Raw genomic sequence first — 115,343 nt, 5'->3', positions numbered from 1 at the left:
TTAACAAAATGGTGTAAGGTTCTTCACTCCGTAAAGGAGTTTTTTTTTGCCTTGTTTCATAATAAGCCTTGTTTATACGAGGAGTAATAACTTTCCACTTCTCAACTTTTACTTTTAAGCAAAAACCCAATGGGTAAGAATGTGCATATTTTTCCTGACCAGGGACATACTGAACTCATACAAAGCTGCAAGATTCCAAAAAACAAACTTTCTTATCCAGGAAGTTGTTTTTTGCACATCATCGCTGTATGGGAGGGAACGCCGTGTCACGAAACAAAGTGGAGATTTGCGGTGTAGACACATCAAAACTGCCCGTATTAAAGAACAAGGAAATGAGAAAATTGTTCGCAGAAATGCAAAGTGGAGATGAAAATGCAAGAGAAACCCTTGTAAATGGAAATTTGCGGTTAGTGTTAAGTGTTATTCAACGGTTTAATAACCGGGGAGAGTATGTGGATGATTTGTTCCAAGTTGGATGTATCGGTTTAATGAAGTCCATTGATAACTTTGACCTGGGTCAGAATGTTAAATTTTCGACATATGCTGTGCCAATGATTATTGGTGAGATCAGAAGATACTTACGAGACAACAATCCGATAAGGGTGTCTCGCTCACTGAGGGATATTGCCTATAAGGCACTGCAGGTAAAAGATCAGCTTATGGCTGATAAAACGAGGGAAAGAGAACCAACCGTACAGGAAATATCCAAGGTGCTTGACGTTCCTAAAGAAGAAGTTGTTTTTGCATTAGATGCAATCCAGGACCCGGTATCTTTGTTTGAACCGATATACAATGACGGCGGGGATCCCATTTATGTCATGGACCAAATTAGTGACGACAAAGAAAAAGACAGTCAATGGCTGGAGCATCTTGCGTTGAAAGAGGCAATGATTAAGCTGAACGAAAGAGAGAAAATGATCTTGAACATGCGTTTTTTTGAAGGGAAAACACAAATGGAAGTAGCAGATGAGATTGGGATTTCCCAGGCTCAAGTTTCTCGGCTTGAAAAAGCAGCCATTCAACAAATGAATAAACACTCTAAAAGCTAAAGCAGCCAAAGTGGCTGCTTTTTTTATGCACTTCTCCGTTTAACGCATGGTGTTCTATCTTCGTACATACATTTGTATAAGTCAGTAATGAGAAAAAATATGTGAAGTCAGATCTCGAAACAATGACTGCTTTACATCATATTCTGATGGTGGAAGTGACAACACCCGAAAGAAGAGAGGATAAAGTTTATGATGAGAATATCTGATTTACAGGCGAAAGACATAGTGAACATGCATACAGGAAAGCGTCTGGGAAATGTTGGCGATATAGATATTAACATTGAGACTGGTCAGGTTGAAGCAATCATCGTTGGTGGGTCAGCAAAAATGATGGGTTTTTTTAACAAAGAAGATGACTATATCATCCCGTGGCCTAATATTGTTAAAATTGGATCCGATGTCATACTGGTCAATCTTTATGATCAGGAAGGATAAAGGGCATTCCTCCTTTTTCCTTCTTTTTCTTCCTTCTCTATGGGACAAGTGCAAAATGTGTTACAATAAAGCGAATCACTATGTCCAATTCTTAGCAAAAAGGATGATAGTCAAATGAAGCATGAACCGTTTCAACGCATGACTTCTCAAATACTCACAATAGAACCGTGGAAAGAAAAGTTCACTCATATAGAGGCTGGATTTACCTCCAGAGCAGGAGGATCAGGATCCGGGCCGTACAATAGTCTTAATTTAGCTCTTCACGTAGGAGAAGATCCAGAAAAGGTAGCTGCCAATCGTAAGATCATTGGGGATAGGACGGGTTTTCCTGTAAGCAGCTGGGTTGCATCTAACCAGGTCCATGGAAGTGATATTAAGAAAGTCAGCCATAAGGATGCAGGGAAAGGATCTGTATCTCTTGAAGATTCGGCAGGGGATGTTGACGGGTTATATACAACGGAGCAGAATCTCTTTTTAGTAAGCTTTTATGCTGATTGTGTACCTTTATACTTTACGGCTCCAAAGCAGGGAGTCGTCGGTTTGGCTCATGCAGGCTGGCGCGGCACAGCCGCTAACATCGCTACAGAAATGGTTACTCTATGGAGCAAAGAAGAACAAGTAAAGGCAGAGGATATTTATGTGGCGATCGGACCTTCTATTGGTCCCAGAGCTTATGAGGTTGATGACCATGTGGTCAATGAATTGAAGAAAGTGCTTTCTCCAGATAGACAATCCGGCTGGCAGGAAACAACACAGGGCAAGTATCAGCTGGATTTAAAAGAAGTTAATAAACAGCTCCTCCTGGAAGCAGGAGTAGATGAGGACCATATAGTCATCTCAAACTACTGTACATACGAGGAGGACACACTATTTTTTTCCCATCGAAGGGACCAGGGAACCACTGGCAGAATGATGAGCTTTATTGTAAAAACACAGTAATTTGAAAATTTCATATTGAAAGAAAGGAGCAGAGGCACTTGGATATTAAACAAAATTTAACACACATTGAATCAGAAATTAAACTTGCCTGCCAGCGTGGAAGCCGCAGCGAGGACGACATAGCTATTATCGCAGTCACAAAATACGTCAGTGTTGAGACCGCCTCTAAAGCTCTGGAAGCTGGAATCAGACATATCGGTGAAAATAGGGCAGAGGAGGGAACCGCCAAAATAGAAAAGCTGGACAAGCCTGCTACCTGGCACTTTATTGGTTCTCTTCAATCCAAAAAAGTAAAGCATATGATTGACAAGTTTGACTACATCCATTCACTAGACAGAATATCACTCGCCAAAGAAATTCAAAAACGCATGCCTGAAGGCAGGAAAATGAAGTGCTTTGTCCAGGTTAATGTTTCAGGAGAAGAATCAAAATCAGGGCTTTCTCCAGAGGATACTTTGTCGTTTATAAAGTCTTTAGAAGAATTTCCGGCCATTGAAGTGGTTGGACTAATGACGATGGCCCCGTATACAGAAAACCCAGAAGAGACACGTCCGGTATTTAGAAATCTTAGATTGTTAAGAGATTCAATTAAGGATTTAAATCTGAGTCACGCACCCTGCCTGCATTTATCGATGGGAATGTCTAATGATTATGTCATTGCGGTTGAAGAAGGAGCCACGTTTGTTCGCATTGGAAGCAGTCTCGTAGGAAAAGAATGAAGATTTAGGTGAAGGAGTGGAAAGCTCATGGGGTTCAAATCTAAATTTAAACGTTTTTTTGAATTGGATGATGAGGTAGTCGAAGAAGAAATAGAACATTTTCCAGAGCAAGAAAACGAATTTACAGCTGCAAAGAAAAAGGGAAATACCCAAAATGTAGTCAGTCTTCAAAGCATTCAGCAGTCGTCAAAAATGATATTAGTAGAGCCCCGGGCTTATGAAGAGGCTCAAGAGGTGGCAGATCATTTAAAAAGCAGGAAGGCTGTAATTATTAATTTGCAGTTAATCTCACAGGATCAGGCAAAAAGGATTGTCGATTTTTTAAGCGGTACCGTGTATGCTATAGGAGGGGATATTCAGAAGGTGGGGCAGAATATTTTCCTATGTACTCCTGATAACGTGGATGTTTCAGGTGCAATATCAGAATTGATGTATGAAAAATACAATAAGTAAGACAAGTAAGAGGTTGGGGTGATGAGAAAGATATGCAGACAATAGGTACGCTGCTTCTTGTAGGAATGCAGATATATTCATTTATGGTAATCATCTATATTTTTATGTCCTGGTTTCCAAACGCTCGAGAGTCGTCATTTGGCCAGACTATAGGATCTTTAGTAGAGCCTTATTTAGAACCTTTCCGAAAGATAATCCCTCCGCTGGGTATGATAGATATTTCTCCAATTGTGGCCCTTGTTGCTCTTCACTTTGCTCGCTTTGGAGTACAGGCTCTCTTCTTTTAAGGAGGTTCTTTATGGTACTATACGAACATTTTCGAAAAGAAGAGCGGCCTTTTGTGGAACAGGCCAGTGAATGGAAAGAACAAGTGGGAACGCGTTATGAATCGAAGCTGACTGATTTTTTAGATCCAAGAGAACAGGATATTTTGAGATCTATAATTGGCAATGATGAAGTAGTCAAACTTGAATTTTTCGGGGGGCCTCAAGGTTCTGAAAGGAAAAGAGCCTTGCTGTTTCCCTTTTATGAAGCCCCGGAACAGGATCAATTTCACATTAGAATTTATGAGCTGGATTATCCTGTTAAATTTGTTTCTGTCGGTCATAGAGATGTTCTGGGTTCCTTGCTGGGCCTGGGGGTAAAGCGGGAAAAATTTGGGGACATCATATTACAGGCACAAAGAATTCAGATAGCAGTTGCAGAAGAAATTGCTTCTTTTGTAGAAATGAATTTTACAAAAGTTGCATCTGCATCCATTCAACTCCACTCTGTTTCGTTAGAAGATGCAATTCCTGTCAGAGAGGAATGGGAAGAAGTGTCCACTACTGTCTCTTCTTTGCGTCTTGATGTCCTTTTAGCGGAAATGTACCGCTTATCTCGAAGTAAAGTCGTACCCTACATTGATGGAAAAAGAGTCAAGGTCAACTGGAGAATTGCAGATCAGCCCTCGTTTCTAGTAAATGAAGGAGATTATCTATCAGTAAGAGGACTTGGCCGCAGGAAACTGCTTACAGTGGAAGGAAAGTCAAAAAAAGATAAATGGCGCGTTAGCTATGGGAAAAAACAGGATCCTTCATAGAAAAGAAGGGTTTTTACATGTAATTGTCGAAAAAAGTAACATCAGTTAATCAATTAAGTCACGGAGGTGCTTCTTTTGCCGTTAACTCCCTTAGATATTCACAATAAAGAGTTTACAAGAGGTTTTCGCGGATATGATGAAGACGAGGTAAATGAATTTCTGGATCAAGTTATTAAAGATTATGAAACTGTTATTCGTGAGAAAAATGAACTGTTTGAAAAGGTGGATGAACTAGAAGGACGACTTGAACATTTTTCTAACATTGAAGAAACGTTAAATAAATCCATTCTTGTAGCACAGGAATCAGCTGAAGAAGTACGTAGAAATTCTAAAAAAGAAGCTCAGCTGATTGTGAAAGAAGCGGAGAAAAATGCAGACCGAATTATTAATGATGCTCTCTCCAAATCAAGAAAGATTTCATTGGAAATTGAAGAACTGAAAAAGCAGGCATCAGTGTACCGCATGAGATTCAAGATGCTTATTGAAGCCCAGCTTGAAATGTTACATAATGACGATTGGGATGAATTAGCGAGATCAATGGAAGAAGAGCTTGAGTCTTCTTCTCCGGGGGAAGAGTAAAGAATACCCCACTTGACTTCTCGATTATGATTGTTCTATAATTTGACAAAACCATGAGAATGATAAATGAATATCCCTCTATCATGCTTACGTTCTGTAAAGCAGACACTAAGTATCATAGCAGGTAACAAGACGTTGAAAGGGACGTGCCGTGCTGTCTTCCTTCGATAGCGAGCTGGGGATGGTGGAAGCCTGGTGACAGGAACAGCTGCGGACATCACCCTGGAGTTCTGGTGCCGAAACATTGGTTAGGTTCCAGCGGTGAAAGCCGATATTACAATGAAGTGACTGCATAAAGCAGGTCATTAGGGTGGTACCGCGAGACCTTCTCGTCCCTATACCCGGGACGAAGGAGGTCTTTTTTTTATGGATAAAAGATCACTCAACTATAATTATTGTTAGTACACCTTTCACAAAGAATTTGTTTCCAGGATATTTGCTTTCATCTCTTAATGATCGCTTGTTTATTTTAAATGAGGAGGAAAAAAGTAATGAGTTATAAAGATACATTACGAATGCCGAAAACTGAATTTCCGATGAAAGGAAACCTTCCAAATCGGGAACCAGAACGACAATTAAAATGGGAAGAGCAGAATATATACGAAAAAGTGCAGGAACGCACGAAAGGCCGTCCCCTTTTTGTTCTGCATGATGGCCCGCCGTATGCCAATGGTGACATTCATATGGGCCATGCATTAAATAAGGTACTAAAGGACATTATTGTCCGCTATAAGTCTGTAAGCGGGTTTCATGCACCGTATGTACCTGGCTGGGATACTCACGGACTTCCTATTGAAACAGCGTTAACGAAAAACAAAAAGGTCAACCGAAAAAAAATGTCTGTCGCTGAATTTCGCAAAGCTTGCGCTGACTATGCGATGGAACAGATCGACCGTCAACGGGAACAATTTAAGCGGCTTGGAGTAAGAGGAGACTGGGAAAATCCTTATGTTACTCTCACAAAGGAATATGAAGCCCAGCAAATCAAAGTATTTGGTGATATGGCCAAAAAAGGGTACATTTACAAGGGGAAAAAACCAGTCTACTGGTCGCCTTCCTCTGAGTCTGCACTGGCAGAAGCGGAGATTGAATACCATGATAAACGTTCACCGTCCATTTATGTGTCCTTTGCAGTAACAGATGGAAAAGGAGTCCTTGAAGGTGATGAAAAGTTCGTTATTTGGACCACTACCCCTTGGACCATTCCTGCGAATCTAGCCATTACAGTTCATCCTGAACTTGAATACAGTGTTGTCAAAGTAGGAGAAGAAAAATATGTCGTAGCTTCCGGGCTTCTAGAGACAATCGAGAAAGAAATTGGCTGGGAAGATACTGAAGTGATAAAGACAGTCCAAGGAAGAGAATTGGAACATGTGATGACAACACACCCTATTTACGGCAGAAATTCACTTGTAATCCTTGGAGAACATGTAACTCTTGATGCTGGAACAGGATGCGTCCACACTGCCCCTGGTCACGGGGAAGATGACTACATTGTAGGTCAGCAATATGGGCTGGAGACTCTTTGTCCTGTGGATGATAAAGGGGTTTTCACTGAGGAAGCTCCCGGGTTTGAAGGGCTCTTTTATGATGAAGCGAACAAACCGATTACCCAAAAGCTTGAAGAACTTGGGGCTTTATTAAAGCTGACCTTTATCACTCACTCATATCCACATGACTGGCGCACAAAGAAACCTGTTATTTTCAGAGCCACTGCCCAATGGTTCGCCTCCATTAAAGATTTCCGAGAAGACTTGATTTCGGCAGTGAAAAAGGTGAAATGGGTTCCGGAATGGGGAGAAACAAGGCTTCATAATATGGTCAGGGATCGGGGAGACTGGTGTATTTCCCGCCAGAGAGCGTGGGGAGTTCCAATTCCAATATTTTATGAGGAAAATGGAGAAGAAATTGTAACTGATGAGACAATCAATCATGTATCCCAGCTTTTCCGGGAACATGGCTCTAACATTTGGTTTGAGTGGGAAACAAAAGATCTTCTGCCAGAAGGTTTCACTTCTTCTAAAAGTCCAAATGGAAACTTTACTCGTGAGATGGATATTATGGACGTTTGGTTTGACAGTGGCTCATCCCACCAGGCTGTTTTAGTGGAAAACGAAGAACTTCAGCGTCCGGCAGATCTTTATTTAGAGGGTTCTGACCAATATAGAGGATGGTTTAACTCCTCCTTGTCCACAAGTGTGGCAGTGTCTGGAGAAGCGCCTTATAAAGGTGTTCTCAGCCACGGATTTGCATTGGATGGGGACGGTAAAAAAATGAGTAAGTCACTCGGTAACGTTGTGATTCCTAACAAAGTAATGAACCAGCTTGGAGCAGATATTCTTCGTCTGTGGGTAGCTTCAGTAGATTATCAGGCAGATGTTCGTATATCAGATAAGATTTTAAAGCAGGTTGCTGAAACCTATCGTAAAATCCGCAATACATTCCGATTTTTGCTTGGAAACCTTCACGATTTTGATCCAGCGAAAGATCGGGTTTCATATGAGAAGCTTCCTGAAATGGACCGCTATATTCTGGTAAAATTAAACGATCTTATCGGCCAGGTGAAAAAAGGGTATGAGGAGTACCAGTTTTCTACGGTATACCATGCCCTGCATAACTTCTGCACCATTGATTTAAGCTCCTTTTACATGGATATTGCAAAAGATACGTTATATATTGAAGCAGAAGATGCTTTATCCAGAAGAGCGATTCAGACGGTAATGTATGATGTGCTCGTGAGTCTTGTAAAACTCTCTTCTCCAATCCTCTCTCATACAGCAGATGAAGTATGGGAGTTCATTCCAGGGGTTGAAGAGGAAAGTGTCCAGCTTACTGATCTTCCAGACGCAGAGGTCTTACCTGAAAGTGATCAGCTAAAGGAAAAATGGGGCACAATCATGAGCATCCGCGATCAAGTGTTAAAGGCTCTTGAAAATGCCAGAAACCAAAAAGTAATCGGAAAGTCTTTAACTGCTTCCATTTCTCTTTATCCTACTGAAGACGCGAAAACGGTGCTTGAAGGTGCTGGGGAACTGACTCGTTTGTTTATCGTTTCAGAAGCTGTCATTGACGGAACGAAAGATGAAGCACCAGAGGATTCAGAAATTCATGAGCATTTGGCAATCGCAGTCCGACCAGCTGACGGAGAGACTTGTGAGCGCTGCTGGACTGTTACTAAAACGGTAGGTGCTCAAGAAAAATATCCTGAGCTCTGTGATTCCTGCGCTACGATTGTTAAAGAAAATTATGCAGAAGATGAATAACCCATGATAGGCATCAAAGGATAACTTGCCTTCGTTTTACCTGCCAGTGAAAGCCCCTGTTTCTCATGAGAACAGGGGCTTTTCATATATATTTAAATAAAGGAATTGAAAATAGTGAGGAGGGAGGGAAAAATTACGCTGTGTAAATTACGGTGTTCAGCTTACCTTAAAAAAGAGAGCGAAGAGAAAGGTGAAGCAAATGAACACTGATTGGTATTCTCTGATGCTTGAAGCAAGAAGAAAGGAACTGGAACGGCAGGGGGCTGGTGAAGGAATCGGAACAGTCAGCGGGAAAGAGGAAGCCAAAATTAGCACAATGAGGGAATTTGAAAAGCATAAAGCATCCCTTTTACAGGTAGGGCGCCAGCAAGAATGGGAAAAAGTTACAAGTATAATCGAAAAGCTAACCCAGCTACAATAAAAATCTAAAACAGACTTTTCCGTACAAGTTTTCATTCTTTTCTCGTACAAGAGCAAAATAAAATAAGGTTACATTTACCGTTTCATTTCTTTTATGCTAAAATGCTTAAAGTAGGCTGTTTTGAGCATGTGCCACAAGGTCGGGAATTGCCTCGGCCTTTCCCATACATACATAGACTGGGAAATGAGGAGAAGCAGACAATGATACTCTTTTATTATGTCCTGGCGCTGGTAATTATCGGCCTTGACCAATGGACAAAGTACTTAGTGGACGTACATATGGAAATAGGGGAAAGCATTCCGTTAATTGAAGGGTTAGCATATTTAACTTCCCACCGTAATCAAGGAGCTGCTTTTGGTATACTTCAAGGGCAAATGTGGTTATTCTTTATTATAACCGTCGGAGTGGTCATTGCTATCTTTTATTACATGCAAAAGTATGGTAAAGAAAGCATATGGATCGGCCTTCCACTAGGTTTAGTGCTAGGCGGTGCGATCGGGAATTTCATCGATCGTCTCTTCAGAGGAGAAGTTATTGATTTCATGGATGTTTATATCTTTGCTTATAACTTCCCGATTTTTAATGTAGCGGATTCGGCTCTCGTCGTAGGTGTAATCGCTTTGATTATCAAAATGATGGCAGATGAACGAAAAGAGAAAAAGGAGCAAGCATAAATGATGGAAGAAACAAAATGGGTGATTTCTGAAGAACACAATAAGGAGCGATTAGATAAGACAATTGTTAAGCTGCACGGAGAATGGTCACGTACGATCATCCAGGAGTGGGCAAAAGAAGGGCGTATTGAAGTAAATGGCAAGGCGGCTAAAAGTAACTATAAAGTACAGTCAGGTGATGAAGTCGTCGTGTATCCTAAGGAACCAGAAGAAATAGATATTGTTCCAGAAAACATACCTCTTGGTATCCTTTATGAAGATGATGATGTGATTGTTGTCAATAAGCCTCGGGGGATGGTTGTCCACCCGGCACCTGGGCATCCCGGGGGAACGCTTGTGAACGCGTTAATGTACCACTGTAAAGATCTGTCAGGCATTAATGGTGAAATCAGGCCGGGTATTGTCCACCGCATCGATAAGGACACATCGGGAGTGCTTGTGGCCGCAAAAAACGACAAAGCCCATGAACACCTTAGCCGTCAACTGAAAGATAAAAAAACAGAAAGAATTTACAAAACAATTGTTCATGGCAATATTCCTCATGAGCATGGAACGGTTGACGCCCCTATTGGAAGGGATCCAATGGACAGGCAGAAAATGACGGTCACTGATATAAATGCAAAGGATGCAGTGACTCACTTTAACGTAATAGAACGTTTTGGGAACTATACGTTTCTTGAATGCAGGCTCGAAACAGGACGGACACACCAGATTAGAGTTCATTTGCAATACATTGGGCATGCTGTTGCAGGGGACCCTAAGTATGGGCATCGTAATACGCTGCCCATAAGCGGTCAGGCTCTACATGCAGCCCGCCTTGGCTTTGTACATCCCTCAAAAGAGGAATACATGGAGTGGGAAGCTCCTATGCCTGAAGATATGGAGGGCCTACTGGACGATCTGAGAAAAAAATCTTGACTTTCTTGTATACTTTTGTCATACTAACGAAAGAATCAAATACGAACCACCTTTAATTACAGTCCTGTGAGGCTGAGAAGGAAATGGTGCATGTATTCCCTGCCAGTAATGACCAGGGGGAACGTCCCGGAACTACCAGGGATTAATGCGATGTTATTAACCATCCTCTCGTCCAATCGGACGGGAGGATTTTTTAATGGCCATTCCTTGCAGAAACTAGACAGTGGGAGGCAAATCAATGGTTAAAGATGAAACAGTTTTATTAGATGAGCAGGCGATACGACGAGCGCTTACCCGTATCTCACATGAAATTATTGAAAGAAACAAAGGAATCGATGACTGCGTACTCGTAGGAATCAAAACAAGAGGGATTTATATTGCTGATCGATTAGCCGAAAGTATCGAACGAATCGAGGGAACAAAAATTCCAGTAGGGGAAATAGATATTACCATGTATAGGGATGATCTTTCTCTAAAGAACACTTCTGAGGAACCTGAATTAAAGGGGACCGATATTCCTTATGACATTAATGACAAAAAAGTCATTCTAGTTGACGATGTGTTATATACAGGACGAACGGTAAGAGCTGCCATGGATGCCACAATGGATCAGGGCAGGCCAGCCCAGATTCAGCTTGCAGTACTTGTGGACAGAGGTCACCGGGAATTGCCGATCCGCCCTGATTATATCGGGAAAAATATTCCTACCTCCAAAGCGGAAGTCATCACTGCTAAGATGAAAGAAACCGACCAGATAGACCAAGTAAGTATTACAAGTCATGAAAGATAAATAAAGAACCTCTTTTAATGCAGTCCAGAGAGTCTGAAAAGAGGCATGATGCAGCCATCCCTGTTATGGTGATGGCCCCCTGTGCCCTCTTTGCTCTCTGCAAAGAGTTTTTTTATGGAAACAGTTCTCCAGAATATCTAAACGTCCAAAATACCATCGTATAAGAAAGAGATCAAATCAGGAGTGGAGGAGACTTACATGGGAAACAAAAGAGAGATAGGCATCAGAGAAATCCCAAAATGGAATTACTGGATTATTTTAAGCATGCAGCACTTATTTGCAATGTTCGGAGCCACCATACTCGTACCGATATTAACAGGTCTTAGTCCGGCCGTCGCATTAGTATCCAGCGGTCTGGGGACCCTTGCTTATCTTGTTGTCACGAAAGGTCAGGTACCTGCTTACCTGGGATCTTCCTTTGCCTTTATCATGCCGATCATTTCAGCGATGGCTATCGGAGGGCCGGAAGGTGTGATGATTGGAACGTTTATGGCAGGTATTGTTTACGGACTGACTGCCCTCTTAATCAAAGCGACTGGTGTCAACTGGCTCATCAAACTTCTTCCGCCGATTGTGGTGGGGCCCGTTATTATGGTCATAGGGCTTGGGCTTGCAGGCACGGCGATTGAAATGGCGATGAACTATGACAGTGAGGCTGGACAGTTTGTAGAACCAATGACTCACTTCAGTGTAGCTCTCATAACCCTCGCCATAACGATCGTAGCTGCAGTTTTCTTTAAAGGATTTTTTAACCTGATCCCAATTTTGTTCGGTATTGTCGGCGGGTATGTGGTAGGAGTATTTATGGGGCTGGTTAACTTTACACCAGTTTTGGAAGCACCGTGGATCAGAACTCCCGATTTTGTTGTACCCTTTGTCACCTTTACACCAGACTGGTCCTGGACGATTATCTTCCTTATGGTTCCGATTGCCCTTGTAACCCTTTCTGAGCACATAGGAGACCAAATGGTTCTGAGCAAAGTGGTTTCAAAGAACCTGGTGAAAAAGCCCGGCCTTCACCGCTCTATTATGGGAGATGGAGTTGCAACGTTGATTGCTTCCTTTGTTGGGGGGCCTCCTAATACGACGTACGGAGAGAACATCGGAGTTCTCGCGATCACTCGAGTGTTCAGCGTTTTTGTGGTCGGTGGGGCAGCAGTATTTGCACTGATCTTCGGCTTTATAGGAAAAATTGAAGCGCTGATTGCAAGCATCCCGACAGCAGTAATGGGAGGAATTTCAATCCTGTTGTTTGGGATCATCGCTTCCTCAGGACTTAGAATGCTGATTGATAACCAGATTGATTTTGGAATCAAAAGAAACTTAATTATTTCTTCTGTGATCCTGGTTATCGGTATCGGAGGCGCCTTTATACAGGTTTCCGATGATGTGCAGATCGCCGGAATGGCTCTGGCTACAATAATCGGCATCTTGTTGAACTTGATTCTTCCAGGAAAAGAACATGGTCTAGGAAATAACTCAATGTTTGCCTCCCTGGATGAAAAACTAAAAGATGATGACAATGCTGCTTAACATCCTTTAATCGAGTACAGAGAGACTCATAAGGGTGAAACAGGCACCAGGAACGAGACCGTGTTTGCCCACGGTCTGCCTGGATAAAGTTATGCGAGGCAAGCTGCCTCTCTTCTTTCGCCTGCTTCTATTCACCCTGAAGATGACTTCTTCAGGGTTTTTTTATAGAAAAAAAGCGAGTTCAAAAATAAGGAGGAATGAAAGATGATGCTTGAAACTGAATTGCAAAAAGAGATGGGGAAAGTAACAGAACCTGCCACGGAAAATATTTTGACAATGACAGACCTCCCGTTAGAGACAATCGATAAAATTCTTACAAACGCTCAAGAGTTTGCACATACTCCTTATTGGTTCGAGAAAAAAAATGTTTTCGCCGCTAATCTATTCTTTGAACCAAGCACAAGAACAAAATTAAGCTTTGAAGCAGCTGAGAAAAAACTGGGTCTGGAAGTATTAAATTTTGAAGCAGATACATCCAGTGTAAAAAAAGGCGAGACTCTTTATGACACGGTTAAAACCATTGAAAGTCTTGGAGCAGATGTAGTAGTGATTCGACATGAGACCGATCGTTACTTTGATGAGCTGGCCGGCAAAATTAATATTCCAATCATTAACGGAGGAGACGGCTGCGGTCACCATCCTACCCAATCTTTGCTAGATCTGCTTACGATTAAGCAAGAGTTTCAGAGTTTTATAAATTTAAACATAGTAGTTGCTGGCGATGTACGTCACAGTCGTGTGGCCCGTTCGAACATAGAAGCCCTGGAAAGACTGGGAGCCAACGTTTTTGTCAGCGGTCCGGAAGAGTGGATGGAAGGTGAGCTCCGCAGGAGATATATCCCAATGGATGAAGCGGCAGAAATGGCTGATGTAATGATGATGCTGAGAATCCAGCATGAAAGGCACGCGGTCCAAATGGTAGCAGGGGTGGAGGAGTTTCATCAGAAATATGGCCTGACTGTTAAAAGAGAGAGGTTGATGAAACCAGGCAGCATAATCATGCACCCTGCGCCGGTCAACAGAAATGTAGAGATAGCAGACGAATTGGTAGAATGCAAGAGGTCACGCATATTTAAACAGATGAAAAATGGAGTAGCCGTACGAATGGCTGTACTTGATCATGTACTTCAATTAACCAAAGGGGGATACAAAAAATGAGTATCGTAATTAAAAATGTGAAATTCACAGGGGAAGATGGAAACCTAAAACAAGGGGATATAAAAGTAACAGAAGGTAAAATTGCAGAGATCGGCTCTGTCTCTCCGGGTGCTGAAAAAGTGATTGAAGGGAACGGAAGGCTCCTTACTCCTGGCCTGGTCGATGTTCATGTGCATTTGAGAGAGCCTGGTGGAGAACACAAAGAAACCATTGAAACAGGAACGAAAGCAGCTGCGCGCGGCGGGTTTACGACGATCTGCCCAATGCCAAATACAAGGCCGGTACCTGATTCAGAAGGTAACCTTCAGCTGATTCAAGACAAAATTAAAGAAAAGGCTCTCGTAAAGGTACTCCCTTATGCGTCTATTACTACCAGACAGTTGGGAAAAGAACTAGTTGATTTTGCCAGGCTTAAAGAAATGGGTGCTTTTGCTTTTACGGACGATGGAGTCGGTATACAGGATGCTTCTATGATGCTTGCCGCCATGAAAGCTGCAGCAAGGGCAGATGTGGCCATTGTTGCCCACTGTGAAGAAAACACATTGATTAATAAGGGATCAGTACACGAGGGGACGTTTTCAGAGAAGCACGGATTAAATGGAATTCCGTCAGTATGTGAATCGGTACATATTGCCCGGGATGTTCTGCTCGCGGAAGCAGCTGGCGCTCATTATCATGTATGTCATGTGAGTACTAAGGAATCTGTACGTGTCATTCGAGACGCCAAACGCGCGGGAATTCACGTGACAGCAGAAGTAAGCCCTCATCACCTGTTATTATGCGATGAAGATATCCCTGGCCTTGACCCTAATTTTAAAATGAATCCTCCACTTAGAGCAAAAGAAGATAGAGACGCTCTCCTGGAAGGACTTCAGGACGGTACAATAGACTTTATCGCAACAGATCACGCTCCCCACGCAGAAGAGGAAAAAGAGGCGGGAATTGAGAAAGCACCGTTTGGAATTGTAGGTCTAGAAACAGCTTTTCCTCTGCTTTACACCCACCTTGTGAAAGAAGGCCATCTTTCATTAGCCGACCTGGTCGCCTCTTTAACAAAGAATCCGGCTGAAGTATTTGGCCTTCCGCAAGGGACGCTTCAAATCGGGGCAGCAGCAGACCTTACATTAATAGACCTTGAAAAAGAAGAAAAGATAGATGTCTCAGTATTTGAATCCAAAGGAAAGAATACACCATTTGAACAATGGGTGTGCCAAGGATGGCCTGTTTTAACCATGGTGGACGGTGTAGTCGTGTATGAGAAAGAGGAGGTTTTCCAATGAAAAGACAATTGATATTAGAAGACGGCGAAGTTTTTATCGGAAAAGGATTTGGCAGTGAAAAAGAAATGACAGGGGAAGTGGTGTTTAACACTGGAATGACGGGATACCAGGAGATTCTTTCAGACCCCTCTTACTGTCAGCAGCTTGTCGTCCTTACGTATCCTTTAATTGGAAACTACGGCATTAACCGGGATGATTTTGAATCGATTGCTCCGTCAGTAGGAGCCCTTATTGTTAAAGAAGCTTCCTCTTTTCCAAATAACTGGAGAAATGAAAAATCGATCGATCAAATGTTAAAGGAAAAAGAAATTCCTGGGCTCGAAGGCATTGATACGAGAAAACTGACACGTTTAATTAGAGAGCATGGGACATTAAGAGGAAGAATTTGCTCCATGGATGCTGATGTAACCCAGGTAGCGGAGGAATTAAGAAATACAGCTTTAGTGAAAAACCAGGTTCAGCAAGTATCCACTAAAGATCCTTATCACGCACCCGGGTTCGGCCACCGTGTCGTATTGATTGATTTTGGTGCAAAGCACGGAATTGTAAGAAATCTTATCCAAAGGCGCTGCGATGTATTTGTAGTTCCCTATAACACCCCTGTTGAAGAAATTATGCAGCTTCAACCCGATGGCATTATGCTTAGCAACGGTCCTGGGGATCCAGAAGATGTAAAGGAAGGCGTTGAAACCATTCAAGGTCTTCTTGGAAAAGTACCGATCTTTGGAATTTGCCTTGGTCATCAGCTTCTATGTCTGGCTGCTGGGGCAACGTCTTCAAAAATGAAATTTGGCCACCGCGGCTCTAACCATCCAGTGAAGGAAATCGAAACAGGCAAAGTAGACATTACTTCCCAGAATCATGGCTATACGGTTGACCGTGAGTCATTGAAGGAAACGGATCTTGTGCTCACTCACGTTAATGTAAATGATGGTTCAGTAGAAGGAGTCTCTCACTCCAAATATCCGGCTTTCAGCGTCCAGTATCACCCGGAAGCTTGTCCAGGGCCAGCAGATGCCAATCATTTATTTGACCGGTTTGTGACCTTAATAGAAGAGAGTAAAAACGAAAGCGTAAAAACTGTCAACGCTTAAAGCTGCTTAGTTTTCATTATTGGATAAGAGAAGGGGAGAGACAACATGGGAAAACGTGAGGATATTAAAAAAATATTAGTGATTGGTTCAGGACCTATTGTGATTGGCCAGGCGGCTGAATTTGATTATGCTGGCACGCAGGCATGCCAGGCATTAAAAGAAGAAGGGTATGAAGTTATTTTAATTAACTCCAATCCAGCCACAATAATGACTGACTCCAACATGGCAGATAAGGTGTACATTGAACCCATTACCTTTGAATTTGTGAGTCGTATTATTCGTCAGGAGCGACCGGACGGACTGCTGCCTACATTAGGGGGGCAGACTGGACTGAATATGGCGATGGAACTATATGATAATGGCATCCTCGAAGAATACAATGTGACCCTCCTGGGAACCGAACTTGAGTCCATTCGACGAGCCGAAGACAGAGATGCTTTCCGTTCTTTAATGAATGAACTTAATGAACCGGTGCCTGAAAGCGAAATTGTCCACACGCTTGAAGAAGCGTATCAATTTGTTGAAAAAATAGGATACCCCATCATTGTACGTCCAGCCTATACTCTAGGAGGGACAGGCGGCGGACTTGTCTATAATGAAGACGATTTGAAAGAAATTGTCGCCTCTGGATTAAAGTACAGCCCGGTAACCCAATGTCTTCTAGAGAAAAGCATAGCAGGCTATAAAGAGATTGAGTATGAAGTAATGAGAGACAGCAATGATCAAGCTATCGTAGTCTGTAACATGGAAAACATTGATCCTGTAGGGATTCATACGGGAGACTCCATTGTAGTGGCACCAAGTCAGACGCTTGCTGACAGAGAATATCATATGCTGAGAAATTCTTCCTTAAAAATTATTAGAGCACTGGAAATTGAGGGGGGCTGTAACGTTCAGATGGCCCTTGATCCCTACAGCTATGATTACTATATTATCGAAGTAAACCCGCGGGTTAGCCGATCGTCGGCACTTGCTTCCAAAGCTACTGGATATCCTATCGCGAAAATCGCAGCGAAAATAGCTGTCGGCTATACATTGGATGAAATTATTAACCCTATCACCCAGACTACTTATGCAAGCTTTGAACCAGCTCTTGATTATGTAGTCACAAAGATTCCGCGCTGGCCTTTTGATAAGTTTGATTCAGCAAAACGGACACTTGGCACTCAGATGAAGGCGACAGGTGAAATCATGGCTATTGGAAGAAACTTTGAAGAATCCCTTCTCAAAGGAATCCGCTCTCTGGAAACAAATGTATACCATCTGAAGCTGGAAAAAACAAAAGATGTGTCTGATGACGAATTAACGAAAAAGCTTGCAAAAGCAGATGACGAAAGACTGTTTTACATTGGGGAAGCATTTCGCAGAGGATGGACGAGAGATCAGATTCATGATATTACAGCTATTGATCTCTTCTTCCTGTATAAAATGGAAGGCTTAGTATCCTATGAAGAAAAAGTGAAAGCACATCCTTTTGACAAAGAGCTTTTGCAGGAAGTAAAAGAATACGGCTTTGCTGATGTAATGATTTCAGAATTATGGAATTGCACAGAGAGAGAAATTAGCGATTTCCGTAAAAAGCACGGAATCATCCCCGTCTATAAAATGGTCGATACATGTGCAGCTGAATTCGCTTCGGCTACTCCATACTATTACGGCACGTATGAAGAGGAAAATGAAGCAGAGAACACTGACAAGCCATCTATTCTTGTACTGGGCTCCGGGCCGATTAGAATAGGACAGGGAATTGAATTTGATTATGCGACTGTTCACACGGTATGGGCAATCAAAGAAGCGGGCTATGAAGCTATCATTATTAACAACAACCCTGAAACAGTTTCCACAGACTTCAGCACATCCGACAAACTCTACTTCGAACCATTAACTGTAGAAGATGTCATGCATGTCATTGACCAAGAGAAGCCGGAAGGTGTAGTTGTACAGTTTGGCGGCCAGACAGCAATTAATCTGGCGGAAGACCTGGCTGCTCATGGAGTAAACATTCTTGGCACTAGCCTTGAAGATATGGATCGTGCAGAAAACCGTGACAAATTTGAACAAACGTTAAACCAGTTAAATATTCCACAGCCTCTAGGGAAAACAGCTACTTCCGTAGACGAGGCTGTAAAGATTGCGACTTCTATCGGGTATCCTGTGCTTGTGCGTCCTTCCTACGTACTAGGCGGACGTGCGATGGAAATCGTAGATAATGAGACCGAACTTCTCCGGTACATGGAACAAGCAGCGAAAGTAAATCCAAAGCACCCTGTATTGGTGGATCGGTACTTGATCGGAAAAGAGATTGAAGTTGACGCGATTTCAGATGGAAACACGGTATTTGTTCCCGGGATTATGGAACACATTGAACGGGCAGGAGTGCATTCAGGAGACTCTATCGCCGTGTATCCTCCGCAGACGCTGTCTGACCAAGTAAAACAAAAAGTAATAGATAGGACCATTGCCCTTGGAAGAGGACTTAACATTGTCGGCCTTCTTAACATTCAGTTTGTCCTTCATGATAATGAGGTTTATGTTCTTGAAGTGAATCCAAGATCAAGCCGTACGGTTCCATTTTTAAGCAAAATCACTGGTGTGCCTATGGCTAAGCTTGCCACCCGCGCCATCCTTGGAGAGTCACTCGCTGACCTTGGCTACAAAACGGGCTATCATCCTGAAAAAGAGGAAGTGTCTGTGAAGGTTCCTGTATTTTCCTTTGCAAAGCTCCGCCGGGTCGATATTACACTTGGGCCGGAAATGAAATCAACCGGAGAAGTAATGGGAAGAGACTATACGTTGGAAAAAGCACTCTATAAAGGGTTAATTGCTTCTGGAATGAAAATTCCTCAGCATGGCTCAGTGTTGTTTACGATTGCTGACAAAAACAAAGAAGAAGCCATGGCACTTGTCCGTCGCTTTCACCGGATTGGCTATAATATTATGGCAACGGAAGGCACGGCTAAGCTGATTCGGGATGAACAAATACCTGTCACAGTAGTTAATAAAATTGGTGATGCGAAGCCGAATCTTTTAGATGTGATTCGCGAAGGAGAAGCTCAATTTGTCATCAATACATTGACCAAAGGAAAGCAGCCAGTAAGAGACGGGTTCCGTATTCGCAGGGAGTCCGTGGAAAACGGTGTCGTTTGCTTAACTTCCATGGATACTGCGGCCGCCCTGCTTGGAGTACTTGAGATGATCACGTTTGCATCTGAACCGATGCCTGCAATGGCTGAAGAGAAGACTGCTGTAAAAGAAGAGGTGCAGATATGAAAAAAGAATGGTTGACGGTGATAGAATGCACGCCTCTTGCCAAAGGAATTTATAAAATGGTTCTTCAAGGCACGATGACAGAGGAAATGGAAAGCCCGGGTCAGTTTGTTCACATAAAGACCAGCGCAGGGACTGACCCCCTGCTTCGCCGTCCGATCAGCATTTGTGATATTGACCATACAAACAATTGCTTTACCATTCTTTTTAGAGCAGAAGGCAAAGGGACAACAGAGCTGGCAGCCAAGAAGAAAGGGGAACAAGTTGATGTACTTGGTCCCCTTGGCAACGGCTTTCCTATTGAGGAAGCAGAAGCTGGAGAATCTGTTGTTTTAGTAGGAGGCGGAATAGGTGTCCCTCCTCTTTACTACCTGGGAAAAAAGTTAAAAGAAAAAGGGCTTCATATCACTTCTGTGCTTGGGTTTCAAGATAAAGAGACAGTTTTTTATGAAGAGGAATTCAAGGAAATTGGAGACGTAGTAGTTGCTACGGCTGATGGCAGTTATGGGATTTCCGGTTTTGTGACTGATGCCATTCAAGAAGCAGGCCTTTCCTTTGACTGGTTGTACAGCTGTGGACCTACCCCTATGCTTAAAGCGTTAGAAGCTTCTTATCCAGAAGCCAGGGGATATGTATCACTTGAAGAAAGAATGGGCTGCGGAATTGGTGCATGCTTTGCCTGTGTCTGTCATTTACAGGACGATCCTGAAGGAACTTCTTACAAGAAAATTTGCAGCGATGGACCAGTATTTCCGCTAAGAAAGGTGGTACTTTCATGAACTTATCCGTAAACCTTCCGGGGCTGCCTATGAAAAACCCTGTGATGCCTGCTTCTGGCTGTTTTGGATTTGGAAAAGAATTTGCTAAATTTTACGATTTAAGTCAATTAGGAGCCATAGCCATTAAAGCAACAACCGTAGAAGCAAGATTCGGGAATCCAACCCCTCGTGTTGCTGAAACGACAGCTGGTATGCTAAATGCGATTGGACTGCAGAATCCAGGACTCGATAAGGTAAAGGAAGAAGAGCTTCCATGGCTTGAGCAATTTGATGTCCCTATTTTGGCAAATGTAGCTGGTTCCACAATGGAAGATTATGAAACGGCAGCCAAAGAGCTTTCGGCTTCTACGAATGTTGGTGCATTGGAGCTGAATGTTTCCTGCCCTAATGTAAAAGTAGGGGGAATTGCTTTTGGCACGGATCCAGAGCTTGCAGCAGAGTTAACTGCACGTGTGAAAAAAGCAGCGACAGTACCCGTTTATGTAAAGCTTTCTCCAAACGTCGCTGATATTACAGCAATCGCTAAAGCTGTAGAAAAAGCAGGGGCCGACGGCTTAACAATGATTAACACCCTTTTAGGAATGAGAATTGACCTGAAAACAAAAAAGCCGATACTTGCTAATACAATGGGTGGATTGTCAGGGCCTGCAGTAAAGCCTGTAGCAATCCGAATGGTGTATCAAGTCCGGCAGGTGACGGATCTTCCTATCATTGGGATGGGCGGCATTCAATCAGCAGAAGACGTGATTGAATTTCTTATCGCAGGAGCGGATGCCGTAGCTGTCGGCACGGCTAACTTTACCGATCCATTTGTATGCCCGACCATTATCGAAGAACTGCCTCGAAAGCTCGAAGAGTACGGGATTCATTCGTTAGCTGAACTGCAAAGAAGGGCGGTGGCCCGGTAATGGATCACCCCTTGATTATTGCACTAGACTTTCCGGAAAAAGAAAAAGCATTGAAATTTTTATCTCTCTTTAGCAATGAATCCTTGTATGTAAAGGTTGGGATGGAGCTTTTCTACAGTGAAGGACCTCATTTTGTGGAAGAAATCAAAAGCAGGGGACACGGAGTATTTCTTGATTTAAAACTTCATGATATCCCGAATACTGTTAAATCAGCAATGGAGAGGCTTGCCCGATTAAATGTTGACATAGTCAATGTCCATGCAGCCGGTGGAAAACAGATGATGGAAGCAGCAATAGAGGGGCTTGATAAGGGGACGATTTCAGGGAATAAGCGTCCCGCATGTATCGCAGTTACTCAGCTGACAAGTACCACAGAAAAGATGCTCACAGATGACCTCTTAATCAGTGAACCCATGGAAGCTGTAGTTTCTCATTATGCGAGAAATACTAAGGCTTCAGGGTTGGATGGTGTTGTGTGCTCTGCCCTAGAAGTTCCGGTTATATCTAGAGAATGCGGCGGGGATTTTTTGAAAGTCACGCCAGGTATTCGGATGGATTCAGAGGATAAAGGAGATCAGCACCGTGTCGCCACTCCTGAAAGAGCACGAGAGCTTGGAAGCACAGCAATCGTGGTAGGGCGAAGCATCACACAAGCACAAGATCCGTTGGCAGCATACTACGATATGAACAAATTATGGAGGGGTCAAATATGAAAAGAGAGATAGCTCAGTCTTTATTAACCATCGATGCGGTCAGCCTGCAGCCTAATGAACCATTTACATGGTCTTCGGGTATCAAGTCACCGATTTATTGTGACAACCGCCTTACCCTTTCGTTTCCGGAAGTTCGAAAACAGGTGGCTGATGGATTGACCCAGCTTGTAAAAGACCATTACCCGGAAGCAGAAGTGATTGCTGGCACAGCTACTGCCGGGATTCCCCATGCCGCTCTGGTCGCTGAAAGAATGGGTCTTCCTATGATATATGTGAGAGGGAAATCAAAATCCCACGGAAAAGGAAACCAAATTGAAGGTGTAGTAAAAAAAGGACAGAAAGCAGTTATTATTGAGGATCTTATTTCTACCGGCGGCAGCATGATCCAGGTTGCAGAAGCACTCCGAGAAGACGGGGTGGAAGTAACAGGGGCAGCAGCCATATTTACATATGAGCTTGAAAAGGGCTTCAGGCAGCTCCAAGAAGCTGACCTGCCTTTTGTCACGCTCACTGATTATGATACGTTAATTGAAATAGCCGCTGAACAAGAGTTAATTAAGCCGGAAGATAGAAGTAAGCTTCGTATTTGGAAAAAAGATCCTGCTGATACTTCCTGGATGCATTCCTGAAAAGAAGAACGAGTCCGCACATGCTTTTCTACAATACAAACTATCAAGGACGGCCAATGAGCCGTCTTTTTTTAAGCTCTATAATGTGCGAGTGTTTGAACCTTTTCTGTCAGCAGGTCATCCAGCAGGTTTGCTATTGTGAGAGGGACAGTCTGGCAGCAATGTACGTATGAGGAAAAAAGCCAACAGCGAAGGCACAGTAATTAGCTTTTTAACCAGGGTAATGAATAAAAAATATAAGCTTTATCCTGTGGTATGGATATGCTATACTCAAAACAAAAAATGGGAGATGACTAGGGTTGCGTAAAATGACCGGTGAGGAGTTTAATGAACGAGTTACTTTCTTTGATCACATGGCACAGACCGAATGGCTTGGTTCCATCCATCAGCAGCTAAAAGATATAGCAGGATCATGGCAAGGTAAAAATGTTTTGGATGTAGGATGCGGAACAGGCCGTTTATTGCTAAAGGGAAAAAATGAAGCAAATAAATTATCAGGCATTGATCTTTCTGTAGGCATGATTAAATTTGCTCGTTCGTTGTTTGAAACTTCTACCGGGAAAGCTGACTCTCAATTCCTAGTAGGGGACGCATACCATTTGCCCTTCCCGGAACGTTCGTTTGATTACAGCTTTGCGACGTTAGTTATCTTTTTACTGCCGGAACCAGAAACAGCGTTAAAGGAATTAAAAAGAGTAACCTTACCTGAAGGAGCCACTGTTATGTTAAACCCAGGCCCGGATATGAATGAGGAAAAGGCACGTGCCTACGCTGAAAAACATGGGATGGAAGGTTTTGAAAAAGAATCCTTGTTAACTTGGGCTAACGTGAGTACAAGGCGCCATCGTTGGCAAGAAGAAGATTTTTCTGAGATTCTTTCCTCAATAGGTGCGCGTCATACCCAGCATACTCCTGTGTTAGATGGGCTTGGTTTGATCACTAGAGTGGAATGGAAAGCATAACGGGATATAGACACAGGAGCCTTCTTATAAGACCCAGATACTGAGAGAAAAAGAGCCAGGATAGGAGATCCTGGCTCTTTTTCATGCGAAGTTTCTGCCTACGCATCATCGGCTGCTTTTCTGGACAGCCAGTTGAATGCAAGAAGCCACTTAATGCTTCATCAGTATGGCTTCTACGAGACATTGACGGCAAAAGCTAAATTATTTTCCTGAAGCTTATAGGACAGGGCCATCGGCAAAACGACTTGATTCATGTTGTCATCTTTTAAAATAAGGAAACCTCGGATTCTGTTAGGTTGTGGTGATTTAACTTTATCAGAAGGTATCCTTTTGTGTACCTATTCGTTGATGGTCCGAAAATCACGAGACGCCTGCGGGAAAAGCAAGAGCTGAAGATCCGCCGGGGAGGTTTCACCCGGCTAGCTGAAGCCTTGCCCGCTGCATAGAAGACACCGTAAAGCGAATGAAATGAAGCTGAACGGATGTCGCACTTGTGCCTTTAGGTGCAAGCGAGTGTATTTTTGAACAAGCAACTAGTAGAATACTGCAGACAAGAAAAGACTCTCACCGAAGGTGAGGGCCTTTCTTATTAGCTGGGTTTTGTCCCGTTCTCCTCTAAACATTTGCTCATAAGAAGTTGTCTTTATTAATCACACAAGGTCTTGCCTTTTATTTTGTTGAAGAGAGTGAATTAAATCTTCATCCGGCGTGACAAAAATGGTCGTCTGCTCATCATAGATAACGTACCCAGGCTTTGCGCCATTTGGCTTTTTTACATGCTTGATCAAGGTATAGTCTACTGGAACAGAGCTTGAATCCTTTGCTTTTGAAAAGTAAGCGGCGATGTTTGCTGCTTCTTTTAATGTTTCCTCACCAAAGTCTGTACTTCGAATCACTACATGTGACCCGGGGATATCCTTAGTATGGAGCCATGTTTCCCGCTGTTGCGCCAGTTTATTAGTAAGGTACTCATTTTGTTTATTATTTTTTCCTACAAGAATGGGGATGCCTTCACTTGACCGAAAAGAGGCCAATTCAGGTTTTTGGTTTTTCTTTTTCTTATTTTTCTTCGATTTTTTTCTTTTTACATAGCCTTCCTCTTCTAACTCTTCTCTTATTTCTTCTACATCTTTTGGCGCAGCAGACTGGAGCTGCTGAATCAGCTGCTCGAGGTAGTTCATTTCTTCTGTTGCTTTGGTAATTTGTTCTTTAACAATTTCGACTGAATTTTTGGCTTTATTGTATTTTCGGAAATAAATTTGTGCATTTTCCGATGGTGACTTCTCAGGCTGAAGGGGAATCGTAATGGTTCCTCCGTTTTCGTCATAGTAATCAAGAACTTCTATTTCTTTTTCTCCGCCTTTTAGCAGATGGAGGTTTGCTGTAAGCAGTTCCCCGAACTTTTGATAACGTTGTGCTTTTTCTGCATCTGTCAGTGTTTTTTCCAGCTTTTTGATTTTTTTCTTATTTTTTTGCCATTCGTTGCGGAGAAAACGGTCCAGGTCATGAGCCTGTTGTTTTACTCTGTCTCTTTCAGCTTTGCCAAAATAAAATCTATCCAGCATTTCACTAACATTTGTGAAGGTTATTTTTTTCCCTTTTACTCCGGTCAGTTCAATAACGGAAAAATATTCCTTTTTATCTGTAAACGTAATTTCGGGTTTATAAAGATGGTTTTTCACCTCGGTCATTAGATCGGTAAAAACCCCAGCAATCTTTCTGTAATTTCCTATTCCCGCCCGATAGGTTATTTCTTTTGAGACCTGAGGAGAAAGGCCGCTGAACTGCTGTACGAGTTGCTGATCAACTTTTCCCTGGTTAAAGTCTAATTTCGTGAGAACTTCCTCTTCATTTACCGAAAGAGGCGATATTTTATCCTGTGCTGGGGGTTCTATATATTCTCTTCCCGGTAAAATCGTACGGTAGCTGTTTACTGATGGAGGGAGATGTTTCATGCTGTCGAGAATCATATTTGTTTTTTCGTCTAAGAGCATGACATTACTATGTCTTCCCATGATTTCAATAACGAGCTTTTTGATTGAAGTATCGCCAAGCTCATCCTTGCTTTCTATTGTAATAATGACGACCCGTTCCATTCCTTTTTGCTCAATTGCCTGGATAAAGCCGCCTTCTATATGCTTGCGCAGAAGCATACAAAACATCGGCGGCTCAGTAGGGTTTTCATATTTTTCTTTTGTTATATGCATTCTTGCAAAACTGGGGTTTGCAGAGAGTAATAACTGGTGATTTTTCCGGTTTGCTCTGACTGTTACGATAAGATCTGTTTGGTAAGGCTGGTGAACCTTTGCAATTCTGCCTGTCACCAGCTCTTTTGCTAGCTCATTTGTTATTGCTCGTGTCATAAGGCCATCGAACGACATTGCTTATCACCCTTTCATTTCACAAACAGTATAGCATGTTTTGTGGCTTGTCTGAATAAGATGTGACGATAAGTCCTAGTGGGGTAAGGGGTGGAAAAATGAAATGGTATAAACTTAGTCCTTCAGAAGTGGAAAAAGGATTGTCCACCTCTATACATGGGGGACTTGGGGACAAGGAAGTAAAGAAGAGACTTGAAAAAGTCGGATATAACAAGCTTTCAGATAAGAAAAAGCGGCCTTGGTGGATCTTATTTATTCAGCAGTTCAAGGACTTTATGGTTCTCGTATTGTTAGCTGCTACCATTATTTCCGGGCTCCTTGGTGAATTTGTTGACGCTATTACTATCATGATCATAGTCATGATTAATGGCGTCCTGGGCTTTATTCAAGAAATAAAAGCAGAGAAGTCATTGGATGCTTTAAAAGACCTGGCAGCCCCGCAAATGACAGTAAAAAGGAATGGTGAGTGGAAATCAATTCCTTCGGTACAAGCTGTCCCCGGTGATATTGTCAAAATCCAAAGCGGGGACCGGATTAGTGCAGATATCAGATTAATTGAAGCAAATGGACTTTATATTGAAGAGTCAGCCTTAACAGGGGAATCAGTACCTTCTGAAAAACAAGCCGATATGTTAAAAGGGGAAGACATCGAGCTTGCCGATCAATCCAACATGGCTTTCACTGGAACAATGGTCACACGTGGAAGCGGCATAGGGGTCATTATCTCCACCGGCATGAAAACCGAAATGGGGAAAATCGCACATTTGCTCCAGGAAACGATCACTCTTGCTACCCCTCTTCAAAGGAAACTAGAGCAATTAGGAAAAGTATTAATTGCTGCGGCTCTTTTGCTTACAGCTCTTGTAGTGATTCTAGGTGTGATGCAGGGACAGCCTCCTTATATTATGTTTTTGTCAGGTGTCTCGCTTGCTGTAGCCGCGATACCAGAGGGGCTGCCAGCAATTGTGACAGTCGTTCTTGCCCTTGGTGTTCAAAGAATGATCAAGCGAAAGGCGATCGTAAGAAAGCTCCCGGCGGTAGAGACTCTAGGCTGTGCTTCTGTCATTTGTTCAGATAAGACAGGTACACTGACACAAAATCAAATGACAGTTACTGCGTTATGGAGCTGGGGAAATCACTGGAGTGTCCAGGAGAACGGGATTTATAAACAGAACCAAAAGGTAAAGGTCTCACAGTCTCTTCCTCTTACAAAGATTTTAAGTTATGGAGTGCTTTGTAACCATGCGGAAATTGAAATAAAAGGAGGACGACAAGGGAACAAGCAGAAAATAACCGGGGACCCTACGGAAGCTGCCATGGTAAAGGCTGCCATACAAGGGGATATCCATCCGGCAAATGTCCGGGAACATTTTAAAATCTTAAAAGAGTTTCCTTTTGATTCAGAGAGAAAGAGAATGTCAGTCATCGTGGAAAGCAAGGAAGGAAGAAAGCTTCTAGTAACAAAAGGAGCACCGGATGTGCTTTTAGATAGAGCAAACAGCTGCGAATATAACGGGAAAGTAGAGGCGCTCACTTCCTTTAGGAAGCAGGAGATTGAAAAAGCGCTGGGAGCTATGGCAAATTCAGCGCTCAGGACCATAGCCATAGGATATAAAGAACTAAAAGGGCCAGTCCTTCCTCATGATGGCGAGGAGGCTGAAAAGAATTTAGTTCTGGTAGGCATCCAAGGAATGATTGACCCTCCACGCCCTGAAGCAAAGAAAGCGATAGAAGAATGCCGGGAGGCAGGCATTAAAACCATTATGATTACTGGAGATCATGCCGCAACAGCAACAGCTATCGCTAAAGACCTCCGCCTGCTGCCAAGTCACGGAAAAGTAATGGAAGGAAAAACTCTCTCCAAAATGGATGACGGACAGCTTGAAAAAGAGGTAAACCGGGTGTACGTATACGCCAGGGTAACACCTGAGCATAAACTGAGAATTGTTAAGGCTTTGCAAAATCAAGGGCATATCGTGGCAATGACAGGTGACGGGGTAAATGATGCTCCTGCTTTGAAGGCATCTGATATAGGTGTGGCTATGGGGAAGACAGGCACTGATGTAGCGAAAGAAGCCTCTTCCCTGATATTAGCTGATGATAACTTTGCCACCATTAAAGCAGCGATAAAAGAAGGGCGAAATATCTACGATAACATCAGAAAGTTTATCCGTTACATGCTTGCCTCTAACGTAGGGGAAATCTTAGTTATGCTTTTTGCGATGATGATTGGTCTTCCTCTTCCTCTTGTAGCCATTCAGATTCTCTGGATAAATTTGGTCACAGATGGGCTTCCTGCCATGGCTCTCGGCCTTGATAAAGCAGAAGGTGATGTGATGAAGCGCAGCCCAAGGCATCCTGGAGAAGGTATATTTGCCAGAGGACTGGGCTGGAAGATTATCAGCAGAGGAATATTGATTGGGCTTGTGACGCTGGCCGCTTTTATGACAAGCCTGCATTTCGCTCCTGATGACCTGACAAAAGCGCAGACTATCGCATTTGCCACGTTAGTGATGGCCCAGCTGATCCATGTGTTTGACTGTCGGAGCGAACATTCTGTGTTTCATCGCAATCCTTTTGAAAATGTGTACCTTGTTTTCGCGGTTCTTTCATCTATCATTCTTATGGCTGTTGTCATTTACGCCCCTGTTCTTCAGCCGGTCTTCCATACAACGGGCCTGAACCTAAGAGAGTGGGCATTGGTGTTAGGGCTTGCTGCTATTCCAACTGTGGCTTTAGCGGGAAACCATGTCTTCCAGAGAAGTCACGCAAGAAGAAGCAATCGGAAAAAATAACGAGTAACCTGTCAGTTTCTTAACTGATGGGTTACTTTATTCAATTTTTCACCTCTTTATAGCCGTTCTTTCTTTTCTTCTCCTCCCATGTAATGTTAGAATTAATTAGAAAAGTAGAGCGGGTGTGATGACATTGGTAATGAGTATGACTGGGTTTGGTCGCTTTGCTGTAAACCTGGACCGCGGGAAAGTTCAAGTAGAAATGAAGTCTGTTAACCATAGGTATAATGAAGTCAGTGTACGTCTTCCAAAGAATTTCTCGTATATGGAAGAGCGCATTCATAAAATTGTCAAACGCTTTGTTCAGCGCGGGAAAGTTGATGTGTTTGTATCAGTGGATGGGCAAGGTGCACTGGTACGCCAGGTGAAAGTAGACTGGGAACTGCTGCAGGGATTTATGAAAAGTGCCGAAGATATGAAAAAACAAACATGGTTTAAGGATACTTCTTTGTCCCTTGAGTCCTTTCTTCTGCATCCGGATATTACGACGGTGGAGGAGGAAGGAGATATTCCAGAGGAATGGGAGGGGGCACTTGTACAATGTGTCGAGGAAAGTGCAGCTATGTTATATAGAATGAGACAAACTGAAGGCGCTGCCCTTGAAAAGGATATAAATAAAAGAATTCATTCCATTTCAAAGATGACGGATATCATTCAAGAAAGAACAGGCCAGGTGGTTGAAAATTACCGTGAAAAGCTGATAAAGCGAATGAAGGACTTCCTTGGGGAAGACTATCAGCTTGAAGAAGGCAGGATTTTGACTGAAGTGGCTCTGTTTGCAGATAAAGCCAATATAGATGAAGAAATTACCCGTTTGACCTCCCACGTTAAACAGTTTCTTAGCATAATAGAGGAAAAAGGTTCCATAGGCAGAAAACTTGATTTTCTTGTTCAGGAGATGAACCGGGAAATCAACACGATAGGATCAAAAGGGAATGACATCGAAATCAGCCGTCAGGTAGTCAATATGAAAAGTGAGCTGGAGAAGGTAAAAGAGCAAGTGCAGAATATTGAGTAGCCAGCGAACGAATTTTCGTATATATTAGTACATAAGCGGTAAAAATAGAGAGTATTCGAGACTCTCAGCACAAAAAGCGGGGGATAATGATGAATATCAAACTAATAAATATCGGCTTTGGAAATATTGTTTCCGCAAACAGGATTATATCTATTGTAAGTCCGGAGTCTGCGCCGATCAAGCGTATTATCCAGGAAGCAAGAGACCGCAATATGTTAATAGATGCTACATACGGGCGGAGAACTCGTGCTGTTATTATTGCGGACAGCGATCACGTCATTTTGTCTGCTGTACAGCCGGAAACAGTCGCTCAACGGTTAAATACGAAAGACGACATAGATGAATAAGTGAAATTTCTTTGAAAGGCGTTGTATGTTTTATGAAAAAAGAGAAAGGCTTATTGGTTGTTCTTTCCGGCCCGGCTGGTGTAGGGAAAGGAACAGTTTGCGGAGCTCTTCGAACAAAGGATACAGACATCTCTTACTCTGTTTCAGCCACTACCCGCGCACCGCGGACAGGAGAAGTGGATGGTGTGAATTACTTCTTTAAGAAAAAAGAAGAGTTTGAGGAAATGATCGAAAAAGACGAGTTCCTGGAATGGGCAAAATATGTGGATAATTATTACGGCACACCACTGGAAAATGTTAAGAAAACACTGAACGAGGGCCAGGACATTATCCTTGAAATCGAGGTTCAAGGAGCCAGAAAAGTGAAGGAACGCTACCCTGAAGGGGTTTTTATTTTCCTTATGCCTCCAAGCCTTGCTGAATTAAGAAAACGCATTGAAGGACGGGGAACAGAGAACGCAGAGCTCATTAACAAAAGAATGACTGTTGCTAGAGAAGAATTGGATATGATGAAAAACTATGACTATGTTGTGGAAAATGATGAAGTCGAAAAAGCAGTTGAACGTATCCAGGCTATTGTGACAGCTGAGCATTGTAAACAAGAACGTTTGATTGAAAAATATAAACAACTTGTGGAGGTTGAATAGCTTTATGTTGTATCCTTCGATAGATTCCTTGTTAAAGCAAATTGATTCTAAGTATACGCTTGTAACATTATCAGCCAGAAGGGCAAGAGATTTGCTTGAAATGGACGAAATGACCCCGTTAGTAGAAGATTATGAATCTTCAAAATACGTGGGTATTGCTTTGGAAGAAATTAAGCATGGAGAACTTGGCTTAAAAAAAGAATGATTAAAACTTAGACTAATAACAACCTATCCACTCATAGGTTGTTATTTTTTTCAGCCAGGAAGTATACGAGAAAAGAGGAGGAGCCCATGATCAAAGGAAAGAATATAGTTTTGGCTGTGACAGGGGGAGTCGCAGCTTTTAAAGCGGCAGCGCTTGCCAGCAAGCTGTCTCAGGCTGGTGCAGACGTACGAGTAATGATGACAGAAGGGGCAAAGGAATTTATTAAGCCTCTTACATTTCAAGCCTTAACGCGTCATAGAGTCTATGATGATACCTTTGCGGAGGAAGAACCGGAAAAAGTAGCCCATATAGATATAGCAGACTGGGCGGATATTTTTCTGATTGCTCCGGCGACTGCTAATGTGATCGGCAAGATTGCAAATGGCATTGCCGATGACATGGTTACCACCTCAGCGCTTGCGACGAAAGCGAAAGTGTTTATTGCTCCGGCAATGAACGTTAATATGTACGAGCATTCTGCAGTCCAGCGAAACATGGAAAGGCTGCACAATGATGGATATACTTTTATCGAGCCAGGCGAAGGATATTTGGCGTGCGGATGGATTGGCAAAGGAAGAATGGCTGAGCCGGAGGGGATCGTCTCTTTCCTGGAGGAGTCTGGTTCTCAAAAGGGGAATGAAAAAATCCTTCAGGGAAAACATGTGTTAATTACAGCGGGGCCCACTCATGAATCCATTGACCCCGTCAGAGTGTTTACAAACCACTCCACTGGAAAAATGGGATATGCCCTCGCAGAGGAAGCAGTGGAAATGGGGGCTGAGGTTACACTTATTTCCGGTCCGGTTCAATTGAAAACTCCCCGGGGAGCGTCACGAATTGATGTCACTACCGCTGAAGAGATGTATGATGCAGTGATGGAACACTTTGACAAGGCTGATGTAGTTGTGAAAACTGCAGCCGTGGCTGACTACACCCCGGTAGAAACGTCTAACCAAAAGGTTAAAAAGCAGCCAGGTAATTTAGTAATTGAAATGAAAAGAACCAAGGATATATTGGCGGAGCTTGGAAAACAAAAGACAAATCAGTTTTTAGTAGGTTTTGCAGCGGAATCAGAGCATGTCGAGGATTATGGAAGAATGAAGCTGGAAAATAAAAACCTTGATATGGTTGTCGCTAATAATATTACTTCGGACAATGCTGGCTTTGGACATGATACAAATATCGTTTCTCTTATCAGTAAGCATGAGGACCAAATAAAAAGGCTGCCACTTCTTTCAAAACGAGAAGTAGCCTCGGAAATCCTTCAGACAGCTGTGCGGTTCATGGGAGGGGGAAGGCAGTGATGTTTGCTCAAATTGTGGTTGATGTACCAGCCGGCCAAACAGACAGACTGTTTGACTACAAAGTGCCTGAGAGTCTCCAAGGTGCTGTGTCCCCGGGTATGAGAGTTGTGGTTCCTTTTGGTCCACGAAAACTTCAAGGGTTTATTATTCGATTAACAGAGAACACAACTGTCAAAAGAGTAAGAAACATTGATGAACTGCTTGATGTCACTCCTGTTTTGACTCCAGAATTACTGGAGCTTGGATCATGGCTTTCCGAGGAGACGATCTGCTACCAGATCACAGCCTATCAGTCGATGATTCCGGCAGCAATGAGGGCAAAAGCGAAAAAAGTCCTGTATCTTCAAGAAGATATTGTACACTTCCCTGTTTTCATTCAAACTCTTTTTGGCAAACGAAGTTCAATTGAATGGAACAAAGTTCCTATGGATAAAGACCTTCTTTCCCTAATTAGAAAGGAAGTCCGGGATGGGAGGATACTTCTTGAATATGAAGTGAAAGATCAAGCAAGGAAGCAGTCTTATAAAACGATTCAAGTAACTCCCGAAAAAAGCCGTGAAGAGCTTGAGGACATGGCGGGGAATCGCGCAAAAAAACAACTGGAAGCCCTCCGCTGGCTTTTAGAACATTATCCTGAAACCCCTGTCCCTCTCAAACAAGTGGAAACTGAAGGAGGATTTACACGTGCTGTCCTGCAAGCTCTTGTTGAAAAGGGGTGTGTTGTGGAAAAAACGATTGAACAATACAGAGACCCTTTTAAAGATAAAGAGTTTCAAAAAACCGTTCCTTTATCCTTAACGAATGACCAGGCTGAAGTTTTGCATCCTGTCAGAGAGGCAGTGGGGACGAAAACTCATGAAACATTTCTTCTTCGCGGGGTGACAGGCAGCGGAAAAACAGAAGTGTACCTCCAGGCAATTCAAAAAGTTATCGAAGAGGGGAAAGAAGCGATTGTCCTCGTGCCCGAAATTTCTCTTACCCCCCAAATGGTTAATCGCTTTAAAAGTCGATTTGGCAGCCAGGTAGCCGTCCTTCATAGCGCGTTATCCATAGGGGAAAAATATGATGAGTGGAGAAAAATTCAACGCAAGGAAGTAAAAGTGGCAGTAGGGGCACGTTCAGCTGTATTTGCCCCTTTTGAGAAGCTGGGGTTAATCATAATAGATGAAGAGCATGAAGGAAGCTATAAGCAGGAAGATCATCCCCGCTATCACGCAAAAGATGTGGCGATTTGGAGAGGGAGATACCACAAGTGTCCCGTTTTGCTAGGAAGTGCTACGCCCTCGTTAGAATCTTTTGCCAGGGCTCAAAAAGGGGTCTATCGTCTTCTTGAGTTAAATAATAGAGTAAATAATTTTCCAATGCCTGAAGTAGAATTGGTCGATATGCGGGAAGAACTAAAGAACGGAAACCGCTCTGTCTTTTCTAACATTCTGCTGGAAAAGTTAGAGGATCGTTTGCAAAAAGGAGAACAAGTCGTCCTTTTTTTAAACCGAAGAGGGTATTCGACCTTTGTAATGTGCAGAAGCTGCGGATTTGTTACAGAATGTCCTCACTGTGAAATATCCCTTACATATCATCATGTAAATAAGCAGCTGAAATGTCATTACTGCGGTCATGAAGAGTCTATGGTTAATAAGTGTCCTTCCTGTGACAGCGAGCATATACGCTTTTTTGGAACAGGCACGCAAAAGGTGGAGGAAGAATTGACCCGCTTGCTGCCAACCGCCAGAGTGATCCGCATGGACGTGGATACAACCTCGAAAAAAGGCGCCCATGAAAAGCTGCTCACCAAGTTTGGCAGCGGGCAGGCGGATATTCTTCTTGGCACGCAAATGATCGCAAAAGGACTGGACTTCCCTAATATCACTCTCGCAGGTGTACTGGCAGCTGATACACTCCTAAACCTGCCTGATTTCCGTGCGCCAGAACGGACGTTTCAGCTTTTAACACAAGTAAGCGGTAGAGCAGGCAGAGATAAATTAAAGGGTGAAGTGGTCATCCAGACATATAATCCCGAACATTACAGCATTGTTCATGCCAAGAAACATGATTTCCTTTCTTTTAGCCGGCAGGAAATGACGCAGAGGAAAGTGGGAGGGTATCCTCCGTATTTCTTTTTAGCTCTTATAACTGTGTCCCACGAAGATTTATCCCAGGTCATCACCACTTCAGAAAAAATAGCCTCCCATTTAAGGGAACGGTTGTCGATCCAGACAAAAGTACTCGGCCCGACTGTCTCACCCATTGCACGCCTGAAAGATAGATATCGTTACCAATGCATGATAAAATATAGAAATGAGCCAGAACTAACCAAAACATTAAGAGAAATAGCTGATCATTTTCAAAGTGAAATGGCCAAAGATAAGCTGTTTATTTCAATAGATATGAACCCGCATATGTTTATGTAGCCAGGGTAAAGGGATACCCCTTCGCCAGCGTGTACACCTTTGAAGAAGCAGCAAGGACATGGGGGCAATCCTATTTTCGTTAAACCATCAATCGCCTGCAGAGACTTGGCTTTTAGCCAAGTTTTCTCATGTAATTACACGACTAGTTTCAGGAGGAAAGACAAACAATGAAAATTTTGTTCATGGGCACACCGGACTTCTCCGTTCCTGTTCTGCAGAGAATTCTGCAGGAAGGCCACGAAGTTGTCGGTGTAGTGACTCAGCCAGACAGACCGAAAGGGAGAAAAAAAACGCTCACACCTCCCCCTGTAAAAGTAGAAGCAGAAAAACACGATCTCCCTGTTTTTCAGCCAGAGAAAATAAGGGAAAAAGACCAGCTTTCGCCGATCCTGGAAACAAACCCAGAGATCGTGGTAACTGCTGCCTACGGACAGCTCCTTCCTAATGAGCTCCTGGATGCTCCTTCGTATGGATGCATTAATGTACATGCTTCACTATTGCCAAAATACCGGGGGGGAGCCCCGATTCATCAAGCCATTATAGATGGGGAAAAAGAATCAGGCATTTCCATTATGTATATGGTTGAAAAGCTAGACGCCGGAGACGTCCTATCTCAGGTACGGGTGCCCATAGACGAGAAAGACACGGTAGGCACTCTCCATGATAAGCTTAGTGAAGCTGGAGCTGACCTGTTGTCTGACACGTTAATAAAAATTAAAGAGGGCACAATACAGGCTGTACCTCAAAATGAAAACGAAGTGACCTTTGCTTCGAATATACAGCGTGGGCAGGAACTCCTGGATTGGAACAAAACGGGAGAGGAGCTTTACAATCAAATTAGAGGGATGAACCCTTGGCCGGTTGCTTATACGGTTTATAATGAGAAACCAGTTAAAATATGGTGGGCTGAAAAGACAGCTTCTCCAAAAAAGGGAAAACCTGGAGAAGTATTATCAATAGAAGAGAATGGAATCATAGTAGGTACAGGGGATGACACAGCGATAAAGATTAAAGAGCTGCAGCCATCCGGTAAAAAAAGGTTAAAGGCTTCCGATTATTTGCGTGGAGCCGGTGCCGCTTTAAAAGAAGGAGATCGATTCGGAGATGACCAAGGCTGACAAAAACGTAAGAGAGGTAGCTCTTGATCTGCTGATGCGTATTGAAAAAGAAGGGGCGTATAGTAATCTTGCCTTAAACCAAGCATTAAAAGAGAAAAGTGTTCCGGGAAAAGACACTGCTTTGTTAACTGAATTAGTATATGGAACGTTAAAACGCAGAGCAACTCTTGATTTTTATTTATCTCCTTTCATAAAAAAAGGAACCAATTCACTTGATCTATGGGTGCTGAGTCTTTTAAGGCTGTCTCTATACCAAATGGTTTATCTAGAAAGAATCCCCGAGAGAGCTATCATTCATGAAGCAGTAAATATAGCAAAAAAAAGAGGACACAGGGGAATTGCCGGAATGGTAAACGGTGTGCTTCGCAGCATTCAGCGAAAAGGACTGCCAGACCCTTCCTCCATCGATAACCCAAGGGAAAGAATAAGTATAGAAACAAGCCATCCTGAATGGCTGTTATCCTTGTGGGAGAAGGCCTACGGCAGAGAAGAAGCTGAGGCCATGGCAAGAAAGAATCTTGAGCCTGCCCCAGTGACTGTCCGGGTAAATGTGCTTAAAACGAACAAAATGGAGCTCATGAAAAGGCTTGAGGAAGAAGGGTGCCAGGTCCGAGAGGGAAGATTATCAGAAGATGCGGTTGAAATTATTTCGGGGAAGGTAATGATGACAGAGACTTTTCAGGAGGGCTGGTGCACTATACAGGATGAAAGCTCCATGCTGGTCGCTAGAGCGCTAGCTCCAGAAAAAGGAATGAAAGTCCTGGACGCATGTGCCGCTCCCGGGGGAAAGACAACCCATGCAGCAGAAAGAATGGGGGACAGCGGCAGCATTACGGCTCTGGATCTTCATGAGAAAAAAATAAACTTAATCAATCAGCAGGTACAAAGACTTGGAATTACTTCTGTCCAAAGTGAAGCGCTGGATGCCAGAAAGTTAACTGAAAAGTTTCCTGAGGACAGTTTTGACAGAGTTCTTGTTGATGCTCCTTGCAGCGGCCTGGGAGTGATTCGAAGAAAGCCTGAGCTAAAATGGGAGAAATCCCCTGAAGATATTCAGCGTCTACCGGAGGTTCAAAAAGCGATTCTTCAAGAGGCTGGGAAAGTACTCAAGCCGGGAGGACGTCTGGTATACAGCACCTGTACTGTAGAAGCAAATGAAAACGAACAGGTGATAAAAGAGTTTTTGGAAGCCAATCCGGCTTTTAAGTTTGATGAAACGCTAATTGAGCGTCTCCCAGAACGTATGAAAAACAACCCGGCAGCAGGCGGAGGACAGATTACAATACTGCCTCACCACTACGGGACCGATGGGTTTTATATATGCAGTCTTACGAAAAAGGATGAAGAAAGGAAGTGAAAGAGTGGAACAATTAAAAAAAGAGGTCGGAGTGGAAACAAAAACGAAACCTTCGATCTTCTCTATGGAGTTTCATCAATTGCAGGCATGGCTGAAGGAAGAGGGGGAGCCTGCTTTCCGGGCAACGCAGATCTTTGAATGGCTGTATCAAAAAAGAGTTACCTCTTTTTCTGAAATGACAAACCTCTCCAAAGGAATACGAGAAAAGCTGGAAAATGCTTTTTCCTTAACAACGCTTAAAGAAATAATGAAACAGGAATCTTCTGACGGAACGGTTAAGCTTCTCTTTGAACTTCATGACGGTTATTCTATCGAAACAGTGGTCATGAGGCATGAATATGGAAACAGTGTCTGTGTGACGACACAGGTCGGGTGCCGGTTAGGGTGTACCTTCTGTGCCTCCACCCTTGGAGGGCTTAAGCGCAACCTGGAAGCTGGAGAGATTGTTGCTCAAGTTCTTGATGCTCAAAGAGCAATGGATGAAAAAGGGGAGAGGGTAAGTTCAGTTGTTGTTATGGGTATTGGTGAACCATTTGATAACTACAAAGAACTAATCTCTTTCTTGAAGACAATTAACCATGATAAAGGACTGAATATCGGAGCTCGCCATATTACCGTTTCTACAAGCGGAATGGTACCTCGAATCTATGATTTTGCAGACGAGCAAATGCAAATTAATTTTGCTATTTCTCTTCATGCTCCAAACACCGAAATCAGAAGCCGTTTAATGCCGATAAACCGGGCTTGGCCTTTAGAAAAGCTGATGGAATCGATTCAATATTACATTAAAAAGACAAACCGCCGCGTTACATTTGAATATGGGTTGTTTGGCGGCGTAAACGATCAAGTGGAACATGCGGAAGAGTTAGCGGAGTTAATAAAAGATGTAAAGTGCCATGTCAATTTAATTCCGGTCAATTATGTTCCTGAGAGGGACTATGTAAGAACCAGCCGGGAGGACATCTTTGCTTTTGAGAAGACCCTCAAAGAAAGAGGAGTAAACGTTACAATAAGAAGAGAACAAGGGCATGATATTGATGCAGCTTGTGGTCAGCTTCGAGCAAAGGAGCGGGAGAAGGAAACGAGGTGAGGAGAAATGGACTGGTTGTTTAAAACTGACGTAGGACGAGTCCGCGACCATAACGAAGACAGCGGGGGAGTATATGTAAACAGTCATGCTGATTCTGTGCTGGGAGTGGTTGCAGATGGAATGGGCGGCCATAAATCAGGGGACGTGGCAAGTGCCATTGCTTGTAAGGTACTCGAAGACGAGTGGCTTGCAGCCTCCTCTTCCTTTACAGAAAGTGAGGCTGTTACCTGGCTGAGCAGTACCATAACCCGAGTTAATGAAGAAATATTTAAGAAATCAAAAGAGGATATGAGCTGTTACGGCATGGGAACTACTGTGGTGGCGGCTATATGTACAGAGGAATATGTCGCTGTAGGCCACGTGGGAGACAGCCGTGCCTATTTAATAACAGATGATTCCATCCATTTGAAGACAGATGATCATTCTCTTGTTAACGAGTTGGTAAAAAACGGCCAGATTAGTGAGGAAGAGGCAGAGAATCACCCGAGAAAAAATGTATTGCTCCGCGCTTTAGGTACAGAAGCAGGGATTACCGTGGAGGTCTCTTCTTTTTCATGGAGACAGGGAGAATTGGTCTTCCTGTGCTCTGACGGCTTAAGTAACAAAGTGTCTGACGCCGATTTGCTGCGCATGATGACCAAAGAAGGGTCTCTTTCTGATAAAGGAGAGAGACTTGTACATATGGCAAATGAGCGCGGCGGAGAGGACAACATTACGATTGCAGCCATTACTCATCCTTCCTCTCCAAGGGGGAGCTGAGCATGGCCGGGTTAATTGGGAAAAGAATAAGCGAACGCTATCAAATTCATGCCCTTATTGGCGGCGGCGGCATGGCTCATGTCTACAAAGCAACGGACATGATTCTTGAGCGGGAAGTAGCAGTTAAAGTACTTCAGCCTCAATTTGTAAATGATGAGGAGTTCATCCGGCGCTTTCACCGTGAGGCACAGGCAGCTACGAGTCTTTTTCATCCGAATATTGTGGATATATACGATGTAGGCGAAGAAGAAGACTTATATTATATTGTGATGGAGTATATAGACGGCTCCACACTCAAAGAATATATCCAGCAGCAAGGCCCCTTGCCTGTAAACAAAGTGATTAATATTATGTCGTCTGTGTTATCAGCTATAGTACATGCCCATGCCAATCAGATTATCCACCGTGACATAAAGCCACACAACATACTTATTGATAAACATGGAGAGGCAAAAGTAACTGACTTTGGCATTGCGCGGGCTGCTTCGGCAGCAACCATCACACATACAAATTCTGTCTTAGGCTCTGTTCACTATTTGTCTCCTGAACAAGCAAGAGGAGGAACAGTGACAGCCAAGTCTGACATATATTCGCTGGGGATCGTTCTGTTTGAGATGGTTACAGGAGAGGTTCCTTTTAATGGTGAATCAGCTGTTTCCATTGCCATTAAACAGCTGCAGGAGCCGCTGCCATTTGCAAAAGAACTGCGGCCCGACCTGCCCCAGAGTATTGAAAATGTGATCATTCAGGCAACTTTGAAGGATCCCTTTCATCGTTATGGGTCAGTCCAGGATATGAACGAAGATCTTTCAACGGCCCTGTGGCCTGAGCGCCAAAGTGAATCCCGTTATATACCTCCTTCTGACGATGAAGAAGCAACAAAGGCAGTGCCGGTGATAAAAGATACAGCTGAAAATATGGGAGAAACAAAAGTAGCAGGGGCAGAAAAAGGTCCTGCCCCTTCCGCTGCAGCGTCCAGCCCTCCACCTGCAGCACCTAAAGGGAAGAAGAAGAAAAAATGGGTGCTTCCCATTGTTTTATTTTTTGTCATCCTTGCCGGTTCTTTTGCGACTGCGTTCACCGTGATCCCCGGCTGGCTTATGGTCCAGGATGTCGATGTCCCAAATCTTGAGGGGCTTACTCTGGAAGAAGCAGAAGAAGAACTGGAGGAAGCAGGGCTTACTGGAAATGTGGAGAGAGTGTATGATGAAGAGGTGGAAGAAGGTTTTGTCATTAGACAGCGGCCTCAGGCAGGATCTACCGTGAAGGTGGAAAGCCAGATAAATGTTTTTGTCAGTCAAGGAAGAGAAATGATTGAGATGCCTGATGTTACAGGTCTTGATCGTGAGGAAGCCGAAACTCTTCTCGAAGATTTTGAAAGTGTGGAATTTTCTTCTGTGGAAACAACAGATACCCCGCTTAACGTTATTGTAGAACAGGACCCTGTTGCAGGAGAGGAATTAATAGCCGATGAAACAAATGTTCAACTTACCTACAGTGTGCCGGCTGAAGTTTCCATTCCTAACCTAAGAGGGGAAACAATGGAGACAATCAACAATTATTTAGAGTCAGAAGGACTTGCTGGCCGTTTCGAAGAGGAGCATTCTGACTTATATGACGAGGGGCGTGTGATTGACCATAATCCAGGTCCATATGAAAGAATACAAGTCGGTGATGAAATCCTTTTTATTATGTCTCTTGGGCCTGAAGAAGAACAAGAAGAAGCAATTGATGAAGACGAACAGGAAGAATCACGCGAAGAAGAGACAGTGAACGAAGAAGACGCAGAAGATAGTGAGGAAAATGAGGCAACCGAAGAAGTAGAAGCAGTGATCCCTATTGAAATGTCAGAGGAAGAGATGGAAGAAGGGTTGACCTTTGACGTAAGGCTTACGTATGAAGATGCCACCACAAGTGAGCCCGCTGTCTTTGTTGAAGAAACAATTTCAGAAAGCAGAACCTACCAACTACCTTTAATAGTTACTCCTGAAGAAGAGGGAAGCTATACATTATATATAGACGATGAAGAAATTCAATCAAACTCATTTACTTATGGTGATTAATAAAGGAGGAGTTATGGCGGAAGGCAGGATTATAAAAGCGCTCAGCGGGTTTTATTATGTGAGCGGTCCGGAAGGTACAGTCCAATGTAAAGGCCGCGGGGTCTTTAGAAATAGAAAAATAAAGCCCCTTGTAGGAGACCAGGTTGTCTACAAAGCCGATAACGACAAAGAGGGAACGGTTACCGAGGTTAAGAAGAGGAAAAATGAATTAATCAGGCCTCCTATAGCAAATGTAGATCAGGCACTTTTGGTTTTTTCAGCGGTTGAGCCTGCTTTTTCCCCTCTGCTGCTCGACAGGTTTTTAGTGCATGTGGAAGAAAGTGATATTGATCCTTTAATCGTTGTGACCAAAGAAGATTTGGCCAGTGAGGAAGTGATGAAAGAGGTTGCCCGTTATAAAGCAATTTATCAAAAACTTGGCTATCCCTTTTACGTTGTTTCCAATATGTCAAACAAGGGTCTAGAGGAAGCGGCTTTGCATTTCAAAGATAGAATCACTGTGATAGCAGGCCAATCGGGGGTAGGTAAATCCTCCTTCCTTAATGCATTGGTCCCAGAGCTTAACCTTGAAACAGGAGCCATTTCCACCCATCTAGGGAGGGGTAAGCATACAACCCGCCATGTGGAATTGATCTCCCTTTATGAGGGGCTGGTCGCAGATACACCTGGCTTTAGCTCCCTCGATTTTCAGGAAATGGATGAAAGCGAGCTGAGCCTTTATTTTCCCGAAATGAGAGAACGCCTTCCAGATTGTAAATTCCGTGGCTGTACTCATCGCAAGGAACCTGGCTGTGCCGTAAAAGAAGCATTGGAACAAGGGGAAATCAGTGAATCAAGATATAATCATTACTTGCAGTTTTATCAAGAATTAAGCGAACAACAACGGAGGTACTAATCAATGACGAAAATTTCTCCATCCATTTTATCAGCAGATTTTGCATCTTTAAAAGAAGACATAATTGAGGTGGATAAAGGGGGGGCAGACTACATTCATATTGATGTAATGGATGGTCATTTTGTTCCAAACATTACGATAGGTCCAATGATTGTGGAAGCTGTCCGCCCGCACACTGATCTTCCTTTAGACGTCCATCTTATGATTGCCGACCCTGATAAATATGTAGATGACTTTGTAAAAGCAGGAGCAGATATTTTATCTGTCCATGCGGAAGCGTGCACTCACCTTCACAGAACCATTCATGCGATAAAAGAAAAAGGAGTGAAGGCAGGAGTCGTACTGAACCCTGCCACACCAGTAGAAGTCATTAAACATGTGATTGAGGACGTAGATCTCGTTCTCTTAATGACAGTGAACCCAGGGTTTGGAGGCCAGTCTTTTATTCACAGTGTCCTCCCGAAAATCAGAGAGGTTAGAAAAATGACAGAGCAGGTGGATCGTTCTGTTGAGATTGAAGTAGACGGTGGAGTAAATAAAGAGACTGCCAGGCTTTGCCGAGAAGCAGGAGCGAACGTATTAGTAGCCGGTTCTGCTATTTATAAAGAGGAAGATCGTAAAGCTGCCATCACAGCTATTCGAGGATAGAGACAAAGAAAAGAAGCAGCAAAGTTATGAAAGAGGGTGTATCAAGAGCGAGACTTTTGGTACACCCTCTTATTATTTGTCTCCTTAAAATCACTTCAATAAAGAGTTGAGTTCACGGTATTCTTTGCAAATCGAAAGCTTTCGCTTCCTGTAAAAGGCTTATCCTTTGCAAGGGAAATAGGGTTTAAAAAGTATTGGGGTCAAGGGTTTGAAGAGCTTATGCCTTCTCGTCTGTCGGAAAAAAAGATGTACTTTTTCAAGGGGGCTGAATATACATATAAAAGAATCTCTCTTGAGGACTTATTCTCATCTTTATGATGACGGCCATTCAGGTTCAGAGGAGGAGTGACTAATAATGAAGTTTTACACAATTAAATTGCCAAAGTTTTTGGGCGGAGTAGTGAAGGCCGTACTCAATTCATTAAAAAAGGGGTAAAGGAGTAAGAGAGAAAAGAAGCATTCACTCTTTTAAATCCATGTAAAAAAGCACCTGCGAAAATGAGGTGCTTTTTTACATGAGAGCAGAACGCTCTCCTTCATTCATGTTTCATCCATTGCGTTTATCCTGTAAACGAGAAAGCTTGCAATACAAGCTTGTTTTCATTAAACGCGAGTTACTTTGCCGGATTTCAAAGCGCGAGCAGAAACGTAAACACGCTTAGGTTTACCATCAACCAAAATGCGTACTTTTTGAACGTTAGCTCCCCAACGACGCTTTGTGGCATTGTTTGCATGAGAACGGTTGTGACCAGATTTTGGTCCCTTGCCCGTCACGTAGCATTTACGAGCCATGACGTGCACCTCCTTGTACTTACCACTGTCTAACAATCATACTTGATTATCTTAGCACATGGATGACTTCTATGCAATAAGGAAGATTTCTTTTTTCAAGGAAATATACTTGACAGCCATTTATTTGGAAAACCCCTTGGCAGCAGGAATTTTCTTTTAAAAAATGGTGGAGTATAGTAAAATAGCCGTAGCTGAAAAACTGAGACTGCTTTAGGAGGATGGATATGACTATTGAAATGAATTCACAGCTAGGTTCTATAGACGTTTCCAAAGAGGTAGTGGCAACAATTGCAGGAGGTGCTGCTATTGATTGTTACGGTATCGTTGGTATGGCATCTCAAAAACAGTTAAAAGATGGGTTCTCAGACCTCATCAAGAAGGAGAATTTCTCCCGTGGGGTAGTGATTCGAGAGGATGAAGAGGATATCCATATAGACATGTATATTATTGTCAGCTATGGAACGAAAATTTCTGAGGTAGCCTATAATGTACAAACTAAAGTGAAGTACCAGCTTGAACAAATGCTTGGATTAACTGTTGACTCTGTAAATGTTTACGTTCAAGGAGTCCGGGTAACTAATCCCTAGCAGGAGAACGTAAGGAGGAACTGTTGTGACAGCAAGATCAATAGACGGAAAGAAGCTTGGAGAGATGTTTATCCACGGTGCTTCTTTATTAGGACAAAACGTTAAAGAAGTTGACGCACTTAACGTTTTTCCTGTTCCAGATGGAGACACTGGCACTAATATGAACTTAACGATTACTTCCGGCGTAAAGGAGGTAAAGCAGTCTCCCGGGGAAGCCGCCAGCGAAGTTGCAAAGGCATTTTCCAAAGGCTTGTTAATGGGAGCAAGAGGAAACTCCGGGGTGATACTATCCCAGCTTTTCCGTGGCTTTGCTAAAGGTTTGGAGGGCCAGCAGGAAGTAGATGGCCCTGTGCTGGCAAAGGCGTTTGAAACCGGTGTTGAAACAGCATATAAAGCTGTGATGAAGCCTGTAGAAGGAACTATTCTTACTGTGGCAAAAGATGCAGCAAGATCCGCAAAGAAATCTGCAAAGAAAAAACAATCTGTCCATGATGTGCTTGAAGATGTGATTAAGGAAGCCAATGCTTCTTTACAGCGTACCCCTGAACTTCTTCCTGTGTTAAAGGAAGTAGGAGTGGTTGATTCAGGTGGACAGGGATTAGTCTATATTTATGAAGGAATGCTCGCCAATTTGGAAGGAAAATCAGTTCCAGCGGAAAGAGTGAACCAACCTGCTATGGACGAGCTTGTTAAAGTCGAACATCATCAGAGTGCTCAATCTCATATGAACACGGAAGATATTGAGTTTGGGTATTGTACAGAAGTCATGGTGAGATTTGAAGAAGAGAAATTAGAGCAGCATCCGTTTGATGAGACAGCTTTCAGGGAAGAGTTAAGCCGTCATGGTGATTCTCTGCTTGTAGTAAGCGACGAGGATTTAGTAAAAGTACATATTCATGCAGAACACCCTGGAGAAGTGCTTTCTTTAGCTCAGCAGCATGGTTCATTGGTAAACATTAAGATTGAAAACATGAGAGAGCAGCATACAACCCTTCTTCATGAACATGAAGAAGCTCACTCTTCTATGGAAGAAGGAAAGAAAGCGGACCCGTCTCAAGAGACAGAAACTGCGGAATATGGGATTGTCACGGTTTCAATGGGCGAAGGTATTGCAAACCTTTTCAAAGGATTGGGAGCTGATGTCGTGATCCCTGGAGGGCAGACGATGAATCCCAGTACAGAAGATATCGTAAAAGCCATTGAGCAAACAAATGCTGAAAACATTTTCGTCCTTCCCAATAACGGAAATATTGTCATGGCTGCAGAGCAGGCTGCTGAAGTCAGCGAAAAAAATGTAATTTGTATACCGACCAAATCAGTACCTCAGGGATTAAGTTCCTTGTTTGTATTTAACAGCGAGCTTTCACCGGAAGAAAATAAGGAAGCAATGACAGAGGCGCTTGGTGAAGTGACTACTGGACAGGTTACGTATGCAGTGAGGGACACGACAATTGATGGGAAAGAAATCAGCGAAGGAGATTTTATGGGGATCGCTGAAAAGAAAATCGTCTCATCTGGCTCTTCTCTTGCAGAGGTAACAAAGTCTTTATTAAAGGAAATTATTGATGAGGACGCAGAGATTGTGACATTGATTCAAGGTGAAGGTGCCGATGAGGAAATAACAGTACAACTCACGACGTTCATCGAAGCAAATTATGATGAAGTGGAAGTAGAAGTCCATAATGGGGAGCAGCCGCTTTATTCTTATATCATTGCAGTAGAATAAGCCCCATCAAAACAGGTACAGAAAGGGGTCCTTTATGTCACAAATACAAATTGTAACCGATAGTACTGCAGACATACCCGAGCACATGACGAAAGAGCTTGGTATTACCGTGATTCCATTAAAGGTTACGTTTGACCAGAAAGAAACCTATCGTGACGGAGAAAATTTATCTCCTGAACAGTTTTATGAGAAGCTGCCGCAGTATGAATCTGTGCCCACAACTTCTCAGCCGACACCTTATGAGTTTGAAACCGTTTTTGAACGTCTGAGAGAAAGAAATGGAGAGGAGACAAAGGTCTTTTCTATTCACCTTTCTTCCCAGATGAGCGGGACTTATCAGGCTGCGACCATTGCAGCAGGTGAAGTTGCCGAAAAGATAGAAGTGGAAGTAGTAGATTCGAAAAAAGCTTCTTATTCCCTCGGGATCATTGTAGTCATGCTGGCTCAGTATGCAAAGGAAGGCCACAGTTTCGAGGAGTGTAAAAAGAAGCTGGGGGAGCTTCTTGAAGATACGAACGTTTATTTCATGGTGGATACTCTTCAATATCTTCAAAAAAACGGCCGTATTGGAAAAGCTTCTGCCTTAATCGGCTCATTGCTTAAAATGAAGCCGATCTTAAGTGTGAATGAAGAAGGACAAGTATACCCCTATGATAAAGCCAGAGGAAAAAAGAAAGCTGTAGCGAAGATCCTTTCAGCCATAGAAGAAGGGTATAAGAATACCCCTGTCCATATCGGAATCTCTCATGCGGTAGCTGAAGATACAGCAAAAGAAATTGCTGTGCAAATTCAGGAAAAATTCGACGTGAAAAGTGAAGTCATTACAAAAATTGGAGCCGTCATTGGTTCTCACGTCGGTCCGGGCACTGTATCTATAGCTGTAACAAAGGCTGAATAATATGCATATTCCTACCTGAATTTCAGGTAGGAATATTTTTTATCCCGCTCAGATCAGAAGGAAGAACGACGGGTGTAATGGAAATAGTAAATTGCTAAATGCAGGGAAAAGAAAAGGGGGGCATACAGTGAAGTATAGAAGCGTCTTTGATATTATTGGACCTGTAATGATTGGTCCATCGAGTTCTCACACAGCTGGAGCTGCAAGAATTGGCAGAATGGCTAGAACCCTGTTTGGCAGCACGCCTGAACAAGCAGATATATTTTTTTATGGATCGTTTGCCAGGACCTATAAAGGCCACGGCACGGATGTAGCTGTCGTGGGCGGCGTGCTTGACTTTGATACCTTTGATGAAAGGCTTCCCCAATCATTGACTCTAGCAAAAGAGCAAGGAGTTACTGTTCGTTTTTCTGTGGAAGAAACCATCACAGATCACCCCAATACTGTAAGAATTCGTTTAGCAGCGAAGGAAAAAGAAATTGAACTCGTGGGCATTTCCATAGGAGGCGGCAAAGTGGAAATTACCGAATTAAATGGCTTTGAGCTTCGCCTTTCTGGTACACAGCCAGCCATTCTTGTCATTCATAAGGACCATTTTGGTGTGATTGCAAACGTATCGGAAAAGCTGGCAAAAGAAAAGATTAATATTGGGCATATGGAAGTCTCCCGTAAAGAAAAAGGCGAACAAGCACTTATGGTGCTGGAGGTAGATCAGGATATTACACCGTCTTTACTAAGAAAAATAGAAAAGATTACGTATGTCACACAAGTATCCAAAATTCATGACTAAAAGGGGTGAGAGGATGTTTAGAAATGCAGCTGAGCTTGTCGAAGCAGCAGAATCAAAAAAAATACCAATATCACAAGTGATGCTTGAACAAGAGTGTGAGATTAAAAAAGTGACCAAGGAGCAAGTTTTTAAAGACATGGAAAGAAACGTAGAGGTTATGGAAAAGGCTGTCGAGCGGGGAATTAATGAGTCTGTTACCTCTGTATCTGGTTTGACCGGTGGAGATGCGGTTAAACTTCAGTCCTATATGGCTGATCATGAGACACTCTCAGGCCCCCTTTTACTTGATGCTGTAAGTAAAGCGATGGCAACAAATGAAGTGAACGCCGCAATGGGAACCATTTGTGCAACACCGACAGCAGGTTCGGCTGGAGTGGTTCCAGGGACAATGTTTGCTCTTAGCGGGAAATATAATGCTTCAAAAGAGGATAAAGTGAGATTTTTGTTAACGGCAGGCGCTTTTGGAATGGTTGTAGCAAATAATGCTTCCATATCAGGAGCTGAAGGAGGGTGTCAGGCTGAGGTAGGATCGGCTGCAGGCATGGCAGCGGCCGCAGCCGTAGAGCTTGCCGGGGGTTCTCCCTCCCAATGTGCAGAAGCGATGGCGATGACGTTAAAAAATTTATTAGGTCTGGTATGTGATCCGGTCGCTGGTCTTGTAGAGGTTCCTTGTGTAAAAAGAAATGCTGCGGGGACAGCAGTTGCATTAATGGCTGCCGATATGGCTCTAGCGGGAATAGAGAGCCGTATTCCTTGCGATGAAGTGATTGAGGCAATGTATAAAATCGGCCAGGTCATGCCGTCAGCACTTCGTGAAACTGCACAGGGTGGACTGGCGGCAACACCGACAGGGCGAGAGTGGGAAACAAAAATATTCGGCATCGCCCTTGATAAGAAATGACCGGCTTACCAAGTCTTCCCGTTTCTAAGGTGAAAGGAATCGGAGAAGAAAAAGAAAAAGAATTAAATGCTCTGCACATTCACTCTGTGAACGATCTTTTGGAATATTACCCCTATCGATATGAAGATTATGAAGTAAAAGATGTCACAGAGCTTGAGCATGATGAAAGAGGCACGATTCAAGGAGTAGTGCAAAGCGAACCTTCTGTTCAGTATTTTGGGAGGAAAAAGTCCAGGGTTTCCGTGAGGGTGCTGACCAATGGTGTGTTAGTGAAAGCGGTTTTTTTCAATCGTCCTTTTGTGAAACAGCAAATAAAAAACGGAGATGAGCTCACGATCACAGGAAAGATTGACAAAAACCGCCTGCAAATGACCGTGCAGGACTATAAAAAGGGTTCTAAGGAATCTGAAGCATCCCTTGAGCCTGTATATTCTGTTGGAGGAAAAGTTACAGTGAAGCAGCTTCGGGGATTTATTCGAACAGCCTATCGCCAGTTTGGAGATATGATCGAAGATAATCTGCCTCCGTTATTTCTTGATCGCTATAAGCTGCCGTCCAAAAAAAATACACTTTTTCATATTCACCATCCTAAAGACAGAGAAGCGTTAAAGCATGCAAGAAGAAGAATTATATATGAAGAATTTCTCCTCTTTCAATTGAAAATGCAAATGTTCAAGAGAATACAGCGAATGGCCCGGGAAGGGATTGTCCATACCTTTGAACAAAAGGAAGTAGACGAGTTTATTAATAAGCTTCCCTTTCCATTAACAGGCGCTCAAAACCGAGTGACAGCAGAGATACTTGAGGATCTCCAATCACCGTATTCAATGAATCGCCTTCTACAAGGGGACGTGGGGTCAGGGAAAACGGTGGTGGCTGCTATAGCCATGTTTACCGCCTTTTTGTCTGGTTACCAGTCTGCCTTAATGGTTCCGACTGAAATATTGGCCGAACAGCATTATCGCTCCTTACAGGAGCTGTTGGAGCCTGCTGGGCTGTCTATAGCACTTTTAACAGGATCAACAAAAACCAAAGCAAGAAGAGAAATCAATGAGGCTTTAAAAAGCAAGGAAATCCAAATCGTAATAGGAACTCATGCCTTAATACAAGAAGGTGTTGAATTTAGCAGTCTGGGGCTTGTCATAACAGATGAACAGCATAGATTTGGCGTCATGCAGCGCCGGGCATTAAAGGAAAAAGGCAAGACACCAGATGTCCTTTTTATGACCGCTACCCCGATCCCGAGAACTCTGGCTATTTCTGTATACGGGGATATGGACGTCTCTGTCATTGATGAAATGCCTGCAGGGAGAAAGCCAATTGAAACGTACTGGGCTAAGCCTCACATGCTTGAGCGCGTTCTCGGGTTTGTTCAAAAAGAAGTAGATCAAGGAAGGCAGGCGTACGTTATCTGTCCTCTTATTGAAGAATCAGATAAGCTGGATGTGCAAAATGTCATTGAAGTCCACGGAATGCTTAAAGACTTTTACCAGGGATATGAGGTTGGGCTCCTTCATGGAAGGCTTTCGAATGAAGAAAAAGAAGAAGTAATGACTGGATTTGATAGAAACGAGATTCACATCCTTGTTTCTACTACCGTTGTGGAGGTAGGAGTGAATGTTCCTAATGCGACGATGATGGTTATCTATGATGCCGAAAGGTTTGGCCTTGCCCAGCTTCATCAGCTGCGTGGTCGTGTCGGCCGGGGAGAGCACCAGTCCTATTGTATTCTAATTGCTGACCCGAAATCTGAGACAGGCAAAGAAAGAATGAGGATTATGACTGAAACTAATGATGGCTTTGTTCTCTCGGAAGAAGATTTAAAGCTTCGGGGGCCTGGCGATTTCTTTGGCCAGAAACAAAGCGGCATGCCCGAATTTAAGATGGCTGATGTGGTTCATGATTACAGGGCATTGGAAGTAGCCAGAAACGATGCGGCCAAACTGGTTAATAGCAATGAATTTTGGCAAGAAGAACAGTTTGCTCCTCTGCGTTTATTTCTGGAACAAGAAGGAGTGCTGGATGGCGAAAAGCTTGACTAGATAGAATTGTTTGCAATTAAAACGTAAGGGTTATATACTGCTCTTAGTACCTAGTCATAGAAGTGGATGGTGTAAAGACCATGAAATTATCCAAGAAAGAGCGGCAGGAGCTCGTCATTCAAACGATTAAAGACGATCCCTTTATTACAGACGAGTCATTAGCAAAGAAGTTTCATGTAAGTGTACAAACGATCCGCTTAGATAGGTTAGAGCTTTCTATACCAGAGCATAGAGAAAGAATAAAACACGTCGCAAGAAAGCAGCTTGACGATGTACGCGCCCTTCAATTAGAGGAAGTAATAGGCGAAATAGTAGATTTGCAGCTTGATGAGTATGCTATTTCTATTTTAGATATAAAAAAAGACCACGTTTTTGAACGTACAGGCATTGCAAGGGGGCACCACCTTTTTGCCCAGGCCAATTCCCTGGCGGTAGCGATTATTAACGATGAACTAGCCTTAACAGCCAAAGCAAATGTAAAATTTACACGGCAGGTTTCAGCAGGAGAAAGAGTAATTGCTAAAGCCCAGGTGAAGAAAAATGACCAGGTACGGACAATTGTGGAAGTAAATAGTAACGTGAACCAGGAATTAGTGTTCTCTGGAGAATTTGTTATGTTTCGTTCATCAGGAAAGGAAACCTCAGGAGAAGGAGAGAAGGTATAAATGAAAATTGCTATAGACGTCATGGGCGGCGATCATGCTCCTAAGGCTCAAGTGGCTGGTGCACTTGCTGCTGTCAGTTCGTACCATGATTTAGAAGTTATCTTAGTTGGCAATGAAGCAGACATACTTGATCACTTAAAGCCTCATAAAAAAATTTCGATTATACATACAGTGGAAAAGATTGAAGATGAGGACCCACCGACAAGGGCAGTACGCCGGAAAAAAGATTCCTCAATGGTCCTTGCTGTTAAGGAAGTAAAGGAAGGACGGGCTGACGCCTGTATTTCTTCAGGAAATACAGGAGCCTTAATGACTGCAGGTTTGCTTCATGTAGGAAGGATCCCAGGCATTGAACGTCCTGCTTTAGCTCCTATGCTTCCCACCTTAGATGGAAACGGCTTTTTACTTCTTGACGTAGGGGCGAATGTGGATGCCAAGGCGGAACATTTGTACCAAAACGCTCTTATGGGCAGCACATACATGGAAATGGTCAAAAAAGTTAAACTCCCAAGGGTTGGTTTATTAAATATCGGTACTGAATCTGGAAAAGGAAATGAATTGACGAAACAGACGTTTGGACTGCTTCAACATGCTCCAATCAACTTCATCGGAAATGTAGAAGCTCGTGACGTCATGGACGGTGTGTGTGACGTGGTCGTTTGTGATGGATTTTCAGGTAACCTGGTTTTGAAAACGATAGAAGGAACTGCGGGAGCCTTGTTTTCCTTGTTGAAAAAAGAGCTTACTTCCTCCTTGAAAAATAAAATGGCGGCAGGAGTCTTAAAACCTGGTTTAAAGAATGTCAAAGAACAGCTGAGTTATTCACAGTACGGAGGAGCCGGGTTATTTGGTTTGAAAGCTCCTGTCATAAAAGCCCATGGGTCTTCTGACCATACTGCAATATTTCATGCGATCCGTCAGGCAAAACAAATGGTTGAAGAAGACGTGGCAAGCGTTATCCAAAAGGAAATTAAAGACACAAATTCAGTGAGGGTGAATGAATAATGTCTAAGATTGCATTTATTTTTCCAGGTCAGGGCTCACAAGAAGTAGGAATGGCTCAAAATGTGTTTGAACAGAATGAAAAAGCAAGCTCTGTTATTAAAAAAGCAGACGAGAGGCTGGAGTATTCCCTATCTGGATATATGTTTAACGGTCCTAAAGAAGTCCTGAAGAAAACAGAACATGCTCAGCCTGCCCTTCTTACTGCAAGTACAGCTCTGTTAGAAACAGTGAAGGAGAAGGACCTCTCTCCGGATTTTGTTGCGGGTCACAGCCTTGGAGAATATTCAGCGCTTGTGGCTGCAGGAGTATTGTCATTTGAGGATGCAGTTTATGCAGTTAGACAAAGAGGATTATTTATGGAGGAAGCTGTTCCGGACGGTGTAGGGGCAATGGCTGCCATAATGGGTCTAGAGCGGACTGAACTTGAAAGGGTTTGTACAGAAGCTTCTGCAGAAGGCGAAACCGCAGAGCTAGCCAACTTAAATGCTCCAGGTCAAATCGTGATCTCAGGCTCGAAAAAAGGAGTAGAGACGGCCTCTGATCTTGCGAAGGAGGCTGGTGCGAAACGAGCGATTCCTTTGGAAGTAAGCGGACCTTTCCATTCCACACTGATGGAGCCGGCCAAGGACAAGCTTCGAGATGTGCTGAGTGACATTTCTTTTCAAGATGCCGGCGTTCCTGTAATGACGAATGTAACGGCTCTGCCCGAAACAAACGGGGAGACTCTTCGAGATCTCCTCGTGGATCAGGTGACTTCTCCTGTGCTTTGGGAAGACACCATTAAAAATTTAATAGAACGAGATGTGACTACATTCATCGAAATAGGTTCTGGTAATGTATTGTCAGGACTTGTCCGCAGAATTCAGCGTCGTGGGCTTGAGGTGCATGCAGTTAATGATTTGGAATCCTTGGAAAAAACGATAAAAAAGCTGAAGGAGGAATAAAGCATGGCTGAAGAAAGATCTGCTCTTATCACTGGGGCATCAAGAGGGATTGGCCGGGCAATTGCGTTAGAACTGGCCAAAAACGGAATCAATGTCGGTGTGAACTATGCCGGCAGTAAGGAAAAAGCAGAGGCTGTCGTGAAAGAATGTGAAGAATATGGAGTACGCTCATTTGCCATTCAAGCAGACGTATCCAGTGAACAAGATGTCAAAGCAATGATTAAAGAAACCGTTGAGCAATTTGGGCGCTTGGACATCCTGGTTAACAATGCAGGAATCACAAGGGACAATCTCGTCATGCGTTTGAAAGAAGATGACTGGGATGCAGTAATGGATACAAACTTAAAAGGTGTTTTCCAATGCTCCAAAGCGGTGGCGAGACAAATGATGAAGCAGCGTGCAGGAAAAATCATTAATATTTCTTCTGTTGTAGGTGTCCTTGGTAATGCAGGACAGGCTAACTACGTAGCGGCGAAAGCCGGGGTGATCGGTTTGACTAAAACACTGGCTAGGGAATTTGCCAGCCGCAATATTCAAGTGAACGCCGTCGCCCCTGGCTTTATTGAAACGGAAATGACTGAAGAACTTGGCGAAGAGGTGAAGAACGATTTGCTAAACCAAATTCCTCTTGGTAAGCTTGGTAAGCCTGAAGAAGTTGCAGCCGTCGTTCGCTTTTTATCTTCTTCAGATGCAGATTACCTTACAGGGCAAACCATTCATGTTGATGGCGGGATGGTTATGCCGTAAGGGGAACCCAAATCATCCTAGCTTTTTAAGGAAGTATATCCTATAATTGCATGAGGTAAAGCTCTTTTCCTTCTTGATCCCTGGAAAACAGGGAAGGATGGAAGCTGACGCTTTAAAGGAGGTGAAAACAGATGGCTCAAAATGAAACACTTGACCGTGTCCGCGGAATTGTGGTTGATCGTCTTGGAGTGGAAGAATCTGAGGTAACGCTTGAAGCTACCTTTAAAGATGATCTAGGAGCAGACTCCCTTGATGTAGTGGAGCTTGTCATGGAATTGGAAGATGAATTTGATCTTGAAATTTCCGACGAAGAAGCTGAGAAAATTTCCACAGTTGCTGATGTCGTAAACTACATAGAAAATCAGCAATAGGATAATTGAAAAAGGATAGTCCCATGGACCCTCTATGGGACTTCCTTTACATTTTATTTGGTTCCTTTAAGTAACGTAAAGGCCAGCCAGTGAAAGAAGATATGATGATGGTGTGGAGGTAAAAGGATGTCAAAGTCAAATCATCAGCAAAGGCGCCCACAGAGAAAAGGCAAGAAAAAGCTTACTTTATCACCTGCCCATAAAGCTAAGTTTACGGATATGCTTCAACAATTAGACCTCTCTTTTCAAGATGAAAAACTTTTAATACAAGCGTTTACACATTCCTCCTATGTAAATGAGCATCGGATCCGCTCAGTGAATGATAATGAACGGCTGGAGTTTCTTGGTGACGCGGTGTTGGAATTAGCGGTCTCTCAGCATCTATTTAAAGGATTTCCAACGATGAGTGAGGGGGAGATGACCAAGCTGCGAGCAGCAATTGTTTGTGAAGCCTCATTGGCAAATTTGGCAGAAGGCTTGCAATTTGGTGATTTGGTACTCCTCGGCAAGGGGGAAGAAATGACAGGGGGCCGCAGAAGGCCTGCCTTGCTGGCAGATGTATTTGAAGCTTTTATCGGCGCTCTTTATTTAGACAGCGGCATGGATAAGGTGTACACTTTTTTAAACAAAACAGTCTACCCTAAGATTAATCAGGGTGCATTTTCTCATATGATGGATTTTAAAAGCCAGCTTCAAGAGCATGTCCAGCGAGACAGCCTGGGGACACTTCATTATGAAATTGTTGAAGAGAAAGGACCGGCACACAGCAGGGAATTTGTTTCTCAGGTTTATTTAAATGAAGGAGTTCTTGGCAAAGGGCAAGGGCGCTCTAAGAAAGAAGCAGAGCAGCATGCTGCTCAGCAAGCCATTATGAAACTGGCTGAAGAAAGCGAGAGATAAGAAGGAGGGTGTCCCCAAAGTCTAATTTTGGGGACACCCTTCTTTTGTTTAGTACCTATGTCTGGTTTCAGCAAACAAAATGGAGACATTCAGTTGAAAGGATAAGGGCAACCTAGTTCTTTTTTAAATTTCCAAGCTCGGAAACTATGGCATCCATTTCACTCACACTAATGTTATCCTTGGCAGTTACCATTTCATACAGGTCTTTAATGTCGTTATACTGCTCAATGTCAAAGCTTTCAGGCTGAAAAGCTCCAGTGTTTACCACTTGGAGTTTATTGCTGATTTCACTAATCATGAAAGCAAGGTTTTCTTCATTTTTCGTTTCTAAATTCATAAAAACACCCTTTCTTTTTAGGATTTGTGTAGGCTCAGTGTTAATTGGCCCACTTCTGCCTTGTTTACGTACCTTATCTGCTATGCTTTTTATGAACCGGCATGTCTTTAATTGTAATTGCTGCATAGGAATTACGCAAAACATTCTAGATTCATGCCATTTCTTCTGAAAATAGCGTCGATATGGTAAAATATATAGGTTGTCAAAGAAACAGACACCATGTAATACACCAATGAATATTGCTAAGACAAAGAAAAAGGAGGAAATTTCATGTTCCTCAAACGGTTAGAAGTAAGTGGATTTAAATCCTTTGCAGAAAAAATGAATATTGAATTTGTTTCAGGGGTTACTGCAGTAGTAGGACCAAATGGAAGTGGGAAAAGCAACATTTCAGATGGAATCCGCTGGGTGCTGGGTGAACAGTCTGCCCGGTCTCTTCGTGGTTCAAAAATGGAAGATATCATATTTGCCGGGAGTGATACGAGAAAGCCTTTAAACATGGCGGAAGTAACTCTGGTTTTAAATAATGAAGACGAGTTTTTAGATGTAGACTACAGTGAGGTGAGCATTACCCGACGCCTCTTCAGATCTGGGGACAGTGAGTATCTTATTAATAACCAGCCATGCCGCCTAAAGGATATTACTACTTTGTTTATGGATTCAGGACTTGGGAAAGAGGCATTTTCTATTATAGGACAAGGAAAAGTAGAAGAAGTTCTTTCAAGTAAACCTGAAGAAAGGCGTTCAATCTTTGAAGAGGCAGCTGGAGTATTAAAATACAAACAAAGAAAAACAAAGGCTAATAAGAAACTGACTGAAACGGAAGAAAACTTAAATAGAGTAGAAGATATTCTCCATGAGCTTGAATATCAAAGAGAGCCTATGGAAATTCAGGCTTCCATCGCCAAGGATTATCTTGCAAAAAAAGAAGAGCTTGAGAAAGTTGAAGTAGCTTTAACGGTAGAAGAAATTAAAGAGCTTCATGGAGAGTGGGAGCAGGCTAAACAGGAAGCTTCCATATTAGAAGAAAAAGAAGAAAAGGCTGCATCTCTTGCTGCTAATAGAGAATTAAAAGTTAAGTCGGCTCGTGAAAACATTCAGTTGCTTGATGGAAAACTTTCTCACCTGCAGGAAGAACTTTTAACAGTAAGCAAAGCCTTAGAAAAAGAAGAAGGAAGAAGAGAGCTTTTAAAAGAAAAAGGAAAAAACATAACGGATAGAAAAAAAGAATTAGAGGAGCGGTTTCAGTCACAGCAAGAGAAAGCAGAAACAATACGGACTCGAATCGTGGAAGAGGAAACAGAGCTTGAAAAAAGGCAGAGATCAACGCAGAAAATTTCCGCTGACCTGAAGGAAACAGAAACACAGCTTCAGCTCAATGAGCGAGATATAGAAAAAGAACTAGAAGAGTCAAAAGCAGAGTATATAGAGCTCCTCAATGAACAAGCTGCTTTACGTAATGAAAAACGCTATGTTGCTGAACAAAAAGAACTTCTGAAAAGCAGATTAACTCGCTTGAGCAAAGAAAACGAAGACTTTTTGCAAGAAAGAGATTCCTTTAACAAGGTAAAGGCAGAAGCGCAGCTTGAAGAAGAAAAGGCACTAAAAGTGGTACAATCGTTAACGGAGACGTTTCGGGAACTGACTGAGGAACAGGCCCTACTTGAAGAAAAAGCTGAGGAAAAAGAAGGACAATTGTTTAAGGCCTACCGTTATATTCAGGAGACAAGGTCGAGAAAAAAAGTACTTGAGGAAATGGAAACAGATTTTTCCGGATTTTACCAAGGGGTGAAATCTGTGTTAAAAGAGCGTGGAAGGAAACTTTCAGGAATTGAAGGAGCCGTCGCCGAACTCATTCAAGTTCCTAAACCATATGAAACGGCTGTCGAGATTGCGCTTGGAGCGTCTCTTCAGCATATCGTAGTGAAAGAAGAGAGCCATGCCAGACAAGCGATCGAGTTTCTGAAGTCCTCTCGTCAAGGCCGGGCTACATTTCTGCCCCTTTCTGCTATCCAAGGGAGATATTTATCCGGTGAACTATTGGGGAAAGTTTCACAGAATCCAGGTTTTATTGGCATAGGAGCCGATTTGATCGACACAAATTCAGAATATAAAAAGGTAATTCAGTCGCTACTTGGCCAGGTTGTGATTGCTGAAACACTTGAGGATGCCAACCAAATGGCTAAGAAAACCGGCTACCGTGTCCGAATCGTCACTCTTGATGGAGATATAGTCAATCCTGGAGGTTCTATGACAGGCGGAAGCGTGAACAAGAACAGCGCCAGGCTGCTAGGAAGGCAGCGAGAATTAGAAGAGCTCCGCTCCAAGCTTTCTGATATGGAGAAAAAAACGGAAAAGGCTGAGCAGACTGTCAAGGAAATAAAGAAAAAACTTAAAGAGAAAAACGAAAAGCTGATTAATACTCAAAAGGAAATGGAAGAAAAACGAACGATCCTTCAGGAGGCAAGAGACAAAAGAGCAAGAATTGAGGGAGAAGCTCACCGATTTGATTCTAGACTGTCTCTTTATGATCGGGAGTCGAAGTCAGTTAAAGAGGAAAAAAGAACTCTTGAAACACGAGAAGCTACTTTGCAAACTAAAGAAATAGAGGTAGCTGATCTTTTGGCAGGTCTCGAAAAAGATATTGCTGAAAAAGAACATAAGCAAAAAGAAAAAGAATCCTCTGCGGATCTTTTAAAAGAACGATTGACAGAGCTGAAAGTTAATCTGGCTTCTCATAGGGAAAAGATTACTTACCAAAAGCAGAAGATAAAAGAACTTAGGGAGGAAGAAGAAAAAACAAAAAACTCCGTACAAAAGGTACAAGAAGAGCTGGCTTTTATTAATGAAAGGCTTCAAGCCATGAGCAGCGGATCCGGTGATATTAATCAGGATATTGATGAGACTAAAATGCGAAAAAAAGAGATAACGAATCATGTTTCCGCACTTCAGGCCGAGAGAAAAGAGAGTTACGAACAAGTTCAGGAACTGGAGGAATCTTTGCGTGTCAACCAGCGTGAGGTAAAGCGCCTTTCTGGGGTGAGACATGAAAAGCAAGTAGAGATGAATCGTTTGGATGTTCAGCTTGATCATTGTCTTACCCGGCTGCAGCAAGAATATGAAATCAGCTTCGAGAAAGCAAGCCGTGATTATGAACTGAAACTTTCAATGGAGAAAGCCAGGGAACAAGTGAATTTAATTAAGCTTGGAATTGAGGAGCTGGGAAACGTAAACCTTGGTGCGATTGAAGAGTTTGAGCGAATCAGTGAACGATTTGAATTCTTGACTGAGCAGCGTGAGGACTTAATGTCAGCCAAGGACACGCTGAGCAGTGTGATCCAGGAAATGGACGAGGAGATGAGAAGGAGATTCCAGGAGACATTTCAGGCGATCCAGAAAAATTTTAAGGAAACCTTTTGTGAATTGTTTGGCGGAGGAGAAGCAGACCTTGTGCTTACACAGCCAGAGGATTTGTTAGAGACTGGGATAGATATCATCGCCAGACCACCGGGAAAGAAGCTCCAGCACCTGACACTGCTGTCAGGTGGAGAGAAGGCACTGACAGCGATTGCCCTTCTCTTTTCGATTCTTAAAGTGAAGCCTGTGCCTTTTTGTGTGCTTGACGAAGTAGAAGCAGCCCTTGATGAGGCAAACGTGGCAAGGTTTTCTCAGTACCTTAAAACATTTAGTGAGGGAACTCAGTTTATTGTTGTTACCCACCGGAAAGCTACCATGGAAGAAGCTGATGTACTTTATGGAATTACCATGGAAGAATCAGGTGTTTCCAAGATGGTATCTGTGAAACTGGAGCAGGCTGACCAGCTGATCGAGCCAGTACACAGCTGATTCCTCTTACTAAAAACAAACCAAACAAAATCAGATAATTAGCTAAAAAAAGGAGGGAAAAAGCCCGCTTTAGGCGGGTTTAAACGTATGAGTTTTTTCAAGAAGCTAAAGGATAAATTTACAAACCAATCAGACACTGTGACAGAAAAGTTCAAGGATGGCATGAGCAAAACGAGAGAATCTTTTCTAGGTAAAATGAATGAACTATTTGCACGCTATCGAACTGTTGATGAAGATTTCTTTGAAGAGCTTGAAGAGTTGCTGATTGGTGCAGATGTTGGTGTGGAAACTGTACTTGAATTGATTGACGAGCTCAAAGATGAGGTGCGTCTTCGAAATATCAAAGATACAAGCGGTTTAGCACCGGTTATTAGTGAAAAGCTTGCAGAGAAACTTGATAAAACTGGTGAAGACTCTGCTCTCAATATGCAGGAAAATGATATGACAGTCATCTTGTTTGTCGGGGTTAATGGGGTAGGAAAAACGACGACCATTGGAAAAATGGCTCATATGTTCAAGGAAGAAGGAAAGTCAGTCATGATGGCAGCAGGGGATACGTTCCGGGCAGGAGCGATTGAGCAGCTTGAGGTCTGGGGAGAACGTGTAGGCGTTGATGTGGTCAAGCAGCAGGCAGGTTCAGATCCGGCTGCTGTGATGTATGATGCCGTTCAGTCTGCAAAATCAAAAAACGTGGACGTGCTTCTTTGTGATACGGCTGGCCGCCTGCAAAACAAAGTCAATCTTATGAAAGAGCTTGAAAAAGTAAAGAAAGTCATTTCCCGTGAAATCCCAGATGCTCCCCATGAAGTGCTCTTGGTGCTTGATGCAACAACGGGACAAAATGCGATGAGTCAGGCCAAGACCTTTGGGGAGGCAACGGATGTGTCAGGTATTATATTAACGAAACTCGACGGGACTGCTAAAGGGGGTATTGTTCTTGCGATTCGCAATGAACTGGACATTCCTGTAAAGTATGTAGGGCTTGGCGAGAAAATGGATGACCTTCAGCCGTTTGATTCAGAGCAGTTCGTATATGGCCTCTTTAAAGAGCTCGTGGAAGAGACATCTGAAGAAACGGAAGAGGATTAAGGAAGAGTTTTTCATAAAAATGATGGAGGATAACCCACAGAGAAGGCGGTCTGATCGCGCAGGAAACGTCAATTCTTAAGAGGCAAAGTCTGGCGGCAGGTGCAGCCTGTTTGGTTAGAGTAGTGAGCAATCTCTCGTGCCGTTTCGTTATAAAAAACAATAGGAAAAGGCCGTTAAGATTTTTTCTTGACAACAGTCTTTTATTCCTGTAATATGCCCTTTGTAAAGGAATTTCACTTAACACAAGGGGTGGACAAGTTGTTAGAGAAAACTGTTCGAATGAATGCTTTATTTGACTTTTATCAACCCTTGTTAACAAGTAAGCAACAGAAATATATGGAATTATATTTTTTGGATGATTACTCTCTTGGTGAGATTGCCGAGGAGTTTGATGTGAGCAGGCAGGCTGTTTATGATAATATCAAACGAACGGAGGCAATGCTTGAAGAGTACGAGCAGAAATTAAGCCTTTACTCAAAATATAAAGAACGAACAAGTAAGTATAAGCAGTTGAAAGCTCTATTGGGAGCGGGTGGCTGTTTATCTGAAGAGATCGGAACGATTATTGCTTCTCTTGAAAAAATTGAAGAGGAGGGGATGAACTGATGGCATTTGAAGGACTGGCTGAACGCCTGCAAGGTACCCTCGATCGTATTAAGGGACGTGGAAAAGTATCTGAAGCAGATGTGAAAGAAATGATGCGGGAAGTGCGCCTGGCTCTTTTAGAAGCCGATGTGAACTTTAAAGTCGTAAAGCAGTTTATCAATCGGGTGAAAGAAAGAGCGGTCGGCCAGGAAGTAATGAAAAGCCTTACGCCGGGCCAGCAGGTAATCAAGGTAGTTAACGAGGAACTTCAGGAGCTTATGGGAGGAGAGCAAAGCAAAATTGCCCATGCTCAGAAACCTCCGACGGTAGTGATGATGGTAGGCCTGCAAGGGGCCGGTAAGACAACGAGCACAGCAAAGCTTGCCAACCACCTCCGGAAAAAGCATAACAGGCAGCCGTTAATGGCCGCAGCCGACATTTACCGTCCTGCTGCTATTAAACAGCTTGAAACTCTTGGCGGACAGCTGAATATGCCTGTATTTTCCTTAGGAGACCAGGTGAGCCCTGTTGATATTGCTTCACAGGCTGTTGACAAGGCAAAAGAAGAGCATAATGATTATGTTCTGATTGATACGGCAGGACGCCTTCATGTTGATGAAGATCTCATGGATGAACTTTTACAGATCAAAGAAAAAGTAAATCCCGATGAAATTCTATTGGTTGTGGATGCAATGACCGGACAAGATGCGGTCAATGTTGCGGAAAGCTTTAATGAACAGCTCGGGCTTACTGGAGTCATTCTTACCAAGCTTGATGGTGACACCCGGGGCGGTGCTGCTTTATCTGTTAAAGCTGTCACCGATACACCGATTAAATTTGCGGGTATGGGTGAAAAGATTGACCAGCTTGAGCCGTTTCATCCGGAGCGGATGGCTTCGCGCATCCTCGGAATGGGAGATGTCCTGTCCCTCATTGAAAAAGCCCAGACCAACGTGGATGAAGAAAGAGCAAAAGAACTAGAAAAGAAAATGAGAAATGCAGATCTTACCTTCGATGACTTTTTAGAACAATTAGAGCAAGTTCGCAGCATGGGGCCGCTCGATGAGCTGTTAAACATGATGCCGGGGATGAACAAAATGAAAGGGCTGAAAAATGCCCAGGTCGATGAAAGTCAAATTGGCCGTGTCGAAGCCATTGTCCGCTCTATGACTAAGGATGAGAAGCAGAATCCGTCTCTCATGAATGCAAGCCGAAAACGGAGAATTGCAAAAGGGAGCGGTACAACCATCCAGGATGTCAACCGTCTCTTAAAGCAATTTGAAGATATGAAGAAAATGATGAAACAAATGTCTTCGATGCAAAAAGGAAAGAAAAAGGGTAAAGGCGGCTTTAATTTCCCTTTTATGTAGTGAAAAGGAAAAAGCCTTTACAGCGAGTCAATAACCTATTATAATGTGCTATTGTGAAATAAATTTGGAGGTGACCATAAATGGCAGTTAAAATTCGTCTTAAACGTATGGGAAGTAAAAAGAAACCTTTCTACCGTGTGGTTGTAGCAGATTCTCGTGCTCCACGTGATGGTAGATTTATCGAGGAGATTGGAACTTACAATCCTCTTGAAGATCCAGCAGTGGTAAATCTTAACGAAGACAAAGCTGTAAACTGGATGCTAGAAGGCGCTAAGCCGTCTGACACTGTACGCAACCTTTTCTCAAGAGAAGGAATCATGGAAAAGCTACACAACGCAAAGAATCAAAAATAACGCTGGATGGCGGATAAGCGAGGGATCGGTTCATGAAACAGCTTGTTGAAAACATGGCCCGTGCCCTCGTGGATCATCCTGATGCGGTACGTGTTCAGGAAAAGGAGCAAGATAACACCCTCGTCCTCACACTATCGGTCCACGAGGAAGATATGGGAAAAGTGATCGGAAAGCAAGGGAAAATAGCCAATGCGATCCGTACCGTGCTTTATGCAGCCGGTTCCCATCATAATAAACGTGTTCGGCTTGACATTGTTGAATAAGAGAACAAAAAGGGTGAGGAGGCTTCCTCTCCCTTTTTTTACCCTATAAAAGAATGTAAAATGGGGATATAGTGCAAGTGTTATCCAGTTACAACTAAGGGAACCTCCCAGCATTATTCATTGCCGGAATACTTCTTTTGTATATGCCAGCAAATAAGAGGTGGGTTATGAGGATTATAAAGAAAGCCCAAATAAAGCAAATATTAACTCCTGAGAGAAAGCAGTATTTACTCTCTGAATTAAATAGACAAGTTGAACGGTATGAAAGAGAAATCGAACAACTCCGTTTTCAGATGCAAAAACAGCTGAAGGCTGTGCAGGATTCCAGGAGGATCAAAACAAAGGAACGCTTTGAAAAGGAAATCCATAAGCGTTTAGAAAAGATCAGGGCAGCTGACTTTCAGAAGTCCCAGCTTGAACAAATCCCTCTCGAAACTGAAATGCCAGACGGGACAGTGGACACCCTTTGTCTTGTTGAAGAAGGGGACGATTGGGAAAACATCATGCAAGAGGATGAAATCATCATTAAAAACGGGAAAGTACATGAGATCAGAAAGGGAAGGTCAGAAGATGACAACGAACTGGTTTAATGTAGGTAAGATTGTTAATACTCATGGAGTAAAAGGGGAAGTGAGAGTCATTTCTGTAACCGACTTTGAAGAGGAAAGGTTTCAGGAAGGAGCTTTGCTTTACTTTTCCTATCCTGATCAAGAAGAAGTGATCCCTTTAACGGTAAAAACACATCGTCTCCATAAGCAGTTTCACCTTCTGCAGTTTGAAGGATACCATTCGTTAAATGAAGTAGAACCTTTAAAGGGCGGGGAACTAAAAGTGGCAGAGGACCAGCTTGGTGCTCTAGAAGAAAATGAATACTACCATCATGACATTATCGGCTGCGAAGTTGTCACTGATGAAGGGGAGATTCTTGGAACGGTTAAGGAAATTCTCTCTCCCGGTGCCAATGATGTCTGGGTCGTGAAACAGAAAGGAAAAGGAAAGGACATTCTCATTCCCTATATAGAGGAAGTAGTGACTGATGTAGACATAGAAAAAGAGAAAATTACAGTCCGTCTTATGGAAGGGCTGCTGCCAGAATGAGAATGGATTTTTTAACTCTTTTTCCAGAGATGTTTCATGGAGTTTTAAACACCTCCATTTTGAAGCAGGCACAGGATAAAAAGGCAGTAGAATACCATGTGACAGACTTTCGCTCTTATTCTGAAAACAAGCACCAGAAAGTAGATGACTACCCGTATGGCGGCGGAGCCGGCATGGTGCTCACTCCCCAGCCTCTGTTTGATGCTGTCGAAGATGCATCGGCAGCAAGCCATGCAAAGCCAAGAGTGATACTTCTCTGCCCTCAGGGAAAGCGCTTTACCCAGGAGACAGCTGAAGAACTGGCAGAAGAAAAGCATCTTATCTTTATTTGCGGTCACTATGAAGGATATGATGAACGTATTCGAGAGCAGCTGGTTACGGATGAAATTTCTATTGGTGACTTTGTTCTTACGGGAGGCGAGCTTGGTTCAATGGTTATTGCCGACAGTGTGACCAGGCTGCTTCCGGAAGTACTTGGCAACAAAGACTCTGCGGTTACGGACTCCTTTTCCACAGGATATTTAGAGCATCCTCATTATACGAGGCCTGCAGACTTCCGAGGCATGAAGGTACCCGACGTTCTCCTCTCTGGGCATCATAAGCGCATCGAAGAATGGCGGAGAAAGGAAGCACTCAAACGAACCTATGAGCGGAGACCTGATCTTCTGGATATTGAAAGATTACATGCAGAAGAGAAAAAGTGGCTTGATGAAATAAAAAACAGCAGAGACAGTTGATATCACTTACGTCATATGGTATGATACTCTTTGTGGCGAAAGCCCCGTGAATACGATGTTCCGCTGCGGAAGCAGTACCGTAAGAGCATTCGAGAGAAGGAGGGGAAATTAAGATGGAACAGCTTATTCGTGAAATTACTCAAGAACAGTTAAAAACTGACCTTCCTGCATTTCGCGCCGGTGACACAGTACGTGTACACGTGAAAGTTGTCGAGGGAACTCGTGAACGTATCCAGGTATTCGAAGGCGTAGTAATCAAGCGCCGCGGAGGCGGAATCAGTGAAACGTTTACTGTACGAAAAGTATCCTATGGCGTAGGAATTGAAAGAACGTTCCCAGTACATTCTCCGCGTATCGACAAGGTCGAATTGAAACGCCGCGGAAAAGTACGTCAAGCTAGATTGTACTACCTTCGCAGTCTGCAAGGTAAAGCAGCTAGAATTAAAGAACTCAGATAGGATTAGGTGTAAAAGGAGCTTGGCAACCAAGCTCCTTTTTTGTACTTGCAGGATAAGGTAAGATAAAGAAACAAAACCATAGTGAATAAGTGCTTTCTTATTAGAAATGTTAGGAATTGATAGGCGAGGAGAAAAAGGGATGATGAAAAGACATGAAGTAGAAATCAGAGAAGGACTGCTGCTTATGGCGTTTGCGTTTATTATTGTAGCGGTGACAAGAGGGTTGTTGGTCGTGCCGATCGTAGTAGAAGGCCAGTCAATGATGCCCGCTCTTTCCCATGAAGACAGAGTAGTTGTTAACAAAGCCGGCTACTGGTTTTCTGAACCATCTACTTTTGATGTTGTCGTTTTCCATGCCACTCCTGAAAAAGATTACATAAAAAGGATAATCGCCACCCCAGGGGACAAATTAAACTATGCCCATAACGAATTGTATTTAAATGAGCAAAAAATCGAAGAACCTTTCTTGAGAGAGTACCCTGACGAGATCAAAGAGCACACGCTGACTCCTGATTTTACTCTTGAAGGGGTGACTGGGGAGGTAACTGTCCCTGAAGGCTATGTATTTGTCCTTGGGGATAACCGGAACCACAGCCTGGATTCAAGAGCCTTTGGCCTGGTTTCCATTGATGATATTATAGGGAAGGCAAGCTTTACGTTTTGGCCTGTCTCACGGCTCGGTTTTGTCCCCTAAGAACTAGAATGAAAAGAGCAGGTGATAGCATGACAATCCAATGGTTTCCCGGCCATATGGCCAAAGCAAGACGAGAAGTAACGGAACAGCTCAAAAGAGTAGATATGGTGGTGGAGCTTACAGATGCCCGAATCCCTCTTTCCTCCAGAAATCCAATGCTAGATGACGTGATAGGGGAGAAAAAAAGACTTGTCATCTTAACGAAAAGCGATCTGGCAGATGAAAAGCTGACAAAAGAGTGGATCAGTTGGTTTAAAAACGACGGAGCAGCTGCGATGGCAATAAATGCCCACACGGATGCCGGCATAAAAGAAATGATTCAAAATTCAAAAGAGATCACAGCCCCTATCTTTGATAAGATGAGAAAGAAGGGGATCCGTCCACGCCCCATACGCGCCATGATTGTTGGGATTCCTAATGTGGGAAAATCAACGTTAATCAACCGCCTTCATGGAAAAAAGACAGCGAAAACCGGAGACAGACCAGGTGTGACAAAAGCACAGCAGTGGCTGAAAGTAGGTAAAGAAATGGAGCTGCTGGACACCCCCGGTATTTTATGGCCTAAATTTGAAGACCAGCAGATTGGATACCGATTGGCTGCCACTGGGGCAATTAAGGATGAATTGCTTGATTTTCAGGATATTGCCTTATTTGCTTTAAATACCTTCAAATCAAGGTATCCTGAAAGGTTAAAAGAAAGATATCAATTAGAAGAGCCTCTTCCTGACGATGGAGTAGAGCTTTTTGAAGAAATTGGAAAGAAGCGAGGCTGCCTCATGAGCGGGGGATTTATTGACTATGATAAAGCAGCTGAAATTGTTCTTCGCGATCTGCGGGGAGGAAAATTAGGTCCCTTCACATTAGAAACGCCAGAAGAATGGAAGGAAAAGGGTACAGAAAGTTAACTGTACTCTTTTTCGTTCTTTACATAAAGAAAATACTGACCGAAATAAGAAATATAGACTGAAGCAATGTGGTTAGGAAAGTAGGTTTAGCAATGAAACGGTTATCTATAGCCCAAATCAAAGAGGAATTATTTCAGGAGAGACCTCCGTCTGCTGAATTCTTAGAGCAGCTTGCCGAGGATGAAAGAAAAGGGGTTCAGCAAGTAGTAAAAAGGTATGAGCAAAAGCGCAAAAAGGAACAGCAAATGCTGGAAGAATATGAGCGAATGAACAAATATGAAGCAAAGCTGATAAAAGAGGGGTACCAGGCTGTTGCAGGGATCGATGAAGTGGGAAGAGGACCGCTAGCAGGACCGGTGACAGCGGCTGCGGTCATTCTGGGACATCAGGAAGAGAAACTCCTAGGATTAACAGATTCAAAAATCCTTTCAGAAGCTAAGCGGGAATACTATTATGAAAAGATTATGGATCAAGCAGAAGCGGTTGGTGTGGTTCATATTCCTGCTGAGATGATTGATAAAGTAAATATATACCAGGCAACGAAGATTGCTATGGTCGAGGCAGTGCAGAAGCTTTCCAAAAAAGCTGATCATTTATTAATTGATGCTATGAATCTTCCATTACCTGTTCCGCAAACCTCCATTGTAAAAGGTGATGCCAACAGCCTGTCTATTGCGGCTGCTTCGGTCATAGCAAAAGTGACACGAGACCGTCTGATGCAAGACATACATGAGGAATATCCACAGTACGGGTTTAGCAGGAATGCTGGATACGGGACAAGAGAGCATATCGAGGCAATGCGTACATATGGGATCACTCGTTACCACCGAAAAAGCTTTTCCCCTGTTCCGTCGTTTGCAAAGGATGAATAAAAGGAAGAGGTGATTGGTAATGTCTCCTATCCGTTTCAAGCCCTTTCTGCCCACTGTGACCGCTAAGTTAGAAGCCTCCTTAGCGACAGGTGAGAGCTATTTTTTTAAAGTAGTGCCCAGTAAAGGCATTCCCAGGCTGCGGCTGCTTCATCCTTCTATTGACTTCTCACACAGCGAGCAAAGCTCTAAGCTCCTTATAGAACTTGGTATGCAGCAAACCAGGGGAAACCAGTGGCTCCTGAATTATTTTTTAAAAAACAACCTCCCCTTTCAAGAAGAACAATTGGCAAAAGGAGGAGAGCTTCTTCAGAGCTCAGGGGCTTTCCATGAAAAAGGGGGAGAGATTGTAAGGGAGATGATGGAACGACGTCTTCCTTTTACACAAGAAGTGTTCTCAGCGATCAGCGCTTTAAAAGAGGGCTCGTCTGTATCCTTGCAAATTCAGGAGCTGATACGAACAGGAGAAGTGCTTAGAGAGAAAGGAAACCTCACAGAGTCAGCAGCTGAATTTGTAGCACACCTTCAAAGATTCCAGGCATCCATGCAGGTGCCAGAGAAAGCTTATAAAGAAAAAGAACCGCTTCTTTCTTTGCTGACACTCGCTGTAAAAGAGGGAAGCAAAGAGAAAGCAGGAGCCCTTCAACTGTTAGAAAGGCTGAATCTTGTGCCCCAGGGTGCCCACAAAAACCCTCAGTTTTTTTACGAGGCCCAAGCTCGATTTTTTAAAAGATTATCTCGTCAACCTGTTCAGGAGATGGCCCGGAAAATAACAACACTGCCATTACCCCTGCTTGTAAACATGCAGCCCCAGCAGCTTTTTCCTCTGCTTATGGAATCAGCTTTATTTCAAGAAAAAGGGGTTGATTCAAAGGAAATGAAAGCGTTATTACAGCTTTTTCACTCCTTTGCAAACAATCAGCCTGAGGCCAGGCCTTTTTACACGTTAGTTACTCTTAATGAGCAAGGGGATCTGACAAAGGAGGAAAGACAGGCACTGCTTTCGCTTATAAGCAGCAACACAACTTCTCCACTGCTTCCAAACCATGTGAAGAGTCTCCTTCACTCGTTAGGTATGCAGCACGAAAACATGCTTCAAAGCTCGTTTATAACGGGTGGTGAAAGAAATGAAACTATAAAAGCACTTCTCTTACACTATTCTCCTCTTCTTCCTTTTCCTTTGAAAGAGAGAGCAGAGCTTCTTCTTCAGAGAATAACCGGCCAGCAGCTCCTTGCACTAGAAACCCAGCATCCGTTTTTAAACGGGGCTATACAGCTTCCCTTGTTTTTCGGCAAGCATGGTTCGGACATTACTATTCAGTGGGAAGGACAGCGAAGAGCAGATGGGTCGTTGAACGAAGACCATTGTCGCTTGCTTATTTTTCTTGAACTTGAAATGTTAAAAGAAACACTGGCAGATGTACAAATTCAAAATCGTGTCGTTTCCATAACGTTGTATAGTGAAAAACGGCCTCCTGCGGCTGTGCTGAAAGGGCTGCAGCCTTATTTGAAACAGAAATTAGAAGAAAACGAGTATACCCTTTCCTCACTTCAATGGAAAGATGGCCATTCTCTTTTACATACGGCCACTCCCTATTTACAGGAAAATAATAATCCGGTTCATTTTGGAAGGATGGATATTCGGATATGAAAGATTTATATTCAACAAAGAACGCCGTCGCTTTAAGCTATGAGGACTCAAAGGACTGGGCACCGGTGGTAAAGGCCAAAGGAAAAGGAATGGCGGCTGCAGAAATTATTGCAAAAGCAAAAGAGCATAACATTCCTATTCAGGAAGATCCTTCATTGGTCGAGCTTCTTTCCAATCTTAACATGAATGAAACCATTCCAGATGATTTGTATGAAGTCGTTGCTGAGGTGTTCGCTTTTTTGTACAGGATAGATAAAGCAATGAAATAAGAAGAAACGGTAAGGGTCATACTATCCGTAAAAAGTAAAAGAGGTGGCCCAGGTGAAAAAAAACAAGCTCGATGTAGAAGGCGCAGAACAATGTGTAAAAAGTTTCAGTGAAGAATTTGCTCAGGAATTTGGAGTTTTTTCTTCAGTCCAGGAAATGGATGCAAAAGCAAAAGACATGAAAAAAACCATGAATTGCAGCAAGGAAAACGAACAAAAGAAAGAAAAATAAAGGGGTGTCTCCTAAAGGAGGTGCTTTCATCTGAGATCATGGTTTGCCCTTAAGGAATAAGGACAGCATTCATTCAAGGCCTTTCATTTTGCATTTATGGTATCTTCTATTCACAGGAAAAGCTTCAGCTTCCTCTTGGGCAGAGACAGCTCAATGAAGGACCATTCAGCTGGAGCTTATTTCTCCTTGAGTTTTTCTGAGAGAATCTACGAGGATTGCAGTTATTGAAAGTGTAATGGACTTGACCTGAGAGACATTTTTTTACAGCTGGTATAGAAATCGACCATAAAAACTGGTAAATTAATATATTTTTTCCAATTATGGCACTAGAAATGTCAGCGTTTACAAATTATATTCATAAATTTGTGACGAATTGTTGAAAAATCCTGAGTTTTTTAATACGATTAAAGATGTGTGAGAAACATTGGCTGACTCACCGCCAATCGTTCCACCCGATCCTTGGATGAGGACAAGCAGTTCGATGAATTCGTACTGAATCGTTAGGAGGATGGAGAGAACATGAATATCCATGAGTATCAAGGAAAAGAACTCCTCAGAAAGTACGGCGTAGCCGTGCCGAATGGAAAAGTTGCTTTCTCTGTTGATGAAGCAGTAGAAGCTGCAAAAGAGCTTGGCTCAGAAGTAAATGTAGTAAAAGCACAGATTCACGCGGGTGGCCGCGGGAAAGCAGGCGGCGTAAAGGTGGCAAAGAACCTTGATGAGGTGCGTACATATGCCGATGAAATTCTTGGCAAAACCTTAGTCACCCACCAGACAGGCCCGGAAGGCAAAGAAGTTAAACGCTTACTTATTGAAGAAGGATGCGACATCCAAAAAGAATACTATGTAGGTCTTGTTGTAGACCGGGAAACAGACCGTGTCGTTATGATGGCTTCGGAAGAAGGCGGTACGGAAATCGAGGAAGTGGCCGAAGCTACTCCTGAAAAAATCTTTAAAGAGTACATTGATCCTGCTGTAGGCCTTCAAGGCTATCAGGCGCGTCGTCTGGCGTTTAATATTAATATTCCTAAGAAACTAGTAGGGCAGGCTGTTAAGTTCATGATGGGTCTTTACAAGGTCTTTAGTGAGAAGGACTGCTCTATTGCAGAAATTAATCCTTTGGTTACAACTGGTGACGGGAGCGTTATGGCTCTTGATGCGAAATTGAATTTCGATTCCAACGCCTTATACCGTCAAAAGGATATTACAGAATTCCGCGACCTTGATGAAGAGGATCCAAAAGAAATCGAAGCTTCTAAATTTGACCTAAGCTATATTGCACTTGATGGAAATATCGGCTGCATGGTAAATGGTGCAGGGCTTGCGATGGCAACAATGGATATCATTAAGCACTTTAGCGGCGAACCGGCCAACTTCCTTGATGTTGGAGGCGGCGCTACAGCAGAAAAGGTAACAGAAGCTTTCAAAATCATCCTGTCTGATGAACAGGTAAAAGGCATCTACGTAAATATCTTTGGCGGAATCATGAAATGTGACGTCATTGCTGAAGGTGTAGTTGAGGCAACGAAGCAAGTAGGCCTTGAGATCCCTCTCGTCGTGCGCCTTGAAGGTACAAATGTAGATCGCGGTAAGAAAATCCTTGAAGAATCTGGGCTTAACATCACAGCAGCAGATTCCATGTCAGACGGAGCACAAAAAATCGTATCTCTAGTGAAATAGAAAGGCGGGACTGAGAGCAATGAGCATCTTTATTAATAAAGATACAAAGGTCATCGTACAAGGTATTACTGGTTCTACTGGTTTGTTTCACACTCAGCAGGCCGTAGAATATGGTACACAGATTGTAGGTGGTGTTACCCCTGGAAAAGGCGGCACTGAAATAGAAGGAATTCCGGTATTTGATACGGTGGAAGAAGCTGTGAAAAAAACCGGGGCAAACGCTACTGTTATTTATGTACCCCCAGCATTTGCAGCGGATGCAATTTTGGAAGCAGTAGATGCAGAGCTTGATCTTGCTATTTGCATTACAGAGGGTATCCCTGTTATAGACATGATTAAGGTAAAACGATTCATGGAAGGGAAAAAGACTCGTCTAGTCGGCCCGAACTGCCCAGGTGTTATCACTCCGGAAGAATGTAAAATCGGTATCATGCCTGGATATATCCATAAAAAAGGGCATGTGGGCGTTGTATCTCGTTCCGGAACTCTTACGTATGAAGCTGTACACCAGCTTTCCACAAATGGGATCGGCCAGTCTACAGCTGTAGGTATCGGCGGTGACCCAGTAAACGGAACGGATTTTATAGATGTACTAAAAGCGTTTAATGATGACGAAGATACGTATGCTGTCATCATGATTGGTGAAATTGGCGGTACCGCTGAAGAAGAAGCGGCAGAATGGATCAAGGAAAATATGAATAAGCCTGTCGTAGGATTTATCGGCGGCCGTACAGCACCTCCAGGGAAGCGGATGGGTCATGCCGGCGCGATCATCTCTGGCGGCAAAGGGACCGCAGACGAAAAAATTTCAACATTGGAAAATTGCGGAGTCAGCGTTTCTCCAACTCCTTCTGAAATCGGGGAGACACTTATTTCTTCACTTAAAGAAAACAATATTTATGAAAAGTGTCTTACACATAAAGCAGAATAACACCAAGAAAAGCCTCCTTTCTATAAGGGGGCTTTTCTCTTCCTTTATTCCCTTAGGTATACCTCAAACCATGCATATTAACCATAATTGCATTATGTAAACAAGGTCCTGTTATTTTTAATCTATGAAACTTCTTGACTCGTATAAACTCAATAAGGGAGGCTGAATATGACAGACCGCAAAAACCGGCTGCTTCTTTTGCATGAAGCCCCAGGAGCAGGCTGGAATACACTTAAAAAAATTTATACTATTGACCCCTCGTTTTCTCTTCCTTTCGTCTTATCCCCCGCTTCTTTATCAAATGAATTGTCAATCCCACTTAAAAAAGCTTCTTCCTTAATTCATTTCCTTCAAAAAGAAAAAGGAAAAAGAACAGTCCAGTATTATTTGGATCGAAATATTATAATTATCACACCCTTTGACTCCATGTATCCCCGGCGTTTATTTCAGATGCATGATCCCCCCTGGGTGCTTTACGTCAAAGGACAGACAGATATTTTAAAGAAATCCTCCTTCTTAGCGGTTGTCGGGACAAGACAGCCTACCTCGTACGGTCTGCAGGCTATGCAAATGCTCCTCCCCCCGATTATTAAGAAACGAGCAGTTATCATTTCGGGCCTTGCCAAAGGTGTGGATACAAGAGCCCACCAACTTGCTGTGACTCATCAGGGGTATACGATTGCTGTATGTGGAAGTGGATTTAATTATATGTATCCTCGTGAAAATCTTCCCCTCTCCCGAATGATCTCCCAATCCCATTTACTTGTAAGCGAATATCCACCTCATACTCCTCCAGCCAAATGGCAGTTCCCAATGAGAAACCGAATAATCAGTGCATTGTCTGACGCTGTTTTTGTTATTGAAGCAGGGGTCAAAAGCGGCTCCTTAATCACTGCATCTCAGGCTCTTGAGCAAGGCAGGGATGTTTACGCCCTGCCAGGACCAATTGACTCCAAAGTTTCTGCAGGCACAAATAAATTAATTCAGGACGGTGCTCGGCCGATACTGCAACCGGATGATCTTTTGTAAGAGCTCTGGTAAAAGTGAATATGGATGTTCTAAAATCTTATAATGCTAGATAAAAGGGGCGAGACGTCTTCGGGAGTAGGAAGAGGCCAAAGATCCCGCAAGGGTTTGCTGAGGAAGCGAAGCCATGCCCGAGGCATAGTGACACCTTGATTGGGAAAGAGTGAAACATGAATGGATGTCGTACTTGTACCAAAAGGTGCAAGCAAGCGTCTCTTAACGAAAACTAACAACAAAGTGTTCAACATTTTTTATAAAAGTAAAAAAGAGCAAATTAAAAGGAAAAAAATAGAATAGTAAGGAATAAAATTGGCAATGAAAGGAATGAAAAATATGCTTTAAGAAATTTTTGGGTAGACATAAACCATAAACTGTGAAAAAATGATTGTGATTTATCACTCTTTGCGCCTGGCTGACAGGGACCAGTATAGTGGCACTTAGAATTTACTTTAAGTATCGGATAAACAGAACACATGAAATAAGAAATTTGACAAAGACAAATGCGGTGATTGATACTAATGAAGATTTATAACTCCAAAGGGGGAGAACACAAAAGAAATGGCAGATTATTTAGTAATCGTTGAATCTCCCGCTAAAGCAAAAACGATCGGTAAATATCTTGGAAAAAAATACATCGTGAAAGCATCAATGGGTCACGTCCGGGATCTACCAAAAAGTCAAATGGGAGTAGACACAACTAATCAGTACGAACCAAAATACATTACCATAAGGGGAAAAGGCCCGGTCTTAAAAGAATTAAAGACCGCTGCTAAAAAAGTTAAAAAGATTTATTTAGCAGCTGACCCCGACAGAGAAGGGGAAGCCATAGCCTGGCACCTCGCTCACAGCCTGGATATCGACGAAGATTCCGATTGCAGAGTAGTATTTAACGAAATTACCAAGACTGCAATTAAGGATGCATTTAAGCATCCACGCCCGATTAACATGGATTTAGTTGACGCTCAGCAGGCACGAAGGATTCTTGACCGGCTAGTCGGCTATAACATCAGCCCTCTTTTATGGAAGAAAGTAAAGAAGGGGTTAAGTGCCGGAAGAGTTCAGTCCATTGCAGTCAAGATGATTATTGAGCGTGAAAAAGAAATAAAAGAATTTGTCCCGGAAGAATATTGGAGTATTAAAGGCTCATTTCTTTACGGAAAAGAATCATTTGAAGCAAAATTCTACGGCCAGGATGGAAAAAAACTCGAACTGAACTCAGAAGAAGATGTACAGAATGTGTTAAGGAAACTAAAGGGAGACGAGTTTCTTATTGATTCTGTAAAAAAGCGAGAGCGCCGAAGAAATCCTGTGTTGCCGTTTACAACCTCTTCTCTTCAGCAGGAAGCTGCCAGAAAACTGAATTTCAGGGCAAAGAAAACAATGATGATTGCTCAGCAGCTTTATGAAGGTATCGATATTGGCAAAGAAGGGACAATAGGGTTAATTACCTATATGAGAACAGACTCTACCCGGATTTCTGATACAGCGAAAGAGGAAACAAAACAATACATTCAAGATACGTATGGCAAAGAGTACATCGGCGGAGGTAAAAAATCACAAAAGAAAGACAATAAGTCACAGGACGCTCACGAAGCTGTTCGTCCTACCTCTGTACTGAAAGATCCCAAAACAATCAAACAGTATTTGAGCCGTGATCAGTTCCGCCTCTACAAGTTAATCTGGGAAAGGCTTGTTGCAAGCGAAATGGCTCCCGCTGTAATGGATACGATGACAGTAGACCTTACGAATGAGGGTGTGATATTTCGGGCCACTGGGTCAAAGGTTAAGTTTCCAGGCTTCATGAAAGTTTATGTTGAAGGTAATGATGATGGAAAGAAAGAAGAAGATAAGTTCCTTCCTGATTTAAAAGAAGGAGAAACGGTGAAGAAAGAGGAGCTTGAACCGAATCAGCACTTTACTCAGCCGCCTCCGCGCTATACGGAAGCAAGACTGGTACGTACAATGGAGGAGCTTGGAATCGGGCGGCCGTCTACCTATGCCCCAACCCTTGACACGATCCAGAGAAGAGGATATGTGGCTCTTGAGGATAAAAGGTTTGTTCCGACAGAACTTGGCGAGATCGTTCTTGAATTGATCGTTGAATTTTTCCCGGAAATTCTTGATGTTGAATTTACAGCGAAAATGGAAAACGATTTAGACTACATTGAAGAAGGACGAGAAGACTGGATCAGGATTATTGATACCTTCTACCAGGACTTTGAAAAGCGGCTTACCGTGGCAGAAGAAGAAATGAAGGAAGTTGAAATCAAAGATGAACCGGCTGGAGAAGACTGTGAGAAGTGCGGACACGAAATGGTCTATAAGATGGGGCGTTACGGAAAGTTTATGGCATGCTCCAATTTTCCTGACTGTCGAAATACAAAAGCAATCGTAAAGGATATTGGCGTCAAATGCCCAAGCTGTAAAGAAGGTAATATCGTGGAAAGAAAAAGCAAAAAACGCCGGACGTTTTATGGTTGTGACCGCTATCCAGAATGCGAGTTTGTCTCCTGGGATAAACCAATATCCCGTCCTTGCCCGAAATGCGAAGGGCTTCTTGTGGAAAAGAAAACGAAAAAGGGCGTTCATGTACAATGCGCTGAATGTGATTACAAGGAAGAGCCGAACTAATCTCTTGTGAAACAAAAATGAAATCGGTATAGTAAGTAGGAGAAACCCCTTTTCTAAAAAAGGGGCTTTCCTATGTTCTTTTAGAATAGCTTGTAAAGTTGAAAATGATGCCAACAGCATAATATATTAAGAAGCAAGTATATAGAATGGAGTTTTAGAATGATGAACACGACAGTTAATGTGATAGGAGCCGGTCTGGCAGGAAGTGAAGCTGCATGGCAGCTTGCCAAAAGAGGTATCCAAGTAAAATTGTATGAAATGAGACCTGTAAAACAGACTCCAGCTCACCACACGGATAAGTTCGCCGAGCTTGTCTGCAGCAACTCCTTGAGAGCAAACGGTCTGACAAATGCAGTAGGTGTGTTAAAAGAAGAAATGAGAGAAATGGATTCTGTAATCATTCGTTCTGCAGATGATTGTTCCGTACCTGCCGGTGGAGCCTTAGCTGTTGACCGCCATGAATTTGCAGGGCTTGTCACTTCTCGGGTGAAAGAACATCCAAATGTGGAAGTCATTCACGAAGAAATTACCAGCCTTCCTGAAGGACCGACGATTATAGCAACGGGTCCATTAACTACAGAAGGTCTCTCTCAGACGATAAAGGATTTAACAGGTGAAGAATACCTTTATTTCTATGATGCTGCAGCACCCATTATTGAAACGGACAGCATAGATATGAATAAAGCTTATCTTAAATCAAGATATGATAAAGGAGAAGCTGCTTATATTAACTGTCCAATGACAGAAGAAGAATTTGATGAGTTTTATGAGGCGTTAACTTCAGCTGAAACAGTTCCATTGAAAGAATTTGAAAAAGAAATCTTCTTTGAGGGCTGCATGCCTATCGAGATCATGGCTAAAAGAGGAAAAAAGACCATGCTTTTTGGTCCGATGAAGCCCGTCGGCCTTGAACATCCTGAAACAGGAAAGCGGCCATACGCTGTTGTGCAGTTACGGCAGGATAATCAGTCAGGCACTCTTTACAATATAGTCGGCTTTCAAACTCACTTAAAGTGGGGACCCCAAAAAGAAGTAATCAGAAAAATCCCGGGATTGGAAAATGCCGAAGTGGTCAGATACGGCGTGATGCATCGCAACACCTTTATTAACTCACCAAACGTATTAAAGCCGACCTACCAGTTCAAAGATCGGGAGGATTTGTTTTTTGCAGGACAAATTACTGGAGTAGAGGGTTACGTGGAATCAGCTGCTGCAGGATTGATTGCCGGAATCAATGCAGCTCGGTTCGTCCAGGGAGAAGAGCTTGCTGTACTTCCACAAGAAACCATATTAGGAGCCATGGCCAATTACATTACAACAGCCAACCCGGATAATTTTCAGCCAATGAATGCAAATTTCGGGCTTCTTCCGCCGCTTGAGAATAGAATAAAAAATAAAAAAGAAAGAAATGAACAATTAGCTCAGCGAGCATTGGGAGCGATTCAGAATTTTGTGAAAAGATAAACATCTTCCTTGCTCTCCAAAAACAGGTATGGTAAAATTTAATAGCTTTTGTGAGGTGGTGTAATGAAAGAGGCGCCCTTTCAAGCTCTAGGAGAGAATTTTTTTAAATATATGCAGGTCGAAAAAAATGCTTCTCCAATGACATTGGAAGCATATTCCCTTGATCTGTCTGATTTTGAAAAGTTTTTGGATGCAGAGGCGGTATCAAGCCCAAAAGAGGCCGATGACCGCCTTGTTCGTTTGTATTTTACCCATTTATACGATAAAGGGTACAAACGCACCTCGCTTTCCCGAAAAATTTCGGCCTTGCGGACGTTTTATAAATATCTAATGAGGGAAGGGCTGATAACTGAGAATCCCTTTGCTTTAACCACGCTCCCGAAAAAGGAGCTGAGGCTCCCTCATTTTTTATATGCCAAGGAGTTAGAAGCACTCTTTCAATCATTTGATGCTTCTAAAGCCCTGGACCAGCGGGATCTTGCATTGTTTGAGATCCTTTATGCCACAGGAATACGAGTCAGCGAATGCTGCAATGTAAAGCTTTCTCATATTGATTTTTCTTTAGGAACCATTTTTGTGAAAGGGAAAGGCAATAAGGAGCGATATACCCCGATTGGATCGTTTGCTCTTGATGCCATTGACCGGTATACACAGAATGGAAGGTTGCATTTACTTAAGAAATCAAGTCAAAAAGATTCAGAATACCTATTTTTGAATCATCTCGGCACTCCGATAACAGACAGAGGAATCCGCCATGTGGTTACGAAACGAATGAAAAAGGTTTCGTTAACTCTTCATGCCTCTCCCCATTCTCTCAGGCATACGTTTGCTACACATTTACTAGATAATGGTGCGGATATCAGAGCCGTACAGGATCTTCTGGGACATGAAAATCTATCAACAACCCAGCTGTATACCCATGTAACGAAAGAACGGTTAAAAAATGTCTACCAACAGGCACATCCGCGTGCCTAAACAAAGGGGGAGTCATTCATGGAACAATCCTTTCATGCGACCACCATATTTGCAGTCCACCATAATGGAAAAGGGGCGATGGCAGGAGATGGCCAGGTAACCTTTGGACAGTCGGTGGTGATGAAACATACAGCAAAAAAAGTAAGAAAAATCTACAATGGCAAAGTACTTGCCGGGTTTGCCGGTTCGGTAGCAGACGCGTTCACTCTGTTTGAGAAGTTTGAAGTGAAGCTTCAGGAGTTTAGCGGTGATTTAAAAAGAGCTGCTGTAGAGCTAGCTAAGGAATGGCGCAGTGATAAGGTATTAAGGCGTTTGGAGGCCATGTTGATTGTGATGGATAAAGAGACCATCCTCTTAGTTTCAGGCACTGGTGAGGTGATTGAGCCAGATGATGGGATATTAGCAATCGGCTCAGGAGGAAATTTTGCTTTAGCAGCTGGAAGAGCACTAAAAAGAAATGCCACTCATATGAGTGCAAAGGAAATGGCTGAAGAATCCCTGAAAACCGCTGGCGATATCTGCGTGTTTACAAATGATCAGCTTGTTGTTGAGGAAATATAAGGCCTTGGCTCCGGATGCTTTATGTTCAACAAATTTTGATGAAAGGGGAGAACCCGTTTGGAAACCCCATTAAGCCCAAGACAGATTGTTGAAAAGCTTGATCAATACATTGTGGGTCAAAAAGACGCAAAACGTTCAGTAGCTGTTGCTTTACGAAACAGGTACCGTCGCAGTAAGCTAGAAGAGAGTCTAAAAGATGATATCACGCCTAAGAATATTTTAATGATTGGTCCGACAGGAGTAGGAAAGACAGAAATTGCAAGACGTCTGGCAAAACTTGTAGGAGCTCCTTTCATTAAAGTCGAAGCGACCAAATTTACTGAAGTTGGTTATGTAGGACGTGATGTCGAATCAATGGTAAGGGACTTGGTGGAATCAGCTGCTCGTCTTGTGAAAGAAGAGAAGATGTCGGAGGTAAGAAAACAGGCTGAAGAGCTGGCCAACAAAAAGCTTGTCAAACTTTTGGCTCCTGCCGCCAAAAAACAAAATCAGCAATTTTCCAATCCTTTCGAAATGATTTTTCAGCAACAGGAGAAGCAGTCAGAAGAAACAGAAGAGGAAGACCAAACTGTTTCACAAAAGAGAAGGCAGCTTGCTCATCAGCTGGCGATGGGTGAGCTTGAGGATCACCTTGTCACAGTAGAGGTAGAGGAGCAGACACAATCCTTTATGGATATGTTTCAAGGCGCTGGCATGGAGCAGATGGGCATGAATATGCAAGAAATGCTTGGAAATATGATGCCAAAGAAAAAGAAAAAACGCCGGCTTGCAGTAAGGGAAGCCAGGAAGCTTCTCATTGAAGACGAAGCTCAAAAGCTCATTGATATGGATGAGGTTTCCCAAGAGGCTGTTTCAAAGGCTGAACAGCTGGGTATCATTTTCATAGATGAAATTGATAAAGTGGCAGCGAAGCAGCAAGGAGGAAATGCGGATGTGTCCCGAGAAGGGGTGCAAAGAGACATTCTTCCTGTTGTGGAAGGTTCTACGGTAAGCACAAAATTTGGTCCGGTAAAAACAGACCATATGTTATTTGTGGCAGCTGGCGCTTTTCATATTGCAAAGCCTTCTGATTTAATCCCTGAGCTGCAGGGGAGGTTTCCAATAAGGGTAGAGCTGTCCAGCTTAACAATAGAAGATTTTGTGCGCATTCTAACAGAACCGACAAATGCCCTTTTGAAACAATATCAAGCTTTATTAGGAACAGAAGGTATAAATGTGGAATTTTCTGACGATGCTGTACGTAAAATCGCTGAAATGGCACAAAGTGTGAATCAAAACACGGAGAATATCGGGGCGCGTCGGCTCCATACGCTGCTGGAACGTTTGCTGGAGGATTTATCATTTGAAGCCCCTGATATCGCCTTAGAAAAAATCACTATCACACCAGAGTATGTAGAGGAAAAGCTGTCTTCCATCACAAAAGATCGAGATATGAGTCAATATATTTTATAGGATGTCAGGAGGAAAATGGTATGGATCTATTAAATAGATCAAGAAAGATTAATGATATGCTGCAAAAAACAGCTGGAGACCATGTGAATTTTAAAGATATGGCTGAAACAATGAGTGAGGTCATTGATGCCAATATCTTTGTAGTCAGCCGTCGAGGAAAGTTATTGGGTTATTCGTTGAAGCAGGAAATAGAGAACGATCGCATGCAACAGATGCTTGAAGAACGGAAGTTTCCAGAAGAGTACACAACCGGACTTTTTAAGATTGAGGAAACATCTCCCAACCTGGATGTAAATAGTGATTATACAGCATTCCCTATTGAGAACCGTGACCTATTCAGCTCAGGTTTAACCACCATCGTGCCGATCATTGGGGGAGGACAGCGGTTAGGAACGTTAGTGCTTGCCCGTCTTAATGATTCATTTGACGATGACGATCTCATTCTTGCCGAGTACGGTGCGACTGTAGTTGGTATGGAAATCCTCCATGAAAAAACACAGGAGATTGAAGAGGAAGCACGAAGCAAGGCTGTCGTACAAATGGCTATCAGTTCTTTGTCTTATAGTGAACTGGAAGCTGTTGAACATATTTTTGAAGAGCTCGATGGAAAAGAAGGACTTCTTGTAGCGAGTAAAATCGCAGACCGTGTAGGGATTACCCGCTCGGTAATTGTTAATGCACTACGTAAGCTGGAAAGTGCAGGAGTTATTGAGTCCCGCTCACTAGGGATGAAAGGAACGTATATAAAGATCTTAAACGATAAATTTTTAGTGGAGTTGGAGAAGTTAAAAACAAGCTGATTAAATAGAATCTAAAAAAACCAGGGAGCATTGTGCTCCCTGGTTTTTTTAGATCATAAAGAAAGCGATTTCATACCTTCATAAGACCATTTGTGCAAAAAGAAGGACATTGCTCCTCTTCTATTAAGAAAAAAACAGATTGTAACCAAAAATATGGAACATTATTAGTTCAAAGGTACTGATTCTTATAGATCAATGCGGTTGGGTCTTTGCTAGTGATATAGAAAATATTAAGAAGAAAGTTAGACATCCCTCACATATTTTAATACAATTTAGCCTATGGTCCTGCGTTTTGCCTGTTATTTTTACAAAAAACGCCAAATATCCTGTTCGGTAGGAAAAATGTCATACATAATTTGGAGGGGAAGTAATGAATATTTTTAATAACTCCACCTTTCAGCTTTTAGGACAAGGGCTTCATGGAGCATCAAAGCAGCAAAAGAACATTGCTGACAATATAGCTAATATTGACACTCCTCATTACAAAGCAAAAAAGACACATTTTAAACATACCCTTAATGAATCACTTCAAAACCTGAATTTGCAATCTCATAAAACAGATGATCGCCACCTTGATTTTGGAGGGTCTCAAAAAGGGGTCTATACGACCGTGAACCAGCATAGTGCGTTCAATCATAACCTTAATAACGTGGATATAGATTATGAGATGGCTGAATTATCCAAAAATCAGATTTATTATAACGGGTTAATAGAACGAATGAACGGAAAATTTAATAGTCTTCAAACTGCTATACGAGGAGGGCGATAACATGTCACTGTTTCAAGGAATAAACTCTTCTGCCTCGGCTCTTACGTCCCAGCGCCTGCGGATGGATGTGGCTGCTGCAAATATGGCTAACGCTGAGTCCACCCGGGGCGCTTTTGTAAATGGGGAATGGGAACCGTACCGCAGAAAAAATGTGGCTTTCGCACCTAATAGCAGTAATTTTGCTTCCCAATTTCAACAAGCTCTAAAAAGCAATCAACGGGCTGGCGGTGGGGTGAAAGTAACTGAGATTGTGGAAGATGAATCTCCTTTTCGACAGGTGTATCAACCGGAACACCCGGATGCTGACGAAGAAGGATACGTAGCCATGCCAAATGTGGACCCGTTAAAAGAGATGGTAAATATAATGGGAGCTACTCGCTCCTATGAAGCAAATGTCACAGTAATGAATAGTTCAAAAAATATGATGCTTAAAGCTCTTGAAATAGGAAGAGGCTAATAACAAGGAGGAATGGAGATGGAATTGTATTCAATCGGTGACAGCAGGACTCTTGATAACATGCAAACGAAAAAAACGCCCGCTGAAGCTCATCAGTCATTTAAGGAATCCTTTAACCATGCATTAAGCCAGGTCAATGAGACGATGAAAGAATCTGACAAAATGACTGAAAAGCTGGCTGCAGGAAAAGCAGAAGACTTACATGACGTGATGATAGCTGCTCAGAAATCAAGCATTTCCTTACAGGCCACTGTGGAGGTTAGAAACAAAGTAATTGAAGCCTATCAGGAAGTCATGAGAATGCAAGTGTAATAGAATAATTATTTATTGAAGGTGCGGGAGCTGGAGGCGGCATGAACGAGAAATTTCTTACTTACAAAAATAAAACAATTGAATATTGGCAGCAAAGAACTAAACAACAAAAATTAGCTTTCATTGGGATTCTCTCTTTTTTAATTATCCTGATGGTTCTGGCCATTCTCTTTAGCACCCGGTCTACATACACGCCGCTTTACTCAAACTTAACAGTACAGGAAACAGGGCAGATTAAAGAAACTCTCGATGCACGAGGCATTTCTTCTCAAGTGTCAGATGACGGGACAACGATAAAAGTGCCAGAGGCGTTAGTCGATACTCTGAAAGTGGAACTGGCAGCTGAAGGAATCCCTCAAAGCGGCTCCATCGATTACTCATTTGTCGAGGACCGAATGGGTTTTGGAATGACAGACAGCGAATTTTCAGTGATGGAAAGAGCGGCCATGCAGACAGAACTGGCAAATTTAATTCGGGGAATTGACGGGGTGAATCAGGCGAATGTAATGATCACTCTTCCTGAAGAATCGACATGGGTATCGGATCAGCCTGGGGAAGCCTCGGCTTCGATCGTTCTTCATACTGCTGGGGGATATCAGCCCGACCAGCAGCAAGTTCGGTCATTGTACCACCTGGTTTCAAAAAGTGTCCCAAGCCTTCCTGTGGATAATATCGTCATCATGAACCAGATGTTTGAACATTATTATTATGAAGACCATCAAACAGACAGTACTTTATCTGCATTTGACCAGCAGCGTTCCATTCAGCGTGAAGTTGAACAAGATATTCAAAGAGAGCTGCAGCAAATGCTCGGTACCATGATGGGCCAGGATAAAGTTCTCGTTTCTGTGACAACGGATATAGACTTTACTCAAGAGAATCGAGAAGAGTCTCTTGTTGAGCCAGTTGATGAAGAAAATATGGAAGGCATTGCAGTAAGTGTAGAAAGGATAACAGAAACTTATGAAGGAAACGGTGCACCAGATGGCGGTGTTGTTGGTGCAGATGAAGAGGATATCCCTGCTTTTCCCGCAGGAGCTGGAGCAGGGGAGGGGGAATACGAAAGAATAGAAGATCGAATCAATAATGAAGTGAACCGTATCCATCGGGAAATAGTAGAAAGCCCTTATAAAATCAGGGATATCGGTGTCCAGGTTATGGTTGAGCCTCCCGACCCTGAAGATCCGGCTACTCTTCCGGCAGATCGTATTAACGACATACAAGAAATATTGGGAACCATTGTGAGAACAAGCATAGACCAGGAATATACAGCTGATCTTACGGAAGCTGATATTGAGGATAAGATCTTTGTTTCCTCTCAGCCATTTATTGGAAAAGTTGAAATGGAGCCTGAGCAAGGTGCAGGTATTTCTGTGTGGCTTTATATTACAGGCGGCGTGTTAGTAGCAGTCATCATTTTACTTATAATTCTTCTCCTCCGATCCAGAAGACAAGTAATTGAGGAAGAAGAATTGATGGAAACTACAATTTCCAGTGAATATGAAAACTTGCCAGAGCCGGAAGAAACAGAAGAAGAGGCAAAAAGAAAGCAGCTTGAAAGAATGGCTAAAGAGCGGCCGGAAGAATTTTCTAAATTACTGCGCACTTGGCTTTCAGATGATTAGGAGGGTGGAAAATGATTAAGAAAAAAAGCGGGTTAACGGGAAAACAAAAAGCTGCTATCCTTCTCATTTCATTGGGTCCTGATGTGTCGGCTCAGGTGTATAAGCAATTAACAGAAGAAGAGATTGAAAAGGTAACGTTAGAAATAGCAAACGTGCGAAAAGTGGAAAGTGAAATAAAGGCCACTGTCCTTGAGGAATTTCATCAAATTGTGATGGCGCAGGATTATATTTCCCAAGGAGGCATTGGTTACGCGAAAAGCGTATTGGAGAAAGCTCTTGGAGAAAATGAGGCGATGGAGGTTATTGAGCGTCTTACCTCCACCCTGCAAGTCAGGCCATTTGATTTTGCCCGCAAGGCTGACCCGTCTCAGATTTTAAATTTTATTCAGAACGAACACCCACAGACCATTGCTTTAATTCTTTCTTACTTAGAATCTGTTCAAGCCGGCCAGATCTTATCGGAGCTTCCCGAGGAGCTTCAAGCTGATGTTGCAAAAAGAATTGCTCTGATGGATAGCACTTCACCGGAAATTGTGAATGAAGTGGAATCCATACTTGAAAAGAAACTCTCTGCAACAGTGGTGCAGGATTATACGGAAGCTGGAGGGGTGGAATCTGTTGTGGAAGTGTTAAATAGCGTAGACCGGAGCACAGAACGCACCATACTGGAATCCCTGGAAATTCAAGATCCGGAGTTAGCAGACGAGATCAAGAAAAGAATGTTTGTATTTGAAGATATTGTTACACTCGATAACCGCTCAATTCAGAGGGTGATCAGGGAAGTGGAAAATGATGATCTTCAACTCGCTCTTAAGGTGGCAAGTGATGAAGTGAAGGACATTATCTTTAATAATATGTCGCAACGAATGTCTGAAACATTTAAAGAAGAAATGGAGTTTATGGGACCTGTGAGACTTCGTGACGTTGAAGAAGCTCAAAGTAGAATTGTAGGTTCAGTAAGGACCTTAGAAGAAGCCGGCGAGATTGTCATTGCGCGAGGGGGTGGAGATGACATTGTCGTTTAGGGTGATCAAAGGGAAAGCAGATTTTCCTCATGCCAGTCATACAGCTTTGCCAAGGCAAATATTGATTAAGCAGCTTTCTACTTCTCAAGGGGGGAGGAAGGAAGAATTTCGGCCTGCACAATCAGAATATTCTCCAGAAGATGAGATAGCGACAGCAGCGAAAGAAAAAGAAAAGATAATCAGTGAAGCTTTAAAAGAGAAAGAACGAATGATAAGACAGGCTCACGATGAAGCTGACAGAATACAAATGGCAGTAAGCCAGGAAGAAGAAAGTTCTAAGCAGCGTATTCAGCTTGCGTATGAAGAAGCAAGGGAGAAAGGTTTTCTAGAAGGGTATGAAGCTGGAAAACAGGAAGGCAAGGAAGAGTATGTAACTGCGGTCGATGATGCTAAACATTTAATTCAACAGGCAAAGCAAGAATATACCCGTTACCTTGAAGAGGCTGAGCCTGTTATTTTAAATATCGCTCTTGCAGTAGCAGACCGCATCTTGTACCAGGCACTCGAAGAGGAGCCTGAAAGGTGGACAGATATTGTAAAGAAAGCTGTCCTGGAAGTGAAAGAGCAAGAAGAAGTTACCATATTTGTTCCCCCATCCAGATTTGATCAAATACAACAGCAGACTGAGGAAATCAAAGAGCTTCTCAGCTATTCACAAATGCTCAGAATATACCCTGACAGTCAGTTAGATTCCGGAGGATGTGTGATTGAAACCTCTTATGGAAGGCTGGATGCCTCATTGGATAGTCAGTTAAAGGAACTAAAAGAGCAGCTGGTGGAAGTGCTGAAGGAGGAGGCTCATGAAAGCAGCCGAACTCATTGAGGAAATTAAAGAATTAAGCCCTTATAAAAAACTTGGAAAAGTGACAAGAGTGGTAGGGCTAACTATTGAATCAAGAGGACCTCATACCTCAGTAGGAGATTTATGCAAAATCCATGTCTCAAAGGCCAAAGAACCAGTTCTGGCTGAAGTTGTTGGATTTAAAGAAAAAAGCGTACTCTTAATGCCTCTGACAACTACGAAAAACATTTCTCCCGGATGCCTGGTAGAATCAACCCGCAAGCCCTTGGAAATAAAAGCCGGCCGGAGTCTGATAGGGGAAGTGCTTGATGGCTGCGGACAGTTACTAAGTGGAAGAGAATTGCCTAAAGGGCTTTCCTCGGTCCCTACGGAACAAGATCCGCCAAACCCTATGCAAAGGCCAAGGATAACAGAGCCTTTATCTCTAGGAGTAAAAGCGATAGATGGTCTTCTTACTATAGGAAAGGGCCAGCGTGTCGGGATATTTGCAGGGAGTGGAGTCGGCAAAAGCACATTGCTGGCTATGATTACAAAAAACTCTGAAGCTGATGTGAATGTAATTGCTTTAATTGGCGAAAGAGGAAGGGAAGTAAAGGATTTTATTGAACGCGATTTGGGAGAAGAAGGGTTAAAAAAGTCTGTGATTGTAGCTGCCACCTCCGATCAGCCTGCTTTAATGAGGATTAAAGGAGCAATGACCGCGACAGCGATTGCGGAATATTTTCGGAGCCAAGGCCTTCATGTCAATTTACTTATGGACTCTGTCACCCGTTTTGCAATGGCTCAAAGAGAAGTTGGTTTGGCGATTGGTGAGCCACCTACGACCAAAGGATATACTCCATCGGTTTTTGCTATGCTTCCGAGACTTTTAGAGAGAGCTGGAACAGATGAGAGAGGGTCAATCACTGCTTTTTATACGGTCTTAGTAGATGGAGACGATATGAATGAACCGATTGCAGATGCTGTGAGAGGGATTTTAGACGGACATATGGTGCTTGACAGGGAGTTAGCGAATAAAGGCCATTATCCAGCCATCCACGTTTTAAAAAGCATAAGCCGGGTGATGGGAGATATCACTCATTCAACGCACCAGGAGTCAGCTGAAAACCTGCGGTATTTATTGTCAACGTATTACGATTCCGAAGACCTCATCAATATAGGCGCCTATAAAAAAGGCTCTTCATCTCACATAGATGAAGCGATCGATGCTTACCCGGATATATTGACCTTTCTTCAACAAAGAACAGATGAAAAATATACATATGAAGAAATCATTAAGGCTCTACAAAAGCGATTTGAAGGGGGAGTTCAGGTATGAGCTTTCAATTTTCATTGAAAAAATTACTTGAAATGAAAGAAAACGCCCGAGTGTCAGCTGAAGAGGAATACAGCCGTTCTGTTACTAAATTTGAGGAAAAAGCTACCCATTTATATCAACTCTTAAAAAGAAAAGAAGAGGCTGAAGCCTTTTACGCAGAAAAAATGAAGAATGGCATGCCAATCCATGAACTTCAAACGGCAGAATCTTCTCTTATGCTTCTACACCAGGACGTCATGAAAGCAAAGGTTTCAGCCGATCATGCCAGAGTGTTGATGAATTCCAAAAAAAATGAAATGCAGTACGCTTATATAGAGTATAAGAAATATGAGAGGATTCGTGAGCAAAAAAAACGAGAGTATGAGTATGGCTTGAAAAAAGAAGAAGAGAAAATAATGGATGAAATTTCTATTCAGAAATATGCAGCACGGTGAGGGAAAAAAGAATGGGTAAAAATAATGGAAATAATAAAGAAAAGGAAGGAGCAAGCAAGCTTCAATGGATTTTGCTTATTATTATCATTCCCGTTTTTTTTGCCATGGTTGTGGGCCTTGTGATTCTCTCTTTTCTCGGCTTTAGTATTGCAGAACCAGCCAGGAATATCGCATCTAACATCCCGGTTATTTCATCACTTGTAGATTCAAGAGAGGAAGCTGAAGCAGAAGAGCATGAAAGAGAGGATATGATTGCTACCATTGAAGAGCAAGAACAGAGAATCTATCAACTAGAACAGGAGCTTGAAGCGAGTGAAGGTGCCCTTCAAGAGCTGGAGGAAAATATAGAAGCAGAGGAAAATGAGGAGCAAGAAGACGCAGAAATTGAGGGGGGACAGGCTGAAGTCAAAGAGCTTGCAAGGGTTTATGAATCGATGTCTCCCAAAAGAGCGGCAGCCATTTTAGGAGAGATGAGTACTGCTGACATCATCATTCATATGAGTGAGATGAGGACTGAGAGCAGAGGGCAGATTTTAGCTAAGATGGAGCCGGACCAGGCTGCTGAAGTAATGGCAGCTTTATCTTATCAATGATCTATATGGTGAAAGGAGGTGAACTTTATGAATGATGTAATGTTGAACCAGTTGTTTTCCAAAGAAGTTATGCCCCAGCAGCTTGCAGAGGGGAAAGTCAATCCCTTGTCTGAACACAATGAAGGCTTTTCTGTTTTGCTGACAGCTTTGCTCTCTTCTCCTTTCCAAGATAACGAAATGTCACTAGACGACTCTTCGCACCAGCAGGAGGACACTCAAGCACAATGGGAGATATTCAGTCAAGCGATAGAAGGACTGGCTGATAAGCTTGAAAAAAAGTGGGAGAGGAAACTAGAACCTTCTATGGGAACCTCCTTGCCTGAGTGGGAGCACCAGTTTGACCAATTGCCGCTTCCCGTACAAGAAGCTACAACAAAAATGATGAAGGAAGAGACAAGCCTGCTCGAAGTTGTTTTGGAAATTTCCCAAATGAACCGAGGGGGAAACAAGCCCTCTATTGTGAACCTTTCATTAACCACTACAGACGAAGAGACCTACTCTGACATCATTAAGCCAACTACCGAAGGCAAAGAGGTTCACTCTGACAGCATCACTACAACAACTACCGAAGGCAAAGAGATTCACTCTGACGGTTTCCTTGGAAATACAGGCGGAAATGTGACGCCAACCCCATTAGCCCTGAAGCTGCTTTCCCTGTCTTCTATAGAGGAGCCCAGGATAGAGAACAAACCGTTTGAAGATGAGGAAAGCATAAAGGAAGCCGTCAAGGTATTGACTGCAGCGGGACTTTTTGTCTTACAGGAGGAGGGTGTCCCTCTTGAAGACCTTGTTCGAGAATTGCCAGTTTCCCTACAGAAGAACCTTCATAGTTCAATGGGTGGTTTATTCCAGAAAATAAGGACTATTTCAGAGTCTTTACGCCAGGTTTCTCCGGACCCAGGTGAGAGTAACAGTAATAACGAAAGAGGAAATCAGCTTCACCGGTATATCAACGATCCTCCCACTTTTTTCAAAGCAGTGGATAAAAAGAATGGTAGAGAAACACAAAGAGGGGAAATCATGCCGGCAGCAAAGGAATTATTTTCTAAAAGTCACAGTCAGTCGCCTGGCTCGCTCCCTTTGTCCGTTAGTACCTCTGAAGGAATGACAACAGGCAGTAAAGCTGAACAGCTGTATATTTATCTTGGGGAAAACAAGACCACCTACAGGCGGCAGCAGGAATTTATAAGACAGTTTCAGGAAATCATGGGCCGCTCAAGTCTTCAACAGCTTTCAAATGGCCAGCAGCAGCTGTCAATTAAGCTGTTCCCTGAAAACTTAGGCAGGCTGGACATTCAGTTCACCCATATAAATGGCAAGTTAGCAGCCAGGATGATTGTGTCTTCTTCTGGTGCAAGAGAGTTAATTGAATCACAACTCTCCCAGCTTCGTTTTCTCTTTCAGCAGCAAAATCTTTCTGTAGAAAAAATTGAAATAGCCCAGCACCCTTCTTGGGACGACGATAAAGAAGAGAAAGAATCTTCTTCTCAAAAGGATAGAAGAGGTACTGATCAAGAGGAAAAGCAAGAAGAAGAAAATGAACATAAAAGACAAGAATTTGCTGACTTTCTAGAAAAAGAAAGGATAAATACTGAGATCTAAGGGGGAGCCATGACAAATACAATCCATTCATCCTTTGGTATTGCTGAGCAGCGCAAAGTACCTGTTAAAGAAGCTCAAGGTAATATTATGGGAAAAGATGATTTTCTCAGGATACTCATTACCCAGCTTCAAAATCAGGATCCATTAAATCCAATGGAAGATAAAGAGTTTATTGCACAGATGGCCAATTTTTCTTCATTAGAGCAGATGACGAATATGAACAATACTCTTGAAAGTTATATCACATCACAACAAAACAACGCTCTTGTTCAAAATAGTGAACTTATAGGAAGAAAGGTCACCTGGGAGCGTGAAGTAGATGTGGATGAACATAGGACCCAAACAGTTGCAGAACAACATGAAGTTCTTTCCGTAAAACAAGAAAAAGACGGAACCATCCGGGTACTGCTTGATAACAACCGTTGGGTTACGAATAAACAAATTTTTGAGATTCACGGGCAATAGCAAGTGAGGAAAGGCGGAAAAAATGAGTATTCCTATTCAATCTTATGGATTGCATCAATTGCCTCATCCTCAAAAACATATTCCCGAAAATAATAAGAATGAAACATCTTATTTTCAGAAATTGTTTACAGACGAACTCACCGGGCCTACTAGTTTAAAAATCAGCAAACATGCTGATAAGCGGCTTGCAGCAAGAGAAGTAACAATTTCATCTGATCAATGGAAAATAATCGACGAACAAATAAAAAACGCAAAGAAAAAGGGAGTAAATGAGTCGCTGGTTCTCACTGATAAGGCTGCATTAATAGTAAGCGCTAAAAATGAGACAGTTATTACAGCAATGAATAGAAAGGAAGCCGCCGGTCAAATATTTACAAACATAAATGGGACAATTGTTTTATAGAAGGCCCGACCTACCAAGGAAGCCTTTAGCTGTAGATCGACTGATACAGTGAGTTTCAAAACAGAGGGAGGAAGAACATATGCTTCGTTCAATGTATTCTGGAATATCAGGAATGAACAATTTTCAAACTAAATTAGATGTCATAGGAAATAACATTGCTAATGTAAATACTTTTGGTTTTAAAAAAGGAAGAACAACGTTTAAGGATATGGTGAGCCAGCAGATGGCAGGTGCCACTGGACCGCAGGCAGGGCAAGGAGGAACAAATCCAATTCAAGTAGGCCTGGGATCCCAGATTGGATCTATTGATACGATCATGACCCAGGGAAGCCTTCAAAATACGAACCGGGAGCTTGATTTAGGAATCTCTGGAGACGGCTTTTTTACCGTAACAGATGGAGATGCTTCCTATTATACGAGAGCGGGGAATTTCTACTTAGATGAAGACGGTTCTATTGTAAACAGTGAAGGCATGTACCTGGTAGGTGCTGGCGGAGCTTCTCCTATTACAGTACCGGCTACATCTCAAAGCTTTAGTATCGGCCAGGATGGAACAGTTAATATTATTAACGAAAATGGAGACCTTGTGGCAGGCGGTCAGGTAGGTCTTGCTATTTTTGATAATCCGGAAGGCCTTTCAAAAATAGGCGGGAACCTTTACCAGGAAACAGCCAACTCAGGGCCGGCAGTACTTGGAGCTCCTGCCGCAGGGGGAGCAGGAAGCCTTGTAGCTGGAACATTGGAAATGTCCAACGTTGATTTATCAGAAGAGTTTACAGAAATGATAGTCTCTCAAAGAGGTTTCCAGGCTAATACGAGAATTATTACAACCTCAGATGAAATTCTGCAAGAATTAGTCAACTTAAAACGGTAATTTATAGCAAAGGGAGGGCAGAGCTGAGAACTCCTTGGCTCTAATGATGAATATGATTGAACTAACAAGGTTAAATGGGCAGACTTTTTACCTTCACGCCCCGTTAATAGAACAGATTCAAGCCTTTCCTGATACTACCATTTTTCTCACGAACGGAAAATCTATTGTCGTCAAAGAACCGATGACAGAAGTAAAGGAAAAAGTGCAGGCTTTTTATTCCTCTATCGGCTTAGTAGGTACAACGGCCATGAAAGGAGGAGATAAGGAATGAAAAAAAATAAACTTCTCAGTATTATGGCCGTTATGCTTGTATCCATTACGTTATTAGGCGTGCTGGCGATCGTGCTATTTAATTACCTTTCTGACGACCAGGAAGTAACCGCTGAACCAAGTATTGAGGAAGTGATTGAAAACTCATGGGAGACAGAGGAAATTACAACCAATCTATCCTCTAACCATTTTATTCGAGCCCAATTCAGGATTCACCTGGATTCCAAGCATTCCAGGGAGGAAATTAAGCAAAGAGATTTTCAAGTTAATAATTTGATTATCCGAGAACTGGCTAACCTTAAAGCGAGCGACCTTCAAAGTAAAGAAGGAATTGAAGAGTTAGAAGCTTCTCTTGTTGAACAATTAAATGAAGTGGTAGAAGACGGCAAAGTAGTGAACGTGTATACAACTCAGCGGATGATCCAATAAAAGAATTCTATTGGAATAGGGAAAAGAGGTGAGAGATTTGGCTGATGTGTTATCACAAAATGAAATTGATGCATTACTTTCAGCGATCTCTACTGGAGAGATGGATGCAGAGGAACTGCGAAAGGAAGAAGAAAAACAAAAAATTCACACCTACGACTTTAAAAGAGCGGTGCGATTTTCAAAGGATCAGATCAGGAGCTTATCAAGAATACACGAAAATTTTGCCCGCTTGCTCACCACTACCTTTTCAGCACAGCTTCGAACGTTTGTGCAGATATCTGTAGCCTCTGTAGACCAATTGCCTTACGAAGAATTTATTTCCTCTATTCCTCAAATGACGTTGTTAAATGTTTTTGAGCCATACCCGTTAGAAGGCAGGTTTCTAGTCGAAGTAAATCCTAATATTGGTTATGTAATGCTGGATCGGATGCTTGGTGGAAAAGGAGCCAGCTTTAATAAAATTGATACGTTAACAGAAATTGAAACAAGAATTTTAAAGCAGCTTTTTCAAAGAATGCTTGAAACGTTTCAAGAAGCCTGGGAATCTGTGATCAGTATTGAGGCTGAAATGCATGCATTAGAGGTTAACCCTCAGTTTCTGCAAATGGTATCTCCAAATGAAACAGTGGTGGTAATTTCCTTGTCTACGACAATTAATGAAGCTTCCGGAATGATAAATATTTGTCTTCCTCATGTAGTTCTTGAAGAAATTCTGCCAAAGCTCTCTGTGCATTACTGGATGCAGACTAAAAAGCAAAAAAGAGACAGCAATCATGAAAAAGCATTGCAAGCAACGGTTCAAAAAGCTCCACTTACCGTTCAAGCTTTGCTTGGGCATTCGCAAATATCTGTTGAAGACTTTCTTCAGTTGAGTCCTGGCGATGTTATTCAATTAAATCAGGGTATTCATGAACCCTTAGAAATCCAAGTTGAGGGAGAGAAAAAGTATTATGGGCAGCCTGGCAAGATGAAAAACAAAATGGCAGTCCAAGTAACCAGGGAGTTTGAGGAGGGGGAAGAAAATTGAATGATGATATGCTCTCTCAAGAGGAGATCAATGAGCTGTTAAAAGGTGTAAACGGTGATAGTGATGAGCCAGAATCAACAGATTCTACTGCTTTAAATAATCAAAAAGAAGAAGAAAGAGAGAGAAATATAGAATCCTATTTAACATCCATTGAACAAGATGCATTGGGAGAAATAGGGAATATTTCCTTTGGCAGCGCAGCAACCGCTTTGTCTCAATTGCTTAACCAAAAGGTGGAAATCACGACGCCGGTGGTTTCTGCAGTGGCTATGCATGAGCTGCAGACTGAATTTCCGGAGCCGTGTCTTTCCGTGAATGTAGAGTACACAGAAGGGTTTCAAGGAACAAACCTTTTAGTTATTAAAAGCAGTGATGCTTCTATTATTGCTGATCTAATGATGGGCGGAAGCGGTTCAGTTGAAGATAAAGAGCTTGGTGAAATGGAAATTAGTGCCGTGCAAGAGGCTATGAACCAAATGATGGGGTCAGCTTCAACGTCGATGTCTGCCATTTTTGGGAAACGGGTGGATATTACTCCCCCTGGAATTGAAATATTAGATGCTGAAACAAAAGACACAGCAGCTTATAACGAAGAAATGATAGTGAAAATATCTTTTCGCTTAAAGGTCGGAGAATTGATTGATTCCTCCATTATGCAAGTAGTAACCATTCCTTTTGCTAAAAAAATGATTAGTGAACTGATGGAGACAGAAGAACCTGAAGGCGTGAGTGAGCCGTCTTCTGACACCAAGGGGCAAGAAGTAACCGCACATGAGACCTTACTCAATAAGGAAGATTTTACTCAACATACAGAGAAAGCGGAGGAGTACATCAGCAGAGAGGCTCTTCAAGAAACAGCTGCCGCCAGGTCTGACAGTTACAATGGAGGACCGGAAAACTTTCATTCCGAGCCGGACAGGGAAGTCCAAACTGCCGTATTTTCTAACTTTGAAGAGAGGGAAAGGAAAGCTGCGGAGCCAAAGAACCTGGATATGCTTTTGGACATACCTCTTGAAGTTACCGTAGAGCTCGGCAGGACAAAACGATCAATCAAAGACATTCTCGCCCTCTCTCATGGATCAATCATTGAACTCGATAAATTGGCCGGAGAGCCTGTTGATATTTTAGTAAATCAAAAACTGATAGCCAAAGGAGAGGTAGTGGTTATTGAAGAGAACTTTGGTGTCAGAGTGACTGATATTATCAGTCAAAAAGATAGAATAAAAAATTTAAATTAAGCAGAGATATGAAAGGGGATATTAGCATGGGACAATCTGTATTAATAGTTGATGATGCATCTTTTATGAGGATGATGATTAAAGACATTTTGGTTAAAAACGGTTTTGAGATTGCCGGTGAGGCTCAAAATGGCGAGGAAGCTGTGGAGAGGTATAAAGAGCTATCCCCTGACCTGGTTACAATGGATATTACAATGCCTGAAAAAGATGGGGTAGCGGCATTAAAAGAAATCAAAGCTTTTGATGGCAATGCTAAAGTCATCATGTGTTCAGCTATGGGCCAGCAATCAATGGTAATAGATGCCATTCAAGCAGGTGCGAAGGACTTTATCGTGAAGCCTTTTCAGGCAGACCGTGTGATTGAAGCGATTAAAAAAACGTTAGGATAAAGTGTCGCCTCTTATGAAAAAAATTTTCGGTTTATTAATAATGATATGTTTTCTACTTATTTATTTCATGCCGCCGGGCTCCGTTCTTGCTGAAAGTAGTGAAAATGGAACGGTAAATGACTGGCTTCAAAATCAAGAGGAAGAGGGTTCGTTGTCTGATGCACGTTCAGACAATGAACCTGTCTTAGCGGAAAGAAACCCTTTTCTCATGTTTGCTCAAATGATAGGCGCTCTCTTGTTTGTTATCGGCTTAATGTATATTCTTTTAAAGTTTATTAGTAAAAAAACAAAATCTTATCACTCTGCCCGCGCGCTTCAAAACGTAGGAGGGGTGCCTCTTGGAAATCACAAATCGGTCCAGCTGGTGAAGGTAGGAAATCGCCTTCTTGTTGTCGGGGTGGGTGACTCTATTCATCTATTAAAAGAAATAAAAAATGAAGAAGAAATACAAGAAATTTTGAACAATGAAGACCGGCAAAACGATGAAGCTATGGAAAAAGCCGCAGACTGGCTTCAAACCAAATTTCTGCGTAAGAAGCAGGATGACGATAACGTTAAACCTTTTCAATCTCTTTTAAACAGCCGTCTGGGTGAGTTAAAGGAAGCAAGGGAACAGGCGGGCCGCCGAGAAAAGGAGAGGGAACAATGATCATCTTTCTTCCTGCAGTAGATATTGGCAGCCTGTTAAGTGATGATCCAGAAGACCTGGCAACCACCATACAGCTGATAATTATGTTAACGATCCTTTCACTGGCCCCTGCTATTTTAATTTTAATGACTTGCTTTACAAGAATCGTTGTAGTGCTCTCTTTTGTGAGAATGGGAATTGCTACTCAGCAGATGCCTCCCAATCAGGTGTTGATTAGTTTAGCCTTATTTTTAACCTTTTTTATTATGGCCCCTGTGTTTTCTCAAATAAATGATGAAGCGTTAACCCCTTTATTTGAGGGTGAAATTACACAAGAAGAAGCATTCCAGGAAGCAGCGTCACCAATAAAGGAATTTATGGCCCAGCACACCAGGGAAAAGGATTTGGCCCTGTTCATGGGGTACGCAGGTCTTGAGAAACCTGAATCACTCGATGATGTCCCTTTAACAGCTCTTGTCCCTGCGTTTGCTATAAGTGAACTTAAAACGGCCTTTCAGATCGGCTTTTTAATTTTTGTTCCTTTTTTAGTCATTGACATGATAGTGGCCAGTGTTCTTATGTCGATGGGAATGATGATGCTTCCCCCGGTGATGATTTCACTTCCGTTTAAAATTTTGTTATTTGTTTTGGTTGATGGATGGTATTTAATTGTTGAATCTTTGCTTTTAAGTTATTAAAGGTGGTATATGATGAGTCCAGAAATGGTTATAAGCTTGGCGGAAAATGGAGTATGGACAGTATTTCTGGTAGCAGGACCTTTGTTAGTCGTTGCCCTGGTCCTTGGTCTTGGGGTTGCAGTCTTTCAAGCAACCACTCAAATTCAAGAGCAAACTCTGGCTTTCATCCCAAAAATACTAGGAGTGCTTGCTTCTCTAATTATTTTTGGGCCGTGGATGCTGTCTCATGTGGTTCAATTTGCTCATCAAATTCTAAGCAATCTTCACCATTATGTAGGATAAGATGGACGCGATGGAATGGATCAATCAATTTCCAGCCTTTTTATTAATCTTTGTACGAGTGCTGGCTTTTTTTACGACAATGCCGATTTTTGCATATAGAAACGTACCTAACACTTTTAAAATAGGCCTGGCTGTATTTATGGCGTTTACGATGATGTTTACTGTGGATGTACCGGAACTTGCAATCAATGCTGAATATTTTTTGCTTGTCATTAAGGAAGCGTTAGTCGGACTGCTGGTAGGGCTTGTCGCAAGTATGCTGATTTACGCTGTTCAAGTAGCCGGAATGTTTATTGATATTCTTATGGGATTTTTAGTAGCAAACGTTATTGATCCCCAGACAGGGGCTCAAAGTCCGCTTACCGGAGGATTCCTCTATGCATTTACCGTGCTTTTTTTACTTGCTGTAGATGGACATCACCTTCTTCTTGATGGCGTTTATTACAGCTATGAATTTGTTCCCCTTGAACAATTGTTTCTTCCTTTTGGTAATGGCTCGATCGCATACTTTGCCCTAACCACCTTTACGACGATGTTTATCATCGCATTCCAAATGGCTTTCCCGATTATCGGGTGTTTGTTTTTAGTAGATGTAGCATTAGGGATGATGTCACGGGCTGTCCCTCAAATGAACGTTTTTGTGGTGGGCCTGCCTTTAAAAATCTTTCTTGGACTGCCTCTTTTGGCCATTATGCTCCCTGGTTTCTTTTCTCTTGTATCTTATACATTTGAGGAAGCAGGCACAGCCATGAGGACATTGCTGGAATTGTTTGGAGGGGCATAAGAATGAAACTTCGCATGGAACTTCAGTTTTTTTCCCAGGAAAAAACTGAAAAGGCCACGCCCAAAAAAAGACAGGATTCCAGAAGAAAAGGACAAGTGGCAAAGAGTAATGACGTTAATACCGCACTCATTCTACTGGCTGTCTTTTTATTTCTTTTTTTATATGCCGGAATCCTCGGCGACCATATTTTAAATATGATGGGGCATATATTTAGTGAATATTTACGCTGGGAAATCACTTCTTTTACGCTTACGGTGATATTAGAGGAGCTTGTGATGGAAACAGCAATTGTTCTGCTTCCGATCATGCTTGTAGCTATGGTGGCAGGTACAGCAGCTTCCATGATGCAGGTTGGTATCTTATTTGCCCCGGAAGCAATTAAATTTAAAGCTTCTAAGATCAACCCAATTCAGGGGTTTAAACGAATTTTTTCTGCACGGGCTCTCGTTGAGCTTTTGAAGTCTCTTTTGAAGATCTCATTAGTGGGTATTCTTGTATTTTCTGTCATTTGGTTTAACCTTGACTCTCTATTGCTCCTTTCTCATAAAAACATAGAAGCGGGTTTTTTTGAAATAGCGCAGCTTACAGGCCTTATTGGGGCAGGGGTTGCCGTTCTTTTACTCTTTCTGTCAATTCCCGATTATATATATCAAAAATATGATCATGAAAAACAAATACGGATGTCAAAGCAGGACGTAAAAGATGAACATAAAAAGATGGAGGGAGATCCACGAATTAAATCAAAGCGCCGTCAGAAACAAATGGATATGGCTATGCAAAGAATGATGCAGGAAGTTCCAAAAGCTGATGTGGTCATTACTAACCCCACTCATTATGCGATTGCATTAAAATACGAAGAAGACAAGATGGAAGCCCCGGTGATTGTTGCAAAAGGGGTGGATTTTATGGCTATGAGAATTCGGATGGCTGCTGAAAAAAATGAGGTAGCAATGGTGGAAAATAAGCCCCTTGCAAGATCACTGTACAGTCACGGAAATATTGGAGACCACGTACCTGAAAATTTATTTAAAGCGGTGGCGGAAGTGCTGGCGTATGTGTACCAGTTGAAAAACAAGCTGCCATAAAAGGGAAGAAACATGAGTTTTTCTATGAGATAAAACAAGCACAAACTGAACCGGCTGAAGAAAGAGGAGATTTGTTATGAGAGCAAGAGATTTAATAGTACTGGTAGGGGTTATTTTGATTGTGATCATGTTAATTATCCCCTTGCCGACCCCCATCCTTGATATTTTGATTATTACCAATATTTCTCTTGCTCTGGTCATTATTCTTGTGGCCATGAATACAAAGGAACCTCTTGAGTTTTCCATTTTTCCAACACTATTATTATTGGTTACTTTATTTAGGCTCGGTTTAAATGTTTCCACTACCCGTTCTATACTCGGAAATGCCGAAGCTGGAAATGTCATAGAAACCTTTGGCCAGTTTGTTGTTGGAGGAAACCCACTCGTAGGGTTTGTAGTATTTCTAATCCTGGTAATTATACAATTTGTAGTCATTGTAAAGGGCTCAGAAAGAGTTTCGGAGGTAGGGGCCAGGTTTACTTTGGATGCTATGCCCGGGAAACAAATGAGCATAGATGCTGACTTAAATGCAGGGATGATTTCAGATCAGGAAGCTAAGAAAAGACGGGAAAAGATAGAAAAAGAAGCTGACTTTTACGGATCCATGGACGGGGCAAGCAAATTTGTAAAAGGGGATGCGATAGCCGGTATAGTGATTGTTATTATTAATATAATTTTTGGCCTTGTCATTGGTATGATGCAGCTGGGAATGGACCTGGGGACAGCAGCGGGAACATTCACTCTCCTTACTGTAGGAGATGGACTAGTCAGCCAGATTCCCGCCCTTCTTATTTCAACAGCTACAGGAATTGTGGTTACCAGGGCAGCCTCAGAAGGGAACCTGAGTCATGATGTTACAAAGCAGCTTTCTTCACACCCGAAAATGTTGTATGTAGCAGGGGCAACCGTATTTTTTCTTGGAGTGTTTACACCGATTAACTTTCTTCTCACTTCAGCCATGGCTGGTGTGTTGGCGGCAGGTGGTTTCTTATTAAGAAAAACAGATACCGGCAGTCTCTCCGAAGATGAGAAAGGAGAAGAGGATAACGGTGAAGGCGAGGATATGAAATCCCCGGAAAATGTCGTAAGTCTTCTGACCATTGATCCTATTGAATTTGAATTTGGTTATGGCTTGATTCCCCTTGCGGATGCTAATCAAGGAGGAGATCTGCTGGACAGGGTCGTCATGATCCGGCGCCAGTTGGCATTAGAGCTTGGCATGGTGGTGCCAGTGATTAGAATCAGAGACAACATCCAACTGCAGCCAAACGAATATGTCATTAAGATTAAAAGTTATGAAATAGCCAGGGGGGAACTTCTTCTGGATCATTATATGGCTATGAGTCCTGGAGTTGAAGATGAAGCAGTGACAGGAATCGAAACGGTGGAGCCTGCTTTTGGTCTTCCTGCTATGTGGATAGGAGAAGAAATGAAAGAGCAGGCAGAGCTTTCAGGCTACACAGTGGTAGATCCTCCCTCTGTTGTATCCACTCATTTGACCGAGGTCATTAAAGCACATGCACATGAACTTCTTGGACGGGAAGAAACAAAGCAGCTGGTTGACCATTTAAAGGAAACCTATCCGACTCTTGTAGAGGAAGTCACGCCAAACCCATTATCTTTGGGAGAAATCCAAAAGGTGTTAACAAACCTTCTAAAAGAAAAAATGTCAATCAGAAACCTTCCTGTCATTTTTGAAACAATGTCTGAGTACGGACAGATGACAAAAGATATGGATTTAGTAACAGAATATGTCCGCCAGGCACTGGCAAGGCAAATCACTAAACAATTTGCGGTGGAAGGGGAACCATTGTGTGTCATTACCTTGAGCGGAGGCGTGGAAAAAGCAATTGTGGACAACGTCAAGCAGACTGAGCATGGGAACTTCCTATCGATGAATCCACAGGACTCTCAGCCGATTATTGAAGCGGCAGCTTCTGAAGCTGACCGTTTGGCACAAATGGGCCATACTCCAATACTGCTTTGTTCTCCGGCTGTTCGCATGCATGTACGTCAATTAATTGAAAGGTATTTTCCTCAGGTATTTGTCCTTTCTTATAATGAGCTCGAGCCTCACGTTGAGGTGCAAAGCGTAGGAGTGGTGAAAACATAATGAAAGTGCAAAGGTTTATTGCTAAGGACATGCCGGAAGCAATGAAAAAAATTAAGGGAGAGCTTGGCGAACAGGCCGTCATTCTTCGCTCGAAATCGATTCAAAGCCCAGGGATTTTTGGCCTGTTCTCAAAAAAAACATTAGAGGTAATTGCTGCGGTCGATGAAGAGATGATGCTTAAAAGAAAAGATACGGTGAAGCCCTCTCAGACTATACAGAAAAAGGAGCCTCCCAAACCGTCTTATTTCAATTATTCTTCCACTGAAATTCAAAAAGAGATGAAGGAAATTAAGGAAATGGTTAAGGAATTAACCGCTGATGCTGAACTGGAAAAAACCTCTGTTCTGCATCCTGCCTTACGACTCATTCAAACACAATTGAAAGAACAGGAAGTAGAGTCCGGACTTCAAAAAGAGATTCTGGATTCACTTGTAAAAAGGGTGAAAGAATCGGGTGGTACCGAGGAAATAAAAGATGAAAAAGTCAAGGATTGGGCGAAGGTTTCCTTAGAAAAATCACTTAGTACCCTTTCTTTAGGAAAAGAACCATCCGGCAGAGAAATCATTACCTTTGTCGGTCCGACTGGGGTAGGGAAAACCACGACGATAGCCAAAATCGCTGCCCGCCAACATATTTATGAGAAGAAAAAAGTAGCTTTCCTGACTGCTGATACGTACCGAATCGGGGCGGTAGAACAGCTGAAAACATACGCCAGCATACTACAAATCCCCATAGAAGTTGTGTACAGCAAGGAAGATTACCACAAGGCACTGAAAAGTTTCGAAGAATATGACACCGTGCTTGTTGATACGGCCGGAAGAAACTATTACAACAAACTGAATATAGAGGAATTGAAAACAATCATCTCTTTAAATGAAGAAACAAAAACCTACCTGGTATTGTCATTAACCTCTAAATACACAGACATGAAAAACATTTTTCAACAGTTTTCCTCGCTGTCCATCGATCAATTTATATTTACAAAGACTGACGAAACCGCCATTTGCGGACCAATGGTAAACCTTATGAAAACAACCGGCATTGGAGCTTCTTTTCTCACAAAGGGCCAAAACGTACCGGAAGATCTGGACGTGGCTGATCCCCGACTGGTAGCTGAATTGCTATTTGAGGAAAACGACCATGAATGACCAGGCAGAAAGTCTGCGTAAGTTGATGAACAGCAGATCAGAAAGAAGAGAAACTCACATTATTTCGGTAGGCAGCGGCAAGGGGGGAGTCGGGAAAACGAACGTGTCTGTTAACTTCTCAATCGCACTGGCTCAAAAAGGGAAAAAAGTGGTTCTTTTCGATATGGATATCGGAATGGCAAATGTAGACATCTTGCTCGGTACACATGCTGCTTTTAACGTAAGAGATATGATCGAAAGAGAACTGTCAGTGTGGGATGTTATCAACGAGGGTCCTTCAGGTGTTTATTTTGCTGCCGGGGGGTCAGGTCTGTCAGATATTTTTTCTCTAACAGAGGGGAAGAAAAAGAGATTCCTCCATCAAATAGAAATGCTTAATGGTCACTTTGATTATATTATTTTTGACCTTGGAGCAGGTATATCAAAAAACAGCATGCAATTTGTTCTTGCCTCCCATGAAGTTTTTTTAGTTACTACACCAGAGCCAACGTCAATTACAGATGCCTACTCAATGATAAAGCATATAACTGCTTTTGATCAAAATCTGCCGCTTTTTTTGATTGTAAACCGGGCCTTCTATCTCAGTGAGGGGAAAAAGGCCGGAGAAAATCTTCAAAAGGTAAGCAGAAGGTTTTTGCATAAAGAACTGGCTGTTCTTGGCCTCCTTCCTGATGATGATGCCGTTCGAAAAGCAGTTTATAAACAGACCCCATATTCTTTAGCTTTTCCACGAGCAAAAGTTACCCGGGCGATGAGAAATGCTTGCAATAAATACCTTGATGAGTCAGAAAGGGAGCCGAGAAAACCTTTTTACTCTTTTATATCCAAACTAAAAGGTTTTATGTCTTCACCGTCATAGAAAGGGGCCTGAAAGCATGATCCGCGTACTTGTCGTAGATGATTCAGCTTTTATGCGAAAGGTTATCTCCGACGCTATAAACAGGAATGAAGATATGACTGTAGCAGCTACAGCCAGGAATGGAGTAGAGGCGATAGAAAAGCTGAGGTATGTAAAGGTAAACGTGATTACACTAGATGTGGAAATGCCTCAAAAAAATGGGCTTGACACCTTAAAGGAAATTATGGAAGTGTCTCCTCACCCTGTGGTTATGGTCAGCAGCGCAACTCAGCAAGGAGCACTGCAAACGATTGCTGCCATGGAGTTAGGAGCAGTTGATTTTGTAGCCAAGCCCTCGGGGCCAATTTCCCTTGACTTCGACCTTGTCAGGAAAGAGCTGATAGAGAAAATTAAAATCGCTTCCGAGGCTTTTCATCAATCAATACTTACCAAGGAAAAGAAAGTTGAAATCACGAGAAGTCCTCCTCCTCTTCATCCATCTAACCTAATGCTAAAGAAAAAAGTCATTGCTATTGGAACCTCTACAGGGGGGCCGCGGGCTCTTCAGCAGCTTTTTTCTGATCTGCCTGGAACGCTGGCAGCACCTTTACTTATTGTGCAGCACATGCCGGCGGGTTTCACACAGTCATTAGCAAAAAGGCTGAACGACATGTCAGAGCTTACCGTAAAAGAGGCGGAAGATGGGGAAGTAGCCAGAAATGGAGTAGCATACATTGCTCCTGGAGGAAAACATGTAACCGTAAAAAACTCGGGAGAAGCCCTAGTGTTAAATCTGCTGGACACTCCCCCTCATAATAACCATAAACCATCAGTTGATACATTGTTTACATCTCTGGCTGACATTGCAGGATACTCTGTCGTAGCTGTGATCATGACCGGGATGGGAGCTGATGGGGCGGTCGGGATCCAAAAGCTTAAGGAAAAGAAGAGCAATATAGCTCTCGCGCAATCAGAAGGCACTTCCATAGTATTTGGAATGCCTAAAGCGGCAGCGCAAACAGGTCAGATAGATGAAGTGGTCCCCCTTTTTAATATGAGTAAAAGCATTCTCCGCTACATGGAAAAAGATTATTCATAAGGGAAGGAAAAACATATGGATTTTATTCAAAGCTTTCATTTGGATATTTTAAAAGAAGCAGCAAACATTGGGGCAGGAAATGCTGCTACGTCGCTATCAAAGCTTACAAAAGAAGAGATCGAGATGAATGTTCCTGAGGCAGTGGTTATGCCTTTTCGGGACATTCCGAACCACATAGGCGGGGCGGAAAAAGTGATGGCCTCCGTATTTTTCAGACTTACAGGAGAAGCAAAGGGAAACATGTTTTTTATGCTCCCGGAACAGGAGGCAAGAGCCTTCCTCTTTGATCTCACAGGAACTTATATTGAACGTATCACAGACATACAGCATGACCCGATGGCTGTCTCTTCTTTACAGGAGGTCGGGAATATACTGGCTGGCTCTTATCTTACAAGTTTATCAGAGTTTTTGCACGTAAGGATACAGCATTCTGTCCCTTCTCTGGCCATTGATATGGCAGGGGCTATATTGGAACATGGCTTACTAGAATGGTCTGAGGTTGGGGAATATGCCCTGGTCATGAGTACGGTCTTAAAAAAGAAAGATAGCAGCCACCAAAGTACTGGAGGCCATTTTTTCTTACTTCCTGATCCAGAGACGTTTGTCCGCCTCTTCCAATCTTTAGGAGTCAAAGGCCAATGAGTTCCCGCACCGCCCAGGGAAATATTGTAAAAGTATGGATGGCAGACCTTAATATTGCCATTGCTCCTCAACTCATTCAAACCTCAGGGCTTGGGTCTTGTGTGAGTGTAGTTCTGTACGATGAAGAAGCAAAAGCAGCCGGTATGGCCCATATTATGCTTCCTTCCTCCCGTCTGCATGCTTCGGGAGAATGTAATCGAGCGAAGTATGCGGATTCAGCTATAGAAGACCTGTACTTACTGCTCATTTATCATGGAGCCAGAAGGAATAAGGTGAAGGCAAAGATTGCAGGAGGAGCTCAAATGTTTGAGGCATCAAGCTCTGCTCTTAGAATAGGCCCGAGGAACGTGGAAGCGGTCAAGGAGACATTAAAAAAGATGCACATTTTTCTGGCTGCAGAAGATACAGGGGGAAAAAGCGGCCGGACCGTACTGTTTGATCCAGCTACTTCTCATTTAAGCATTCGAACAGTGAATGCAGAAGAGAAAATCATATAGACCTTGAAAAGGGACCAGGATTTACGAGCGATAAAAAGGGGGAGCTTCAATGACAAGTGTAACAGCTGGCAATTACAAAGATTTGTGGGAAAAGTGGGGAAACGATAAAAACGCAGAAGCGGCAGATCAATTAGTTGAGGCGTATCTCCCCCTTGTTAGATATCATGTGGGCCGTATTTCCGCCGGACTGCCGCGCAATGTTAATCGTGAAGAAGTCATGAGCCACGGTTTAATGGGACTCTTTGATGCTATCAATAAATTTGATTTCTCCAGGGAACTGAAATTTGACACCTATGCTTCCTTTAGGATAAGAGGGGCTATTATTGATGGACTTCGCCAGGAGGACTGGCTTCCAAGGACTATGCGAGAAAAAGCCAAAAAAATTGAAGAGTCGGTGGAACGCCTGGAACAACAATACGGCCGCTTTGTTACGGAAGAAGAGATAAGCGAGGAGCTTGGCATGGACAAGCATGAGGTTCAAAGAATTGTGTCCGAAACCTTTTTTGCCAATATCCTGTCTATTGATGATGAATCCCAGGAGTATGAAAAAGAAGAAACATATCGTGCAAATTTGGTTGATAACACTGCCATTACACCTGAGGAGGAGGCAGTAAAGAAAGATACGTTTAAAGAGCTGGCTTCTATGATCGATCAGTTAAACGAAAGGGAGAAATTGGTCGTCAGTCTCTTTTACTACGAAGAGCTCACTCTCACTGAAATCGGGCAAGTACTTAACTTATCAACTTCAAGAATTTCACAAATTCATTCTAAAGCGATTTTACGATTAAAACAGATCCTTCAAAAAAAAGAGAAGTGATGGGCAAGGTTTGATAGAATAGCTGAGATGAAAGTAACATCCTGCAGTCCCCATTCGAAGTAGAAATTTTTATACCAAAGGTCGATGCGTAAAAACGAAACTAAAAAACTAGGTGAAATGATGCTGATATATTTCTTAATTAGTGTAAGCTTGTCCCTTCATTTACTTTCCTTCTATATTATCCTTATTTTTTATAGAAGGTGGCAGAAGGAAGCAGGGATTTTAAAGGATTCTCACAGGCTTACTTCTGAGATAGAAGATTTACTGGTAGCTTACACAGCTGAAATGAAAGAAGACAATGAGCGATTATTAAAAGAATTAGAACAAAAGACCCCACGAAGTGATACGACCCATCATGATCCTGGAAACAGGAAAGCTGGAAACAACGAAAAGGCCAGTAAAAGAATTGAAAGCTCTCGACCTGACCATGATTCCTTTCATGAGGAAATGGGAATGCCATACATTCCTAATCAAAAGGATAAAGTGGTTCAAACTCCCGCAGCAAAAGCACTTTCGCTGTTTTCAAAAGGGCTGGACAGAGATGAAATTGCTAAAGAACTGGATATGGGGAAAGGAGAAGTAGAACTTCTCTTAAAATTTTATAAGTAATTCCTGCTTCCCTCCCTTGCCATTCTAAAGCAGGATGTGGTATATTATACAACGGTGTTAATCACACACGTTTGTGGATTTGAACAAGGGTGCTGTTATTTACAGTTTTGTTTTAAGATGAGGCAAACGGAGGAATTAAAAACCTTAAGGAGGATTTATATCATGGGAGTTATTTCAATGAAACAGTTGCTTGAGGCTGGTGTTCATTTTGGACATCAAACTCGCCGCTGGAACCCAAAGATGAGCCGTTACATTTTCACTGAGCGTAACGGGATTTATATCATCGATTTGCAAAAGACAGTGAAAAAAGTTGAGGAAGCTTATAACTACGTGCGTGACGTAGCAGCAGACGGAGGGAAAGTCCTTTTCGTCGGCACAAAGAAGCAAGCTCAAGATTCAGTACGTGAAGAAGCTCTTCGCTGTGGAATGTACTACATTAACCAACGCTGGTTAGGTGGAACATTGACAAACTTTGCTACCATCCGTAAGCGTATTGCACGCTTGAAGGATATTGAAAAAATGCAGGAAGACGGTACGTTTGATGTACTTCCTAAAAAAGAAGTTATGCTTTTGAAAAAAGAATTAGACCGTCTTGAGAAATTTCTTGGCGGAATTAAAGAAATGAATCAGCTTCCTGACGCTATTTTCATTATCGATCCTAGAAAAGAGCGCATTGCTATCGCAGAAGCTCATAAGTTAAATATCCCTATCATCTCCATTGTTGATACAAACTGTGACCCTGACGAAATTGATTACGTGATTCCTGGTAATGATGACGCGATCCGTGCGGTTCGCCTTCTTACTTCCAAAATGGCTGATGCAGTTGTGGAAGCAACACAAAACAACCAAGAGCCTGAGCAGGAGCAAGCTCCTCAAGAAGAAGAAGAGGAAACTGTTTCTAGTAATCAATAAGCAAGGCCAGTCTTGGAGAAACTACATGAATGAACGGATCAAGGGTGGTAAAGGGTAAAGCCCTTTATCACCTTTTTTAGCCCTTTATCACCTTTTTTATCCTGATTAAGTGGTTTTTTTTGCCTTGAGTAAGTGGTAATTCCTTGAATTGCTGACTGTATCAGGGAGCAAAAGAAGATATTAAATTTGTTTAGGAGGAATTGACATATGGCAATTACAGCTAGCATGGTTAAAGAACTTCGTGAAAAAACTGGTGCAGGTATGATGGACTGCAAAAAAGCATTGACTGAAACGGATGGTGACATGGAGAAAGCAGTAGATTACCTTCGTGAAAAAGGAATCGCGAAAGCTCAGAAAAAAGCTGACCGCGTAGCTGCAGAGGGACTTACTTCTGTCGAGGTTGACGGGAACAAAGCAGTGATTCTGGAGATCAATGCAGAAACAGACTTTGTCGCTAAAAACGAAAACTTTAAAAATTTAGTAAGTAAAGTAGCTACTCATTTGCTTGCAAAGGAACCTGCAAATGTTGAAGAAGCATTAGGACAGGAAATTGAGCAAGGTTCTACTCTAGAGTCTTACATCAATGACCAAATCGCAAAGATTGGTGAAAAGATTTCTTTGCGCCGCTTTACCGTTCTTACAAAAGATGACGATGCTGCTTTCGGTGCTTACCTTCACATGGGCGGACGTATTGGTGTTCTTTCCCTTCTTGAAGGTACAACGGACGAGCAGGCAGCTAAGGATGTAGCTATGCACGTAGCAGCTATTAACCCAACCTACGTTTCCCGTGACGAAGTTCCTGCAGAAGAAACTGAGCGTGAGCGTGAAGTTCTTAAGCAGCAAGCGCTAAACGAAGGAAAACCTGAAAACATCGTTGAAAAAATGGTTGAAGGACGCCTTGGGAAGTTCTTTGAACAAGTATGTCTTCTAGAACAGCCATTCGTTAAAGATGGCGACCAGAAAGTGAAAAAGTACGTTGAAAGCAAAGGCGCTTCCGTGAAGACCTTTATCCGTTATGAAGTTGGAGAAGGACTTGAAAAGCGTGAAGATAACTTTGCTGAAGAAGTAATGTCTCAAGTGAAAAAATAACTTTTAAGGGGAACACCTTTGTGTTCCCTATTTTTGCAGCCCAAGCTGTTATCGATTTAGCGATTCGCAGTTGAATTTTAAAAGGAAAGCACGTCACCAAGGCTGATACTGGGGGTTTAATATGAGTAAGTATAACCGAGTGGTTTTAAAATTGAGCGGTGAAGCTCTTGCAGGAGATTTAGGGTATGGAATTGACCCAACGGTCATTCAATCTATTGCTTCACAGATAAAAGAAATTGTAGAATTAGGTACAGAGGTAGTTGTTGTCGTCGGCGGTGGGAATATTTGGAGAGGAATGGCTGGAAGCTCCAAAGGAATGGACAGGGCAACTGCCGATTATATGGGTATGCTTGCTACTGTGATGAATTCTCTTGCTCTTCAGGACGGCCTGGAAGACATTGAAGTAGAAACAAGAGTTCAGACGTCCATTGAAATGCGCCAGGTTGCAGAGCCATACATACGCCGAAAAGCAATACGGCACCTGGAGAAAAAGCGTGTAGTTATTTTTGCTGCGGGTACAGGAAACCCTTACTTCTCAACTGACACGACAGCTGCCCTCAGAGCTGCTGAAATTGAAGCAGAAGTTATTTTAATGGCTAAGAACAAAGTTGACGGTGTGTATGACTCTGATCCATCAGTAAACGAAGATGCCAAGAAATATCAGGAGCTTACATACCTTGACCTTTTAAATGGCGGTCTTGGTGTGATGGATTCTACTGCTTCTACACTTTGCATGGATAACGATATCCCGCTGCTTGTCTTTTCGATCATGGAAGAAGGAAATATTAAAAAAGCTGTCCTTGGTGAAAAAATAGGGACGGTCATTAGGGGGAACAAATAATGGCTAATGATGTTACAAAAAATTTAGATGCACGTATGGAAAAAACGGTTGAAGCTTACCACCGGGAGCTTGCGACACTAAGAGCTGGACGTGCCAATCCTTCTATGCTTGATAAAGTAATGGTTGACTATTATGGCGCTCCAACTCCGTTAAACCAGCTGGCGACAATCACAGTACCAGAAGCTCGCCTGTTGCTTATTACCCCATTTGATAAATCTGCCATCGGTGATCTTGAAAAAGGAATTCAAAAAGCTGATTTAGGACTTTCTCCTAACAATGACGGAAATGTAATCAGAATTACCGTTCCGCCGCTGACAGAAGAGCGTCGCAGAGATTTAGTCAAGCTTGTAAAAAAATATGCCGAAGAGGCGCGTGTAGGGGTCCGTAATATTCGCCGTGATGCCAATGATGAATTGAAAAAACAGCAAAAAGACGGAGAAATCACTGAGGATGATCTTCGACGCAGTCAGGATGAGGTTCAGAAGGTAACTGACAAACAAATCAAAGCGATTGATCAGGCAGCAGAGGTAAAAGAGCAAGAAATTATGGAAGTTTAAGTGTATTCAAGTTACAATAGGATCATGCTAATAAACCCTCTTCTTACCGGGAGGGTTTTTTTGTAGGCGAAATTGAAAGAATGTAAGGTAATCGAAATAGAATATATTATAATAAGTAAGGGCTAAGATAGAAGTTCAATTTTAGATAACATAAAGGCTGGTGTCCTTATGCTTGAAAGGTTTATAAAAAAAGAGGAGACAGCTGCCAAACATGAAGAAGCTTTTGTCGGCGAGAAAGAAAACCTTCCTGCTCATATTGCTATCATAATGGATGGAAATGGCCGCTGGGCAAAACAAAAGGGGCTTCCGCGCATAGCTGGGCACAGAGAAGGTATGAAGGTTATTAACAAGGTTGTCAGGGAAGCGAATCATATAGGAATCAAGTATTTAACACTGTATGCATTTTCTACTGAAAACTGGAAACGTCCAAAAGCGGAAGTGGACTTTCTTATGCGCTTGCCTGAAAAGTTTCTTCATAAAGAGCTGCCGTCACTGAAAGAAAACAATGTAAGAGTAACGATCATGGGAACATTAGATGGGCTTCCTTCCTATACGATTGACGCGGTAAAAAAAGCAGTGGAAGAAACAAAGGAAAACAATGGACTGGTTTTAAATCTAGCCTTGAACTATGGAAGCAGGAATGAAATGATACGGATGGTGAAAGAAGCGTGCAGGGAAGTACAGGAAGGAAAACAAAGCATAGAAGATATTGATGAAAACTACCTTTCTCAATTTCTTCTTAGCAACAAATTGCCAGACCCGGATCTCCTCATTCGAACCAGCGGAGAAATCAGGTTAAGTAATTTCATGTTATGGCAGGTTGCTTATAGCGAATTTTGGTTTACAAATGTTCTTTGGCCTGACTTTTCAGAAGAAGATTTAGTGGAAGCCATCAGAGTATACCAAAAAAGGAAACGGCGCTACGGCGGTGTTTAAAGGGAGGATATCCCAATGAAACAAAGGGTTGTAACAGGATTTTTAGGAGCAATCGTATTTTTAACCGCAGTTATTCTTGGAGGAACGATTTTTACGTTATTTATAGCACTTGTAGCCTCGGTAGCTATGATAGAGCTGTTAAAGATGAGAAGAATAAGGCCGTTATCAGTAAAAGGTTTGGGAAGCCTTGCCCTTATGTGGGTGCTTCTGGTCCCCCCGGGGTGGCTTGATGTCGCTTTTTTGGATCATGTAAGCAAAACGGAAATTTTTATCTTTATGATCCTTCTTTTGCTTGCCTTGACAGTTGTCACCAAGAATTCGTTTACGTTTGATGAAGTCGGGTTTGCGATCTTATCGTCAGTTTACGTGGGTTACGGGTTTCATTACTTGATTACTTCAAGAGAGATTCCGGAAGTGGGACTGCAAGTTGTCTTTTTAATACTGTTTGCTATCTGGTCTACTGATTCAGGGGCTTACTTTGTTGGTCGAAAATGGGGAAGAAAAAAGCTCTCTCCTCATATCAGCCCAAAGAAAACAGTGGAAGGGTCTGTCGGAGGAATCGTAGCAGCCTTTGTTGTAGGCTTTATCTTTCACACTTTCTTTCCGATCTTTGATTCAGTTCTCCACCTGACTGGACTCCTTGTTGTCACCTCTATTTTTGGACAACTTGGAGACTTAGTAGAGTCAGCTTTAAAAAGGCACTATGCTGTGAAGGATTCTGGGAATGTCCTGCCGGGTCACGGAGGGATATTAGACCGCTTTGACAGCTTGATATTTGTTATGCCAATATTACACCTTTTGCAATTTTTAGGGTGAGGAGGAAGTTGTACATAACGAACCAGAAATGATTTTAAAACTTTGGTGATAGGAAGAGAAAGGTGAACGTAAAATGAAACATATTGCACTGCTCGGTTCCACAGGATCTATCGGTACCCAGACTTTAGACATTATTCGGACACACCCTGATAAATTTTCATTGGTATCTATGTCAGCCGGTCGTAATACAAAGCTTGCCATTTCACAAATCAATGAGTTTAAGCCAGAGACCGTGTCAGTGGCAGAGGAAAAGGATGCGGAAAAAATTAGGGCTGAGGTGCCTGCAGGAACAAATGTGGTTTATGGAGGTGAAGGATTAAAGGAAGTCGCAGTTCATCCTGAAGCGGATTTCTTAATGAATGCGGTGCTTGGAAGCGTGGGGCTTGAACCCACGCTGGCCGCTATTGAGGCAGGGAAAGTTATTGGAATTGCCAACAAAGAGACCTTGGTTACAGCAGGACACATCGTTATGGAAAAAGCCAAAGAAAATAATGTACAAGTTCTGCCTGTGGATAGTGAACACTCGGCCATCTTTCAGTGCCTGGAAGGAAGTCTTACAGATGAAGTCAGCCGCTTAATCCTTACTGCCTCTGGAGGGAGCTTTCGTGATTTGAGCAGGAATCAGCTGAGTGGGGTGACAGTGGAAGATGCGTTAAACCACCCAAATTGGTCAATGGGGGCGAAGATCACTATAGACTCAGCCACAATGATGAATAAGGGGCTGGAAGTCATTGAAGCCCATTGGCTTTTTGGAATTGCCTACGAGCAGATTGAAGTCCTCCTTCATCGTGAAAGCATTATTCACTCCCTGGTTGAATACCAGGACGGAAGCGTACTGGCACAGCTGGGGACCCCTGATATGAGAGTGCCTATTCAATATGCTTTGTCTTACCCGAAAAGACTTGAACTAAAAGATACAAAAAGGTTAAACTTATGGGAAGCTGGGACATTGGATTTTAAACAGCCTGATTTCAAGCGTTATAAATGTCTTCAATATGCATTTGACGCTGGGAAAGAAGGCGGCACGATGCCTGTGGTATTGAATGCGGCAAATGAAGTAGCAGTGGAGGCATTCCTTCAAAAAAGCATTTCCTTTCTTGGAATTGAAGATGTGATTGAAGAAGCAATGAACCGTCACAGTACCCTGAAGAATCCTTCATTAGATACCATTTTGCAGGTAGATCAAGAGACAAGAGAGTACGTGCGCACACGATTAAATTGAAGGTGGGAAATAAGTGAATACTTTAATAGCCATAATTATAATATTTGGTGTTCTCGTTGCCGTGCATGAATGGGGTCATTTATATTTTGCAAAACGTGCTGGGATATTGTGCAGGGAGTTCGCCATTGGGTTTGGGCCAAAGCTGTTCTCTTTTAAGAAAAACGAGACTGTTTACACTATACGGCTGCTTCCGTTAGGCGGATTTGTACGAATGGCGGGAGAGGATCCTGAGCTTGTCCAGCTTAAGCCTGGCTATGAAGTAGGGCTTGTGTTTAATCAAGTAGGTGAAGTCAGCCGAATCATTGTTAACAATAAATCGAAGCATCCGGAAGCAAAGGTCGTTTCTGTAGAAAGAGCAGACCTTGAACATGATCTCATTATTCAAGCTTATACCGGAGAGGAAGAAGAACTACAAACCTTTAAGGTAAATGATAAAGCAGAGCTTGTTGTCGATGAACAAGCCTCCCAAATAGCTCCTTGGGACCGGCAGTTTGGTTCTAAAAAGCCAAGCCAAAAGGCACTGGCGATTTTTGCGGGACCAGCAATGAATTTTGTGCTTGCATTTTTCCTTCTCGTGTTATTTGGCCTTATTAACGGGGTCCCTCAGTATGACCAGGCAGAACTGGGAGAGCTCACTGGTGACGGACCTGCCAACGAATATGGGCTGGAGGCAGGAGACCAGGTATTAGCTATTGGGGGAGAAGAAGTGAATACATGGGAGGAAATGACTGCCCAGATCCAGGAACACCCAAACGAAGAAGTGGTGTTTCAGGTTGAAAGAAATGGTGAAATTCTATCCATTCCAGTCGTGACGACTTCCCATTATAATGAAATGACAGAACGGCAAGAAGGATTTATTGGGGTAAATGCTCCAGCAGAACACTCCCCAATAGAAGCGATCCAATTTGGGGCCGTTCAAGTGTATGAAGTCACAATATTAATCTTTGATGTTTTAGGCATGATAGTCACTGGTAATTTTTCATTAGATTATCTCGCTGGCCCAGTCGGCATTTATAATTACACTGGTGAAGCTGCAGCGATGGGTACAATTCTCCTTATCCAATGGGCGGCACTCTTAAGTGTGAACCTTGGCATTGTTAATTTACTGCCTCTTCCAGCTTTAGACGGAGGCCGGCTTTTATTTATTGGATTTGAAGCGGTACGGGGAAAACCTGTGGATCCTCAAAAAGAGGGGCTTGTTCATTTTGTAGGTTTTGCTTTATTGTTTTTACTCATGCTTGTAGTGACCTGGAATGATATAAACAAATTTTTCCTATAGATAATTAAAGTGTTAGAAAGAGAGGCACTAATGTATGAAACAGCAGTCGTTTTTTAGTCCAACCATGCGAGACATCCCGGCTGGAGCAGATATAGCCAGTCATCAGCTTATGCTCCGAGCTGGCTTAATCCGCCAAAATGCCGCTGGAATCTATTCCTATCTCCCTTTGGGAAAAAGGGTGCTCCGCAAGGTGGAAGAGATCATTCGTGAAGAAATGGACGAAGCAGGCGGGCAGGAGCTTTTAATGCCTGCGATCCAGCCTGCAGAGCTGTGGGAGGAATCTGGCAGATTAGATGATTACGGACCAGAGCTTATGCGCCTCAAAGATCGCCACACGCGAGATTTTGTACTGGGGGCTACCCATGAAGAAGTGATTACGAGTCTAGTAAGGGATGAGTTGAATTCTTACAAAAAACTCCCTGTAAACCTTTATCAAATTCAGACCAAATATAGAGACGAAAGGCGCCCGCGCTTTGGAGTGCTTCGTTCTCGAGAATTTATCATGAAAGATGCTTATTCTTTTGATTCCTCAAAAGAAGGCCTTGATCAAAGCTATCAAGCAATGTATCAGGCATATGAAAAAATATTCAGCAGGTGCGGCCTTGATTTCAGGGCAGTAGAAGCTGATGCAGGCGCCATTGGAGGAAAAGGCGGCACTCATGAATTCATGGTGTTGTCAGATGTTGGAGAGGATACGATTGCTTATTCTGACTCTTCCTCCTATGCCGCAAACATTGAGATTGCTGAAGTACCGAAACCAAACGTGGAAAGAAGAGGAGAAGAGAAGCCTCTTGAAAAAATAGACACACCGAACATGAGAACGATTGAGGAGTTGTCTGCCGGCCTGGGAATCGAGGCAAAAGATATTTTAAAATCGGTTCTGTTTTTTGTGGATGATGAGCCAGTGCTGGTACTCTGCCGGGGAGATCGGGAAGTAAACGATGTAAAAGTCGGCCGTTATTTTGATACTGTACAGGTGGAATCGGCCAGTCCGGAACAGGTACTGCAGCATACGGGCTGCCGTCCAGGCTCCATTGGTCCTATTGATTTGAAACAGGGAATTCAAATTATTGCTGACCACGAGGTGGCCGGAATG

At 42.7% G+C, this 115,343-nt stretch carries 120 protein-coding genes and 1 other annotated feature (2 of these 121 cut by a window edge); of the genes, 116 read left to right on the top strand and 4 right to left on the bottom strand.

Features of this window, described 5'->3' with window-relative positions; all coding sequences use genetic code 11:
- The 24 genes from sigE to CEF17_RS09980 all read left to right on the top strand — a co-directional run.
- Positions 1-17, top strand: the end of a protein-coding gene (gene sigE, locus CEF17_RS10100) for an RNA polymerase sporulation sigma factor SigE (RefSeq protein ID WP_100399414.1). 697 nt of this gene lie to the left of the window's left edge; the window shows 17 of its 714 coding nt (coding positions 698-714); its start codon lies off the left edge, out of view; the stop codon is at positions 15-17.
- Between the two features lie 246 nt (positions 18-263).
- Positions 264-1,049, top strand: a complete 786-nt coding sequence (sigG, locus tag CEF17_RS10095) for an RNA polymerase sporulation sigma factor SigG (protein WP_054635258.1) — start codon at positions 264-266, stop codon at positions 1,047-1,049.
- 189 nt (positions 1,050-1,238) lie between these two features.
- On the top strand, positions 1,239-1,484 hold the full coding sequence (locus CEF17_RS10090) for a YlmC/YmxH family sporulation protein (protein ID WP_054635259.1): 246 nt from the start codon (positions 1,239-1,241) through the stop codon (positions 1,482-1,484).
- A gap of 114 nt (positions 1,485-1,598) precedes the next feature.
- Positions 1,599-2,423, top strand: coding sequence for a peptidoglycan editing factor PgeF (gene pgeF, locus CEF17_RS10085; protein ID WP_232725484.1), 825 nt, complete (start codon positions 1,599-1,601; stop codon positions 2,421-2,423).
- A 38-nt stretch (positions 2,424-2,461) separates the two neighbouring features.
- Positions 2,462-3,142, top strand: coding sequence for a YggS family pyridoxal phosphate-dependent enzyme (locus CEF17_RS10080; protein WP_100399412.1), 681 nt, complete (start codon positions 2,462-2,464; stop codon positions 3,140-3,142).
- 27 nt (positions 3,143-3,169) lie between these two features.
- Positions 3,170-3,595: a cell division protein SepF gene (locus tag CEF17_RS10075; RefSeq protein ID WP_054635261.1), complete on the top strand. Its 426-nt coding sequence runs from the start codon at positions 3,170-3,172 to the stop codon at positions 3,593-3,595.
- Positions 3,596-3,627: 32 nt separating this feature from the next.
- Positions 3,628-3,882: a YggT family protein gene (locus tag CEF17_RS10070; RefSeq protein ID WP_054635262.1), complete on the top strand. Its 255-nt coding sequence runs from the start codon at positions 3,628-3,630 to the stop codon at positions 3,880-3,882.
- Positions 3,883-3,893: 11 nt separating this feature from the next.
- Positions 3,894-4,676 carry a YlmH family RNA-binding protein gene (locus CEF17_RS10065; protein WP_100399411.1) on the top strand — a complete coding sequence of 261 codons (783 nt, stop codon included), beginning with the start codon at positions 3,894-3,896 and terminating at the stop codon, positions 4,674-4,676.
- A 75-nt stretch (positions 4,677-4,751) separates the two neighbouring features.
- On the top strand, positions 4,752-5,255 hold the full coding sequence (locus tag CEF17_RS10060; protein ID WP_100399410.1) for a DivIVA domain-containing protein: 504 nt from the start codon (positions 4,752-4,754) through the stop codon (positions 5,253-5,255).
- Positions 5,256-5,381: 126 nt separating this feature from the next.
- Positions 5,382-5,595, top strand: a binding site (T-box leader).
- Between the two features lie 151 nt (positions 5,596-5,746).
- Complete coding sequence (gene ileS, locus CEF17_RS10050; RefSeq protein WP_100399408.1) at positions 5,747-8,518, top strand: isoleucine--tRNA ligase; 2,772 nt, start codon at positions 5,747-5,749, stop codon at positions 8,516-8,518.
- A 190-nt stretch (positions 8,519-8,708) separates the two neighbouring features.
- Positions 8,709-8,939 carry a hypothetical protein gene (locus tag CEF17_RS10045; protein WP_198508941.1) on the top strand — a complete coding sequence of 77 codons (231 nt, stop codon included), beginning with the start codon at positions 8,709-8,711 and terminating at the stop codon, positions 8,937-8,939.
- Between the two features lie 200 nt (positions 8,940-9,139).
- Complete coding sequence (lspA, locus tag CEF17_RS10040) at positions 9,140-9,613, top strand: signal peptidase II (RefSeq protein ID WP_054635265.1); 474 nt, start codon at positions 9,140-9,142, stop codon at positions 9,611-9,613.
- A gap of 3 nt (positions 9,614-9,616) precedes the next feature.
- Positions 9,617-10,531 (top strand): RluA family pseudouridine synthase, encoded by a 915-nt coding sequence (locus CEF17_RS10035; RefSeq protein WP_100400868.1) that lies wholly within the window; start codon positions 9,617-9,619, stop codon positions 10,529-10,531.
- A gap of 238 nt (positions 10,532-10,769) precedes the next feature.
- On the top strand, positions 10,770-11,321 hold the full coding sequence (pyrR, locus tag CEF17_RS10030) for a bifunctional pyr operon transcriptional regulator/uracil phosphoribosyltransferase PyrR (protein ID WP_054635266.1): 552 nt from the start codon (positions 10,770-10,772) through the stop codon (positions 11,319-11,321).
- A 198-nt stretch (positions 11,322-11,519) separates the two neighbouring features.
- Entirely contained in the window at positions 11,520-12,854 is a 1,335-nt protein-coding gene (locus CEF17_RS10025; RefSeq protein WP_100399406.1) for a solute carrier family 23 protein, read from the top strand.
- A gap of 207 nt (positions 12,855-13,061) precedes the next feature.
- On the top strand, positions 13,062-14,012 hold the full coding sequence (locus CEF17_RS10020) for an aspartate carbamoyltransferase catalytic subunit (protein ID WP_269799479.1): 951 nt from the start codon (positions 13,062-13,064) through the stop codon (positions 14,010-14,012).
- On the top strand, positions 14,009-15,292 hold the full coding sequence (locus CEF17_RS10015) for a dihydroorotase (RefSeq protein WP_100399405.1): 1,284 nt from the start codon (positions 14,009-14,011) through the stop codon (positions 15,290-15,292). The genes CEF17_RS10020 and CEF17_RS10015 overlap by 4 nt, the downstream gene beginning before the upstream one ends.
- The gene (locus tag CEF17_RS10010) at positions 15,289-16,386 is read left to right on the top strand and encodes a carbamoyl phosphate synthase small subunit (RefSeq protein ID WP_100399404.1); all 1,098 of its coding nucleotides are present in this window, start codon (positions 15,289-15,291) and stop codon (positions 16,384-16,386) included. The genes CEF17_RS10015 and CEF17_RS10010 overlap by 4 nt, the downstream gene beginning before the upstream one ends.
- 45 nt (positions 16,387-16,431) lie before the next feature.
- Positions 16,432-19,656, top strand: a complete 3,225-nt coding sequence (gene carB / locus CEF17_RS10005) for a carbamoyl-phosphate synthase large subunit (protein WP_100399403.1) — start codon at positions 16,432-16,434, stop codon at positions 19,654-19,656.
- Complete coding sequence (locus CEF17_RS10000; RefSeq protein ID WP_100399402.1) at positions 19,653-20,432, top strand: dihydroorotate dehydrogenase electron transfer subunit; 780 nt, start codon at positions 19,653-19,655, stop codon at positions 20,430-20,432. Before carB ends, CEF17_RS10000 begins: the two co-directional genes overlap by 4 nt.
- Positions 20,429-21,340, top strand: a complete 912-nt coding sequence (locus tag CEF17_RS09995) for a dihydroorotate dehydrogenase (RefSeq protein ID WP_100399401.1) — start codon at positions 20,429-20,431, stop codon at positions 21,338-21,340. Before CEF17_RS10000 ends, CEF17_RS09995 begins: the two co-directional genes overlap by 4 nt.
- Positions 21,340-22,053 (top strand): orotidine-5'-phosphate decarboxylase, encoded by a 714-nt coding sequence (gene pyrF, locus CEF17_RS09990; RefSeq protein ID WP_100399400.1) that lies wholly within the window; start codon positions 21,340-21,342, stop codon positions 22,051-22,053. Before CEF17_RS09995 ends, pyrF begins: the two co-directional genes overlap by 1 nt.
- Complete coding sequence (gene pyrE, locus CEF17_RS09985) at positions 22,050-22,682, top strand: orotate phosphoribosyltransferase (RefSeq protein WP_100399399.1); 633 nt, start codon at positions 22,050-22,052, stop codon at positions 22,680-22,682. Before pyrF ends, pyrE begins: the two co-directional genes overlap by 4 nt.
- A gap of 308 nt (positions 22,683-22,990) precedes the next feature.
- Entirely contained in the window at positions 22,991-23,644 is a 654-nt protein-coding gene (locus tag CEF17_RS09980; RefSeq protein ID WP_232725572.1) for a class I SAM-dependent methyltransferase, read from the top strand.
- A gap of 650 nt (positions 23,645-24,294) precedes the next feature.
- Here CEF17_RS09980 and CEF17_RS09975 read toward each other — a convergent pair.
- Positions 24,295-26,025 (bottom strand): Rqc2 family fibronectin-binding protein, encoded by a 1,731-nt coding sequence (locus tag CEF17_RS09975; RefSeq protein ID WP_100399397.1) that lies wholly within the window; start codon positions 26,023-26,025, stop codon positions 24,295-24,297.
- Positions 26,026-26,123: 98 nt separating this feature from the next.
- Between CEF17_RS09975 and CEF17_RS09970 the strand changes: the two genes are divergently transcribed.
- From CEF17_RS09970 to spoVM, 15 genes are all read left to right on the top strand, one after another.
- Positions 26,124-28,820, top strand: coding sequence for a cation-translocating P-type ATPase (locus CEF17_RS09970; protein WP_100399396.1), 2,697 nt, complete (start codon positions 26,124-26,126; stop codon positions 28,818-28,820).
- Between the two features lie 145 nt (positions 28,821-28,965).
- Positions 28,966-29,838, top strand: coding sequence for a YicC/YloC family endoribonuclease (locus tag CEF17_RS09965; protein ID WP_232725483.1), 873 nt, complete (start codon positions 28,966-28,968; stop codon positions 29,836-29,838).
- 89 nt (positions 29,839-29,927) lie between these two features.
- Positions 29,928-30,185, top strand: coding sequence for an extracellular matrix/biofilm regulator RemA (remA, locus tag CEF17_RS09960; protein WP_054635274.1), 258 nt, complete (start codon positions 29,928-29,930; stop codon positions 30,183-30,185).
- A gap of 32 nt (positions 30,186-30,217) precedes the next feature.
- Complete coding sequence (gene gmk / locus CEF17_RS09955; RefSeq protein ID WP_100399394.1) at positions 30,218-30,832, top strand: guanylate kinase; 615 nt, start codon at positions 30,218-30,220, stop codon at positions 30,830-30,832.
- 4 nt (positions 30,833-30,836) lie between these two features.
- Positions 30,837-31,037: a DNA-directed RNA polymerase subunit omega gene (rpoZ, locus tag CEF17_RS09950; RefSeq protein WP_054635276.1), complete on the top strand. Its 201-nt coding sequence runs from the start codon at positions 30,837-30,839 to the stop codon at positions 31,035-31,037.
- An 86-nt stretch (positions 31,038-31,123) separates the two neighbouring features.
- Positions 31,124-32,341, top strand: a complete 1,218-nt coding sequence (gene coaBC / locus CEF17_RS09945; protein ID WP_100399393.1) for a bifunctional phosphopantothenoylcysteine decarboxylase/phosphopantothenate--cysteine ligase CoaBC — start codon at positions 31,124-31,126, stop codon at positions 32,339-32,341.
- Positions 32,341-34,752, top strand: coding sequence for a primosomal protein N' (gene priA, locus CEF17_RS09940; RefSeq protein WP_442857452.1), 2,412 nt, complete (start codon positions 32,341-32,343; stop codon positions 34,750-34,752). The genes coaBC and priA overlap by 1 nt, the downstream gene beginning before the upstream one ends.
- Before the next feature lie 167 nt (positions 34,753-34,919).
- Positions 34,920-35,870, top strand: a complete 951-nt coding sequence (gene fmt, locus CEF17_RS09935; protein ID WP_100399391.1) for a methionyl-tRNA formyltransferase — start codon at positions 34,920-34,922, stop codon at positions 35,868-35,870.
- A complete protein-coding gene (rsmB, locus tag CEF17_RS09930) occupies positions 35,857-37,227 on the top strand; it encodes a 16S rRNA (cytosine(967)-C(5))-methyltransferase RsmB (RefSeq protein ID WP_100399390.1) in 1,371 nt (456 codons plus the stop codon). The genes fmt and rsmB overlap by 14 nt, the downstream gene beginning before the upstream one ends.
- 4 nt (positions 37,228-37,231) lie before the next feature.
- Entirely contained in the window at positions 37,232-38,317 is a 1,086-nt protein-coding gene (gene rlmN, locus CEF17_RS09925; RefSeq protein ID WP_100399389.1) for a dual-specificity RNA methyltransferase RlmN, read from the top strand.
- 6 nt (positions 38,318-38,323) lie between these two features.
- Positions 38,324-39,076, top strand: coding sequence for a Stp1/IreP family PP2C-type Ser/Thr phosphatase (locus CEF17_RS09920; protein ID WP_100399388.1), 753 nt, complete (start codon positions 38,324-38,326; stop codon positions 39,074-39,076).
- A 2-nt stretch (positions 39,077-39,078) separates the two neighbouring features.
- Positions 39,079-41,139: a Stk1 family PASTA domain-containing Ser/Thr kinase gene (gene pknB, locus CEF17_RS09915; protein ID WP_100399387.1), complete on the top strand. Its 2,061-nt coding sequence runs from the start codon at positions 39,079-39,081 to the stop codon at positions 41,137-41,139.
- A gap of 13 nt (positions 41,140-41,152) precedes the next feature.
- Complete coding sequence (rsgA, locus tag CEF17_RS09910; protein WP_100399386.1) at positions 41,153-42,034, top strand: ribosome small subunit-dependent GTPase A; 882 nt, start codon at positions 41,153-41,155, stop codon at positions 42,032-42,034.
- 3 nt (positions 42,035-42,037) lie between these two features.
- On the top strand, positions 42,038-42,682 hold the full coding sequence (rpe, locus tag CEF17_RS09905; protein ID WP_100399385.1) for a ribulose-phosphate 3-epimerase: 645 nt from the start codon (positions 42,038-42,040) through the stop codon (positions 42,680-42,682).
- Positions 42,683-43,037: 355 nt separating this feature from the next.
- Positions 43,038-43,118: a stage V sporulation protein SpoVM gene (gene spoVM, locus CEF17_RS09900; protein ID WP_054635282.1), complete on the top strand. Its 81-nt coding sequence runs from the start codon at positions 43,038-43,040 to the stop codon at positions 43,116-43,118.
- Between the two features lie 167 nt (positions 43,119-43,285).
- On the opposite strand, the gene rpmB is transcribed toward spoVM, so the two are convergent.
- Positions 43,286-43,474, bottom strand: a complete 189-nt coding sequence (rpmB, locus tag CEF17_RS09895; RefSeq protein ID WP_054635283.1) for a 50S ribosomal protein L28 — start codon at positions 43,472-43,474, stop codon at positions 43,286-43,288.
- A 224-nt stretch (positions 43,475-43,698) separates the two neighbouring features.
- Between rpmB and CEF17_RS09890 the strand changes: the two genes are divergently transcribed.
- The 12 genes from CEF17_RS09890 (at position 43,699) to rnc (ending at position 55,050) form a co-directional block, all read left to right on the top strand.
- On the top strand, positions 43,699-44,061 hold the full coding sequence (locus tag CEF17_RS09890) for an Asp23/Gls24 family envelope stress response protein (RefSeq protein ID WP_054635284.1): 363 nt from the start codon (positions 43,699-43,701) through the stop codon (positions 44,059-44,061).
- Positions 44,062-44,086: 25 nt separating this feature from the next.
- Positions 44,087-45,787, top strand: a complete 1,701-nt coding sequence (locus CEF17_RS09885) for a DAK2 domain-containing protein (protein WP_100399384.1) — start codon at positions 44,087-44,089, stop codon at positions 45,785-45,787.
- Between the two features lie 34 nt (positions 45,788-45,821).
- Positions 45,822-46,685 (top strand): DegV family protein, encoded by an 864-nt coding sequence (locus CEF17_RS09880; RefSeq protein WP_100399383.1) that lies wholly within the window; start codon positions 45,822-45,824, stop codon positions 46,683-46,685.
- A gap of 127 nt (positions 46,686-46,812) precedes the next feature.
- A complete protein-coding gene (gene sdaAB / locus CEF17_RS09875) occupies positions 46,813-47,475 on the top strand; it encodes an L-serine ammonia-lyase, iron-sulfur-dependent subunit beta (protein WP_100399382.1) in 663 nt (220 codons plus the stop codon).
- 13 nt (positions 47,476-47,488) lie between these two features.
- Entirely contained in the window at positions 47,489-48,376 is an 888-nt protein-coding gene (gene sdaAA / locus CEF17_RS09870; RefSeq protein ID WP_100399381.1) for an L-serine ammonia-lyase, iron-sulfur-dependent, subunit alpha, read from the top strand.
- Positions 48,373-50,418 (top strand): ATP-dependent DNA helicase RecG, encoded by a 2,046-nt coding sequence (recG, locus tag CEF17_RS09865; RefSeq protein ID WP_100399380.1) that lies wholly within the window; start codon positions 48,373-48,375, stop codon positions 50,416-50,418. Before sdaAA ends, recG begins: the two co-directional genes overlap by 4 nt.
- Before the next feature lie 80 nt (positions 50,419-50,498).
- Positions 50,499-51,083 carry a transcription factor FapR gene (gene fapR / locus CEF17_RS09860; RefSeq protein ID WP_100399379.1) on the top strand — a complete coding sequence of 195 codons (585 nt, stop codon included), beginning with the start codon at positions 50,499-50,501 and terminating at the stop codon, positions 51,081-51,083.
- Positions 51,084-52,088 carry a phosphate acyltransferase PlsX gene (gene plsX / locus CEF17_RS09855; protein ID WP_100399378.1) on the top strand — a complete coding sequence of 335 codons (1,005 nt, stop codon included), beginning with the start codon at positions 51,084-51,086 and terminating at the stop codon, positions 52,086-52,088. It abuts the gene before it with no gap.
- Positions 52,088-53,032, top strand: coding sequence for an ACP S-malonyltransferase (fabD, locus tag CEF17_RS09850; protein WP_100399377.1), 945 nt, complete (start codon positions 52,088-52,090; stop codon positions 53,030-53,032). The genes plsX and fabD overlap by 1 nt, the downstream gene beginning before the upstream one ends.
- A 3-nt stretch (positions 53,033-53,035) precedes the next feature.
- Complete coding sequence (gene fabG / locus CEF17_RS09845; RefSeq protein ID WP_100399376.1) at positions 53,036-53,779, top strand: 3-oxoacyl-[acyl-carrier-protein] reductase; 744 nt, start codon at positions 53,036-53,038, stop codon at positions 53,777-53,779.
- A gap of 131 nt (positions 53,780-53,910) precedes the next feature.
- Entirely contained in the window at positions 53,911-54,150 is a 240-nt protein-coding gene (gene acpP, locus CEF17_RS09840) for an acyl carrier protein (RefSeq protein ID WP_100399375.1), read from the top strand.
- Positions 54,151-54,276: 126 nt separating this feature from the next.
- A complete protein-coding gene (gene rnc / locus CEF17_RS09835) occupies positions 54,277-55,050 on the top strand; it encodes a ribonuclease III (protein WP_100399374.1) in 774 nt (257 codons plus the stop codon).
- Between the two features lie 112 nt (positions 55,051-55,162).
- On the opposite strand, the gene CEF17_RS20950 is transcribed toward rnc, so the two are convergent.
- Entirely contained in the window at positions 55,163-55,513 is a 351-nt protein-coding gene (locus CEF17_RS20950; protein WP_332835294.1) for a DUF1128 domain-containing protein, read from the bottom strand.
- Between the two features lie 144 nt (positions 55,514-55,657).
- On the opposite strand from CEF17_RS20950, the gene smc reads away from it, so the two are divergent.
- From smc to CEF17_RS20005, 16 genes are all read left to right on the top strand, one after another.
- Positions 55,658-59,233, top strand: coding sequence for a chromosome segregation protein SMC (gene smc / locus CEF17_RS09825; protein WP_100399372.1), 3,576 nt, complete (start codon positions 55,658-55,660; stop codon positions 59,231-59,233).
- A gap of 87 nt (positions 59,234-59,320) precedes the next feature.
- Positions 59,321-60,322: a signal recognition particle-docking protein FtsY gene (gene ftsY / locus CEF17_RS09820; RefSeq protein WP_100399371.1), complete on the top strand. Its 1,002-nt coding sequence runs from the start codon at positions 59,321-59,323 to the stop codon at positions 60,320-60,322.
- 258 nt (positions 60,323-60,580) lie between these two features.
- Positions 60,581-60,928, top strand: coding sequence for a putative DNA-binding protein (locus CEF17_RS09815; RefSeq protein ID WP_100399370.1), 348 nt, complete (start codon positions 60,581-60,583; stop codon positions 60,926-60,928).
- The gene (gene ffh, locus CEF17_RS09810; RefSeq protein ID WP_100399369.1) at positions 60,928-62,277 is read left to right on the top strand and encodes a signal recognition particle protein; all 1,350 of its coding nucleotides are present in this window, start codon (positions 60,928-60,930) and stop codon (positions 62,275-62,277) included. Before CEF17_RS09815 ends, ffh begins: the two co-directional genes overlap by 1 nt.
- 80 nt (positions 62,278-62,357) lie before the next feature.
- Positions 62,358-62,630 (top strand): 30S ribosomal protein S16, encoded by a 273-nt coding sequence (gene rpsP, locus CEF17_RS09805; protein ID WP_054635291.1) that lies wholly within the window; start codon positions 62,358-62,360, stop codon positions 62,628-62,630.
- 32 nt (positions 62,631-62,662) lie between these two features.
- Positions 62,663-62,893: a KH domain-containing protein gene (locus tag CEF17_RS09800; RefSeq protein ID WP_054635292.1), complete on the top strand. Its 231-nt coding sequence runs from the start codon at positions 62,663-62,665 to the stop codon at positions 62,891-62,893.
- Positions 62,894-63,060: 167 nt separating this feature from the next.
- Positions 63,061-63,483 carry a YlqD family protein gene (locus tag CEF17_RS09795; protein ID WP_054635293.1) on the top strand — a complete coding sequence of 141 codons (423 nt, stop codon included), beginning with the start codon at positions 63,061-63,063 and terminating at the stop codon, positions 63,481-63,483.
- Positions 63,464-63,991 (top strand): ribosome maturation factor RimM, encoded by a 528-nt coding sequence (gene rimM, locus CEF17_RS09790; protein WP_100399368.1) that lies wholly within the window; start codon positions 63,464-63,466, stop codon positions 63,989-63,991. Before CEF17_RS09795 ends, rimM begins: the two co-directional genes overlap by 20 nt.
- A complete protein-coding gene (gene trmD, locus CEF17_RS09785) occupies positions 63,988-64,728 on the top strand; it encodes a tRNA (guanosine(37)-N1)-methyltransferase TrmD (protein ID WP_100399367.1) in 741 nt (246 codons plus the stop codon). Before rimM ends, trmD begins: the two co-directional genes overlap by 4 nt.
- Positions 64,729-64,841: 113 nt before the next feature.
- Entirely contained in the window at positions 64,842-65,186 is a 345-nt protein-coding gene (gene rplS / locus CEF17_RS09780) for a 50S ribosomal protein L19 (protein ID WP_054635296.1), read from the top strand.
- A gap of 139 nt (positions 65,187-65,325) precedes the next feature.
- Positions 65,326-65,880 carry a signal peptidase I gene (lepB, locus tag CEF17_RS09775; protein ID WP_100399366.1) on the top strand — a complete coding sequence of 185 codons (555 nt, stop codon included), beginning with the start codon at positions 65,326-65,328 and terminating at the stop codon, positions 65,878-65,880.
- A 29-nt stretch (positions 65,881-65,909) separates the two neighbouring features.
- Positions 65,910-66,785, top strand: coding sequence for a ribosome biogenesis GTPase YlqF (ylqF, locus tag CEF17_RS09770; RefSeq protein WP_100399365.1), 876 nt, complete (start codon positions 65,910-65,912; stop codon positions 66,783-66,785).
- 92 nt (positions 66,786-66,877) lie between these two features.
- On the top strand, positions 66,878-67,657 hold the full coding sequence (locus CEF17_RS09765) for a ribonuclease HII (RefSeq protein WP_100399364.1): 780 nt from the start codon (positions 66,878-66,880) through the stop codon (positions 67,655-67,657).
- Between the two features lie 19 nt (positions 67,658-67,676).
- Entirely contained in the window at positions 67,677-69,305 is a 1,629-nt protein-coding gene (locus CEF17_RS09760) for a hypothetical protein (protein WP_100399363.1), read from the top strand.
- Positions 69,302-69,574 (top strand): EscU/YscU/HrcU family type III secretion system export apparatus switch protein, encoded by a 273-nt coding sequence (locus tag CEF17_RS09755; protein WP_100399362.1) that lies wholly within the window; start codon positions 69,302-69,304, stop codon positions 69,572-69,574. Before CEF17_RS09760 ends, CEF17_RS09755 begins: the two co-directional genes overlap by 4 nt.
- 52 nt (positions 69,575-69,626) lie before the next feature.
- On the top strand, positions 69,627-69,803 hold the full coding sequence (locus tag CEF17_RS20005; protein WP_157842999.1) for a hypothetical protein: 177 nt from the start codon (positions 69,627-69,629) through the stop codon (positions 69,801-69,803).
- Between the two features lie 342 nt (positions 69,804-70,145).
- Here CEF17_RS20005 and CEF17_RS09750 read toward each other — a convergent pair whose 3' ends face one another.
- Positions 70,146-70,343, bottom strand: a complete 198-nt coding sequence (locus tag CEF17_RS09750; protein ID WP_100399361.1) for a hypothetical protein — start codon at positions 70,341-70,343, stop codon at positions 70,146-70,148.
- On the opposite strand from CEF17_RS09750, the gene sucC reads away from it, so the two are divergent.
- The 49 genes from sucC to CEF17_RS09505 form a co-directional block, all read left to right on the top strand.
- Positions 70,323-71,483, top strand: a complete 1,161-nt coding sequence (gene sucC / locus CEF17_RS09745; RefSeq protein WP_100399360.1) for an ADP-forming succinate--CoA ligase subunit beta — start codon at positions 70,323-70,325, stop codon at positions 71,481-71,483. The two genes, CEF17_RS09750 and sucC, sit on opposite strands and share 21 nt — an antisense overlap.
- A 19-nt stretch (positions 71,484-71,502) precedes the next feature.
- Complete coding sequence (sucD, locus tag CEF17_RS09740; protein WP_100399359.1) at positions 71,503-72,414, top strand: succinate--CoA ligase subunit alpha; 912 nt, start codon at positions 71,503-71,505, stop codon at positions 72,412-72,414.
- A gap of 168 nt (positions 72,415-72,582) precedes the next feature.
- Positions 72,583-73,443 (top strand): DNA-processing protein DprA, encoded by an 861-nt coding sequence (gene dprA, locus CEF17_RS09735; RefSeq protein WP_100399358.1) that lies wholly within the window; start codon positions 72,583-72,585, stop codon positions 73,441-73,443.
- A gap of 555 nt (positions 73,444-73,998) precedes the next feature.
- A complete protein-coding gene (gene topA, locus CEF17_RS09730) occupies positions 73,999-76,071 on the top strand; it encodes a type I DNA topoisomerase (RefSeq protein WP_100399357.1) in 2,073 nt (690 codons plus the stop codon).
- A 159-nt stretch (positions 76,072-76,230) separates the two neighbouring features.
- Positions 76,231-77,535: an FADH(2)-oxidizing methylenetetrahydrofolate--tRNA-(uracil(54)-C(5))-methyltransferase TrmFO gene (trmFO, locus tag CEF17_RS09725; protein ID WP_100399356.1), complete on the top strand. Its 1,305-nt coding sequence runs from the start codon at positions 76,231-76,233 to the stop codon at positions 77,533-77,535.
- A gap of 63 nt (positions 77,536-77,598) precedes the next feature.
- A complete protein-coding gene (gene xerC / locus CEF17_RS09720) occupies positions 77,599-78,510 on the top strand; it encodes a tyrosine recombinase XerC (protein WP_100399355.1) in 912 nt (303 codons plus the stop codon).
- Between the two features lie 18 nt (positions 78,511-78,528).
- Positions 78,529-79,071, top strand: a complete 543-nt coding sequence (hslV, locus tag CEF17_RS09715; protein ID WP_100399354.1) for an ATP-dependent protease subunit HslV — start codon at positions 78,529-78,531, stop codon at positions 79,069-79,071.
- A gap of 57 nt (positions 79,072-79,128) precedes the next feature.
- Complete coding sequence (hslU, locus tag CEF17_RS09710) at positions 79,129-80,523, top strand: HslU--HslV peptidase ATPase subunit (RefSeq protein ID WP_100399353.1); 1,395 nt, start codon at positions 79,129-79,131, stop codon at positions 80,521-80,523.
- 20 nt (positions 80,524-80,543) lie between these two features.
- Positions 80,544-81,323, top strand: a complete 780-nt coding sequence (gene codY / locus CEF17_RS09705; RefSeq protein WP_100399352.1) for a GTP-sensing pleiotropic transcriptional regulator CodY — start codon at positions 80,544-80,546, stop codon at positions 81,321-81,323.
- A gap of 370 nt (positions 81,324-81,693) precedes the next feature.
- Complete coding sequence (gene flgB / locus CEF17_RS09700) at positions 81,694-82,092, top strand: flagellar basal body rod protein FlgB (protein ID WP_100399351.1); 399 nt, start codon at positions 81,694-81,696, stop codon at positions 82,090-82,092.
- 1 nt (position 82,093) lies between these two features.
- Positions 82,094-82,549: a flagellar basal body rod protein FlgC gene (flgC, locus tag CEF17_RS09695; RefSeq protein WP_100399350.1), complete on the top strand. Its 456-nt coding sequence runs from the start codon at positions 82,094-82,096 to the stop codon at positions 82,547-82,549.
- 18 nt (positions 82,550-82,567) lie between these two features.
- The gene (gene fliE, locus CEF17_RS09690) at positions 82,568-82,861 is read left to right on the top strand and encodes a flagellar hook-basal body complex protein FliE (RefSeq protein WP_232725482.1); all 294 of its coding nucleotides are present in this window, start codon (positions 82,568-82,570) and stop codon (positions 82,859-82,861) included.
- A gap of 41 nt (positions 82,862-82,902) precedes the next feature.
- On the top strand, positions 82,903-84,486 hold the full coding sequence (fliF, locus tag CEF17_RS09685) for a flagellar basal-body MS-ring/collar protein FliF (RefSeq protein WP_100399348.1): 1,584 nt from the start codon (positions 82,903-82,905) through the stop codon (positions 84,484-84,486).
- An 11-nt stretch (positions 84,487-84,497) separates the two neighbouring features.
- On the top strand, positions 84,498-85,511 hold the full coding sequence (fliG, locus tag CEF17_RS09680; protein ID WP_054635306.1) for a flagellar motor switch protein FliG: 1,014 nt from the start codon (positions 84,498-84,500) through the stop codon (positions 85,509-85,511).
- A complete protein-coding gene (fliH, locus tag CEF17_RS09675) occupies positions 85,495-86,334 on the top strand; it encodes a flagellar assembly protein FliH (RefSeq protein ID WP_100399347.1) in 840 nt (279 codons plus the stop codon). The genes fliG and fliH overlap by 17 nt, the downstream gene beginning before the upstream one ends.
- On the top strand, positions 86,312-87,631 hold the full coding sequence (fliI, locus tag CEF17_RS09670) for a flagellar protein export ATPase FliI (protein ID WP_100399346.1): 1,320 nt from the start codon (positions 86,312-86,314) through the stop codon (positions 87,629-87,631). Before fliH ends, fliI begins: the two co-directional genes overlap by 23 nt.
- Entirely contained in the window at positions 87,628-88,065 is a 438-nt protein-coding gene (fliJ, locus tag CEF17_RS09665) for a flagellar export protein FliJ (RefSeq protein WP_100399345.1), read from the top strand. The genes fliI and fliJ overlap by 4 nt, the downstream gene beginning before the upstream one ends.
- Before the next feature lie 11 nt (positions 88,066-88,076).
- Entirely contained in the window at positions 88,077-88,658 is a 582-nt protein-coding gene (locus tag CEF17_RS09660) for a MotE family protein (protein ID WP_100399344.1), read from the top strand.
- Between the two features lie 27 nt (positions 88,659-88,685).
- Positions 88,686-90,260 (top strand): flagellar hook-length control protein FliK, encoded by a 1,575-nt coding sequence (locus CEF17_RS09655; protein WP_100399343.1) that lies wholly within the window; start codon positions 88,686-88,688, stop codon positions 90,258-90,260.
- 9 nt (positions 90,261-90,269) lie between these two features.
- Entirely contained in the window at positions 90,270-90,725 is a 456-nt protein-coding gene (gene flgD / locus CEF17_RS09650; RefSeq protein WP_100399342.1) for a flagellar hook assembly protein FlgD, read from the top strand.
- A 22-nt stretch (positions 90,726-90,747) separates the two neighbouring features.
- Positions 90,748-91,128, top strand: a complete 381-nt coding sequence (locus CEF17_RS09645) for a TIGR02530 family flagellar biosynthesis protein (protein ID WP_100399341.1) — start codon at positions 90,748-90,750, stop codon at positions 91,126-91,128.
- Between the two features lie 79 nt (positions 91,129-91,207).
- Complete coding sequence (gene flgG / locus CEF17_RS09640; protein WP_100399340.1) at positions 91,208-92,002, top strand: flagellar basal body rod protein FlgG; 795 nt, start codon at positions 91,208-91,210, stop codon at positions 92,000-92,002.
- Positions 92,003-92,054: 52 nt separating this feature from the next.
- Positions 92,055-92,273: a flagellar FlbD family protein gene (locus CEF17_RS09635; protein WP_100400866.1), complete on the top strand. Its 219-nt coding sequence runs from the start codon at positions 92,055-92,057 to the stop codon at positions 92,271-92,273.
- Positions 92,270-92,701: a flagellar basal body-associated protein FliL gene (gene fliL / locus CEF17_RS09630; protein WP_100399339.1), complete on the top strand. Its 432-nt coding sequence runs from the start codon at positions 92,270-92,272 to the stop codon at positions 92,699-92,701. The genes CEF17_RS09635 and fliL overlap by 4 nt, the downstream gene beginning before the upstream one ends.
- A gap of 37 nt (positions 92,702-92,738) precedes the next feature.
- Complete coding sequence (gene fliM / locus CEF17_RS09625) at positions 92,739-93,728, top strand: flagellar motor switch protein FliM (RefSeq protein WP_100399338.1); 990 nt, start codon at positions 92,739-92,741, stop codon at positions 93,726-93,728.
- Entirely contained in the window at positions 93,725-94,966 is a 1,242-nt protein-coding gene (gene fliY / locus CEF17_RS09620) for a flagellar motor switch phosphatase FliY (protein ID WP_232725481.1), read from the top strand. The genes fliM and fliY overlap by 4 nt, the downstream gene beginning before the upstream one ends.
- 26 nt (positions 94,967-94,992) lie before the next feature.
- Complete coding sequence (locus tag CEF17_RS09615) at positions 94,993-95,355, top strand: response regulator (RefSeq protein ID WP_054635316.1); 363 nt, start codon at positions 94,993-94,995, stop codon at positions 95,353-95,355.
- Between the two features lie 13 nt (positions 95,356-95,368).
- A complete protein-coding gene (fliO, locus tag CEF17_RS09610) occupies positions 95,369-96,004 on the top strand; it encodes a flagellar biosynthetic protein FliO (RefSeq protein ID WP_100399337.1) in 636 nt (211 codons plus the stop codon).
- Positions 96,001-96,681: a flagellar type III secretion system pore protein FliP gene (gene fliP / locus CEF17_RS09605; protein ID WP_100399336.1), complete on the top strand. Its 681-nt coding sequence runs from the start codon at positions 96,001-96,003 to the stop codon at positions 96,679-96,681. The genes fliO and fliP overlap by 4 nt, the downstream gene beginning before the upstream one ends.
- Positions 96,682-96,693: 12 nt before the next feature.
- On the top strand, positions 96,694-96,963 hold the full coding sequence (gene fliQ, locus CEF17_RS09600; protein WP_054635318.1) for a flagellar biosynthesis protein FliQ: 270 nt from the start codon (positions 96,694-96,696) through the stop codon (positions 96,961-96,963).
- Positions 96,964-96,973: 10 nt separating this feature from the next.
- Positions 96,974-97,747 carry a flagellar biosynthetic protein FliR gene (gene fliR, locus CEF17_RS09595; protein WP_232725480.1) on the top strand — a complete coding sequence of 258 codons (774 nt, stop codon included), beginning with the start codon at positions 96,974-96,976 and terminating at the stop codon, positions 97,745-97,747.
- Positions 97,748-97,749: 2 nt separating this feature from the next.
- Positions 97,750-98,832 carry a flagellar biosynthesis protein FlhB gene (gene flhB / locus CEF17_RS09590; RefSeq protein ID WP_198508939.1) on the top strand — a complete coding sequence of 361 codons (1,083 nt, stop codon included), beginning with the start codon at positions 97,750-97,752 and terminating at the stop codon, positions 98,830-98,832.
- A 76-nt stretch (positions 98,833-98,908) separates the two neighbouring features.
- On the top strand, positions 98,909-100,945 hold the full coding sequence (gene flhA / locus CEF17_RS09585; protein WP_100399333.1) for a flagellar biosynthesis protein FlhA: 2,037 nt from the start codon (positions 98,909-98,911) through the stop codon (positions 100,943-100,945).
- On the top strand, positions 100,945-102,093 hold the full coding sequence (gene flhF, locus CEF17_RS09580) for a flagellar biosynthesis protein FlhF (RefSeq protein ID WP_100399332.1): 1,149 nt from the start codon (positions 100,945-100,947) through the stop codon (positions 102,091-102,093). The genes flhA and flhF overlap by 1 nt, the downstream gene beginning before the upstream one ends.
- Complete coding sequence (locus CEF17_RS09575) at positions 102,086-102,952, top strand: MinD/ParA family protein (RefSeq protein WP_100399331.1); 867 nt, start codon at positions 102,086-102,088, stop codon at positions 102,950-102,952. Before flhF ends, CEF17_RS09575 begins: the two co-directional genes overlap by 8 nt.
- A 16-nt stretch (positions 102,953-102,968) precedes the next feature.
- Entirely contained in the window at positions 102,969-104,030 is a 1,062-nt protein-coding gene (locus CEF17_RS09570; protein WP_100399330.1) for a protein-glutamate methylesterase/protein-glutamine glutaminase, read from the top strand.
- Positions 104,031-104,045: 15 nt separating this feature from the next.
- Positions 104,046-104,672: a chemotaxis protein CheC gene (locus tag CEF17_RS09565; RefSeq protein ID WP_100399329.1), complete on the top strand. Its 627-nt coding sequence runs from the start codon at positions 104,046-104,048 to the stop codon at positions 104,670-104,672.
- The gene (locus CEF17_RS09560) at positions 104,669-105,169 is read left to right on the top strand and encodes a chemotaxis protein CheD (protein ID WP_100399328.1); all 501 of its coding nucleotides are present in this window, start codon (positions 104,669-104,671) and stop codon (positions 105,167-105,169) included. Before CEF17_RS09565 ends, CEF17_RS09560 begins: the two co-directional genes overlap by 4 nt.
- Positions 105,170-105,218: 49 nt before the next feature.
- The gene (locus tag CEF17_RS09555) at positions 105,219-105,986 is read left to right on the top strand and encodes a FliA/WhiG family RNA polymerase sigma factor (protein ID WP_100399327.1); all 768 of its coding nucleotides are present in this window, start codon (positions 105,219-105,221) and stop codon (positions 105,984-105,986) included.
- A gap of 84 nt (positions 105,987-106,070) precedes the next feature.
- On the top strand, positions 106,071-106,595 hold the full coding sequence (locus CEF17_RS09550) for a DUF6115 domain-containing protein (RefSeq protein WP_157842998.1): 525 nt from the start codon (positions 106,071-106,073) through the stop codon (positions 106,593-106,595).
- Between the two features lie 162 nt (positions 106,596-106,757).
- Positions 106,758-107,507, top strand: coding sequence for a 30S ribosomal protein S2 (gene rpsB / locus CEF17_RS09545; RefSeq protein WP_100399325.1), 750 nt, complete (start codon positions 106,758-106,760; stop codon positions 107,505-107,507).
- Positions 107,508-107,714: 207 nt separating this feature from the next.
- Positions 107,715-108,596, top strand: a complete 882-nt coding sequence (gene tsf, locus CEF17_RS09540) for a translation elongation factor Ts (protein ID WP_054635325.1) — start codon at positions 107,715-107,717, stop codon at positions 108,594-108,596.
- A 121-nt stretch (positions 108,597-108,717) separates the two neighbouring features.
- The gene (pyrH, locus tag CEF17_RS09535) at positions 108,718-109,437 is read left to right on the top strand and encodes a UMP kinase (protein WP_054635326.1); all 720 of its coding nucleotides are present in this window, start codon (positions 108,718-108,720) and stop codon (positions 109,435-109,437) included.
- Complete coding sequence (gene frr, locus CEF17_RS09530) at positions 109,437-109,994, top strand: ribosome recycling factor (RefSeq protein WP_100399324.1); 558 nt, start codon at positions 109,437-109,439, stop codon at positions 109,992-109,994. Before pyrH ends, frr begins: the two co-directional genes overlap by 1 nt.
- Before the next feature lie 168 nt (positions 109,995-110,162).
- Positions 110,163-110,930, top strand: coding sequence for an isoprenyl transferase (locus CEF17_RS09525; protein WP_100399323.1), 768 nt, complete (start codon positions 110,163-110,165; stop codon positions 110,928-110,930).
- Between the two features lie 15 nt (positions 110,931-110,945).
- Positions 110,946-111,746 carry a phosphatidate cytidylyltransferase gene (locus tag CEF17_RS09520; protein ID WP_100399322.1) on the top strand — a complete coding sequence of 267 codons (801 nt, stop codon included), beginning with the start codon at positions 110,946-110,948 and terminating at the stop codon, positions 111,744-111,746.
- 73 nt (positions 111,747-111,819) lie between these two features.
- A complete protein-coding gene (locus CEF17_RS09515; protein WP_100399321.1) occupies positions 111,820-112,968 on the top strand; it encodes a 1-deoxy-D-xylulose-5-phosphate reductoisomerase in 1,149 nt (382 codons plus the stop codon).
- 13 nt (positions 112,969-112,981) lie between these two features.
- Positions 112,982-114,247, top strand: coding sequence for an RIP metalloprotease RseP (gene rseP, locus CEF17_RS09510; protein ID WP_100399320.1), 1,266 nt, complete (start codon positions 112,982-112,984; stop codon positions 114,245-114,247).
- A 34-nt stretch (positions 114,248-114,281) separates the two neighbouring features.
- Positions 114,282-115,343: the 5' portion of a proline--tRNA ligase gene (locus tag CEF17_RS09505; RefSeq protein WP_100399319.1), read on the top strand. 651 nt of this gene lie beyond the right edge of the window; the window shows 1,062 of its 1,713 coding nt (coding positions 1-1,062); its start codon is at positions 114,282-114,284; the stop codon falls past the right edge of the window.

Origin of the sequence: Bacillus sp. FJAT-44742, assembly GCF_002797315.1 — a bacterium.
In the GTDB taxonomy this organism is placed as follows: Bacteria; Bacillota; Bacilli; order Bacillales; family Marinococcaceae; genus Thalassorhabdus; species Thalassorhabdus alkalitolerans.
This window is presented reverse-complemented; position numbering and strand designations above follow the sequence as displayed.

Excerpts from the sequence above, each read along its gene's own strand:
- CEF17_RS10090 (WP_054635259.1), top strand. The coding sequence starts at position 1,239 with ATGATGAGAATATCTGATTTACAGGCGAAAGACATAGTGAACATGCAT.
- pgeF (WP_232725484.1), top strand. The coding sequence starts at position 1,599 with ATGAAGCATGAACCGTTTCAACGCATGACTTCTCAAATACTCACAATA.
- CEF17_RS10075 (WP_054635261.1), top strand. The coding sequence starts at position 3,170 with ATGGGGTTCAAATCTAAATTTAAACGTTTTTTTGAATTGGATGATGAG.
- CEF17_RS10070 (WP_054635262.1), top strand. The coding sequence starts at position 3,628 with ATGCAGACAATAGGTACGCTGCTTCTTGTAGGAATGCAGATATATTCA.
- CEF17_RS10065 (WP_100399411.1), top strand. The coding sequence starts at position 3,894 with ATGGTACTATACGAACATTTTCGAAAAGAAGAGCGGCCTTTTGTGGAA.
- ileS (WP_100399408.1), top strand. The coding sequence starts at position 5,747 with ATGAGTTATAAAGATACATTACGAATGCCGAAAACTGAATTTCCGATG.
- lspA (WP_054635265.1), top strand. The coding sequence starts at position 9,140 with ATGATACTCTTTTATTATGTCCTGGCGCTGGTAATTATCGGCCTTGAC.
- CEF17_RS10035 (WP_100400868.1), top strand. The coding sequence starts at position 9,617 with ATGGAAGAAACAAAATGGGTGATTTCTGAAGAACACAATAAGGAGCGA.
- pyrR (WP_054635266.1), top strand. The coding sequence starts at position 10,770 with ATGGTTAAAGATGAAACAGTTTTATTAGATGAGCAGGCGATACGACGA.
- CEF17_RS10025 (WP_100399406.1), top strand. The coding sequence starts at position 11,520 with ATGGGAAACAAAAGAGAGATAGGCATCAGAGAAATCCCAAAATGGAAT.
- CEF17_RS10020 (WP_269799479.1), top strand. The coding sequence starts at position 13,062 with ATGCTTGAAACTGAATTGCAAAAAGAGATGGGGAAAGTAACAGAACCT.
- CEF17_RS10015 (WP_100399405.1), top strand. The coding sequence starts at position 14,009 with ATGAGTATCGTAATTAAAAATGTGAAATTCACAGGGGAAGATGGAAAC.
- CEF17_RS10010 (WP_100399404.1), top strand. The coding sequence starts at position 15,289 with ATGAAAAGACAATTGATATTAGAAGACGGCGAAGTTTTTATCGGAAAA.
- carB (WP_100399403.1), top strand. The coding sequence starts at position 16,432 with ATGGGAAAACGTGAGGATATTAAAAAAATATTAGTGATTGGTTCAGGA.
- CEF17_RS10000 (WP_100399402.1), top strand. The coding sequence starts at position 19,653 with ATGAAAAAAGAATGGTTGACGGTGATAGAATGCACGCCTCTTGCCAAA.
- CEF17_RS09995 (WP_100399401.1), top strand. The coding sequence starts at position 20,429 with ATGAACTTATCCGTAAACCTTCCGGGGCTGCCTATGAAAAACCCTGTG.
- pyrF (WP_100399400.1), top strand. The coding sequence starts at position 21,340 with ATGGATCACCCCTTGATTATTGCACTAGACTTTCCGGAAAAAGAAAAA.
- pyrE (WP_100399399.1), top strand. The coding sequence starts at position 22,050 with ATGAAAAGAGAGATAGCTCAGTCTTTATTAACCATCGATGCGGTCAGC.
- CEF17_RS09980 (WP_232725572.1), top strand. The coding sequence starts at position 22,991 with ATGACCGGTGAGGAGTTTAATGAACGAGTTACTTTCTTTGATCACATG.
- CEF17_RS09975 (WP_100399397.1), bottom strand. The coding sequence starts at position 26,025 with ATGTCGTTCGATGGCCTTATGACACGAGCAATAACAAATGAGCTAGCA.
- CEF17_RS09970 (WP_100399396.1), top strand. The coding sequence starts at position 26,124 with ATGAAATGGTATAAACTTAGTCCTTCAGAAGTGGAAAAAGGATTGTCC.
- CEF17_RS09965 (WP_232725483.1), top strand. The coding sequence starts at position 28,966 with ATGACTGGGTTTGGTCGCTTTGCTGTAAACCTGGACCGCGGGAAAGTT.
- remA (WP_054635274.1), top strand. The coding sequence starts at position 29,928 with ATGAATATCAAACTAATAAATATCGGCTTTGGAAATATTGTTTCCGCA.
- gmk (WP_100399394.1), top strand. The coding sequence starts at position 30,218 with ATGAAAAAAGAGAAAGGCTTATTGGTTGTTCTTTCCGGCCCGGCTGGT.
- rpoZ (WP_054635276.1), top strand. The coding sequence starts at position 30,837 with ATGTTGTATCCTTCGATAGATTCCTTGTTAAAGCAAATTGATTCTAAG.
- coaBC (WP_100399393.1), top strand. The coding sequence starts at position 31,124 with ATGATCAAAGGAAAGAATATAGTTTTGGCTGTGACAGGGGGAGTCGCA.
- priA (WP_442857452.1), top strand. The coding sequence starts at position 32,341 with ATGTTTGCTCAAATTGTGGTTGATGTACCAGCCGGCCAAACAGACAGA.
- fmt (WP_100399391.1), top strand. The coding sequence starts at position 34,920 with ATGAAAATTTTGTTCATGGGCACACCGGACTTCTCCGTTCCTGTTCTG.
- rsmB (WP_100399390.1), top strand. The coding sequence starts at position 35,857 with ATGACCAAGGCTGACAAAAACGTAAGAGAGGTAGCTCTTGATCTGCTG.
- CEF17_RS09920 (WP_100399388.1), top strand. The coding sequence starts at position 38,324 with ATGGACTGGTTGTTTAAAACTGACGTAGGACGAGTCCGCGACCATAAC.
- pknB (WP_100399387.1), top strand. The coding sequence starts at position 39,079 with ATGGCCGGGTTAATTGGGAAAAGAATAAGCGAACGCTATCAAATTCAT.
- rsgA (WP_100399386.1), top strand. The coding sequence starts at position 41,153 with ATGGCGGAAGGCAGGATTATAAAAGCGCTCAGCGGGTTTTATTATGTG.
- rpe (WP_100399385.1), top strand. The coding sequence starts at position 42,038 with ATGACGAAAATTTCTCCATCCATTTTATCAGCAGATTTTGCATCTTTA.
- spoVM (WP_054635282.1), top strand. The coding sequence starts at position 43,038 with ATGAAGTTTTACACAATTAAATTGCCAAAGTTTTTGGGCGGAGTAGTG.
- rpmB (WP_054635283.1), bottom strand. The coding sequence starts at position 43,474 with ATGGCTCGTAAATGCTACGTGACGGGCAAGGGACCAAAATCTGGTCAC.
- CEF17_RS09890 (WP_054635284.1), top strand. The coding sequence starts at position 43,699 with ATGACTATTGAAATGAATTCACAGCTAGGTTCTATAGACGTTTCCAAA.
- CEF17_RS09880 (WP_100399383.1), top strand. The coding sequence starts at position 45,822 with ATGTCACAAATACAAATTGTAACCGATAGTACTGCAGACATACCCGAG.
- sdaAA (WP_100399381.1), top strand. The coding sequence starts at position 47,489 with ATGTTTAGAAATGCAGCTGAGCTTGTCGAAGCAGCAGAATCAAAAAAA.
- recG (WP_100399380.1), top strand. The coding sequence starts at position 48,373 with ATGACCGGCTTACCAAGTCTTCCCGTTTCTAAGGTGAAAGGAATCGGA.
- fapR (WP_100399379.1), top strand. The coding sequence starts at position 50,499 with ATGAAATTATCCAAGAAAGAGCGGCAGGAGCTCGTCATTCAAACGATT.
- plsX (WP_100399378.1), top strand. The coding sequence starts at position 51,084 with ATGAAAATTGCTATAGACGTCATGGGCGGCGATCATGCTCCTAAGGCT.
- fabD (WP_100399377.1), top strand. The coding sequence starts at position 52,088 with ATGTCTAAGATTGCATTTATTTTTCCAGGTCAGGGCTCACAAGAAGTA.
- fabG (WP_100399376.1), top strand. The coding sequence starts at position 53,036 with ATGGCTGAAGAAAGATCTGCTCTTATCACTGGGGCATCAAGAGGGATT.
- acpP (WP_100399375.1), top strand. The coding sequence starts at position 53,911 with ATGGCTCAAAATGAAACACTTGACCGTGTCCGCGGAATTGTGGTTGAT.
- rnc (WP_100399374.1), top strand. The coding sequence starts at position 54,277 with ATGTCAAAGTCAAATCATCAGCAAAGGCGCCCACAGAGAAAAGGCAAG.
- CEF17_RS20950 (WP_332835294.1), bottom strand. The coding sequence starts at position 55,513 with ATGCAGCAATTACAATTAAAGACATGCCGGTTCATAAAAAGCATAGCA.
- smc (WP_100399372.1), top strand. The coding sequence starts at position 55,658 with ATGTTCCTCAAACGGTTAGAAGTAAGTGGATTTAAATCCTTTGCAGAA.
- ftsY (WP_100399371.1), top strand. The coding sequence starts at position 59,321 with ATGAGTTTTTTCAAGAAGCTAAAGGATAAATTTACAAACCAATCAGAC.
- ffh (WP_100399369.1), top strand. The coding sequence starts at position 60,928 with ATGGCATTTGAAGGACTGGCTGAACGCCTGCAAGGTACCCTCGATCGT.
- rpsP (WP_054635291.1), top strand. The coding sequence starts at position 62,358 with ATGGCAGTTAAAATTCGTCTTAAACGTATGGGAAGTAAAAAGAAACCT.
- CEF17_RS09800 (WP_054635292.1), top strand. The coding sequence starts at position 62,663 with ATGAAACAGCTTGTTGAAAACATGGCCCGTGCCCTCGTGGATCATCCT.
- CEF17_RS09795 (WP_054635293.1), top strand. The coding sequence starts at position 63,061 with ATGAGGATTATAAAGAAAGCCCAAATAAAGCAAATATTAACTCCTGAG.
- rimM (WP_100399368.1), top strand. The coding sequence starts at position 63,464 with ATGACAACGAACTGGTTTAATGTAGGTAAGATTGTTAATACTCATGGA.
- trmD (WP_100399367.1), top strand. The coding sequence starts at position 63,988 with ATGAGAATGGATTTTTTAACTCTTTTTCCAGAGATGTTTCATGGAGTT.
- rplS (WP_054635296.1), top strand. The coding sequence starts at position 64,842 with ATGGAACAGCTTATTCGTGAAATTACTCAAGAACAGTTAAAAACTGAC.
- lepB (WP_100399366.1), top strand. The coding sequence starts at position 65,326 with ATGATGAAAAGACATGAAGTAGAAATCAGAGAAGGACTGCTGCTTATG.
- ylqF (WP_100399365.1), top strand. The coding sequence starts at position 65,910 with ATGACAATCCAATGGTTTCCCGGCCATATGGCCAAAGCAAGACGAGAA.
- CEF17_RS09765 (WP_100399364.1), top strand. The coding sequence starts at position 66,878 with ATGAAACGGTTATCTATAGCCCAAATCAAAGAGGAATTATTTCAGGAG.
- CEF17_RS09760 (WP_100399363.1), top strand. The coding sequence starts at position 67,677 with ATGTCTCCTATCCGTTTCAAGCCCTTTCTGCCCACTGTGACCGCTAAG.
- CEF17_RS09755 (WP_100399362.1), top strand. The coding sequence starts at position 69,302 with ATGAAAGATTTATATTCAACAAAGAACGCCGTCGCTTTAAGCTATGAG.
- sucC (WP_100399360.1), top strand. The coding sequence starts at position 70,323 with ATGAATATCCATGAGTATCAAGGAAAAGAACTCCTCAGAAAGTACGGC.
- sucD (WP_100399359.1), top strand. The coding sequence starts at position 71,503 with ATGAGCATCTTTATTAATAAAGATACAAAGGTCATCGTACAAGGTATT.
- dprA (WP_100399358.1), top strand. The coding sequence starts at position 72,583 with ATGACAGACCGCAAAAACCGGCTGCTTCTTTTGCATGAAGCCCCAGGA.
- topA (WP_100399357.1), top strand. The coding sequence starts at position 73,999 with ATGGCAGATTATTTAGTAATCGTTGAATCTCCCGCTAAAGCAAAAACG.
- trmFO (WP_100399356.1), top strand. The coding sequence starts at position 76,231 with ATGATGAACACGACAGTTAATGTGATAGGAGCCGGTCTGGCAGGAAGT.
- xerC (WP_100399355.1), top strand. The coding sequence starts at position 77,599 with ATGAAAGAGGCGCCCTTTCAAGCTCTAGGAGAGAATTTTTTTAAATAT.
- hslV (WP_100399354.1), top strand. The coding sequence starts at position 78,529 with ATGGAACAATCCTTTCATGCGACCACCATATTTGCAGTCCACCATAAT.
- codY (WP_100399352.1), top strand. The coding sequence starts at position 80,544 with ATGGATCTATTAAATAGATCAAGAAAGATTAATGATATGCTGCAAAAA.
- flgB (WP_100399351.1), top strand. The coding sequence starts at position 81,694 with ATGAATATTTTTAATAACTCCACCTTTCAGCTTTTAGGACAAGGGCTT.
- flgC (WP_100399350.1), top strand. The coding sequence starts at position 82,094 with ATGTCACTGTTTCAAGGAATAAACTCTTCTGCCTCGGCTCTTACGTCC.
- fliE (WP_232725482.1), top strand. The coding sequence starts at position 82,568 with ATGGAATTGTATTCAATCGGTGACAGCAGGACTCTTGATAACATGCAA.
- fliF (WP_100399348.1), top strand. The coding sequence starts at position 82,903 with ATGAACGAGAAATTTCTTACTTACAAAAATAAAACAATTGAATATTGG.
- fliG (WP_054635306.1), top strand. The coding sequence starts at position 84,498 with ATGATTAAGAAAAAAAGCGGGTTAACGGGAAAACAAAAAGCTGCTATC.
- fliH (WP_100399347.1), top strand. The coding sequence starts at position 85,495 with ATGACATTGTCGTTTAGGGTGATCAAAGGGAAAGCAGATTTTCCTCAT.
- fliI (WP_100399346.1), top strand. The coding sequence starts at position 86,312 with ATGAAAGCAGCCGAACTCATTGAGGAAATTAAAGAATTAAGCCCTTAT.
- fliJ (WP_100399345.1), top strand. The coding sequence starts at position 87,628 with ATGAGCTTTCAATTTTCATTGAAAAAATTACTTGAAATGAAAGAAAAC.
- CEF17_RS09660 (WP_100399344.1), top strand. The coding sequence starts at position 88,077 with ATGGGTAAAAATAATGGAAATAATAAAGAAAAGGAAGGAGCAAGCAAG.
- CEF17_RS09655 (WP_100399343.1), top strand. The coding sequence starts at position 88,686 with ATGAATGATGTAATGTTGAACCAGTTGTTTTCCAAAGAAGTTATGCCC.
- flgD (WP_100399342.1), top strand. The coding sequence starts at position 90,270 with ATGACAAATACAATCCATTCATCCTTTGGTATTGCTGAGCAGCGCAAA.
- CEF17_RS09645 (WP_100399341.1), top strand. The coding sequence starts at position 90,748 with ATGAGTATTCCTATTCAATCTTATGGATTGCATCAATTGCCTCATCCT.
- flgG (WP_100399340.1), top strand. The coding sequence starts at position 91,208 with ATGCTTCGTTCAATGTATTCTGGAATATCAGGAATGAACAATTTTCAA.
- CEF17_RS09635 (WP_100400866.1), top strand. The coding sequence starts at position 92,055 with ATGATTGAACTAACAAGGTTAAATGGGCAGACTTTTTACCTTCACGCC.
- fliL (WP_100399339.1), top strand. The coding sequence starts at position 92,270 with ATGAAAAAAAATAAACTTCTCAGTATTATGGCCGTTATGCTTGTATCC.
- CEF17_RS09615 (WP_054635316.1), top strand. The coding sequence starts at position 94,993 with ATGGGACAATCTGTATTAATAGTTGATGATGCATCTTTTATGAGGATG.
- fliO (WP_100399337.1), top strand. The coding sequence starts at position 95,369 with ATGAAAAAAATTTTCGGTTTATTAATAATGATATGTTTTCTACTTATT.
- fliP (WP_100399336.1), top strand. The coding sequence starts at position 96,001 with ATGATCATCTTTCTTCCTGCAGTAGATATTGGCAGCCTGTTAAGTGAT.
- fliQ (WP_054635318.1), top strand. The coding sequence starts at position 96,694 with ATGAGTCCAGAAATGGTTATAAGCTTGGCGGAAAATGGAGTATGGACA.
- fliR (WP_232725480.1), top strand. The coding sequence starts at position 96,974 with ATGGAATGGATCAATCAATTTCCAGCCTTTTTATTAATCTTTGTACGA.
- flhB (WP_198508939.1), top strand. The coding sequence starts at position 97,750 with ATGAAACTTCGCATGGAACTTCAGTTTTTTTCCCAGGAAAAAACTGAA.
- flhA (WP_100399333.1), top strand. The coding sequence starts at position 98,909 with ATGAGAGCAAGAGATTTAATAGTACTGGTAGGGGTTATTTTGATTGTG.
- flhF (WP_100399332.1), top strand. The coding sequence starts at position 100,945 with ATGAAAGTGCAAAGGTTTATTGCTAAGGACATGCCGGAAGCAATGAAA.
- CEF17_RS09575 (WP_100399331.1), top strand. The coding sequence starts at position 102,086 with ATGAATGACCAGGCAGAAAGTCTGCGTAAGTTGATGAACAGCAGATCA.
- CEF17_RS09570 (WP_100399330.1), top strand. The coding sequence starts at position 102,969 with ATGATCCGCGTACTTGTCGTAGATGATTCAGCTTTTATGCGAAAGGTT.
- CEF17_RS09565 (WP_100399329.1), top strand. The coding sequence starts at position 104,046 with ATGGATTTTATTCAAAGCTTTCATTTGGATATTTTAAAAGAAGCAGCA.
- CEF17_RS09560 (WP_100399328.1), top strand. The coding sequence starts at position 104,669 with ATGAGTTCCCGCACCGCCCAGGGAAATATTGTAAAAGTATGGATGGCA.
- CEF17_RS09555 (WP_100399327.1), top strand. The coding sequence starts at position 105,219 with ATGACAAGTGTAACAGCTGGCAATTACAAAGATTTGTGGGAAAAGTGG.
- CEF17_RS09550 (WP_157842998.1), top strand. The coding sequence starts at position 106,071 with ATGCGTAAAAACGAAACTAAAAAACTAGGTGAAATGATGCTGATATAT.
- rpsB (WP_100399325.1), top strand. The coding sequence starts at position 106,758 with ATGGGAGTTATTTCAATGAAACAGTTGCTTGAGGCTGGTGTTCATTTT.
- tsf (WP_054635325.1), top strand. The coding sequence starts at position 107,715 with ATGGCAATTACAGCTAGCATGGTTAAAGAACTTCGTGAAAAAACTGGT.
- pyrH (WP_054635326.1), top strand. The coding sequence starts at position 108,718 with ATGAGTAAGTATAACCGAGTGGTTTTAAAATTGAGCGGTGAAGCTCTT.
- frr (WP_100399324.1), top strand. The coding sequence starts at position 109,437 with ATGGCTAATGATGTTACAAAAAATTTAGATGCACGTATGGAAAAAACG.
- CEF17_RS09525 (WP_100399323.1), top strand. The coding sequence starts at position 110,163 with ATGCTTGAAAGGTTTATAAAAAAAGAGGAGACAGCTGCCAAACATGAA.
- CEF17_RS09520 (WP_100399322.1), top strand. The coding sequence starts at position 110,946 with ATGAAACAAAGGGTTGTAACAGGATTTTTAGGAGCAATCGTATTTTTA.
- CEF17_RS09515 (WP_100399321.1), top strand. The coding sequence starts at position 111,820 with ATGAAACATATTGCACTGCTCGGTTCCACAGGATCTATCGGTACCCAG.